The sequence below is a fragment of the Hymenobacter rubidus genome (assembly GCF_016734815.1).
Lineage (GTDB): Bacteria > Bacteroidota > Bacteroidia > Cytophagales > Hymenobacteraceae > Hymenobacter > Hymenobacter rubidus.
Window position 1 is genome coordinate 1 of sequence record NZ_JAERQF010000016.1, and the last position, 108,848, is coordinate 108,848.

At 62.7% G+C, this 108,848-nt stretch carries 97 protein-coding genes and 1 tRNA gene; 48 read left to right on the forward strand and 50 right to left on the reverse strand.

All coding sequences use genetic code 11. The features are described 5' to 3' along the window. Positions 1 to 235: 235 nt before the first annotated feature. The 3 genes from JKL48_RS12305 (at position 236) to JKL48_RS12315 (ending at position 3,037) form a co-directional block, all read left to right on the forward strand. Positions 236 to 1,111, forward strand: a complete 876-nt coding sequence (locus tag JKL48_RS12305) for an aldo/keto reductase (RefSeq protein ID WP_201982800.1) — start codon at positions 236 to 238, stop codon at positions 1,109 to 1,111. Positions 1,112 to 1,308: 197 nt separating this feature from the next. Beyond that, positions 1,309 to 2,217 carry a helix-turn-helix domain-containing protein gene (locus JKL48_RS12310; RefSeq protein ID WP_236668756.1) on the forward strand — a complete coding sequence of 303 codons (909 nt, stop codon included), beginning with the start codon at positions 1,309 to 1,311 and terminating at the stop codon, positions 2,215 to 2,217. Positions 2,218 to 2,293: 76 nt separating this feature from the next. Continuing rightward, positions 2,294 to 3,037: an SDR family oxidoreductase gene (locus JKL48_RS12315; RefSeq protein ID WP_201982802.1), complete on the forward strand. Its 744-nt coding sequence runs from the start codon at positions 2,294 to 2,296 to the stop codon at positions 3,035 to 3,037. Between the two features lie 267 nt (positions 3,038 to 3,304). Here JKL48_RS12315 and JKL48_RS12320 read toward each other — a convergent pair whose 3' ends face one another. Then, complete coding sequence (locus JKL48_RS12320; protein WP_201982804.1) at positions 3,305 to 4,237, reverse strand: NAD(P)-dependent alcohol dehydrogenase; 933 nt, start codon at positions 4,235 to 4,237, stop codon at positions 3,305 to 3,307. 57 nt (positions 4,238 to 4,294) lie between these two features. After that, entirely contained in the window at positions 4,295 to 4,921 is a 627-nt protein-coding gene (locus JKL48_RS12325) for a cupin domain-containing protein (protein ID WP_201982806.1), read from the reverse strand. A gap of 202 nt (positions 4,922 to 5,123) precedes the next feature. On the opposite strand from JKL48_RS12325, the gene JKL48_RS12330 reads away from it, so the two are divergent. Beyond that, positions 5,124 to 5,447, forward strand: a complete 324-nt coding sequence (locus JKL48_RS12330; protein WP_201982808.1) for a winged helix-turn-helix transcriptional regulator — start codon at positions 5,124 to 5,126, stop codon at positions 5,445 to 5,447. Positions 5,448 to 5,576: 129 nt separating this feature from the next. Here JKL48_RS12330 and JKL48_RS12335 read toward each other — a convergent pair whose 3' ends face one another. Beyond that, positions 5,577 to 5,957, reverse strand: coding sequence for a winged helix-turn-helix transcriptional regulator (locus JKL48_RS12335; RefSeq protein WP_236668757.1), 381 nt, complete (start codon positions 5,955 to 5,957; stop codon positions 5,577 to 5,579). Between the two features lie 173 nt (positions 5,958 to 6,130). Here JKL48_RS12335 and JKL48_RS12340 point away from each other — a divergent pair, with 173 nt between their 5' ends. Next, positions 6,131 to 7,000 carry an enoyl-CoA hydratase/isomerase family protein gene (locus JKL48_RS12340; RefSeq protein ID WP_201982810.1) on the forward strand — a complete coding sequence of 290 codons (870 nt, stop codon included), beginning with the start codon at positions 6,131 to 6,133 and terminating at the stop codon, positions 6,998 to 7,000. A 147-nt stretch (positions 7,001 to 7,147) separates the two neighbouring features. On the opposite strand, the gene JKL48_RS12345 is transcribed toward JKL48_RS12340, so the two are convergent. Then, the gene (locus JKL48_RS12345) at positions 7,148 to 7,702 is read right to left on the reverse strand and encodes a hypothetical protein (RefSeq protein ID WP_201982811.1); all 555 of its coding nucleotides are present in this window, start codon (positions 7,700 to 7,702) and stop codon (positions 7,148 to 7,150) included. A 280-nt stretch (positions 7,703 to 7,982) separates the two neighbouring features. Between JKL48_RS12345 and JKL48_RS12350 the strand changes: the two genes are divergently transcribed. The 4 genes from JKL48_RS12350 to JKL48_RS12365 all read left to right on the forward strand — a co-directional run bounded on the left by JKL48_RS12350 (position 7,983) and on the right by JKL48_RS12365 (position 10,742). Then, positions 7,983 to 8,570, forward strand: a complete 588-nt coding sequence (locus tag JKL48_RS12350; protein WP_201982814.1) for a YdeI/OmpD-associated family protein — start codon at positions 7,983 to 7,985, stop codon at positions 8,568 to 8,570. A gap of 162 nt (positions 8,571 to 8,732) precedes the next feature. Continuing rightward, a complete protein-coding gene (locus tag JKL48_RS12355; RefSeq protein ID WP_201982817.1) occupies positions 8,733 to 9,866 on the forward strand; it encodes a putative sensor domain DACNV-containing protein in 1,134 nt (377 codons plus the stop codon). 216 nt (positions 9,867 to 10,082) lie between these two features. Further along, positions 10,083 to 10,385, forward strand: a complete 303-nt coding sequence (locus JKL48_RS12360; RefSeq protein ID WP_201982820.1) for a hypothetical protein — start codon at positions 10,083 to 10,085, stop codon at positions 10,383 to 10,385. Positions 10,386 to 10,490: 105 nt separating this feature from the next. After that, positions 10,491 to 10,742 carry a hypothetical protein gene (locus JKL48_RS12365; protein ID WP_201982822.1) on the forward strand — a complete coding sequence of 84 codons (252 nt, stop codon included), beginning with the start codon at positions 10,491 to 10,493 and terminating at the stop codon, positions 10,740 to 10,742. Positions 10,743 to 10,851: 109 nt separating this feature from the next. Here JKL48_RS12365 and JKL48_RS23135 read toward each other — a convergent pair whose 3' ends face one another. The 5 genes from JKL48_RS23135 to rluF form a co-directional block, all read right to left on the reverse strand. Next, positions 10,852 to 11,340 (reverse strand): cold-shock protein, encoded by a 489-nt coding sequence (locus JKL48_RS23135; RefSeq protein ID WP_236668758.1) that lies wholly within the window; start codon positions 11,338 to 11,340, stop codon positions 10,852 to 10,854. Between the two features lie 267 nt (positions 11,341 to 11,607). Then, positions 11,608 to 12,582: a 23S rRNA (adenine(1618)-N(6))-methyltransferase RlmF gene (gene rlmF / locus JKL48_RS12375; RefSeq protein WP_201982825.1), complete on the reverse strand. Its 975-nt coding sequence runs from the start codon at positions 12,580 to 12,582 to the stop codon at positions 11,608 to 11,610. Positions 12,583 to 12,714: 132 nt separating this feature from the next. Then, complete coding sequence (locus JKL48_RS12380) at positions 12,715 to 14,310, reverse strand: hypothetical protein (RefSeq protein WP_201982828.1); 1,596 nt, start codon at positions 14,308 to 14,310, stop codon at positions 12,715 to 12,717. A gap of 231 nt (positions 14,311 to 14,541) precedes the next feature. After that, positions 14,542 to 15,369, reverse strand: coding sequence for a hypothetical protein (locus tag JKL48_RS12385; RefSeq protein WP_201982830.1), 828 nt, complete (start codon positions 15,367 to 15,369; stop codon positions 14,542 to 14,544). 45 nt (positions 15,370 to 15,414) lie between these two features. After that, positions 15,415 to 16,533, reverse strand: a complete 1,119-nt coding sequence (gene rluF, locus JKL48_RS12390; RefSeq protein WP_201982832.1) for a 23S rRNA pseudouridine(2604) synthase RluF — start codon at positions 16,531 to 16,533, stop codon at positions 15,415 to 15,417. A gap of 272 nt (positions 16,534 to 16,805) precedes the next feature. Here rluF and JKL48_RS12395 point away from each other — a divergent pair, with 272 nt between their 5' ends. Continuing rightward, positions 16,806 to 17,474 carry an AsnC family protein gene (locus JKL48_RS12395; protein WP_201982834.1) on the forward strand — a complete coding sequence of 223 codons (669 nt, stop codon included), beginning with the start codon at positions 16,806 to 16,808 and terminating at the stop codon, positions 17,472 to 17,474. Positions 17,475 to 17,718: 244 nt separating this feature from the next. On the opposite strand, the gene JKL48_RS12400 is transcribed toward JKL48_RS12395, so the two are convergent. Both JKL48_RS12400 and JKL48_RS12405 read right to left on the reverse strand, forming a co-directional pair. Then, positions 17,719 to 18,174 (reverse strand): DinB family protein, encoded by a 456-nt coding sequence (locus tag JKL48_RS12400; RefSeq protein WP_201982836.1) that lies wholly within the window; start codon positions 18,172 to 18,174, stop codon positions 17,719 to 17,721. Between the two features lie 202 nt (positions 18,175 to 18,376). Continuing rightward, on the reverse strand, positions 18,377 to 19,555 hold the full coding sequence (locus JKL48_RS12405; RefSeq protein WP_201982838.1) for a phosphatase PAP2 family protein: 1,179 nt from the start codon (positions 19,553 to 19,555) through the stop codon (positions 18,377 to 18,379). Between the two features lie 245 nt (positions 19,556 to 19,800). Here JKL48_RS12405 and JKL48_RS12410 point away from each other — a divergent pair, with 245 nt between their 5' ends. Further along, the gene (locus tag JKL48_RS12410; protein WP_236668760.1) at positions 19,801 to 21,288 is read left to right on the forward strand and encodes an aldehyde dehydrogenase family protein; all 1,488 of its coding nucleotides are present in this window, start codon (positions 19,801 to 19,803) and stop codon (positions 21,286 to 21,288) included. 52 nt (positions 21,289 to 21,340) lie between these two features. Continuing rightward, positions 21,341 to 21,949, forward strand: coding sequence for a Uma2 family endonuclease (locus JKL48_RS12415; protein ID WP_201982839.1), 609 nt, complete (start codon positions 21,341 to 21,343; stop codon positions 21,947 to 21,949). A 15-nt stretch (positions 21,950 to 21,964) separates the two neighbouring features. On the opposite strand, the gene JKL48_RS12420 is transcribed toward JKL48_RS12415, so the two are convergent. Further along, positions 21,965 to 22,378 (reverse strand): hypothetical protein, encoded by a 414-nt coding sequence (locus tag JKL48_RS12420; RefSeq protein WP_201982843.1) that lies wholly within the window; start codon positions 22,376 to 22,378, stop codon positions 21,965 to 21,967. Between the two features lie 117 nt (positions 22,379 to 22,495). Next, positions 22,496 to 24,508, reverse strand: a complete 2,013-nt coding sequence (locus JKL48_RS12425; protein ID WP_201982845.1) for an FAD-dependent oxidoreductase — start codon at positions 24,506 to 24,508, stop codon at positions 22,496 to 22,498. A gap of 306 nt (positions 24,509 to 24,814) precedes the next feature. Between JKL48_RS12425 and JKL48_RS12430 the strand changes: the two genes are divergently transcribed. After that, positions 24,815 to 25,339 (forward strand): acyl-CoA thioesterase, encoded by a 525-nt coding sequence (locus JKL48_RS12430; RefSeq protein ID WP_201982848.1) that lies wholly within the window; start codon positions 24,815 to 24,817, stop codon positions 25,337 to 25,339. A gap of 127 nt (positions 25,340 to 25,466) precedes the next feature. On the opposite strand, the gene JKL48_RS12435 is transcribed toward JKL48_RS12430, so the two are convergent. The 3 genes from JKL48_RS12435 to JKL48_RS12445 form a co-directional block, all read right to left on the reverse strand. Beyond that, a complete protein-coding gene (locus JKL48_RS12435) occupies positions 25,467 to 28,610 on the reverse strand; it encodes a TonB-dependent receptor (RefSeq protein WP_201982850.1) in 3,144 nt (1,047 codons plus the stop codon). Between the two features lie 147 nt (positions 28,611 to 28,757). Continuing rightward, entirely contained in the window at positions 28,758 to 29,873 is a 1,116-nt protein-coding gene (locus tag JKL48_RS12440) for an inorganic phosphate transporter (protein ID WP_201982853.1), read from the reverse strand. A 156-nt stretch (positions 29,874 to 30,029) separates the two neighbouring features. Further along, positions 30,030 to 31,892 (reverse strand): M1 family metallopeptidase, encoded by a 1,863-nt coding sequence (locus tag JKL48_RS12445; RefSeq protein WP_236668761.1) that lies wholly within the window; start codon positions 31,890 to 31,892, stop codon positions 30,030 to 30,032. A gap of 214 nt (positions 31,893 to 32,106) precedes the next feature. Here JKL48_RS12445 and JKL48_RS12450 point away from each other — a divergent pair, with 214 nt between their 5' ends. From JKL48_RS12450 to JKL48_RS12460, 3 genes are all read left to right on the forward strand, one after another. Continuing rightward, on the forward strand, positions 32,107 to 34,464 hold the full coding sequence (locus JKL48_RS12450; protein WP_201982860.1) for a mechanosensitive ion channel domain-containing protein: 2,358 nt from the start codon (positions 32,107 to 32,109) through the stop codon (positions 34,462 to 34,464). Between the two features lie 355 nt (positions 34,465 to 34,819). Beyond that, complete coding sequence (locus JKL48_RS12455; RefSeq protein WP_201982862.1) at positions 34,820 to 34,963, forward strand: hypothetical protein; 144 nt, start codon at positions 34,820 to 34,822, stop codon at positions 34,961 to 34,963. Between the two features lie 51 nt (positions 34,964 to 35,014). Continuing rightward, complete coding sequence (locus JKL48_RS12460; RefSeq protein ID WP_201982865.1) at positions 35,015 to 35,167, forward strand: hypothetical protein; 153 nt, start codon at positions 35,015 to 35,017, stop codon at positions 35,165 to 35,167. A 17-nt stretch (positions 35,168 to 35,184) separates the two neighbouring features. On the opposite strand, the gene JKL48_RS12465 is transcribed toward JKL48_RS12460, so the two are convergent. Then, positions 35,185 to 35,454 carry a hypothetical protein gene (locus JKL48_RS12465; RefSeq protein WP_201982867.1) on the reverse strand — a complete coding sequence of 90 codons (270 nt, stop codon included), beginning with the start codon at positions 35,452 to 35,454 and terminating at the stop codon, positions 35,185 to 35,187. Between the two features lie 126 nt (positions 35,455 to 35,580). On the opposite strand from JKL48_RS12465, the gene JKL48_RS12470 reads away from it, so the two are divergent. From JKL48_RS12470 to JKL48_RS12480, 3 genes are all read left to right on the forward strand, one after another. Beyond that, positions 35,581 to 37,101 (forward strand): rhamnogalacturonidase, encoded by a 1,521-nt coding sequence (locus JKL48_RS12470; protein ID WP_201982868.1) that lies wholly within the window; start codon positions 35,581 to 35,583, stop codon positions 37,099 to 37,101. A gap of 168 nt (positions 37,102 to 37,269) precedes the next feature. Continuing rightward, entirely contained in the window at positions 37,270 to 38,613 is a 1,344-nt protein-coding gene (locus JKL48_RS12475) for a TolB-like translocation protein (protein WP_201982870.1), read from the forward strand. Positions 38,614 to 38,682: 69 nt separating this feature from the next. Then, positions 38,683 to 39,822: a PKD domain-containing protein gene (locus JKL48_RS12480; RefSeq protein WP_201982873.1), complete on the forward strand. Its 1,140-nt coding sequence runs from the start codon at positions 38,683 to 38,685 to the stop codon at positions 39,820 to 39,822. 141 nt (positions 39,823 to 39,963) lie between these two features. Here the strand turns inward: JKL48_RS12480 and JKL48_RS12485 are convergent, their stop codons facing one another. Beyond that, positions 39,964 to 40,644 (reverse strand): GDSL-type esterase/lipase family protein, encoded by a 681-nt coding sequence (locus JKL48_RS12485; protein WP_201982875.1) that lies wholly within the window; start codon positions 40,642 to 40,644, stop codon positions 39,964 to 39,966. A 93-nt stretch (positions 40,645 to 40,737) separates the two neighbouring features. On the opposite strand from JKL48_RS12485, the gene JKL48_RS12490 reads away from it, so the two are divergent. After that, entirely contained in the window at positions 40,738 to 41,079 is a 342-nt protein-coding gene (locus tag JKL48_RS12490; RefSeq protein WP_201982877.1) for a DUF7668 domain-containing protein, read from the forward strand. 9 nt (positions 41,080 to 41,088) lie between these two features. Here JKL48_RS12490 and JKL48_RS12495 read toward each other — a convergent pair whose 3' ends face one another. The 12 genes from JKL48_RS12495 to JKL48_RS12550 all read right to left on the reverse strand — a co-directional run bounded on the left by JKL48_RS12495 (position 41,089) and on the right by JKL48_RS12550 (position 58,198). Beyond that, positions 41,089 to 42,429 carry a glycoside hydrolase family 88/105 protein gene (locus JKL48_RS12495; protein WP_201982879.1) on the reverse strand — a complete coding sequence of 447 codons (1,341 nt, stop codon included), beginning with the start codon at positions 42,427 to 42,429 and terminating at the stop codon, positions 41,089 to 41,091. 218 nt (positions 42,430 to 42,647) lie between these two features. Next, positions 42,648 to 43,637 (reverse strand): dioxygenase family protein, encoded by a 990-nt coding sequence (locus JKL48_RS12500; RefSeq protein ID WP_317191931.1) that lies wholly within the window; start codon positions 43,635 to 43,637, stop codon positions 42,648 to 42,650. Positions 43,638 to 43,916: 279 nt separating this feature from the next. Continuing rightward, positions 43,917 to 44,591, reverse strand: coding sequence for a hypothetical protein (locus JKL48_RS12505; RefSeq protein WP_201982880.1), 675 nt, complete (start codon positions 44,589 to 44,591; stop codon positions 43,917 to 43,919). A gap of 241 nt (positions 44,592 to 44,832) precedes the next feature. Then, positions 44,833 to 46,227 (reverse strand): DUF3500 domain-containing protein, encoded by a 1,395-nt coding sequence (locus JKL48_RS12510; protein WP_201982884.1) that lies wholly within the window; start codon positions 46,225 to 46,227, stop codon positions 44,833 to 44,835. A 132-nt stretch (positions 46,228 to 46,359) separates the two neighbouring features. Then, on the reverse strand, positions 46,360 to 47,640 hold the full coding sequence (locus JKL48_RS12515) for a HupE/UreJ family protein (protein ID WP_236668762.1): 1,281 nt from the start codon (positions 47,638 to 47,640) through the stop codon (positions 46,360 to 46,362). Between the two features lie 605 nt (positions 47,641 to 48,245). Next, on the reverse strand, positions 48,246 to 49,805 hold the full coding sequence (locus JKL48_RS12520) for an efflux transporter outer membrane subunit (RefSeq protein WP_201982886.1): 1,560 nt from the start codon (positions 49,803 to 49,805) through the stop codon (positions 48,246 to 48,248). Positions 49,806 to 49,854: 49 nt separating this feature from the next. Then, entirely contained in the window at positions 49,855 to 53,181 is a 3,327-nt protein-coding gene (locus tag JKL48_RS12525) for an efflux RND transporter permease subunit (RefSeq protein ID WP_201982888.1), read from the reverse strand. A 166-nt stretch (positions 53,182 to 53,347) separates the two neighbouring features. Beyond that, positions 53,348 to 54,538, reverse strand: coding sequence for an efflux RND transporter periplasmic adaptor subunit (locus tag JKL48_RS12530; protein ID WP_201982890.1), 1,191 nt, complete (start codon positions 54,536 to 54,538; stop codon positions 53,348 to 53,350). 254 nt (positions 54,539 to 54,792) lie between these two features. Beyond that, positions 54,793 to 55,791 (reverse strand): alpha/beta hydrolase family protein, encoded by a 999-nt coding sequence (locus JKL48_RS12535; RefSeq protein ID WP_317191932.1) that lies wholly within the window; start codon positions 55,789 to 55,791, stop codon positions 54,793 to 54,795. A gap of 381 nt (positions 55,792 to 56,172) precedes the next feature. Next, positions 56,173 to 56,676 (reverse strand): DUF6992 family protein, encoded by a 504-nt coding sequence (locus tag JKL48_RS12540; protein WP_201982895.1) that lies wholly within the window; start codon positions 56,674 to 56,676, stop codon positions 56,173 to 56,175. Positions 56,677 to 56,693: 17 nt separating this feature from the next. Beyond that, positions 56,694 to 57,377, reverse strand: coding sequence for a porin family protein (locus JKL48_RS12545; RefSeq protein WP_201982898.1), 684 nt, complete (start codon positions 57,375 to 57,377; stop codon positions 56,694 to 56,696). 137 nt (positions 57,378 to 57,514) lie between these two features. Then, a complete protein-coding gene (locus JKL48_RS12550; RefSeq protein ID WP_201982901.1) occupies positions 57,515 to 58,198 on the reverse strand; it encodes a porin family protein in 684 nt (227 codons plus the stop codon). Positions 58,199 to 58,387: 189 nt separating this feature from the next. On the opposite strand from JKL48_RS12550, the gene JKL48_RS12555 reads away from it, so the two are divergent. Both JKL48_RS12555 and JKL48_RS12560 read left to right on the forward strand, forming a co-directional pair. Next, a tRNA-Val gene (locus tag JKL48_RS12555) sits at positions 58,388 to 58,462 on the forward strand. A 142-nt stretch (positions 58,463 to 58,604) separates the two neighbouring features. Next, complete coding sequence (locus JKL48_RS12560) at positions 58,605 to 58,934, forward strand: YnfA family protein (protein WP_201982903.1); 330 nt, start codon at positions 58,605 to 58,607, stop codon at positions 58,932 to 58,934. A 140-nt stretch (positions 58,935 to 59,074) separates the two neighbouring features. Here the strand turns inward: JKL48_RS12560 and JKL48_RS12565 are convergent, their stop codons facing one another. Further along, a complete protein-coding gene (locus JKL48_RS12565) occupies positions 59,075 to 62,281 on the reverse strand; it encodes a fibronectin type III domain-containing protein (protein ID WP_201982906.1) in 3,207 nt (1,068 codons plus the stop codon). Positions 62,282 to 62,663: 382 nt separating this feature from the next. Here JKL48_RS12565 and JKL48_RS12570 point away from each other — a divergent pair, with 382 nt between their 5' ends. Next, a complete protein-coding gene (locus tag JKL48_RS12570) occupies positions 62,664 to 63,125 on the forward strand; it encodes a hypothetical protein (protein WP_201982909.1) in 462 nt (153 codons plus the stop codon). Positions 63,126 to 63,209: 84 nt separating this feature from the next. Here JKL48_RS12570 and JKL48_RS12575 read toward each other — a convergent pair whose 3' ends face one another. Beyond that, complete coding sequence (locus JKL48_RS12575) at positions 63,210 to 64,700, reverse strand: nicotinate phosphoribosyltransferase (RefSeq protein ID WP_201982911.1); 1,491 nt, start codon at positions 64,698 to 64,700, stop codon at positions 63,210 to 63,212. An 87-nt stretch (positions 64,701 to 64,787) separates the two neighbouring features. Between JKL48_RS12575 and JKL48_RS12580 the strand changes: the two genes are divergently transcribed. Continuing rightward, the gene (locus tag JKL48_RS12580) at positions 64,788 to 65,504 is read left to right on the forward strand and encodes a DUF1345 domain-containing protein (protein ID WP_201982914.1); all 717 of its coding nucleotides are present in this window, start codon (positions 64,788 to 64,790) and stop codon (positions 65,502 to 65,504) included. A gap of 330 nt (positions 65,505 to 65,834) precedes the next feature. Here JKL48_RS12580 and JKL48_RS12585 read toward each other — a convergent pair whose 3' ends face one another. Then, complete coding sequence (locus JKL48_RS12585) at positions 65,835 to 66,494, reverse strand: response regulator (protein ID WP_201982916.1); 660 nt, start codon at positions 66,492 to 66,494, stop codon at positions 65,835 to 65,837. A 271-nt stretch (positions 66,495 to 66,765) separates the two neighbouring features. Here JKL48_RS12585 and JKL48_RS12590 point away from each other — a divergent pair, with 271 nt between their 5' ends. Then, a complete protein-coding gene (locus tag JKL48_RS12590; RefSeq protein WP_201982919.1) occupies positions 66,766 to 67,416 on the forward strand; it encodes a LuxR C-terminal-related transcriptional regulator in 651 nt (216 codons plus the stop codon). A gap of 29 nt (positions 67,417 to 67,445) precedes the next feature. Here JKL48_RS12590 and JKL48_RS12595 read toward each other — a convergent pair whose 3' ends face one another. Next, positions 67,446 to 67,955 carry a KdsC family phosphatase gene (locus JKL48_RS12595; protein ID WP_201982921.1) on the reverse strand — a complete coding sequence of 170 codons (510 nt, stop codon included), beginning with the start codon at positions 67,953 to 67,955 and terminating at the stop codon, positions 67,446 to 67,448. 171 nt (positions 67,956 to 68,126) lie between these two features. On the opposite strand from JKL48_RS12595, the gene JKL48_RS12600 reads away from it, so the two are divergent. The 3 genes from JKL48_RS12600 (at position 68,127) to JKL48_RS12610 (ending at position 70,202) form a co-directional block, all read left to right on the forward strand. Then, positions 68,127 to 69,071 carry a Cif family virulence factor gene (locus JKL48_RS12600; protein WP_201982924.1) on the forward strand — a complete coding sequence of 315 codons (945 nt, stop codon included), beginning with the start codon at positions 68,127 to 68,129 and terminating at the stop codon, positions 69,069 to 69,071. A 285-nt stretch (positions 69,072 to 69,356) separates the two neighbouring features. After that, entirely contained in the window at positions 69,357 to 69,935 is a 579-nt protein-coding gene (locus JKL48_RS12605; RefSeq protein ID WP_201982928.1) for a sigma-70 family RNA polymerase sigma factor, read from the forward strand. A gap of 9 nt (positions 69,936 to 69,944) precedes the next feature. After that, positions 69,945 to 70,202 carry an anti-sigma factor family protein gene (locus tag JKL48_RS12610; protein WP_201982930.1) on the forward strand — a complete coding sequence of 86 codons (258 nt, stop codon included), beginning with the start codon at positions 69,945 to 69,947 and terminating at the stop codon, positions 70,200 to 70,202. A 199-nt stretch (positions 70,203 to 70,401) separates the two neighbouring features. On the opposite strand, the gene JKL48_RS12615 is transcribed toward JKL48_RS12610, so the two are convergent. From JKL48_RS12615 to JKL48_RS12625, 3 genes are all read right to left on the reverse strand, one after another. Beyond that, the gene (locus JKL48_RS12615; RefSeq protein WP_201982932.1) at positions 70,402 to 70,728 is read right to left on the reverse strand and encodes a 2Fe-2S iron-sulfur cluster-binding protein; all 327 of its coding nucleotides are present in this window, start codon (positions 70,726 to 70,728) and stop codon (positions 70,402 to 70,404) included. Between the two features lie 137 nt (positions 70,729 to 70,865). Then, a complete protein-coding gene (locus JKL48_RS12620) occupies positions 70,866 to 71,882 on the reverse strand; it encodes an NAD(P)/FAD-dependent oxidoreductase (protein ID WP_201982934.1) in 1,017 nt (338 codons plus the stop codon). Positions 71,883 to 72,068: 186 nt separating this feature from the next. Continuing rightward, entirely contained in the window at positions 72,069 to 72,482 is a 414-nt protein-coding gene (locus JKL48_RS12625; RefSeq protein ID WP_201982936.1) for a hypothetical protein, read from the reverse strand. Between the two features lie 357 nt (positions 72,483 to 72,839). Between JKL48_RS12625 and JKL48_RS12630 the strand changes: the two genes are divergently transcribed. From JKL48_RS12630 to JKL48_RS12660, 7 genes are all read left to right on the forward strand, one after another. Continuing rightward, positions 72,840 to 74,177 carry a hypothetical protein gene (locus tag JKL48_RS12630; RefSeq protein WP_201982938.1) on the forward strand — a complete coding sequence of 446 codons (1,338 nt, stop codon included), beginning with the start codon at positions 72,840 to 72,842 and terminating at the stop codon, positions 74,175 to 74,177. Between the two features lie 96 nt (positions 74,178 to 74,273). After that, positions 74,274 to 74,684: a hypothetical protein gene (locus tag JKL48_RS12635; RefSeq protein WP_201982941.1), complete on the forward strand. Its 411-nt coding sequence runs from the start codon at positions 74,274 to 74,276 to the stop codon at positions 74,682 to 74,684. Between the two features lie 164 nt (positions 74,685 to 74,848). Further along, entirely contained in the window at positions 74,849 to 76,330 is a 1,482-nt protein-coding gene (locus JKL48_RS12640; RefSeq protein ID WP_201982944.1) for a hypothetical protein, read from the forward strand. Positions 76,331 to 76,520: 190 nt separating this feature from the next. Continuing rightward, positions 76,521 to 79,928, forward strand: coding sequence for an acetate and sugar kinases/Hsc70/actin family protein (locus JKL48_RS12645; protein WP_201982946.1), 3,408 nt, complete (start codon positions 76,521 to 76,523; stop codon positions 79,926 to 79,928). A gap of 136 nt (positions 79,929 to 80,064) precedes the next feature. Continuing rightward, positions 80,065 to 81,012 carry a hypothetical protein gene (locus JKL48_RS12650; protein WP_201982948.1) on the forward strand — a complete coding sequence of 316 codons (948 nt, stop codon included), beginning with the start codon at positions 80,065 to 80,067 and terminating at the stop codon, positions 81,010 to 81,012. Between the two features lie 184 nt (positions 81,013 to 81,196). Further along, positions 81,197 to 82,690: a hypothetical protein gene (locus JKL48_RS12655; protein WP_201982950.1), complete on the forward strand. Its 1,494-nt coding sequence runs from the start codon at positions 81,197 to 81,199 to the stop codon at positions 82,688 to 82,690. A 140-nt stretch (positions 82,691 to 82,830) separates the two neighbouring features. Then, positions 82,831 to 83,490 carry a hypothetical protein gene (locus JKL48_RS12660; protein WP_201982952.1) on the forward strand — a complete coding sequence of 220 codons (660 nt, stop codon included), beginning with the start codon at positions 82,831 to 82,833 and terminating at the stop codon, positions 83,488 to 83,490. A 125-nt stretch (positions 83,491 to 83,615) separates the two neighbouring features. Here JKL48_RS12660 and mgrA read toward each other — a convergent pair whose 3' ends face one another. The 3 genes from mgrA to JKL48_RS23580 all read right to left on the reverse strand — a co-directional run bounded on the left by mgrA (position 83,616) and on the right by JKL48_RS23580 (position 86,661). Next, positions 83,616 to 84,608, reverse strand: coding sequence for an L-glyceraldehyde 3-phosphate reductase (mgrA, locus tag JKL48_RS12665; RefSeq protein WP_201982954.1), 993 nt, complete (start codon positions 84,606 to 84,608; stop codon positions 83,616 to 83,618). Between the two features lie 153 nt (positions 84,609 to 84,761). Further along, on the reverse strand, positions 84,762 to 85,847 hold the full coding sequence (gene fbaA, locus JKL48_RS12670) for a class II fructose-bisphosphate aldolase (protein WP_201982956.1): 1,086 nt from the start codon (positions 85,845 to 85,847) through the stop codon (positions 84,762 to 84,764). A gap of 241 nt (positions 85,848 to 86,088) precedes the next feature. Beyond that, positions 86,089 to 86,661: a T9SS type A sorting domain-containing protein gene (locus JKL48_RS23580; protein WP_201982958.1), complete on the reverse strand. Its 573-nt coding sequence runs from the start codon at positions 86,659 to 86,661 to the stop codon at positions 86,089 to 86,091. A 457-nt stretch (positions 86,662 to 87,118) separates the two neighbouring features. Here JKL48_RS23580 and JKL48_RS23420 point away from each other — a divergent pair, with 457 nt between their 5' ends. Together JKL48_RS23420 and JKL48_RS12680 are read left to right on the forward strand one after the other, a co-directional pair. Continuing rightward, positions 87,119 to 87,253, forward strand: a complete 135-nt coding sequence (locus JKL48_RS23420; protein WP_262896000.1) for a hypothetical protein — start codon at positions 87,119 to 87,121, stop codon at positions 87,251 to 87,253. A gap of 88 nt (positions 87,254 to 87,341) precedes the next feature. Continuing rightward, positions 87,342 to 87,605: a hypothetical protein gene (locus tag JKL48_RS12680; protein ID WP_201982960.1), complete on the forward strand. Its 264-nt coding sequence runs from the start codon at positions 87,342 to 87,344 to the stop codon at positions 87,603 to 87,605. Between the two features lie 12 nt (positions 87,606 to 87,617). On the opposite strand, the gene JKL48_RS12685 is transcribed toward JKL48_RS12680, so the two are convergent. The 9 genes from JKL48_RS12685 to JKL48_RS12725 form a co-directional block, all read right to left on the reverse strand. Beyond that, positions 87,618 to 88,226: a tetratricopeptide repeat protein gene (locus JKL48_RS12685; protein WP_201982963.1), complete on the reverse strand. Its 609-nt coding sequence runs from the start codon at positions 88,224 to 88,226 to the stop codon at positions 87,618 to 87,620. Further along, complete coding sequence (locus JKL48_RS12690; RefSeq protein WP_201982965.1) at positions 88,214 to 89,470, reverse strand: bacterial transcriptional activator domain-containing protein; 1,257 nt, start codon at positions 89,468 to 89,470, stop codon at positions 88,214 to 88,216. Before JKL48_RS12690 ends, JKL48_RS12685 begins: the two co-directional genes overlap by 13 nt. Continuing rightward, positions 89,467 to 91,848, reverse strand: a complete 2,382-nt coding sequence (locus tag JKL48_RS12695) for an urea transporter (protein WP_201982967.1) — start codon at positions 91,846 to 91,848, stop codon at positions 89,467 to 89,469. Before JKL48_RS12695 ends, JKL48_RS12690 begins: the two co-directional genes overlap by 4 nt. 189 nt (positions 91,849 to 92,037) lie before the next feature. Next, entirely contained in the window at positions 92,038 to 93,384 is a 1,347-nt protein-coding gene (locus tag JKL48_RS12700) for a type III PLP-dependent enzyme domain-containing protein (RefSeq protein ID WP_201982968.1), read from the reverse strand. A gap of 130 nt (positions 93,385 to 93,514) precedes the next feature. Next, positions 93,515 to 94,573, reverse strand: coding sequence for an ATP-grasp domain-containing protein (locus JKL48_RS12705; RefSeq protein ID WP_317191934.1), 1,059 nt, complete (start codon positions 94,571 to 94,573; stop codon positions 93,515 to 93,517). 135 nt (positions 94,574 to 94,708) lie between these two features. After that, positions 94,709 to 94,948, reverse strand: a complete 240-nt coding sequence (locus JKL48_RS12710; RefSeq protein WP_201982970.1) for an HPr-rel-A system PqqD family peptide chaperone — start codon at positions 94,946 to 94,948, stop codon at positions 94,709 to 94,711. 163 nt (positions 94,949 to 95,111) lie between these two features. Beyond that, entirely contained in the window at positions 95,112 to 97,016 is a 1,905-nt protein-coding gene (locus tag JKL48_RS12715) for a T9SS type B sorting domain-containing protein (protein WP_201982971.1), read from the reverse strand. Between the two features lie 232 nt (positions 97,017 to 97,248). Continuing rightward, a complete protein-coding gene (locus JKL48_RS12720; RefSeq protein WP_201982972.1) occupies positions 97,249 to 97,425 on the reverse strand; it encodes a hypothetical protein in 177 nt (58 codons plus the stop codon). Between the two features lie 62 nt (positions 97,426 to 97,487). Beyond that, positions 97,488 to 98,660 carry a cytochrome-c peroxidase gene (locus JKL48_RS12725; RefSeq protein ID WP_236668763.1) on the reverse strand — a complete coding sequence of 391 codons (1,173 nt, stop codon included), beginning with the start codon at positions 98,658 to 98,660 and terminating at the stop codon, positions 97,488 to 97,490. A 365-nt stretch (positions 98,661 to 99,025) separates the two neighbouring features. Between JKL48_RS12725 and JKL48_RS12730 the strand changes: the two genes are divergently transcribed. From JKL48_RS12730 to JKL48_RS12780, 11 genes are all read left to right on the forward strand, one after another. After that, complete coding sequence (locus tag JKL48_RS12730) at positions 99,026 to 100,138, forward strand: sensor histidine kinase (protein WP_201982974.1); 1,113 nt, start codon at positions 99,026 to 99,028, stop codon at positions 100,136 to 100,138. 11 nt (positions 100,139 to 100,149) lie between these two features. After that, positions 100,150 to 100,893 (forward strand): LytR/AlgR family response regulator transcription factor, encoded by a 744-nt coding sequence (locus JKL48_RS12735; protein WP_201983009.1) that lies wholly within the window; start codon positions 100,150 to 100,152, stop codon positions 100,891 to 100,893. A 72-nt stretch (positions 100,894 to 100,965) separates the two neighbouring features. Continuing rightward, a complete protein-coding gene (locus JKL48_RS12740; protein WP_201982975.1) occupies positions 100,966 to 101,187 on the forward strand; it encodes a DUF1153 domain-containing protein in 222 nt (73 codons plus the stop codon). A 138-nt stretch (positions 101,188 to 101,325) separates the two neighbouring features. Further along, a complete protein-coding gene (kaiC, locus tag JKL48_RS12745; RefSeq protein ID WP_201982977.1) occupies positions 101,326 to 103,065 on the forward strand; it encodes a circadian clock protein KaiC in 1,740 nt (579 codons plus the stop codon). Between the two features lie 48 nt (positions 103,066 to 103,113). Further along, on the forward strand, positions 103,114 to 103,428 hold the full coding sequence (gene kaiB / locus JKL48_RS12750) for a circadian clock protein KaiB (RefSeq protein ID WP_201982979.1): 315 nt from the start codon (positions 103,114 to 103,116) through the stop codon (positions 103,426 to 103,428). Between the two features lie 9 nt (positions 103,429 to 103,437). Further along, complete coding sequence (locus tag JKL48_RS12755; RefSeq protein ID WP_201982981.1) at positions 103,438 to 103,767, forward strand: circadian clock KaiB family protein; 330 nt, start codon at positions 103,438 to 103,440, stop codon at positions 103,765 to 103,767. A gap of 3 nt (positions 103,768 to 103,770) precedes the next feature. Continuing rightward, entirely contained in the window at positions 103,771 to 105,489 is a 1,719-nt protein-coding gene (locus tag JKL48_RS12760) for an ATP-binding protein (RefSeq protein ID WP_201982982.1), read from the forward strand. 39 nt (positions 105,490 to 105,528) lie between these two features. After that, complete coding sequence (locus JKL48_RS12765) at positions 105,529 to 105,942, forward strand: response regulator (protein WP_201982983.1); 414 nt, start codon at positions 105,529 to 105,531, stop codon at positions 105,940 to 105,942. A 198-nt stretch (positions 105,943 to 106,140) separates the two neighbouring features. Further along, the gene (locus tag JKL48_RS12770; RefSeq protein ID WP_201982985.1) at positions 106,141 to 107,136 is read left to right on the forward strand and encodes a hypothetical protein; all 996 of its coding nucleotides are present in this window, start codon (positions 106,141 to 106,143) and stop codon (positions 107,134 to 107,136) included. A 49-nt stretch (positions 107,137 to 107,185) separates the two neighbouring features. Beyond that, positions 107,186 to 107,350 carry a DUF3606 domain-containing protein gene (locus JKL48_RS12775; RefSeq protein WP_201982987.1) on the forward strand — a complete coding sequence of 55 codons (165 nt, stop codon included), beginning with the start codon at positions 107,186 to 107,188 and terminating at the stop codon, positions 107,348 to 107,350. Positions 107,351 to 108,031: 681 nt separating this feature from the next. Next, positions 108,032 to 108,502 carry a hypothetical protein gene (locus tag JKL48_RS12780; protein WP_201982989.1) on the forward strand — a complete coding sequence of 157 codons (471 nt, stop codon included), beginning with the start codon at positions 108,032 to 108,034 and terminating at the stop codon, positions 108,500 to 108,502. A gap of 160 nt (positions 108,503 to 108,662) precedes the next feature. Here JKL48_RS12780 and JKL48_RS23145 read toward each other — a convergent pair. Further along, positions 108,663 to 108,848, reverse strand: a 186-nt coding sequence (locus tag JKL48_RS23145; protein WP_236668764.1) for a hypothetical protein, incomplete at its 5' end; no start/stop codon positions are given.

The window sequence follows — 108,848 nt, forward strand, 5'->3', positions numbered from 1 at the left end:
CAGGTATTTAGAGGGTGTCTGCGTCCCTTTAAACGTCACGCTTGAACGTCCTGCTCATTTGGCGTCCGTGCGCCAAAGTTTCTCTATGATTTTGTCAGGCTCCCCTCTCCTTTGGAGAGGGGCCGGGGGTGAGGCGCTACGTCAGAACGAAGCGGGCAAGATGCTTCGCTGCGCTCTGCATGACCGCCTAAACCCCTGCCCAAACCACAACCAAACCTCTTACCAACCCTTTCCAATGCCCACCAACACCATCACCATTGCCCCTAACTCGGCCCAGCCGCTCACCGTCAACCGCCTGGGCTACGGCACCATGCGCCTCACCGGCCCCGGCATCTGGGGCGAGCTGGCCGACCGGCCGCAAGCCCTGGAAATCCTGAAAACCGCCGTGGCCAGCGGCGTCAACTTCCTCGACACAGCCGATTACTACGGCGAAGACGTGACCAACCGATTGATTGCCGAGGCGCTGCACCCGTATGCGAAAGACCTGGTTATCTGCACCAAAGTAGGCGGCGCCCGCAAGCCCGACAAGAGCTGGATTCCCTTCGCCCGGCCCGAAAACCTGCGCAGCAGCATCGAAAACAACCTGCGCACGCTCCGCCAGGAGCAGATTCAGCTGGTTCACTTCCGGGTGCTGCCGGGCGGCGACGTGCCCTTTGCCGAGTCGATGGGCGCGATGTACGAGCTGCAGCGCGAAGGCAAAATCCTGCACGTGGGCGTGAGCAACGTGACCCCCGAGGAGCTGACCGCCGCCCTGCAAATGGGCGAGGTGGCCAGCGTGGAAAACATGTACGGCTACGCCCAGCGCACCACCCTCGACGACGGCCACGGCGAAACCCGCGGCGGCGAGGTGCTGCCCCTGTGCGAGCAGCACGGCATTCCGCTGGTGCCTTTCTTCTCGCTGGTGCACGGCCTGCCCAAAGCCGGCGACAAGCTGGCCGAAATGGCCCGCCAGCGCGGCGTAACTGAAGCCCAGCTCAATATTGCCTGGCTGCTGCACAAGTCGCCCCTGCTGCTGCCCATTCCCGGCACCTCGTCGCTGGCCCACCTGCGCGAGAACCTGGCCGCGGCTGATATTCAGTTGAGCGCCGAGGATATGGAGTATTTGGGGTAGCCAGAATTGGCTAAAGTATAGGGAAATAGAACGGTCATGCTGAGCGCAGCCGAAGCATTTCTACTGCGCAACTAATCCAATTTACAGGATTTACTATTGCGGTAGAGATGCTTCGGCTGCGCTCAGCATGACCGTTCTTTTGTTCGCAGACACGTTCTGTTGAGCGCGTACACTCGCAAACATCCTAGTTTCGCCTCATGCCCACGCTTCGCCTCATGCCCACGCTTCTCCTCGACCAGCTCATCCCGCTTTACCCCCTGACGGCGCCGGACGCTCCCGGCAATCGCCACTTCCAGCTAACGCGAGACGAAGGCCAGCAGCCGGCTTTCCGGCAAAACATGCTGCAGCCGCACCGCAAGGACTATTACCACTTGGTATACGTGCAGCGCGGCGGCAGCCGGCACTGGGTCGATATGACGCCCTATGAGCTGAAGGAAAACGCGCTGTATTTCTCGGCGCCCGGCCAGCTGCAGCTCAAGGAAAAGCTCGCGCCGCTGTGGGGCGTCAGCGTGGCGTTTACGCGCGAGTTTCTGGCCCGGCAGCCGGCCGCGCTGGCGCAGCTGCCCCTGCTCCTCAACCCCCAGAACGGCCACGAACTGCTCCTCACGCCCGCCGACGTGGCTTTTGTGGAAGACCTGCTGGCCAAGCTCGAAGCCGAGTACCAGCGCTCCGGCGAGTGGCAGCAGGCCATGCTGAGCGCCCACCTGACGGTGCTGCTCACCTACCTCAGCCGCTTATACACGGAGCAGTTTCCGGGCGGCGAGCCCTCGGCCGACCAACTGCTGGTGCGGAAATTTCGGGCCCGGATTGAGGAGGATTTCCGCGAGCGGCACGAGGTGGGCGCGTACGCGGCCTTGCTCCACATCTCGGCCGGGCACCTGAGCGAGGTGGTGAAGGCCCAGAGCGGCAAGCCGGCCATTGCCCACATCCAGGAGCGGCTGGTGCTGGAAGCCCGGCGCCTGCTGTTCCACACGCCGCAGTCGGTAAAGGAAATTGCCTACGACCTCGGGTTTGCGGATGCGTCTTACTTCAGCCGCTTCTTCAAGCGCGAAACCGGCCTCACCCCGGCCGGGTACCGCGCCAGCAACCGCGAAATGTACCCGTGATGCCGCGGAATGTGCCACAGCGGCGCTAATCGGGCCCGGTAATTTTGTGCGATTCAATCAAGTAACCCCCTTCATCATGAAGACAGCCCTGATTACCGGCGCCAACAAAAGCATCGGTTTTGAAGCCGCCCGCCTGCTCCTGCAAAACGGCTATTACGTGTACCTCGGCAGCCGCGACCTCGAAAACGGCCGCCAAGCCGTGGCCCAGCTCCACGCCGAAGGCCTCTCCAACGTGGAGCCCGTGCAGCTCGACGTAGCCAACCCCGCCTCGGTGCAAGCCGCCCGCGAAGCCGTCGGCCGGAAGACGCCCGTCCTCGATGTACTCATCAACAACGCCGGCATCAACGGCGGCATGCCGCAGTCGGCCCTTGAGTCTCCCATCAGCCAATTTCAAAAGGTATTCGACACAAACTTCTTCGGCGTGATATCCGTCACGCAGGCGTTCCTCGACCTGCTGCGGCAGTCGCCGGCGCCCCGCATCGTGAACGTGAGCTCCGCCCAGGGCTCGCTCACCCTGCACAGCGACCCCATGCACGGCTACAAGTACTACAACCACAAAGCGGCCGTGTATCACTCCTCCAAGTCGGCCCTCAACATGTACACCATCAACCTGGCCTACGAGCTGCGCGACACGCCCTTCAAAGTGAACGCCGTGGACCCCGGCTTCGTGGCCACCGATTTCAACGGCCACCGCGGCACCGGCACCGTGCAGGAAGCCGGCGCCCGCGTGGTGAAATACGCCCTCATTGGTGCCGACGGCCCCACCGGCAAATTCGTGAGTGAGGAATACAACCCGGCCACCGGCAAGATTCCGTGGTAGAAACGTCCCACCCGCGCGGCCGAAATAGCAAGTGGCTGAGCTTCCGAAGCTTCTTAGTTTCTTGAGCTTTTAGGCCGTCATGCAGCGCGTAGCGAAGCATCTCTACCGCGCCGTCTGTCATCCTGAGCGCAGCGAAGGACCTTATCAAGCCAGAACATGCCGTTCAAACGTGATAAGATGCTTCGCTTTGCTCAGCATGACAGCCGGTGCGGTAAAGATGCTTCGCTGCGTTCTGCATGACCGGCTGTTAATTCGCTATCCCTATCCTTATTCCAGCGTAAACACGGCCTTGCCGGCAATGCCGCCCTTCGCCACCTCCGCATACGCCCGCTGAAAATCCGCCAGCGGGTAGGTAGCCCCAATAGCCACGTTGAGGTTGCTGGTGGCCAAGGTGGTGAGGTAGGCTGCTTTGGGCTTGAGCAGCAGCACGCGGTACTTCTGTTTCGAAAACAGGTTGTGCCAGAACGAGCCGAGGATTTCCTTCACACCCGGTGCCGAGTGCACGTACACCCCGGCGGGCGTGAGCAGGGGCCGGGCCTGCGCAAAGGGCAACTGGCCCGACAAATCCAGCACGGCATCGAAGCGCCGCCCGAGGCTGTGCACCGACTGCTCCCGGTAGTTGAGCACGGCATCGGCGCCCCACTGCCGGGCCGCGGCCAGGCCGGCCGGGCCCACCACGGCCGTCACCCGCGCGCCCTGGCGCTTAGCCAGCTGCGTGGCCACCATGCCGATGCCGCCACTGGCCCCGTTGATGAGCAGCTCGGTGCCGGGCCGCAGCTTGATAAGCTGCTCAAACACCTGCAGCGCCGACGACCCCACCACCGGCAGGGCCGCTGCCTGCGCAAAGGACAGCCCGGCCGGCTTGCGGGCCACCTGCTGTTCGGTCACCATCACATACTCGGCCAGGGCCCCGCCCTTCAGCGGGTCCAACAGCCCAAATACCTCCTGGCCGGGCTGGAAAGCGTGCACGGCAGCGCCCACGCGCTCCACAGTGCCGGCAAAGTCGATGCCGACGCCTTTGGGCAGCTTCGAGCCGGCTACCAGCTTCATTTCGCCGGCCCGAATCTTCCAGTCCAGCGGGTTCAGGCTCACGGCCCGCACGCGCACCAGCAACTCGTTGGGCCCCACCACGGGCTGGGGCACTTCCACCAGTTGCAGCACCTCGGGGCCGCCGTACTGGCTATACATTACTTTTTTCATGGCAAAGAAGAAAACAGGTTTGGGATAACCAACCGCATGTTGGGAATTGAAAAACCGTCATGCAGAGCGCAGCGAAGCATCTCGCGTGCAGTAGTAAATAATTGCGTTGCGCACGCGAGATGCTTCGCTGCGCTCTGCATGACGGTCTGAAGGCCGGCCGCCACCCCCGCGCCGGGGCTTACCGGGCGGGCTGGTCGAAGTAAGTGGGCGCAAATACCTCCTGGCCGTAGCGGCGGGCGATGTCCTGCAGGCGGGCAATGTCGGCCGGTTCGAGCGGGGCGGGGGCAGGAAGGTGCCCGGCGCCACCGGCTGGCCCGCTTCGGCAAACATCTCCTCGGTGCCGGCCGGGGCCACGATGCACAGCAGGTGCGCCACCGCGGCCGACTCGTTCTTGAAATTGTGGACGGCCCCGCCCTTGGCAATGTTGATGAACGTGCCGACGCCAGCCGTGTAGGTCTGGGTGTCGGAGCGCACCACCACCTCGCCCTCGATGACGAAGAAGTTTTCCTGCACCTCGGCGTGGGCGTGCGGAGCGGGCCCGCCGCCGGGCGGCACCAGCATATCGATGACGGCGTAGGCGTCGCCGGTTTGCGCGCCGCTCAGCAGCGTGCGGTAGGTGTTGCCGGCCAGCGACACGGTAGGCCCGGCCTGCGGTTCCAGAATCTCAACGGCAGTAGGTCGCATAACGAAAAGGGGTAAGGGGTGAAACAGTGCAGCCGGTGGCTGGCCGGGCGGCAGAGGGGAGCGAAGCCCTCCGCCTAGCCGGAAAGCTGGCCCCAAATTGCATGTCGCAAAGGTTGGGGCGCTACTGTATATTTGTCAAGTACTTACAAATTTGTAGGGTGCCTACCTCCAGGTAAGAAACATTGATAATCAGCCCGAAAAAATGTCAACAATTCCGCGCGATACCGCCCATTGCCCCGTGCGCAAGGCCATGAACCTAATTGGCAGCAAATGGAAGGTGCTGCTGCTCGAAAACCTGCGCGACGGCCTCAAGCGCTACGGCGAGCTGAAGCGCCTGCTGCCCGACATCAGCGAGAAGGTGCTCATCCAGGAGCTGAAAGACCTGGTGGCCAGCGGCCTGATAGCCAAGCACGCCTACCCCGAAATCCCGCCCCGCGTGGAGTACGAGCTGACCGACAGCGGCCGCCAGGCCCTGCCGATTGTGGACAGCCTGGTGGCCTTCGGCAAGCAGCACCTGGCCGCCTAGCGCCGGGCCCGCGCCCGCGCCACCAAACCCAGCCGGCCGCGCGGCATCACGTCGGAGCTACTGAAAACCAAAGCGGCGGAAGCTACGGGAGCTTCCGCCGCTTGGCGTGTGGTAACAACGCGTCGAAACTTAGTGGCTGGGCAGTAGAATCTGCTCCAAGCGTTCGCGGTGCTCGTTGCCCCAGTGGGTCATGGCCTCGATGACGGGCAGTAAGGTGCGGCCAAAATCGGTCAGGCTGTACTCAACCTTCGGGGGCAGTTGGGGATAAATCGTTTTGCTGATGAGGCCGTGGCGCTCCAGCTCATTTAGCTGCACGTTGAGCACGCGGCGGGTGGCATCGGGGATGTTGCGCTGCAAGGCACTGGGCCGCTGCACCCCCATCGCAATCTGGTAGAGGAGCGAGGATTTCCATTTGCCGTTGAGCACTTCTTTGGTCAGCACAATGCCGCACTCAAAGTCTGGCGCAATCTTTTTCTGGTACATAACAAGCAAATCAGGGGCAGAAGGCATGGTGCCTTTTCCGGCTATAGGGACAAATGTAGCCCTATGTCATAAAAGTATCAATAGGCGATAAAGTTATCCATTCTTGCCCGCCGGAGCGGGGCAGCGGAAGTTTGTGCCCATCATTCAGTCCCGTTTCGGGAGCCTGAGCACAATACAATTACCCGCTGTTTATCAAGACCATGCAACCAACCACGCAGGCCCCATCCGCTGGGGCCTACCCCGGCTACCAAGCCTTACACATCACCCTCGACCAAGGCCTGGCCACCGTCACCATCGGCCATCCGCCGCTGAATGTGCTGGACATTGCCCTCATCACGGAGCTCATGCGCTTCGTGGCCGCAGTCCGCGCCGATGAGCAGGTGCGCGTCATCGTGTTTCAGAGCGCCGACCCGGAGTTCTTCATCGCCCACGGCGACATGCGCTTCATTTCGGAGCCGGCGGCGCTGGCGGAGTTCATGGCTGCCGCCGCGCCGTCGCCGCTCAACCCCATGCAGGAGCTGCACGAGCAGCTGCGCACCCTGCCCCAGGTCACGATTGCCAAGATTGCCGGCCTGGCGCGGGGCGGCGGCAACGAGCTGCTGCTGGCCCTCGACATGCGTTTTGCCGCCAGCGGGCGCACCGGCCTCGCCCAGCCGGAAGTGCAAATGGGCATCATTCCCGGCGGGGGCGGCACGCAGTACCTGACGCGCCTGGTGGGCGCGCCGCGGGCGCTGGAGGCCATCCTCGGCTCCGCGCTATTCGATGCGGAGCTGGCCGAGCGCTACGGCTGGATTAACCGCGCCCTGCCGGCCGGGGAGCTGGATGGCTTCGTGGAGACCCTGGCGCGGCGGATTGCGGCCTTGCCCACGGGCGTAGCGGCCGCGGCCAAGGCGGCGGTGCAGGCGGCGTCGCTGGGCTCGTTGCAGGAGGGGTTAGCAACCGAAAACGCGTTGATGGGCGGACTCTTCCAGCTGCCCGCCACCGTAGCGCGAACCGTCCGGGCCCTGGCGGCCGGGGCCCAAACGCGGGAAGGCGAGCGGGACCTGGAAGGGCTGATGAATCGTTTGTAACGGGCATCGTCATGGGCGAGCAAGAGCCCAATGCTACCCAGCCACCGGCGAAATCCCTGGTAGCCACCGCTCCGCCTGGTGGCCAAAACGAAAAGCGGCTGAAGCTACGGGAGCTGCCGCCGCTTTCCGTTTAGCAGGGTAAAGAATCTACGCCAAGAGCCAGAAGCGCCAGCCGCCCCAATACCGGGCGTAATGCCTGTTAAATGATTCAAATTGGCTGGTGGTTGGTAAGCTTAGGTTCTTAGCATTGGAGTTGTACGCGGTGCTATCGGCAAATATTTGGTAGCGTTTTAAGGCCAAATCATAGGTGAAGTACAGATTTTTATCGGCCTTCGCGCAGAGTACACCGTTGGCAACTTGATAGGAAATAATTTCGGGTTGGTCGATAGTCGTGACGGGCTCGAAATAGGCCATCGTCCCGTTGATTTGCTCCATTGCCAAGCCGTGACCAAGTGGGATGCGGGCATAATCCCCCAAGCCATGGTCACCCCAAGGGGTATTTGCAAGTAAGAGCAGCGCAATTGAAGCGGCGAATCCGCTGCGCCACCAAAGCCTTTTGCCGTTGGAGAGGTATTCGATTAGCCTTGAATCCGGGGAGAATCCAGCCCATATTCTGGTCAAAACCAGTACTAGTGTTGCATAAATAGACGCTTGCACTGCAACCTTCAGCAAGGTAAAAAACAGGCCAAATGCGTATTCCATTAGGTAGTTTTAATGGCGTGCGTTCGGAAGAGGTGCCAAACGCACAAATGTAAAGCCTCCGCAGAAGGGGGGCTCAGCTCTTTTTTCTGCCTCAGCTGGTCCTTCAGCATCTTCGCTTAGTAACAAAAATTCCGACCTTCGCCACCCCGCTGCCCCAAGCTTCCCCAGCCCCGCCAGCGGCTTCCCGATGCTCGCCAACGGCTTCCGGACACCCGCTAACCGTTTCGCGACCACAAACCTTTCGTCCGGACGACACACCTTTGCGAACTTCACGGACCTTATGCCCCGCCCCGACGACCACCCGCAATTCCAGCCCGCCAGCCGCGCCGCGTGGCGGCAGTGGCTGATGGACCACCACGCCAGCGCCCCCGGCGTGTGGCTGGTATACGGCAAAAAAACCAGCGGCCAGCCCAGCGTGACCTACGCCGAAGCCGTGGAAGAAGCCCTGTGCTTCGGCTGGATAGACTCGCACCCCCGCAAGCTCGATGCCGACCGCACGCAACTGCTCTTCACCCCGCGCAAGCCCCGCAGCGGCTGGAGCAAGGTGAACAAGGAGCGGCTGGCGCGCCTCGAACCTGCCGGCCAGCTCATGCCCGCCGGTCTGGCCGCCATTGCCCGCGCCAAGCAAAACGGCGCCTGGGAAAGCCTCGATGCGGCCGAAGCCGGCCTCGTGCCCGACGACTTGGCAGCAGCTTTGGCCGCCGATGAAGCTGCCGCCCGGCATTTTGCTGCCTTCTCCCTCTCGGCCCGCAAGGGAATTCTGACCTGGGTGCTAGCCGCCAAGCAGCCCGAAACCCGCGCCCGCCGCGTAGCCGAAGCCGTGCGAATGGCGGCGCTGGGCAAGCGGGCGAATTTTGACCGGGAGTAGGAGGTCAATAAATTTAAAAAGAACGGTCATGCTGAGCGCAGCCGAAGCATCTCTACTGTAGTAGTAAATCTGATTACTCGCGCGGTAGAGATGCTTCGACTCCGCTCAGCATGACCGTTCTTTTTTCCACATTACCCCACCGCCCGGCCCCATCTTTGCCCCATGCTTTCCGAACCCACCTACCTCACGGCGCGCATGGTGGCGCCCATGATTGAAGCCCACTTTGCGCGGCACCGGGCCGCCAGTGCCGAGGACGAAAAACGCCTGGCCTCGCCGCCCGAGGCGCAGTGGGTGGAAGCCGTGATTGACGTGGCCTTCTGGGCCAGTCTGCGGCGGGAGGAGGGGCACCCGCCGCGCATTTCGCTGGCGCTGCTGCCGCTGGAGCAGGCCCGCCAGCCGTTGGTATTTGGCCAGAAGCGCCGCCTCACGCCCGCCAACCTGCTGAAGCTGGCCCCCGCTGTGGAGCAGCCCGGCCTGCACCTCGGCGTGTGGTACGACGCCGACGGCCTCTACGTGTGGGGCACGGCCACGCGGGTGCCGCCGCTGTGCTTCGTGCTCGAAGTGGTGGAGCCCGGCCTGCTGGTGGTGAAGCACCGCCGCGCCGGCGGCTTCGGCAAGTTTGTGAACGTAGCCGTGCTGCGCGGCGACCACCTCCAGCTCATCGACGAAGAACACGGCGGCCTCAGCGACTGCGCCGCCCTGCGGGCCTTCCTGCCCGGCCGCAGCCTGCCCTCGCCCGAAACCGGCGAAACCGACAACGTGCTGCTGGAACTGGCCGCGGCCATGCGCGCCCACGGCCGCGGCGGCTTGGTGCTGGTGGTGCCGCCCGGCTCCGAGCAGTGGCAAAAGTCCATCGTGCAGCCCCTGAATTACCCTGTGGCCCCGGCCTATACCGGCATCCGGGCGGTGCAGCGGCCGGGGCAGTCGAAGCGCAAGTGGCAGGCCGCGCTGCGGCGCAACATCGGCATCGTGGGCGGCTTCACGGCGGTGGATGGGGCCACCGTCATCACGCAGGAATATCACCTGCTGGCCTTCGGGGCGAAGGTGGCGCGGGCCAAAACCAGCACGCCCGTCGAAACCATGGTTCTCACCGAGCCGGTGGTGGGCAGCGAGCCTAAGCAACTGCACCCCGGTCAGAACGGCGGTACCCGCCACCTGGCCGCCGCCCAGTTCGTGCACGACCAGCACGATGCCATTGCACTGGTAGCCTCGGTCGATGGATTTTTTACCGTCTTCGCGTGGTCGGATGACTTGCAGCAGGTGCACGCTCACCGCATCGACGTGCTGCTGCTGTGAGGCGATGAGGTGTTGATAAACTGCAGACACTGCGGGAAATGCCAGTAAGACGCTAGCCTGTTTTTGCCGTAGCTGCTAAATAAAAAGGACAACCTTATGTGAGAGGCTTGCGAATAACCCTGTTCATGGGCGCACCACTGCGCCCGGCTCTTGCATTTGCGCCCGATGGCTTTTCCGTATCAATTTCTGCTGGAAACCGTTTTACCCCAACTTCTTATGGCTAAGGACAAAAAAAAGCACTCGAAAAAAGACAAGGCCTCAGAAGATATTCTGGAAGTGGCGGCGCACTCGCTCAAGAAGTTTCGCAAGGTGACGAAGCAGATTTCCAAACTCAGCACCGGCCAAAAGGTGGTCGGCAGCCTGGCGCTGGCCGCAGCGGGCCTGGTTTATATGGCCACGCGCGAAACCGAAAACTCCCCCGATAGTGACGTCGCTGCGGATGAGCAAGACACCACCACTGAACCAAGCAGTACCCCGGCGCGCAAAAGCCGCAAAGGCCCCCGGGCCGATGCAGAATAGCCCGCGCCACCGGTAGCCGCCCGGCTGTGGCCCCGCAATCCGGCAGACGGGTCTGGTTCTGCGTACACCCCTTAATAGCCGTTCACCAACCAATCCTTCTCCTCGATGAAAAAGACCAAAACCAAGCTCAAGAAAAGCAAGCCCGGTAAGCAAAGCCTGCTCGGCGGGGCTGCCAAATCAATCAAGAAGCTGCGGAAAAGCAAGCTGAGCACCACCCAGAAGGTGTTGGCCGGCGCGGCCCTGGCGGCCGTGGGCCTGAGCCTGTTCGCGAAGCGCGCCGGCAAAGCCGACGTTTCGGCTACTCCAAGTGCTGCTGCCGCCGAAGAAAATCTGGCTGCATTGGACGCCAACGCCTAGCGCATACCAGCTCCGGCTGGACCATGCCAAACCCAAACCGCCCCGTCATCAAAGCTGCCTGCTGGCGCTTCGTTGACGGGGCGGTTTTTTGGGTAACTTAAGTATTACGCTACTCGGCCGGAGCGGCCGGGGGCGGGGTGGGCACGCCCAAGCGCACACGCACGGCGTTCGGGCCTTTGGGGCCCATTTCTACTTCAAACGTCACCTTGTCGTTTTCGCCAATGGTGATGCCGCCCAGGGCGTTGGCGTGCACAAAAATGCTTTCCTGGCTCTGCGCGTCCTTGATGAAGCCGTAGCCTTTCGAGGAGTTGAAGAACGTGACGCTGCCGGTGCGCAGGGTGTCTTCGGGCTCCCGGTCTTCCTGCTTGGCCACGCTGATGCGGATGTCCTCGTCCTTGATGACGCGCTTCTTGGTGGGGTCGGGCGGGGTGGAGGTGATGTTGCCGTTTTCGTCCACATAGGCAAACATTTCTTCCAGGGCCACGCCGCTTTTCGCGTTGGCCTGGCGCTCGGCTTTGCGCTCTTCCTTCTCGGTTTTCTTCTTCGCGCGTTTTTTCTCGTTGTCTTTCTTACCAAATGTCTCTTGAGACCTACCCATAGTGCTGTGCTGCTAGTTCGTTGTGGCTGTTTTTTCCCAACTAAAAGCCAGCAGGGAGTAAACAGCGAAGTGGATTGTTACGAAGATACGCAATATATCAGGCAGTCCGTCCAATTGGCTTGGAAGCGGTTTGCATGAGCCGTCGTTGGCGGAGTACCCCGAATTTCTAATTCCGCTCGGGTGGCCGGTAACCAAGCTCCTTGCAAGCTGTGCGAACGGGCCGAATTAGAAATTCAGGGTACTCCGGCCAGTGGGGCAAACCGCTGCTTAGCGCGGGGCCGACCACCGGGTTTTGCGCCAGGTTTCCTGCTGCGCGGGGCTGAGGTAGGTCCAGGCCACCAGCCGGCTTTTTTTCTGTCCCTGGGCCATTTCGATGGTGCGCACGGCCTTGGCGCCGGCCGTTTGCAGGGCGCGGTACACGCCGGCAAGCGTTTCTTTTTTCGAAACCAAGGTGGTGAACCAATAGCAGGAGCCGGGCCGCCTGGCGCTCTCCTGCACCATGCGGCGGATGAAGGCCGCCTCGCCGCCCTCGCACCACAGCTCCGCGTTTTGTCCGCCAAAGTTCAGCACGGGCCGCGGGCCCCGGCCGGTGCCCAGGCTGGTGGTTTTGCGCTGGCTGCCGGCCGCCGCTTCGGCCGCTGAGGCGTGAAACGGCGGGTTGCACATCGTGAGGTCGAACACCTCGCCGGCCTGGATGAGGCCGTCGAAAATGCGGGTGCGGGTGGGTTGCAGGCGGGCCTCGATGGCGCCGGCCAGGCTGGGGTTGGCGGCCTCAATCTGCTGGGCGGCGCGCACGGCCACGCCGTCGATATCGGAGCCCACGAAGTGCCAGCCGTAGGCGCGCCGGCCGATGATGGGGTAGATGCAATTGGCGCCCACGCCCACGTCGAGCACCGTAATGTCTTCGCCGGGCGGCAGCACGCCGCCGTTGCTTTCGGCCAGCAAATCGGCCAGGTAGTGCACGTAGTCGGCCCGGCCGGGGATGGGCGGGCACAGGTAGCCTTTGGGAATGTCCCAGTGCTCGATGCCGTAGAACTGCCGCAGCAGCGCCCGGTTTAGGGCTTTCACCGCGGCAGGGTTGGCAAAATCTATCGACAGGTTGCCGTAGGGATTGGGCCGCACGAAGGCAGCCAACTCCGGCGTGCCCTTGCTGAGCTGCGGAAAATCGTAGGGCGCGCGGTGCGGGTTGCGCGGGTGCAACTGGTCTTTTTCAGCGGGTGGAGTGGGCTGGGGGAGCTTCATGGGCCGGGTTCTTATGAGGCAAAGGTACCGGCGAATGTAGGGGCGGGGCCTGCCCCCGCCCGTCGTTACACGATTCCCATGCTCATTCAAAGATGGGCGGGGGCAGGCCCCGCCCCTACATTCGCCGGTACCTCACAACATCTTGATGAGTTGAAACCCCTGTTTCGTGATGAGGTACTGCGCGCCGTTGAGGGTGATGGTTTGGCCGGCCAGCTTGGTGCTCAGGTTCGTAATGTCGGCCTCGACGGTGTGCAGGCTGAAGCCGTATTCGCGGGCCAGGGAGAGGTAGTTGGGATTGATAAACGTGGTAGCGCCGCAGAGAATGATGTTGACGTGCGGGCCGCCCTTTTTCAGCAGGCTGATGTCGCGCGGGAAGGTGTGGTTGTCGGCCAGCAAAATGATTTCCGTGGCGTCGGGCACCAGCTCCAGGGCCCTGGCAATGGCCTCGCCGTCGTTTTCGGGCGCGTCGCCGCCCCCACCAGCCAGCATGGCTTCCAGCACCTTGCTTTTGATGCGCTCGAAATCGGCCGTTTTCACATCGTAGAGGCCCCCGGTGTGGCCGATGACTTTGCTTTGGTCGGGCGCGTCGTTGCCGTCGTTGAAAAAGACGAAGGTTTTTTCCTGCTGCAAGGTGCTAAGCTGGAGCCAGGTGAGCAGGTCGAGGGTGTAGGGGGCCATGCTGCCCGTCACGTCGGCCACCACCACCTGCTTGCGCCATTCGGGGTGCCGGGCCATCACCTTGCTCACCACGTTGGCGTCGGGGTTGGGCAGGGGGGCGTCGTCGCGGGGCTCGCCCGGCCGGTAAAGGCGGGCCACGCAGTCGTCGGCGCGCATCCGGATGCCGTATTTCCGCATCACCGAATCGGCCAGGAAATAGCCCGTCACGCGGAGGCTTTTAGCCCGCAGCGGTAGCCGCACCACCCCCGTGAACGTAAACGGATACGCCTCCTTGCCCACCCGAAAGCCGCTCATAAACGCGAAGCTTTCCCGCAGCTTTTCCGCCAGCTCCGGCCAGTAAGGTGCCACCGAGTCGGGCTCAATGGCGAGCCGCTGCACCACGCCGGCCCGGTCTACCTCGGCTCGAAACGCGAGGGTGGTGGGCTGCTTCACGGGCCGGCGGTAGGCCCGTTTCAGGCTCTTGGCCACGTCCTTGAGGCGGTAGCGGCTGCGGGGGTAATTGCAACCAATGGGCTTGCTGTGCACCACGCGGGCGGCCCGTGTTTTCTCGAACCGGGCCGTGCGCGTGTCGAGGGTGCGCAGCAGGGCATCGGCCTCGCGCCGGGTGTCGGCGGCGGTGTAGCGCTTCTCGATGTAGAGCACGAAGCCGTGAAAATAGCCCTGGCATTCGGCCGGACTGGTGCAGCCGGTTTGCTCCACCAAGTGCCAGGTAATGGCCTTGTTGGCCAAAATGCCGGGCACCTGCGCCGCCAGGTTGCGAAAGCGGCCCAGGTTGAGTTCCCGCTGGCTGAATTCGGGGTCGAGCCGGAAAGCGGAGTACACCAAATCGACCCGCACCAGCTGCCGCCCGTCTAGCCGGAGCGCCGTCAGGTCTTCGGCCGAGAAGTTGGAGCGGAGCGTGAGCAACTGGTAGCCTCGCTCGGGGCGGTACTTGCGCGTCTGGTAGGGGTTGAGCTGGTCGTAGAACTCCTCCAGCTTCCGCTGGGAAACGGGCTGGCTCAGACCGGCAAAGCTGCTCAGCAGCAGCACCAAGAGTAACAAGCATTTCATCGAAAAAAGCCGTTAAGCCGGGAAATCACAGGCGTCAATGCCCCATCATCGGAGCCCCCGCTCCGACGTAGTTGCTAACGCTGTCATCCGGCTTTTTCGCATGTCCACTCCCAGCTTACAGATTATTTAAAGCAGGTTTCGAGCTGGTGTACCGTAGCGCGAACTGTGTAGTTCGCGTCCCAGAGCAAGCTACTGGCGTGGGGACGCGAACTACACAGTTCGCGCTACGGCCTATGCCGTTTTATACAAATACCAGCCCTGGCCCAGCGGACGCAGCACAATGATGCCATCGGGCGCCATGGCGGGCAGCTGTGCGGGGCGGGGCTGGTAGAGCAGGCCCACGGTGCTGGTGGTTTTGCCGCCGATGACAAACGCCAGGCAGCTGCTGCAATTGGTTGCCCGGCGCGTGACACGGCCCAGAAACAGCCGCCGCAGCAGGGTATGCACGGCCGGGTCGGCATTGGCAGCAGCTTCGGCGGCGGGCTCGTTGGGGCCGGGCGCGGCGGCGAAGAACTTGCCGGCCTGCACCCGGCGCAGCAGCTTCTGAAAATCGGGTTGGTGATGGTGGAAATAGGCCGCGATGTCGGCGTCGGCGCTGGTCCACAGGCGCAGGTTGCCCACCGTGAAGGCGTGGCTGGCGTCGGGGTGCTTGCGGTTGTAGCTGGCTATTTCGGCCGGGGGCAGGCCGGTGAGCAGGGCCACCATGGGCGGCCCCAGGTGCGTCATGGCCAGGGTGCGGATGGCGGCCAGTTTCCAGCCGGCGGTATCGCGCTGGAAGTGCAGGTAAAAGTCGCGCCGGCTGGCCGAATCGCGCAGCTCAACTGCCACCACCGCCGTGGCCGTGCCCTGCTGCACCAGCTCGCAGGTGCGCCGCAGCGGTGCCGGAATTTGCTGCCCCAGGGTCTGGGTTTTGGCCTGGCCGGCTACTTCGCAGCAGAGGTAGTCCTTCATGGGTGCCCAGCCGGTGGGGGCCACAAATTGCTCGGCAATCTGGAGGGGCGCGAGGGGCGCGGGTGCCGCGCCGGGCAGCCACAGGAGCAGCAGGAGTAGATACTTCATCCGAAGGCTAACGGCAAAAAACGGGTTGATAATTCCAGCGCGGCGCTAGCGGCGCGGGGCCGGGCCTTTGCCGCGCCCGGCCGCGCTACTCCGGCCGGCGGGCCGGCTGCCGGTGCCGGAGCCGTTGCTTTTGGGGCGGGAAGCTGCGCCAGTGCCAGCCGATTTCGGGCGCGCCGAACCGCCGGGGCCGGCGCTTTTGGGCCGGGCGGAGCTGCCGGTACCCGCCTTGGCCGGGCGCTTGCTGCCGGGCACGGGTTTGGTACCCGGCGCCGTTTTTTCGGGCCGCGGGCCCCACCAGCCGGTACCCGAGGGGTTGAACATGGTGGGCGGGCCCGGCTTGCGCGGCCGGGGTTTGCCGGCCTGAGCACCGGGCGCATCGGTGGCGGCCGACGGCCGTGCCGTACCGGCTTTGGGGCGGCGGCCACCAGACGCTTCTTCGGTGCCGCTCGATTTAGCTACCATCTGCATGATGCCGGCCAGCTCCTGGGGCGTCAGCTCGCGCCAGTCGCCCACGGGCAGGCCTTTGAGGCTCACGTTCATGATGCGGACGCGCTCGAGCTTGATGACTTCGTAGCCGAAATGCTCCACCATGCGCCGAATCTGGCGGTTGAGGCCCTGCACCAGCGTGATGCGGAAGATGTAGGGCGTTTCTTTCTGAATGACGCATTTCTTCGTCACGGTGCCCAGCATGGGGATGCCGGCGGCCATTTCCTCCAGCATCCGGTCGGTCAGAATGCGGTCGACGGTCACCACGTACTCCTTCTCGTGCTGGTTGCCGGCCCGCAGAATCTTGTTCACAATGTCGCCGTCGCTGGTCAGGAAAATCAGGCCCGACGAGTCCTTGTCAAGCCGCCCGATGGGGAAGACGCGCGCCGCGTGGTTCACGTAGTCCACAATGTTGCCGCGCACGCCCGGCTCCGAGGTGCTGGTGATGCCCACCGGCTTGTTGAAGGCCAGGTACACAGCGTCTTCCTGCTGCTTGGGCTCCAGCTTGTGGCCGTTCACGCTCACCCGGTCGCGCGGGCCCACCTGGTCGCCTATCTGAGCGGGCTTGCCGTTGATGAGCACAGCACCCTGCGCGATGTAGCGGTCGGCCTCGCGGCGCGAGCACAGGCCGCTTTCGCTGATGAATTTGTTGAGGCGGATGGAGGAAGCAGCAGGCATTGGCACAAGGGGTTAGAAACACTGCCGAAGCCAAGGCGGCGCGCACGCAGCAAGGGAAGCGGATGCAACAAAGGTACGGCCCCACGCAGCGCAGGCTTGGAAAGGCCGTGTGAGGCACCACCTGGTAGCTACTTATCCAGGCACCGAACGGCCGAAGCCATACGCGCTGCCCGCACTGTGGTTCGCGCTTACAACTTCTGAGTAAGCACTGCCGTATCAGCCCCTAAAAATGGCTAGATGGCTGTTTTTTTATTTCTTTAAACATCCCGCTCATGAACATCAAATTGCTCGGCTTGCTGGCTGCCGCTTCGCTGGCCACCGCCGCTTGCCAACAAGATAAAAAGGTGGAAACCACGACCACCACCACCCCCGAAGCCACCACCACAACTACCACGACCACCGTTGACACGGTGGCCCTGCACGATGATGCCCGCCGCACGGCCGCCCGTGTAGCCGAAGACCTCAAGCTGACGGACCCGGCCGTTGCGACCCGCATCGAAAGGACGTATTATACCCGCGGCCGCCTCCTGAACGACATCAATACGCGTTACGCCGCCGATACCACCGGCCGCTACGCCGCCATTCGCCAGGCCAACGACGTGGCCGATGAGCAAATCCGCACCGAACTTAACAACCCTACTTACTACAACACCTACTCGGCCAACCGCGCCAACTACGGCGACGGGCCCTACTCGCTGGCTCCCACCACGGTAACCACGTCTACCACCACCACTACTACCCATACCGGCAGTGTGGGCCAGGGTTCGGGCATTAAGAAAGTCGACAACGAAAAAGACGGCGACCACAAAACCAAATTCGAAAACGGGGCCAAGGTGAAGCACCACGACGATGGTTCAGTAAAAATCAAGCGGGCCGACGGCACGAAAGTGAAAATTGACGAAAACGGCAACCGTACCGTGAAAAAAGGCTTGTTTAAGTAAGCCAGGCAAACGTAAACGGGTAGTAAAAAAGGTGGTCATACTGAGCGCAGTCGAAGCATCTCTACCGCGTGAGTAATCCAATCGACAGGATTTACTTACACAGTAGAGATGCTTCGACAAGCTCAGCATGACGTTCGAGCGCATACGGTTACTTATTCAAGTAAGCCAGATATTGCCGCACAAAAAAGCCCGCTCCTGAACAGGAGCGGGCTTTTTTGTGCGGTGCGGGCGGCAGGGAAGCGACCTAATCCTGCTCGTGGATAATCTGCCCGACGTGGTGCTCCAGGTGCAACACGTAGTCGTCGATGAGCCAGGTAAGCGTGACGGGGTTTCGGTTGAGCGAAAAGCACTCGGTGGCCAGCACGGCAGCCGGAATCTGGGCCAGCAGGTGCCGAATAAGCTGGTTGAAGTTGGTCCAGAGCGCAAGCAGCTCGGCTGATGGAAAGTGGCAGTAATCGGCCACGCGCACCCACGCCTCTTGCTTATAGGGTAGCAGCTTAAGCGGCGGCGACACCTGCGCCAGCACAAAGCGGCGGTGGTTGTTGGTCGCTGAGTCGATGAGGTGGCCTAAAATCTCTTTTTTGCACCAGCGGCCCGGACCGGGCAGTTCCCGCAGCTCATCCTCCGAAAACCGGTTCCAGTGCTTGGGTAGTAGTTCGAGTTGGGCTTCGAGGCGAGTCAGGCTTTCGGAGATGTCCATGTCGGCAATATACCGGTCAAGAAGTTGTTTAATAATTCAAAATGCCGGTCAGGCAGCGCGCAGCGCAGCATCTCGCGTGCTGCTTAATGAGTGACAGCGAGCAAGCTGCTGCGCTGCGCGCCGCACAACCGACGCTAAGGGCTTTCCGCTTTCCAAAACCGCCATTGGTATGCCGGGGCGGCGGGCAGGGAGTTGCCAGGGCCTACCAGCGCAACGACCACGACGCCCCCGTGAACGGCCCGTAGGCATACGGCGCCAGTTGGCCCCGCCGAAACCAAGGCTTGGGCCGCGGCAAATGCTGGAGGCCCGTGCCGTGCACGGAAGCGGGGTCGGCGGGGGCTTCTTCGACGCGGGTGCGGCCATTGCGCACGGCGATTTTGGCAAAAGCATAGCCCAGCGCAATGCCCACGGGGTAGTCGCTGGCCCAGTGCACGCCGTTGTTGAGCATGGCGTAGCCCAGCAGGCCCATCAGGCCGTAGCCCACGGGGCGAATGAAGTGGTATTCCGGGTAGTTTTCGGCAATGACCGTGACCGTGGCCATGGCCGTGGCCAAGTGGCCCGTGGGGAAAGCGTCGTAGTTGGGCACGAAGCTTTGGTAGCGGTTGTAGGATGGGAACAGGTGCCACTCGCCGCGGTCCTGGGTGGCCACGTAGGGGCTCTGGCGGCCGGTGAGGCGCTTGAGCGTCTGCACCACCAAGCCGGTGCTGAAAATGGCCTCGCCCAGTTGGCTGGAGGTTTGCAGGGCGCGGTTGTCCTTCTTGATGCCGCCGTAAATCCAGAAGCTGCTGGCCACGGTGAGGTGCGTCCAGCCATCGCCCAGGAAATAGAACGTGCTGTTGAGGTTGTCGGGCACGTTGAACTCGAAAGGCAGGTTGGCTGAGCCGACGTGGAAGGGGATGTGTATCAGCGTGCGCTGGGTGCTGGCGGCTTTCAGGCCCAGTTGCTTGCCCACGTCCTGGCTCCAGTCGATGATGGCCTGGTCGGCCACCCACAGCGCCAGCGAGCCCACGGCCAGCCCGATAAACGTGTCCTTGTTTTCCTTGCGAAACGCATAGCCGGGAAACTGGCCCAGGTCGCGCGGAATGTGGTAGGCCCAGGCAAAGGGCTTGGGCTTGGGGTAGTACCAGGTGACGCCGGGCGCCACGGTGTAGGTGCTGATGCGGCCCTGCGCATCGCGCGGGTGAATGTGGGGCAACGAATCGGCCGGGGTTGCGGTCAGTAGGGCGTTGGTGGTATCGGCGGGGGCGGCGAGCGTGTCGAAAGAAACTGCCGAATTGATGGTGGGGCGGGGGGCGCTGGCGAAACTGGGGGTGGCAAAAGGCAAACTAAAACACAGCGCAACCAACAGCCGCGTGGAGCGGCGGGAGTAAGAAGGATTCACGAAAGAAAAAATAAATAATAACAGCGGCGCGGCCTCGCGGTGGGGGTGGAGCGAGGGGGCACCAAATGGGAAAACAAGGGAGCAGCGGCTCGGATAATGGGCCACAAAGGTAACACCGACGTCACGCGGGGCTAACCCCGAAGACATCGTTCCACGATGACGCACTAGCTCACCAGATATTTTAGGCTAGCAGCGTATCTTTCAGCGAGCCCGTGCTGTGCGGCCCGGCCGTTCTTCCTTTCTCGTTGCTAAATCCCGCCTTCGTGACGCCCCAAACTGCTTCTGCGCCCCTGGAGGGCCTTGTTTCACCAGCCGGAGCCATTGCCGCCAATGCATTTGGGGAAGCGTTTACGGCCTTGCGCCAGCGCACGGCCGCTCTGCGCCAGGAGGATGTGGCCGCCCGCCGGGCCCGCTTGCAAAAGCTGATGAACTGGCTGCACGCGCACCGCTCTGACATTCAGCAGGCCCTCTTTGCCGACTTCCGCAAGCCCACCGCCGAAACCGATTTGACCGAAATATGGACCTCGCTGGTCGAGCTGAAGCACACCATGAGCCAGCTGAAAAAGTGGATGGCGCCGCGCAAAGTGGCCGCCCCGGTGGCCCTGCTGGGCACCCGCTCCTGGGTGCAGGTCGAGCCCAAAGGCGTGGTGCTCATCATAGCGCCTTGGAACTACCCGTTTTACCTGGCCGTGGGGCCGCTGATTTCGGCCATTGCGGCCGGCAATGCCGTCGTTATCAAACCCGCCGAGCAAACGCCGGCCACTTCCGCGCTGCTCCAAAAGCTGTGCGAAGAGCTGTTCCGACCCGACGAGGTGCTGCTGCTGCAGGGCGACAAAACCGTAGCCACCGAGCTGCTGAAGCTGCCCTGGGACCACATTTTCTTCACCGGCAGCCCCGAGGTGGGCAAGATTGTAATGCGCGCCGCCGCCGAGCACCTCTGCGGCCTCACACTGGAGCTGGGTGGCAAAAACCCCGCCGTGGTGGACGAAACCGCCAACCTGCGCGACGCCGCCGAGAAAATTGTGTGGGGCAAATTCCTCAACAACGGCCAGACCTGCGTGGCGCCCGACTACCTGCTGGTGCAGGAAAGCGTGCAGCCGGCACTGCTCACCGAGCTCACGGCCGCCATTCAGCGCGCCTACAACCCCAGCGGCGCCGGCATCGAGCGCTCCGAATCCCTGGCGCGGGTAGTCAACCGGCACCATTTCGCCCGGCTGGCCGGCCTGCTGGAAGATGCCCAAACCAAAGGCGCTACAGTAGCCACCGGCGGCACCCTGAACGAAGCACAGCTCTACATCGAGCCTACCATTCTGACCAACGTGCCGGCCTCGGCCCGCGTGCTGGACGAGGAGATTTTCGGCCCGCTGCTGCCCGTGCTCACCTTCAAAACTTTGCCCGAAACGACAGAATACATCAACGCCCGCCTCAAGCCGCTGGCGCAATACGTTTTCACCGCTGATGCCACAAACCGCCGCTATTTGCTGGAAAATGTATCGGCCGGCGGGGCGGGCGTGAATGAAACGGTGCTGCACTTTGCGCACCCCGAATTGCCAACCGGCGGCGTGGGAAATTCCGGCCTGGGCAAGGCGCACGGCCACTCGGGTTTCCTGGCGTTCAGCAATGAGAAGGGCGTATTACGGCAGCACGTGGGCTTCACGGGCATCAAGGCCATGTACCCGCCCTATACCAGCAAGGTGCAGAAGTTGATTGGGTTGCTGGTGAAGTATTTGTAGCAGCCCGGAAATCCTGTGTTCTACTTTTGCGCAACATCCTACCCGTAGTACCATGGGCCAGTCCGAAATCCACCCTCGCTACACCCCCGAAGAATATTTTGCCTTAGAGGCCCAAAGCGAGGTGCGCCACGAATATTTCGACGGCGAAATTTTCGCGATGGATGGTGGTACCAAGTCGCACAACCTGATTAAGGGCAATACTATGGCTGGCTTGCGGGCTGGCGTCCGACAACGAGGATGCCGAGCGTACGATGAATCGGTTCGGCTAGCCGTGCAGGACGATTTCCACCACACCTACCCCGACGTGGTGGTGAGTTGCGACCCCGCCGACCGCCGCGACCCTCATCTGGTGCGACAGCCGTTGCTGATTGTAGAAGTGCTGTCGCCTTCCACGGCCGAGTACGACCGCAGCCGAAAATTCACGCAGTACAAAAAAATGGCATCATTACGCCACTACATTCTGGTTTCGCAGACGGCCTGGGTACTGGAATGGTTCCGGCGCAACGAGTCCGATGAGTGGATTTACACCGTGTTCAGCGACCCGGCCGACGTGCTCGAAATTCAGGAATTGAACTTACGCCTGCCGCTGGCCGATGTATACGAGGATACCGACGTGGCTCCGCTGCTGCTGGACCCGGAGCCGGAAATGCCGCCGCGCTAGTACCCAGTAGAATAGCTACTTCTGCCGCTGCTGCATCTCAGTGGCTATTTTTTGTTGTACGGCTTTGGTTTGCAGCTGCTTGAATTTGGTCGGGCCTACCACCGCGCTTAGCTCTTTTTGCGAGTTGATGTTGATGCGCTTGAGCTCGGCCAGGAGTTGGGGCGACTTGGGTGCAAACTTCTCTTTGGCGGCGTTGGACTGGGTGAGGGTACCGTTGAGGATGGTGCGGACGCGTCCGGTTTGGTCGGGCGTGAGCTTGAGTTCGGCGCCCATCACATCGGCCAGGTCGCGGGCAGCGGTGGGCGGCGCAGGCGAATCGGCGGTGCGCACGGTTTCTACCACCGGCGCAGGCTTGTCGCGGTGGAAAATGGAGCAGCTGCCCAACGACAGGCTCGCCGTCACTAGGCCAGAAAGGAGGGCAATGCGCATAAATTAAAATGGCGATATTCCACCCATACGCAGCGAGCGCCTGCGGGGTACGTGCGGCCGTAAAATTTCTGAGCCGTTTTGGCCCGTTCCCGAAATGCTTGCCGGACCAGCCCGGAGCTATGCCGTGGTGGCCATGCGCGGCATAGCTTCCACCGCCCGGCTAGCTTTCATACCCTGCGCCGTGAAGTGCGCCAGCGCCATGATGGTGAGCATGGGGTTGACACCGCTGCACGCGGGAAAAGCCGAGCCATCGGCCACGAAGAGGCCCTGCACCTCCACCGTCTCGCCGTTGAGCTGGAGCGGGTGGGTGGCCGCGTCGCCGCCCATGCGGCAGGTGCTCATCTGGTGGGCGCTGTAGAGGCCGAACTGGTTGGGCTTCCAGCTCAGGTGCGGCAGCCTGTCGAGCACGTCGGGGTTTTGTAAAACGCCGTTTTTCGTTTCCAAAGTGGGCAGCGTGTTGTGGGGCAAATACACTGTTGAGGCCCCGGCGGCCACGTGGATTTGGGCGGCGGCGCGCACACCTTCCAGCATATTGGCGCGGTCGAAATCCGACAGCACGTAGTCAATAAGTGGCGCGCCGTTTTTATCGATGGTCACCCGGCCGCCGTCGCGGTCGCGGGTAAGGACGATGAAGGAGCCCAGGTGGCTGGCGTCGCGCAGCAGCTCGTGGTGCTGCCGGCCCGAGCGCCAGGGCAGCACCATGCTCAGCAGGCCGGGGTGGGTGGGGGGCGTTTCGAGCTTGGCGCCGAAGTTGGTGCCGTGCAGCTGGGTGTAGGTATCGTTTACCACGCTCATGCTGGGGCCGTGCCAGGAGTTCATGGCGTGCGGGTAGCGCGCGCCCACCACCACCGTGGGGTGTAGGTGCAGGTGGCGGCCCAGGTGCGGGTGCTTCAGGCCGGAGCGCAGTAGCAGCGCGGGCGTCTGGATGGCCCCGCCAGCCACCACCACGCGCTTCGCCTTCACCTTAATGTGGACTGAACGGCCGCTTTCGGAAGTATACACGGCCTCGGCGCCGGTGGCGCGGCCCTGGCTGATGGTGACACGGTCTACTTTGGTATCGGCCAGAATGCGGGCGCCGTGCTCGAAGGCGGTGAGCAAATACGTGTTCAGCGTGCCTTGTTTAATGCCGTGGGCATCGCCCAGCGTGGTGTAGCCCAGGCTGCGAAAGTGGCTGTCGGAATCGGTCAGGCCCTTTTCGTTGCGCGGAATCAACTTCACTTCCTGGCCCAGCTTGGTGGAGCCGTCCCAGAGGGCCTGGTTCTGGCCGTTGTGGCGGGTGTAATTGGTGTTCACGCCAATGGTGCGGGCCACGGCGTTGAGGCTTTCCTTGAATTCTAGGGTGGTGAAATGGGGCGCGGCGTGCTCGCGGGCCCATTCCTGCAGCACGTAGTCGGGCGTGCGGAAGGCGCCGGCCCAGTTCACGGTAGTGCCCCCGCCCAGGCAGGCGCCGGCCAGGATGCCAATGCTGCCATCCTGGGTGCAGAGGGTGCCTTTGGCGTCGTAGAGCTGGCCCAGCATGTCCACTTCGCGCTGGGTGAAGTCGCAGCCGTGGCAGTAGGGGCCTTTTTCCAGCACCAGCACATCAAACCCCGCCTCGGCCAGCTCGCCGGCCACCACGCCACCGCCCGCGCCGCTGCCAATCACCAGCACGTCGCACTCGTAGGTGGTGTCGGTGTCGGGTTTTAGCGTGCGAATGGGCTTGGGCGAGTCCACGGGCTTCTCGTCGGGGCCGGGGTAGCCCAGGCGGCCCCAGACGGCCGGCACTTCGGCCATGCTGCCGCCGTAGTACAGCAACGTACAGAGCTTGCGCAGCGCCTGGAAGCCCTTGCGCAGCTGCGGCACGTTGCTGGCGGCCCAGCTTTGCAGCAGCTGCTCGCGGTGCGCCGCATCGAGCTTGCGGAAGGGCTTCAGCGGGCCAAACCAGGTGAGGCCCAGCAGCGGCTTTTCCAGCAAATCGAGCAGCTGGCCAAACTCGTTTTGTGCGCCCTCGGGCTGCTCCCGGATGGCGGCTTCGAGCTTTTCCAGGTTCACGCCGGCCGCGCCGGACGGGCTGCCATCGGGCAGGGCGGGAATGAAGGTGTCGGCGAGGGCCTGGAGGACGAGGGAGCGGGCGGGCGTAAGCGAAAACATACGGCGGGAATTTTGGATGGTAAAAGGTAGGGAATTTTCCGCAAAGTGTTAGGCGTGCCGAGTAGTTTTGACGGTATTGCTGCATCGCCCTTCGCGAAAACCTCACCCCCGGCCCCTCTCCCGCGGAGAGGGGAGCCACGGCGGAGCAGGACTTGAGCTAGCATTTGTAATCGTCAGGCTCCCCTCTCTGCGGGAGAGGGGCCGGGGGTGAGGTTTTCGCGAAGGGCGGCGTGAGCAAGATGGCTCGGTTGCGCCCACCATGACGTTTGCCTTTCCGACCTTTGCCCCAGACAACCCTCGCACCATATGCCCCGCCTCATCCAAACGCCCGAAACCACCTACCGCGTCCATTTTCAGGATTGCGACATGCTGGGCCACCTCAACAACGCCCGCTACCTCGATTACTTCCTCAACGCCCGCGAAGACCACACCACCGAGCATTACCAGCTGAACATGGGCGAAATTGCCCGCGAGCAAAAGGCCGGCTGGGTCATCACCAAGCACCACATCAGCTACCTCAAGCCGGCGCGGCAGGGCGCGCGGGTCCGCATCCTGAGCCAACTCATTCACTTCGACAACTCCAATCTGGTGCTCGAAATGCAGATGCGCAGCGACGACGGCCTGCGCCTGCTGGCCCTGCTGTGGTCGGAAATGACCTTCGTGAGCATGCCCGCCGGCACCCGCACCGACCACTCCAACGCCATGATGGACCTGCTCGAACAGCTCGACGTGGAAGCCGTGAGCTACGACCCCGACGGCTTCGACGAGCGGGTGAAAGAGGTGCGCCAGGAACTGAAGAAGCAGCGGCGCAACGCGGGAAGCGACGAATAAAAGAACGTCATGCTGAGCGCAGCCGACGCATCTCTACCGCGAGAGTAAATAATTGCTTCCCCGGTAGAGATGCTTCGGCTGCGCTCAGCATGACGTTCTGTTTTTATGCTAACAGCCCTTTTTGACTCTAATTGAACGAATACCGCAGGCCCACCTGGCCCTGCCAGCGCGAGCTGATGGGGTCGGTTTGCCAAGGCGTGCCGGTAGGGTTTTTGAATTGGTACACCGGCCGGTTGTTCTCGATGCGCAGGAAATCGAGCAGGGCGTAGCCCGAGTTGTTGATGTTAGGCACGAAGTACTGGCGGCCCCAGTCGTTGTTGAGCAGGTTGCCGAGGTTGAGCACGTCGAGGGTGATTTCGAGGCGCTGGGTGCCGGCCTGGGTGAGGGGCAGCCTGGCGGTGAGGCGCAGGTCGAGCTGCTGCGTCCAGGGGGTGCGGGCGGCGTTGCGCTCGGCGTAGCTGCCGCGGCGAGCGGCCAGGTAGGGGTCGTTGTTAATGTAGGCATCGAGCTGGGCGTACTGCTGGTCGGCCGAGACGGGCGCGGCGCCCGTGATGTCGGCCAGCACGATGTCTTCGCGGGTGCGAGGGACGAACAGCAGGTCGTTTTTGGCCGAGCCGTCGCGGTTCACGTCGCCCTCGTACACGAACGAGAACGGGCTGCCCGAGCGGGCGATGTACACCAGGCTGGCGCCGAGGTTCACCTTCTTCACGTTCAGATTGTAGTAGACGTTGCCGATGAACTTGTGGCGCAAATCGAAGTTGGAATAGGCCAGGGCCGGCGAGTTGGCCACCAGCGCCTGGTTCCACTCGTAGTTGGCGGCCGGCGACACGCGCACGCCGTTCACCAGGTCCTTGCTCTGGCCGTAGCTGTAGCCGGCGGTGGCCTCCAGGTGGTCCTGAATGCGCTTGTTGAGCGAGAACGTGGCGTTGTAGTTGTAGCCCTGGTTGGTGTTGCTCATCACAAACACGTTGGTGAAGGCCGGGTCAATCTTGGCCGCGTTGCCGGTGTTGGTGAAGTAGGGCCGGTTGTCGGCCCCGGCAAACGTGGATTTGGCGTCCTTGAAATTGATGGACTGAAACAGCATGCCCGTCACCACTTTCGAGTACAAGCCCTCGGCCGTGAAGGTGAAGTCGTGCGGCAGCTTCACATCAAACGCCAGCGTGGACTTCCAGTCGCGCGGCAGCTTGAAATCGTTGTCGATGAGGTTGATTTCGGCAATGCCGGGCTGCACCGCCTGCAGGGCCGAGAGGTCCTCGGCAATGCGCAGCACGCCGGTGGGCTTGTAGTCGATGTTGTTGTAGCGGTTGCCGGAGATGTAGTGCGCGTAGGCATACCACACAAACGGAATCCGGCCCGTGAACAGGCCCGAGCCGCCGCGCACCTGCATCGTGCCGGCCTCGTTCAGCTGGTAGTTGAAGCTCAGGCGCGGGTTGAGCTGCGGCACGCCCCCGAACTTGTTCTGGTACTGCGCAAACTCCGGGTTCTTAAACACGGCCGCGTTCACGGGCACCTTGTCGGGGTGCAGCTGCATGTCGAGGCGCAAACCCAGCTGCACGTTCAGGCGGTTGGTCACGTGGTAGTCGTCCTGGGCGTAGGCGCTGAGCAGCAGCACCCGGTAGTCGGCCGAGGGCGTGTTTTTGTTGTAAGTGGCGTCGTTGTTTTCGGTGTTGTACACGCCGCGCACGCGGTTGGGCCGGTTGGCCAGGAAAGCATCCACCGACGAATACTGCCAGCGCCCGTTAAAGGCCGTCAGGAAGCGGTATTCGATGTTATTCAGCTCATTGGAAGTGCCGAACGTGAGCGTGTGCTTGTCCTTGAAAATCGTGAGGTTGTCGGTCAGCTGCGTGGTGCTCAGGCTGGAGCCGTAGATGGCCGCCTCGCGGTAGGTGCCGGCGTAGATGATGGTGGAGGCGTTGTAGTTGATTTCGAGGTGCGGAAACAGGCGGTTTTCGTAGCTGCGGTTTTCGTTCACTGTGTTGAAACCCACAATCAGCTGGTTGGAAACCTGGTTGCTGAACGTGCTTTTCAGCTCGGCCACCAGGCTGTTGGTGCGGCTGTTGTGCCGGAAACCCTGGTTGCCGTAGTTCAGCACGGTGGGCGAGCGTTCGAGGTTGTCGGCAAAGCCGGTCACGTAGTTGTCGCGCAGCGTGAGGCGGTGCCGGTCGGAGAGGTTATAGTCGAGGCGGAGCAGGAATTTGTCGCTGTTGCGCTTGATGGCCGCGTCGCCAAACGTGCCCGGGTCGTAGCCGTACTGCGTTTTCAGGAAGTCGCTCACCTGCTGGGCCACCGCCAGGGGCACGGCCGCGCCGGGCTGGCCGGGCGCGAACGACACCGGCTCCTCGCGCCGCTGCAGCTCGTAGTTGCCGAAGAAAAACAGCTTGTTTTTGATAATCGGCCCGCCCAGGCTGGCGCCCGACTGGATGTCGTAGTAGTTCTCGATGGGCGTGCGTAGCCCGTCCACGCTCTTGCCCGTGATGAGCTGGTTGCGGCCGTAGCTGTACACGCTGCCGGCCAGCCGGTTGGTGCCGCCCTTGGTCACGGCGTTGATGTTGGCCCCCGTGAAGTTGCCCAGCGTGACGTTGAAGGGCGACAGCACCACCGAAATTTCGTCAATGGCATCGAGCGAAATGGGCTGGGTGCCCGCCAGCGCGCCCGGCGTGCCCGCCGCCACCGTGCCGCTGGCCCCGCTGGCCGGCTCCTGAAACCCGAGCACGTCGTTGGTCGCCATGCCGTCGATGCTCAGGTTATTAAATCGATAATTCGAGCCGCCGAAGGAATTTTTGTTGCCCTGCGGCATCAGCTTGGTGAGGTCGCCGAGGCTGCGGTTCACGGTGGGCGTGTTCTGGATGGCCGTCTGGCCCAGGTGGTAGGCCTGGCCGTTTTTGTCGGTCGTGAAGGGGTCGCTCTTGTTGGCCGTCACCTGCACGCCGGCCAGCTCGGTGCTGGCTTCGCGCAGCGTAAACGTCTGGCGGGCCACCTTGCCCAAACTCAGGTACAGGCCATCCTGGGTTTGCGGCGCGTAGCCCACGAAGCTCACCTGAACCTGATAGGGTCCGCCGGGCTTGAGGTTGTTGAGCAAAAACTTGCCGCCGGCGTCCGACTGCGTGCCGCTGCGGGTGCCCGTCGGCACATGCGTCAGCACCACCGTGGCCCCGGGAATGCCCTCGCCCTGCTGGCCCAGCACTTGGCCCTCGAAAGCGCTGGTGGTTTGTTGGGCGAAGGTGAGGAAGGGGAGGAGGCAGGTGAGGAGGAAGAGGAGGGGTTTGGTCATATAAAGCGGGCAAATGGTAGTTATTTGACGTTATGCCGTCATGCTGAGCGGAGTCGAAGCATCTCTACCGCAGTAGTAAATAATTGCGTTGCGCGGTAGAGATGCTTCGACTGCGCTCAGCATGACGTTCCTTATGGAGTGGGGCACTCATCGGCCCAGGCTGTGAAAAGCGAAGTAAAACCCCGCGCTCAGCAGCGCCGCCACGGGCAGCGTGAGCAGCCACGACAACCCGATTTTGGCGATTTCCTTGGAGTTGGCCGTACCGTTTACCAAGCCGATGCCGTAGATGCTGCCCACTGAAACGTGCGTGGTTGACACCGGCAAACCCAGCTTGCTGGCGAAAATCACGAGCAGGCTGGTCACCATATTAGCGGTGAAGCCCTGCCCGTGGTTGAGCCTGGAAATCTTCTTGCTCATGGTGTCGGCCACTTTTTTGGCGTTCAGCCAGCCGCCGATGGCCATGGCTACGGCCAGAATCAGCACGTTCACGGGCAGGGCGAAGAACTTGCACAGCAGCAGCAGGCCCACCAGCTTGGGCGTGTCGTTGAGGCCGCGCGCGAAGCTCATGGCCGCGGCGCTGAAGTAGTGCAGGTTGTTGATGAGCGGCTGGAAATGGAGGCCGACAAACTTGCCCTGGTACAGGTTCTGGCACTCGGCCGGGGTGCCGACGCCGGCCTGCAGCGTGGGCAGCGCCGTGAAGGCGGCCGTGGGCGCCGATGCCACCGGCACCCAGGCATCGCCCACGCACACGCAGCTTTCCTCGGTGATGCCCGCCGCCCGGCGGCCCCGATGAAACAGCACGTACACCAGGCTGCCCACGCCCACGGCCAGAATGGGCCCCAGCACGAGCGGCAGGAAGAACGTGGTGCCCAGCTTGCCGAAGTTCACCGCCATGCCCACCGCCACCAGGCCGGCGCCCACCAGCGCGCCCACCAGCCCGTGGGTGGTGGAAATAGGAAACCCAAACCGGGTGGCCAGCAGTACCGTGACGCCCGCTGCCAGCGCCACCGACAGCGTAAAATCAACCGACCCGATAATCTCGTCCGGCACCAGCCCCTTGCCGGAGAAGTTCTTAATCAGCTCTTCGGCAAAGAAATAGGAGCACACCGAGCCCGCAAACGTGGCCACCGTGGCCAGCACCAGGGCCGGGCGGTAGGCCAGCGTGCCGCTGCCCCAGAGCGTGGCCACGCCTTTGAAGTTGTCGTTGGCCCCGTTGGAATACGTGAGCAGCAACACCGCCAGAAACAGAAAAATTAGGAGCATAGAACCGCGTTAGAGTGAACAAAAAAGCCCCGCGCTGACCAGCAGCGCGGGGCTTTGCTACGCAACCTACGACGGGGTTTTCGCAGTTGGTTTGGCCAATGTTAAGAAAATGTTACCCGCCCGCCAATTAATAGCAGACGAGCTACGAAGGCGGGCCTACTGTTGCGCCCAGGCATTATCCTTCTCGTTGGCATCCATGAAAATGCCGCCGTCGAGCCGCACCGATTTCGCGGCTTTGGGCAGGGTGATGGTGGCCTGCTGCTGATTGGCCTGCCACACGGCGGGCGACTGGTGCAGCGTGGCTTTGCTGCCGTCGGCATACTCCACCACCACATCAAACGGCACGGCGAAGCCGCCGATGTTCTGCACCGTGACGGTGGAGCCGTTGGCCGTCACAGCCAGGTCGATATAGCCATTCGTGAAGAACCAGTTGTTGAAAAACCAGTTCAAATCCTGGCCGCTGGCGCTGCTCATCGAGTTGAAATAATCCCACGGAATGGGGTGCTTGCCGTGCCAGCGGTCCATGTACTCGTGCAGGCTTTTCTTGAACAGCGCATCGCCGAGCATGTCTTTCAAAGCAAAGTAGCTGAGCGAGGGCTTGCCGTAGGCGTTGTTGCCGTAGCCCGACTTCAGCTCGCTGCTGGGCGTGATGATGGGCAAATCCTCGGCCGTGCTGCGGTCGTTAATCCAGCGGCTGACGCGGAATTGCTTGTAGAACTTGTCGGCCGTTTCGGCGCCGTTTTCGGCGGTGTTGATGAGGCGCTCAAACGTGGTGGCCCAGCCCTCGTCCATGTAGGCGTAGCGGCTTTCGTTGATGCCCATGTAGAAGGGGAAGTAGGTGTGCGCGATTTCGTGGTCCTGCACAAACTGCGCAAACTTGGGGTCCTTCTGCGGGCTGTCGTTCACCATCATCGGGTATTCCATGTCGGCAAAGCCCTGGAAGGCCGTCATTTTGGGAAACGGATACGCCACGCCGGGCCAGTTGTTGGGGTTTGAGAACCAGCCCAGCGCGAACTGCGCGTTCTTCACCGACTCCCGAAAATCCACCGTCGAATCAGCGTAGGCGGCCTGCACGCTGGCGCGGCGCTTGGCCTTGGCATCCACAATCACGCTGGCGGCGTCCCACACGTAATGGTCGCTCAGGCCCACGGTCATGTCCGAGATGTCGCGCGCGGTCCATACCCAGGTGTTCATGGGCTGCTGGGTGGTGATGCTCTTCTTGGCCAGGTCGGCCGCGGTGGCGATGTGCAGCACCTTGTCGGTGGTCATCGACTGCTTGAGGCGCTTGGCGGCGTCCTTTTGCAGCACTTGGTCAGGGTTTTGCAGGGTGCCGGTGGCCCACACGATGTAGTTGGCCGGCGCCTTCACGCGCAGGGTGTAGTCGTTGAAATCGTTGTAGAACTCCTTGCTATCCACGAAAGGCAGCCGGTCCCAGCCGTTGTAGTCGTCGTACACCGCCACGCGGGGGTAGAAGTAGGCCAGGAAGTAGGTGGTGGGGTCAATCATGCCCTCGCGGCCGCTTTCGATGGAAATCGGAAAGTGCCAGGCCACGGCAAATTTCACCGAATCGTGCGGGGCCAGCGGGCGGGGTAGGCGAACGCCCGGCGCGGTGCCCAGGTTCTGCGGCAGGGCCTTGAGCTGGCCCGCCACCTGGAAGCTGTCAACCACCACGCCCGAGGTGAGGTAGTCCGGCGAAGCGTCGCCGTCGCGCGAGGCACCGGGTTTGTGGATGTTCTGGATGATGCGCAACACCACCTGGCGCAGGGTGTCGGGGCTGTTGTTGAAGTAGGTGATGGTTTCGCGGCCGCGGATGTCGCGGGCCGGCGGCGCGGCCTGCACGGTGATGTCGTAGCGGGCGCGGTTTTGCCAGTACTTGGGGCCGGGGCGGCCGTCGGGGCTGCGGGTGCCTTTGGCGAAGGCGGCCTTGATGTCGCGCGGCATGTAGAGCGGCGTCGTTTGCGCGGCGGCGGTTTCGGTGAGGCCGGCGAGCAGGCAGAGCGTGAGAAGGGGTTTCAGCATAGCAGGGACAGACGGCAATAATGGGGCGTGCGTTGCAAAGTAGCGCGGACTTGGCGAGTCCGCGCTACTAAGGCGGCCGGCTCCGGCTCCCGGTTTTCCCCGTCGATGCAATGCCCCTGTTCGGCGGCAGAACGCCCGGCTCCATCTTTTGCCGAAATCGCGGCCTGCCTTTCCCGTCCGGTGGCGCGTACTTTTCCAGCCCCAAAGCTCCAGTATGCCCGTTCCAAATCCCTTGCCGGCCCGCCCAACGCCGTTAAAAACAACTTGGCTTGGCCTGCTTTTCTGGCTGCTGCTCCTGGCCCCGGCCCACGCCCAAAGCACCGTCATCAAAGAAGACTCGATGGCGGTGGACACCACCGTGGCCCGCGACGATTCTTACCGCCTCGAGGTGGGCTACACCACGCTCAGCAGCATTTCGGGGCAGGTGCGCAAGGTGTTCGACACGCGCCCGCTGGCCGAGGAGCTGCCCGATGTGGTCGAAAACCTGAAGGCCATTCAGTACACCCTCAAGCAGAAGGACGAAGTCGTCGACATCAAGCAGCTGCAAATGTGCCAGCTCATGCTCGTGACGCTGCAGGAGCAGCTGGCCGACTGGCGCACCAGCCTGGCCGAGGCCAACCAGCAGCTGGCCGCCATGCAGGCCCGGCTCAAAACCATCACCCCGCCGCCCCCGCGCCTGGCCCATGCCGATGCCACCACGCTGGCCCTGGAGCGCTCCGATTCGGCCCTGCTGGCCCGGCAGCAGCGCATCGGCGGCCTGCTGGCCAAGCGCTACCTCAAGGTGAAGCAGCTGCAGACGCAGGTGGCCGCCAGCTACATCCAGGGCATGGAGCTGCAGGACGAGGTGGGCGACCAGCTGCGCCGCTACAGCCGCACCAGCACCCAGCTCAACTACCCGCCGCTGTGGGAAGCCAAGTCGATGCCCAAGCTGCCCGCCGACCCCAAGGCCCGCAAAGCCGGCCAGTACCGGCGCGAAATCATCAATTACTACTTCGCCAACAACTGGGACAACTGGGCCTATATGGCCCTCATCGGGCTGGTGTTCTACGGCTGGGTTTCCTTCAACTACCGCCGGGCCAACAAGCAGGCGCTGGTGCTCACCGAGCCCTTCCACTACCTGCGGCCCGGCCCCGTTGCGGCCACGCTGGTCGTCATGTTCAGCCTGGCCCCGGCGCTGGAGCTGCACCCGCCGCCCGTGTACCTGGCGGTGCTGCAGCTGTTGCTGCTGGTGGCCCTCACGGCGGTATTTGCCCGGAGCTGGCCGCGCCGGCTGTTTCTGTACTGGCTGGGGATGGTGGCGTTTTTCGTGTGGCTGTCGGTCACCAACGCCAACGCCACCACCGGCCTGGGGGCGCGCTGGGGCCTGCTGGGCCTCAATGCGCTGGCCGTGGCCGTGGGCGCGCTGCTGCTCTGGAAGCTGCGCGACACCCTGGCCCAGATGCGCTTCCTCATTCCCATTTCCTGGCTGTTCATCGGGCTCAATGGGCTGGCCATTATCTGCAACGTGTTGGGGCGGCTGAGTTTGGCCAAGATGTTCAGCACGGCGGCCATTTTCGGGCTCACGCAGGGCATCGGGCTGGGCGTGTTCATCGAGCTGTTCACCGAAGCCTTCCACCTCCAGATTCTGTGCAGCCGGGGCAGCGAGGGCGGCACAGCGGCCTTCGACTACGACAAAATCGAGCCCCAGCTCATGCGCCTGCTCACGGTGCTCGCCGGCGTGCTCTGGCTGATGGTCTTCACCTCCAACCTCAACGTGTACAACGCCGTCTACGGCTTCTTTGACCAGGCCCTCACGGCCCCGCACACCCTCGGCAGCACCGTGTTCACCTTCGGCAACATTCTGCTGTTCTTCCTCATCCTCTACATCTCGGCCCTGCTGCAACGCTACATCGGCTACTTCTTTGGCGAGGTGGGCGACGATGATTCCGAGGCCCGCAAGCGCGGCTCGTGGCTGGTGGCGCTGCGGCTGCTGCTCGTGCTGGTGGGCTTTGCGCTGGCCACGGCCGCCACGGGCCTGCCGCTGAGCAAAATCGCCATCGTGTTCGGCGCGCTCAGCGTGGGCATCGGCCTGGGCTTGCAGAGCATTGTCAACAACCTGGTGTCGGGCATTATCCTGATTTTTGAGCGGCCGTTTCACGTCGGCGACTTCATTGAAGTGGCCGGCAAGGCGGGCCGGGTGCAGGACATTGGCATCCGCTCGAGCAAGCTCACGTCCGTGACGGGCTCCGAAATCATTGTGCCCAACGGTGACCTGCTTTCCAACCACGTCATCAACTGGACGCGCACCAACGACCACATCCGCGTGGACCTCGTGCTCAAAATGGCCCCCGGCACCGACCTGCAAACCGACCTGCAGAAAGCCCGCGAGCTCATCCAGGAAGAAATCAAAACCAGCCCCTACACCATGCACAACCTGCCGCCCGAAATCCTGCTCAGCAGCATCAACGGCCAGGTGTACGAGCTGAAGGTGCTGTTCTGGATTACCAACATCCGGCAAGAGCAGCTCACCAAAAGCGAGATTCTGGCCGGGATTTACCGGCGCTTCACGGCCGAGGGGCTCACGCTGAGCTAGGCGGGTGCCGCAACTGGCAATCACCGTCTTTTGCAGCTTGAAAAGTACCCAGCCCAAGCGGACTTGGGTGCCCTTGGGCAATCTTGCTGAACAGATTCATTGTGGGTAAAAAAGGGCACTTCCTGAGTACGCTCGTGCTGCGTGCTGTCCTGTGGACCGGTTGCGAGCAAGACACTAAACCAACCAACGCGCCCGAAGCCGCTCGCTCGGTCCCGGCGGTAGCAGCGAAGCCCGCGGCCTCGCCCAACACTGTGCCTAAGGATGCGGTGAAGGGTGATTTCGACGGCGACGGCCGCCCCGACTATATGTGGCTGACCGCGCCCGAAGTGACGGACGAAATTGAATGCAAGAACGAATGCACCAGCTACCTGTGGTTTGGGCCGGGGGGGCGGCCATTCCCATGCGCAACTGCATTGGCGGACAGCCCGATAACCTGGGCGATTTGAACGATAACGGCGGCGACGAAGTCGGACTGCGGCCGGATTGGTTCGCCAGTTGATATGCTGATTGTCATTTATTTAACTGCTGGCTTAGGAAATGGGAGCGGCTTGTGGAGCCCTGCTCCACGCACTGCAACCAGTGGAAAGCCGACGTGAAGCCCATCGGGAAAGGCCCCGCCCGACCGGGCCACGTCCTGATTCGGCACACGGACATGGCCGACACCACGTTTGCCGTGAAAACCAAGTCGGTGCCTGTGGAATGAGTGGCGGGTGCGGCCGGCTAGGTATCGGAAAAATGGGCCTGACTGACGGCTGTCCAGTTCGGATTATCCACGATGACGTAGTAGCGAGGGCGCACCATGCCGCAGTCCTTGAGGGCTTCTACCAGGCGCCGGGCTTCCTGGTCGGGCGTCGTGTCGGGGCCGTGCGTGATGAGGTACAACAGCTCCTGCAGCTCGTGGTAGCGGTCATCTTTGCCGGGCAAAATGCGCTCGGGGACGTGGCGGTACATGTCGGTGTAAATCTTGACGAAGGTAGTTTGAGTCTCCATAAAAGCCCTATACTACTGCCGGGCGCAGAAAGATGCGGGGCCGCCATGCCCGTAAAAAAGAGGCCGTGTCCCTGCTTCAGTACAGTACAGGAGGGTTAGGACCCGAAAAACCTGGTGCTTGCGCCCATGCTACACCGCACCGTTTGCCTGCTTCTACTGCTGCTGAGCTTCCTTCGTGGCACGGCGGCCACACCGCCAAGCGGCTTCAACGTTCGGGATTTCGGGGCCAAAGGCGACAGTATCGCACTCGATAGTGACGCCATCAACCGGGCCATTGCGGCGGCGGCGAAAGCCGGCGGCGGCACGGTGTATTTCCCGGCGGGGACCTACCGGAGCTACTCCATTCGACTGCAAAGCCGCATTTCGCTCTACCTCGACCAGGGCGCCGTGCTGCTGGCCGCCGCGCCCGTGGGCAGCACCGGCTACGATGCGCCCGAGCCCGCCGACAACGACCAGTTCCAGGATTTCGGCCACAGCCACTGGCACAACAGCCTAATTTGGGGCGAGCGGCTGGTGGATATTTCCATCCTCGGGCCGGGCACCATCTACGGGCAGGGCCTCACGCGGGAGGGGCCGCACCAGGCGCCCGTGGGCAACAAGGCCATTGCCCTGAAGCTGTGCCACAATGTGATGCTCAAAGACTTTACGGTGCGGCAGGGCGGCCATTTCGCGCTGCTGGCCACCGGCGTGGATAACCTCACCATCGACAACCTCAAGCTCGATACCAACCGCGACGGGCTCGACATCGACGCCTGCCAGAACGTGCGGGTGAGCAACTGCACCGTCAATTCGCCCTGGGACGACGCCATCTGCCTGAAAAGCTCCTTCGCCCTCGGCTACGCCCGCCTCACCGAAAATGTCACCATCACCAACTGCCAGGTGAGCGGCTTCGACCGGGGTAGCCTGCTCGACGGCACCTACCGGCGCAACGAGGCCGCCCTCGTGCCCGACCACGAAGGCCCCACCGGCCGCATCAAGTTCGGCACCGAATCGAACGGCGGCTTTCGGAATATTGCCATCAGCAACTGTGTGTTCACTTACTGCCGCGGCCTGGCCCTGGAAACCGTGGACGGCGGCCTGCTCGAAGACGTGACCATCAGCAACATCACGATGCGCGACGTCACGAACTCGCCCATTTTCCTGCGCCTCAGCAGCCGCTTGCGGGCGCCGGCCGGCACTGCCACCGGCCAGCTGCGCCGCATCAACATCAGCAACGTGACGGTGTATAATGCCGACGCGCGCTTTGCCACACTCATCAGCGGCGTGCCCGGCCATCCCATTGAGGATGTGCGGCTGAGCAACATCAGCATCTGGTACCGGCCGCTGGATGCGGCTTCGGCTTCCGCTATCCAAAAAGACCTGCCCGAGGATGAGAAAGGCTACCCCGAACCCCAGAAGCTGGGCGTGGGCCCGGCCTACGGCTTCTACATCCGCCACGCCAAAAACATCGAGCTGAACGACGTGAACATCCACCTGCTGGGCGCCGAAACGCGCCCCGCGCTGATGTTGACGGACGTGGACGGCGCCCACCTGCGCAACGTCTCGGCCGACCAGGCGGGGGCTGCGCCGCTGCTGGTTTTGAAGGGCGTGCACGGGCTGGAGGTGCGGGACAGTGAACCGTTGAAAAAGTCCACCAGCACGAGGTAGGGGCGGGGCCTGCCCCCGCCCGCCGTTGCTAATGTTGTCAAAACAGCACGTCATGCTGAGCGCAGTCGAAGCATCTCTACCGCTTCGTTGCAACGGTTCAGCCGGAGCGGTAGAGATGCTTCGACTGCGCTCAGCATGACGTCCATTTCCTTTTCCAAATCCCACCCCATGAAACACACTTTAATCCTTTCCCTCTTCCTCCTCGCCACCAGCGCCCACGCCCAAATTGGTCGCCGTTTCCCCGCTGAAAAAAAGGTTGTGAAAGACCCCGTGACCGGTACGGAACTCACCTTTCTCACCAGCACGCCGGCCGGCGATTCCAAGATTTATCAAACCCACAACCAGTGGACTTCGGACTTGCAGTGGCTCATTTTCCGCTCCAACCGGGCGAAGAACGAGGCGCTGGCGGTGAATGAGAAAACCGGCGAAATCGTGCAGGTGAGCGAGGGCGGCTACACCGGCATGCTCAACGTAGCGCGCAAGGCCATGAAGCTGTATTTCATGCGCGACCTGCCGGGGGCGAATAAGGAACAGCCCGCCGGCGTGCAGATTGTGGAAGTGGACCTGGCCAAAGTTTTCGCCGACAGCAAGGCCGGCCGCATGCAGCCCGCCAGCGCCTACCAGCGCATCTGCGGCACCACGCCACCGGAGCTGCAGGCCGGCGGCGACATGGCCCTCGACGGCGACGAAACCTGGGCCTACTTCCGCGTGGGCAAAGACGAAGCCGCCCGTCACCTGGCCCCCGGCACGAAGCTGGAAACCGAGTTTGGCCCGCGCCACATGGGCGCTGGCCCGGCCGGCATCGCGGCCATGAACGTGCAGACCGGCGCCATCAAGTACGTGGTGTCGGTGCCGTTTCAGATTGGCCACATCCAGACCAACCCCTGGGTGCCGGGCGAAATCGTGTTTTGCTGGGAAACGGGCGGCAAGTCGCCCCAGCGCACCTGGACGGTGCAGGCCGACGGCAGCGGCCTGCGGCCCCTCTACCCCGAGTCGGAATACGAGTGGGTGACGCACGAAGCGGTGATTACCAAGGACGAAACCGCCTTCGCCATCATGGGCCACCGCCCCATTCCGGCCGTGGCCAAAGACGTGGCCCCCGGCACGCCCGTGAGCGGCGCCAACCCCGGCCAGGAGGCCGCCTGGGGCCCCTCCGGTACCCGCGAGAAGCCGACGGGCCTGGCCATCGTGAACCACCGGACCCGCGAAATGACCATCGTGGGCCAGACGCCCAGCGGCAGCGGCCTCTGGCACGTCAGCGGCTCGGCCGATGGCCGCTGGGCCGTGGGCGACGACTTCGCCCGCAACATTTATTTGATAGACCGGCACACCCACGAGATGCTGCTGCTCAGCACCGGCCACAAGCCCACCGCCGCCGACCATCCGCACCCCACCATGAGCCCAGACGGCACGCGGATTGAGATTCAGTCGGCCATGCTTTCGGCCGATGGGAAGAGCATGAACATTTGTGTGATTCCGGTGCCGGCAGCGTGGCTGAAGCGGAAGTATTAGGTTTGGTGAGAAGCGAAAAAGAACGTCATGCTGAGCGTAGCCGAAGCATCTCGCGTGCAGCACTAATCAATGATGAAACAACGATTGAATTACTACCACAAGCGAGATGCCTCGGCTGCGCTCGGCATGACGTTCTTGTTTCGAATAATCTTCTTCGCTCTCGTCCTCTGCGGCCTCCACCCCGCCGCCCACGCCCAGGAAGACCGGGGCTTCAAAGTCTACCAGTTTCCGGCCAATATGATACCGCGCATCGACGGGAAGGCCGATGACTGGGCGACGTTCCCGAAGGAGTACATCGTGGGCACCGACCAGCTGCGCGACGACTCCGGCCACTACCCCCAGGCCGATTCCACCAACCTCGCCGTGAAGGTGCGCGTGGCCTGGGTAGCGGGCCTCAACCGGCTCTATTTTCTCTACGAAGCCTACGACAACTACTGGGATTTCAGCCTGCCCGGCCTGCACAACGACACCTTCGAAATCGTGGTGGACGGCGACCTCTCCGGCGGCCCGCTCACTGCCGAAATGCACCCCAATCAGGACTTGCCCCTAATGGAGCGCTACTTCGCCTTCCACGGCGTGCACGCCCAGAACTACCACATTTTCATGCCCGCCGAGGGCAAAGACTGGGCCCTGGCCTGGGGCGCGCAGCCCTGGATAAAAAAGCTGCCCTATTCCAACATCGCCTACAGCTACGACTTCCGGCCCGGCCAGCCCGGCCGGCTCACGGCCGAGTTCTGGATTACGCCCTTCGACTACGCCGGGGCCGAAGGCCCGGCGCGGGCCGTGGAATCGGTGCTGACGGAGGGCAAGAAAATCGGCCTCACCTGGGCCGTGATTGACTACGACGACGTGGCCGACGAAAGCAAAAAAGGCTTCTGGAACCTCTCGAAAAACCACAAGATGTACGGCAATTCCAGCCTGGGCACCGTCTTCACGCTGCTGCCGCTGGCTGCGCAGTACCTGCCGAAGCTGGCGGCGCAATGGTCGTTCCAGGTGACGGACATGGCCCACCGCCAGGTCACGTTCACCGACGAAAGCCGGGGCCCCATCCAGCGCTGGCACTGGGATTTTGGCGACGGCACCACCTCCACCGAGTCCAGCCCGGTGCACCGCTACAAAGATGCCGGCAAGTACCTCGTGGTGCTGAACGTGGAAGGCCCGGCCGGCAAGGCCCGCATGGCCAAGGTGTGGGATGTGGCCGTGAAGTGAGGGAGTAGCCGTGGTAGGGGCGGGGCCTGCCCCCGCCCGCCATTGAGCGGAATCGTCGCATGGTGCGAACGGCGGGCGGGGGCAGGCCCCGCCCCTACGTCGTTCACATGTGCACCCATTGCAAAGCCGCTGCTGAATAAACTAACGCCCCATAATAGCCAGCACGGGCGCTACCAGCAGCCGGGAGGCGGTGGCGTCCAGGTGCAGGCCGTCGGCGGTCATGGTGTTGATGTCGAGGCCCGGCGTTTGGTAGCCGTTCACGAAGAGGGAGTGGGTGCGCTTCGCCACCTTCTGGAAGGCGGTGCTCATGGTGCGGACCCGCTCGTTGCCGCCCTGGTATTTAGGCAGGGCTTCGGCTTTCGTGCCGTAGGGCGGCGGGGAGATGATGATGCGGGACTGGCGGATGGCGGGGTAGGGGCAGGTCTTAATCTTCTTGATGAGGGTTTCCAGGTTCGCCGGGACTTCTTTTTGGCGGTCGGCAAAAACGGCTTTGGCGTCGTTGGTGCCCAGCTCCAGCACCACGAAATCGAACGGCCGGTCCTTGGTAAACTCGGCGGCTTTGCGCAGGTTTTCGTCGATGACCAGCAGCGAATTTAAGGTGCTGTCGCCGTTGTTCACGAAGCCGATGGTGCGGCCCGATTTGCTGAGGTTGAAGACCTGCGCCCGGGGCAGGGCCAGCTCCAGCTGCTTTGGCCAGCTCTGGGGAAACGTGCCGTTGCTGTCGCCCAGAGTAAAGATGTTGAGGGCCTTGTCCGACGCCACCGGGGTTTGCGCGGGCAGCAGGGCTGGCAGGAGCAACAGAAACAGGAGAAACTTTTTCATGTCGGGAGGTGCTGGCTGGGTAATTTATTTTGCTAGAATCTATAGCTGCTCAGTGAAATGAGCGTTTCAGAAGTATAAATTAATTTTATCAGAATGAAGGGCTTTCATAAAGACATACTCTTTGACACTGTACAAAGCATTGTCCACGAATTGAGTGTTGGTGGCGTTGAACAAGTTTTGTCTGTTAGTAAACCCAGTCGTGTAACGGCTACGGATATAAAAGCTGTGATTGCAGAGCACGGAGAGAGTGTTACTATTCCTTCACAGAGAACTAAAGCTTATTTCACAGCCAGCAAAACACTACCAGAAGTCTATACAGACATTCGATTATGGGTTGATAATAACCCGAGTGATTTAGTGCTTCGTTGTACGCTATACAATACGATGTCTAATGGACTGTACGAATACAGAGTCGAAGATATTCTGGCTCCCTAATTACACCATCTACTTCACAATCTGCACCGAGCTGTCGTTAATCCCATACGGGTGCTGCTTGAGCAGCTGGGTGATTTCGGCGCCGGCCAGCAGCACGGGGCCGTAGCCGTGGGCGGCGTACACGTTCACGGGGCGGTAGTAGTAGAAGGCCGGGTCGAAGCCCATGCCGGTGCCTACGCAGGTGCCTTCCACCTGGCCCTGGGTGTTGACTTTGGTGCTCACGGCGTTCCAGGCCAGCAGGGCCATGGGGCCGTAGGCCTGGGCATCGAGCCAGCCCTGGTTCACGGCGTGGGCGATGGCGTAGGCGTAGATGGCCGTGGCCGAGGTTTCGAGGTAGCTGTCGGGGCGGTCGAGGAGCTGGTGCCAGAATCCTGTTCCGCTTTGCTGGGCGGCCAGGCCGCGGGCGTGGGCGCGGAGCAGCTCCAGCACCGCCGGGCGGCCGGGGTGGTCGGCGGGCAGCACGTCGAGCAATTCCACGGTGGTGAGGATGGCCCAGCCGTTGGCGCGGGCCCAGTGGAACTCGGGGTGCTCGGCCATGCCCTGCACCCAGCCGTGCATGTAGAGGCCCTTTTGCCGGTCGAACATGCGCGGGGCAAACTGGGTGAGCTGCTTCACAGCCTCGTCGTAGTAGCGGGCCTCGCCGGTGAGCTTGCCCATCTGGGCCAGGGCCGGGATGCTCATAAACAGGTCGTCGAGCCAGAGGGTGTTGGGCTGGGGGCGGTTGCGGGCCAGCGTGCCATCGGGCAGGCGGAATTCCTTGGTCATGATGTAATTGACGAAGTTGTCAATCATCGGCCGCAGGTTGGCCTTGGGGTCGAGGCGCTGGGTCTTAATCATGGCCGCGCAGATGGCGCCGGCGTCATCCAGGGCGTGCGGCTGCAGCACCGAGCGCACGGGCGTGGCCGCCTCGGGGTGCTGGGTTTGGTAGGCCTGGAAGTAAGGCACCAGCTCGCCCAGAAAGGTGAGGCGGCTGCGGGTGTAGGCCGCGAATTTGGGGTCGCCAGTGGTTTCGGAGACGCGCAGCATCCCGGCGTAGGTCACGCCCCACTCGTAGCTGGTGAGGCGGAAGTCGCCGGCTTTGATGATGGCGTCGGGGTTGAATTTCCGGCGGTCGGTGATGGGTGCGTTGGTCTTTTTATCGACCAGCTCGGCGGGCGTGGCGGCGTTGAGGTAGGCGTACACGCGGTCGAGGACCTGCTTCACGTCTTCGGCTTTGGTCTGGCCGTAGGGGATGGGGTAGTCGGGTTTCAGCAGGTGCAGCGGGGTGGTGGTGTCGTTGGGTTTGGGGGTTTGGGCGCGGAGTGGGGCGGCGGCCAGTAGCAGGAGCAGGGTTTTGGCGAAGAGGCGCATAGGGGGCGGGAATGGCGTTGGCCCGCCAAGGTAGAGGCCGATTAAGGACGGATTCTCCTGCGCTGTCCTGCTTTATGCCTGGTCAAATGAAAAGCAAAAAGAACGTCATGCTGAGCTTGTCGAAGCATCTCTACCGCGTAAGTAAATCTAATTACTGCTGCGGTAGAGATGCTTCGACAAGCTCAGCATGACGTTCCTGGGACTGCTTCCTGCTTCTCCTAATTCTTCAGCAGCAGCTGCGATTGCGCAAAGGTGCCCGCCAGGTTGGAAACCTTCACGTGGTACAGATAATTGCCGGCGGCCAGGCCCGATACATCCAAATCAATCATCGTTTCGCCGGCCGGCATCATGCCGAGCAGCTGCTTTAGCACCTGCCGGCCATCCAGCGCCGTCACCGTGACCTGCACTTCCGAAGGGGTGCGCAGCACCACCGGAATCTTGGTCAGGCCCTCGCAGGGGTTCGGGAAATTCTGCCGAATCTGGAACTGGTTCAAGGCTTCCGCGTCCTTCGCCGCCAGCGCCGCGGACGACACAAACGCATCCCAGCTCAGCACGTAGCCCGCCGCCACGCTGCCCGTGATGGTGCTCATCTCCGTGGCCGTGCCGTCCGAAAACACGTTGTCGCTGGCGTTGTAGGTGTAGCCGCTCATGCCCTTGGTGTAGCCGTAGGCCGTGGCCGAATTCACCGTGACCACGGCGCTGTTGGCGGCCTCCGGGAAGGCAATCTGCGAGATGAGCAGGCTGGTGCCGCTGGCCGTGTAGATGTGCACGTGGATGTGCGTGGCGCGGCTCTGGTACCACCCGGGGAAAATGGACGTGAAGCTCACCAGCCCGGCGGCGTTGGTGGTCTGGCGGCCCCGCAGGAAGTCCTGCGTGGTGTAGTTGGTGGGCTGCATGGTGGTGCCGCCGTACTGCGAGTAGTTGCCGTCTTTGTCGCAGTGCCAGATGTCAACCAGCACGCCGCCCACGGCCGCGCAGTTGCTGAGTACATTTTTCACCGTGATGTTGATGGTGAACGGAATGCCCGTGCGGGTACCGACGATGTTGGTGCGCGCAAAGTTGGCGGGATTAATCGTCGGAAACGGGCCTTCGGTTTCGGTGCTGGCCACCGTGCAGGCCTCCACCTCGCTGGCTCCCAGAAAAGCGGGCCCGACTACGGCCATGCCCAGGAAGCCAACGCTTTTTTTAAGAAAGTCAATTCTGTTCATGAGAGGAGCTGTTTGAGCATGCGTTGAAGGAAAAAGTTGATAGAAAACCTGTTTAGCCGTTCCTGCTGAGCGCAGCCGAAGCATCTCCGCTTCGTTGCAACCGGCTATGATTACTGCTGCAGTAGAGATGCTTCGACTCCGCTCAGCATGACGTTCTATTAGAGCCGCTTCGGAGTGGGTGTACATGCTACACGCTGCAGGGGCGGGACCTGTCCCCGCCCGTCGTGGAACGGAATCGGTGAAACGGCGCAACTAGCCGGGCGGGGGCAGGCCCCGCCCCTACAACGCCAAATCCCGGCTGAATTCCAGGTAAAACAGGATGGCCGTTTCGGAGAGGGCTTCAAAGTCTATCGCGGGCGTTTCCCAGAGCAGCAGCGCGTCGCGGTGTTCCACCAGCCGGTCCTCAATTTCGAACGAGCCGTTGATGACGTAGCACAGCGAGAGGCCCGTCGGGCCGATGGCCGGGATGGTGCCTTTCACCCGGCTGTCGTACAGGCCCACCCGCGCGGGCAGGGCGCCGCTTTCGGGCGCTACCAGCATGTTCTTTGTGGTGAGCGGCAGCTGATATTCCTGCACGGCTGCACTGGCGGCGGCCGGAACGGGCGCCTGAATCAGCAGCACGTTCACCGTTTCCTTCCCGAAGGGATTGGCGAGCGTGAAGGCACGGGCATCCACTGCCGGGATGGCGTAGAGGCAGCCCGGTACCAAGGGGCGGTCCGTCTCCTGGGCCGTGGTGAGCAGGGCCCCGCCCACAATGGGCAGCACCAGCAGCTGGCCACCGGGGCCCGCCGTGCCTGCCTGCACAGTAGCACCGGGCAGTATAAAAATATCGTCGAGCCGGACCTGCTGCTCAAACGTGGTCCGCCATAGTTGGCTGCCTTCCGCCTTGATAACAGCGCGGCGGTCGGCCTTCAAAAACCGGGAGTTGTAGACGGCAGGGGCAGGAACGTTCATCGGAATAATACTCGTCAGAGAAACAGAAAAACCAGCGGCAGAAGCGAGGGCCAGCCGGCAGTGCCGGTACTATGTCAAAGATGCGCAAGCCGTTGGCTGAGGGCGGCCCACAATCGACGGTTGACTTTTTCCACTCGCCCAGTTCCTTCCGCAACGGCCCCTCAGAGCCGGCAGCAACCCCAAAAACGGCCCGTCTGAAGATTCCAGACGGGCCGTTTCGGTATCCGAAAACAAGCTTTCGTTATTCCACCGTCACGCGCTGCGTGGCGGGCGCCGCGCCATCGGCCTGCACGCTGAGCAGGTACATGCCGGCGGCCATGTTGGCGATGGGTACTTCCACGCCAGCTCCCCGGAACGTATCGGTGAGGACGGCCTGGCCCAGCGCATTGCGCAGGGTGTAGGTGCCGGCCGTGGCCGGATTGGCGAGCTGTACTTGCAGCGCCTGGCCGGCTGAAATTGGGTTTGGATACACCGAAAAACGTTCGGCGGCCGTGGCCGATTTTGTGCCCGTTACCGTGGTGTAAAAGTTTCCGCCGTAGTCGCGGGCATGGTCGCGCCAAATGGTGTGGTAGTGAATCTGGCTCTGGTACACAATGCCGCCCTGGCAGATAAACTCAATCCAGACGGTGCGGCCGTCGATGCGCACGTAGTCGCCGCTGGTGGTGAGGTTGCCGGTGCCGGAGTAGGCAATGTAGGTAGTGGCCAGCTCGTTGGTGTAGGTGCTCATGAGGCTGGCAGCAGTAGCGTCGTCGGAATCCTGCACCCAGGGCCGCATGGCCTCCACCACCAACGCCTGCTGAGCTGCCGTGAGCGTGCTCACCTGCAAGCCCACTTTGGTGGCCGGAAACTGCCCGTTGCCATTGGGCCCCAGCACCACATCGTTGAACGTCTGGCTGAGGCGGGCGGTGGTTTTTTGGGTGGCGGTGAGGCCGTTGAGCATGGCCAGCATGGCCGATGCTTCGTTGGCTATCGGCGCACACACTGTGCCGGTGGGAAACACGTTGGCATTGGCCGTGGTGAAGGTGAGAGGCTCCGTGGCTTCAAATTTAGGCGAAGCCCCGGCCACTGCGCCGTTGGTATAAGTGATGTTGGTGGCCAGGTGGTGGCCACCAAACTGCAGCATCCAAGTGCCGGTGAGCGAAGGCGTGCCCAGAAAGGCGAGCAGGTAGATGCCACTGCCATAAGCCGAGCCGCCGCCGTTGGCCGTCAGGTTGTCATCGGCCGCCCGAATCTGCTGCACTTCGTTGTAGCCATCACCGGCCACGGTGCCGGTGGCAGCCTGCACCACGGCCAGCGCCAAGGCTTGCTGCGCCGCCGTGAGGGTGCTGAGCTGCAAGCCCAGCCGGCTGCCGGCGCTCACGGGCAGGTTCGACCATTTGGTGACGTTGGTTTGGTTGAAGGTCTGAATCAGCGTGGCCTGCTGCGCCGTGGTAAGCGAGGCCATAAAAGCATTGGCAGCGTTCACCACGTCGCTTACGGTGGCGGTGGTTTTGGTGCCTTTCAGCGCTTTGGCAGCGGCGGGCATGCGCACGGCCGCCGGGCGGGTGGTGTATTCGGCCGGGGCGAAGAATTCCGCGACTTTCTCGAAGGCCGAGGGAAGGAACAGCAGGGGCGCCGCGAATAGGAATCTGTTCATGAGATGATTGGTAAAAAATGAAAACGAGGAAGATGGTGAATCGAGTTGTGGGTAAAGGGGATAAGCGAAAATGCGGGACTGAAACCGCAGTGCCATGCGGCGCTGGGTGGTCGGCCAGAACCGCGGGCCCACCTAGCTGCGCGGCGCCAGCACAATACGCTGTTGCCAGTAGCTGAAAACGGCCAGTACGGCCAGGCCTGCCAGCAGCCACGGCGCATCCTGGGCCACCCGCGCCACCAGGGCCGCCAGTGGGTTGGCCTGGGACAAAATGCGCTCCGCAATCCAGGCCACGGCGGCCACGGCAGCGGCCCCGGCCCCGCCCACGCGCACAGCGCCGTAGCGGGGCGTTTGGCTGAGCAAAATCAGCCACGGCACCGTGAGGGCAATAACGAACAGCTGCATCAGCTCAACGCCGATATTAAAGCCCAGAATGCTGAGGGCCATGGGCGCGGCGGGCAGGTGCAGCTCGGCCAGTGTGCTGGCAAACGCCAGCCCGTGCACCAGCCCGAAGCCGGCCGCCACCCTGGCCTCGCGCCCCGGAAACAACGGCCGCAGCGCGTGCGCCGCCGACACGAGAATGGACACCGCAATGAGAATTTCGACCGGCTGGCTCGGCAGCCGCAGCCAGCCTAGCGCCCCGGCCAGTAGCGTCAGCGAATGCCCGACGGTGAAGGCCGTCACCACTTTCAACAGGCGAAGCAAGCTATACCGTACGCCGCCAAACCGGCCCCAGCGCTGCCCTTTGGTGAGTAGCAGCGGCGCTGGCAGCAGCAATACCAGCAAAAACAGCAGGTGGTCGGTACCCTCGGCAATGTGGCGCACGCCCAGGCCCATCATGCCCCGAAAGCCGGCCCACCAACTGCCGGCCGCTTGGTTGACCACCAGCGGCGGGATAAAATTGTCGCGCACGTTGAGGCGAATGACGCCAACTTCAGTGGGCGCGTCGGGTGCTACGCGGCCCGTCTCCCAGTCGCGCCGCACCGATACCAGCGCCACGTGCGTCACCACTTGGTGCACAATCACGTCGTAGAAAAACGTGAACACGCGGGGCGACTCGCCGGCCGTCGGCGTCAGCCAGAGGTGGGCCGTGAGTTCCTGGTAAGTGCCGGTCGCCGTCTGCTCGGCCTCGTGCACGCGCAGGTCGCGCACGGCCACGGTCCAGGCGTTGCCGTCAGGACTCACCGGCCGGATGTGTTGTGCAAGGTAGGCACGCAGCTCGGGGCCGAGGCGGGCCACCAGGGTTTCGGTGTGCAGGGCCACGTCGTGGCCAAAAGCGGCTTGCAGTTCCGTGAGGGGCAGTTGCAACTCGGCGGCCACGCCAGTGGGATGCAGGTCGAGCAGGACCACCGAGCTGGGCATGGGGTGGGCCTGGGCAGAGTTGCCCAGCAGCAGCCCCGCCAGCAGCCAGTACAAGCATCGAAATCGGCAGAAAAGGCGCGGCAACAGCATGGCGGGAGAGGGACAGCAGCGGAACGTTTTTCAAATGTCCGCCCGTGCTCTTCAAGGAGAAAGCACATTCGGCTGCTGGCGATTCCGCGCCGACCAATTGCCGGGTGTGGCCGATTAGTGCGCTTGCCTTTTGCTCCGATATTTCAGCCCAGTGCAAAAAAAAGAGGCTGGCCGTTGCAGCGGCCAGCCTCGGGGCTTAACACTCACCTTTCTACTACACAGTTACTTGAAATCCGGGCAACGCACAGCCAAATCGGCTGGCCGCTGCCTGACAAGGGCGCAGCGCCTTCTGCTCTACAAAGGTGCAGCGCCGGGTGGCATGGCCCGTACGGCAATCGATGGTTGCCACCTTTCACTCGGCCAATCAGCTCAAATCATGCCGGGTAACGGCGCGATTACAGCGGTTTCGGAGTTGATATACAGGCGAGGGAAGTAGCGCGAACTGTGTAGTTCGCGTCCTCGCGCCAGTAGCTCGTTCTGGGACGCGAACTACACAGTTCGCGCTACGGTACACCCACTGCGAAACCGCACTAATCACAGGCTTTGAGATAGCAGAACTCAGATGGCCACTACCGCCAGCCGCCGCCCAGCGCGTGGTACAAATCTGTCACAGCCTGGCGCTGTTGCAGCTGGTCGTTCACGCCATTGAGCTGCGCCTGCAGCAGGTTTTGCTGGGCCGTGAGCACCTCGGTGTAATTGGCGAAGCCGGCGCGCAGCAGCTCCTGCGTGTAGTCGACCGACTTACGGAGCGACTCCAGCTGCAGTGCGCGCAGGCGGGCTTTGTCGGTGGCGCTTTGGTAGGAGAACAGGGCGTTGGAAACCTCCTGGCCGGCCACAAACATGGTTTGCTGGTAGGTGTAGAGGTATTCCTGCTGCAGGGCTTTCGACCGTTGCAGCCGCGCCCGGTTCAGGCCCTGGCTGAAAATGGGTTGGGCCAGGCCGCCCACAATGCTGGCAAATACGGCCGTGGGCGAAAACAAATTGGTGAGCGTGGTGCTGGTGAGGCCGCCGTTGGCCGTGATGGTGAAGCTGGGGTAGAAGTAGGCCCGCGCCGCGTTGGTCAGCTCGAAAGTTGACTTGAAGGCGTACTCGGCCTGCTGCACGTCGGGGCGGTTGCGCAGCAGCTGGCCGGGCACGCCAGTGAGCAGGGGCGGGGGGGCATCTTGGGCGGCCAGCGTGCCGCGCGCCACCGGGCCGGGTGTGCGGCCTAGCAGCGTGGCCATTAGGTTTTCGGTTTCGCGGATGTTGCGCTGCAGGTCGGGAATGGTGACTTCGGCGGCGTAGCGCTGGGCTTCGCTCTGCACCACGGCCGCGCCGGTTACCACGTCGCCTTCCAGCAGCAGGCGCATGGTTTCCACGTCCTTGATGCGGTTTTGCACCGTGAGGCGGGTAATGTCGAGCTGGGCATCGAGGGCCAGCAGGGCGTAGTAGTTGTCGGCAATGTCGGCAATGAGATGTGTTTGCACTACGCGGCGGTAGGCCTCGCTTTGGCGCACGGCGGCCACGTAGGAACGTTTGGTGCTACGCAGCTTGCCCCACACGTCGGCTTCCCAGCTACTGCTCAGGCCCAGCAGATACTGGTGCGCCACGCCGCCGGTCACCACGGTGCTTTGGTCGGTGGTCGTGGTGCCCGTGCCGGTTCCGGTGCCCGTCCCGGTTCCGCCGGTGCCGGTCCCGCCGGTTCCCGTGCCACCGGTGCTGGTACCGCCCGTGCCCGTACCCCCTGTTCCGGTGGTACCGCCGGTAGTAGTGGTGCTGCTACTCCCGGTGCCGGTGCTCACAAAAGCCCCGCCGATACGCGAGAGCGTGGTGGTAGCGCGGCCGCTGAGGCTAGGCAGGAACGCGGCGCGGCTCTGGGCCAGCAGGGCCTGGTTTTGCTCGATGCGGGCTTGGGCTACCTGCAGGTTGCGGTTGTTGGCGAGGCCTTCGGCAATGAGCTTCTGCAGCTGCGGGTCGGTGAAGAGCTGCTGCCAGGGGCGGGCGGCCAGCGAGGTAGTGTCGGTGGTAGTCGCGTCGCGGTAGAGGCCGGTGGTGGCCGTTTCGGGGCGGCGGTAGGGGTGCAGCAGCTGGCAGCCAGCGGCCAGCGCGAGCACCGGGGAAAACAATCGAAGGAATTTGCTGGCAGTCATGGCAATGGAATTAATAGTATACGCAGGTGGCGCGGCCGGGGGTGAGGTGCTACGCCAGCGCCGGTTGCGGCTTGTCCTGGGGCTTGTTCTCCGGCTTTTGCTCGCCTGCCCTGGCGGGCGGGCCGCCTTCAGTTTCTTCTTTCTCCAACTGCTCCTTGGTTTTGGGTGGGCCGCTGATGCGCTCCTGCAAGCCCTCAAAAACCACGAAGAGCACCGGGATGAAAAACACCCCCACCAACGTGCCAAACAGCATTCCGCCGATGGCCCCCGCCCCGATGCTCTTGTTGCCGTTGGCGCCCGCGCCGCTGGCAAACAGCAGCGGCATCAGGCCAAACACGAAGGCAAACGAAGTCATCAGGATGGGCCGCAGGCGGGCTTTGGCTCCTTCGAGGGCCGCATCCAGAATTTCCAGGCCGTGGTCGCGCCGGCGGGCCAGCGAGAACTCGATGATGAGAATGGCGTTTTTGGCCAGCAGGCCGATGAGCATAATCACCGAAATCTGGAGGTAGATGTTGTTGTCGATGCCGAAAATCTTGGCGAACAAATACGTGCCACACAAGCCAATCGGAATCGAAAGCAACACCGCAAACGGCAAGATGTAGCTCTCGTACTGTGCGCTCAGCAGCAGATACACAAACACCAGCGACAGCGCGAAAATGTAGAGCGACTGCTTGCCGCTGCCCTGCTCCTCACGGCTGATGCCCGAAAATTCGTAGCCGTAGCCGGCCGGCAGCTTCTGGGCCACTTCCTGAATGGCAATCAGGGCCTCGCCCGAGCTGGTGCCCTCTTTGGGCGAGCCGTTCACCGAAATAGAGGTGAAGAGGTTGAAGCGCGAGAGGCTTTCGGGGCCGTAAATGCGCGTCAGGGTCACGAATTCGGTGAGTGGGGCCATCACGCCATCGGCGTTGCGCACGAAGACCTTGCTCAGGCCCTCGGGGTTGGCGCGGTAGGCCGAGTCGGCCTGCACCATCACCCGGTACTGCTTGCCAAACTGGTTGAAATTGGAAGCGTAGGAACCGCCGTAAAATACCTGCATGGCATTAAGTACATCCTTTTCGGTCAGGCCGGCCTGCTTTACCTTGGCCACGTTCACGCTCAGCTGATACTGCGGGAAGCCGGGATTGAAGGCCGTGCTGGCGTACTGGATTTCGGGGCGCTTATTCAGCTCGGCCAGGAAATCCTGGGCTACTTTGAAGAACTCGGCGGTGGTATGCCCGCCCTTGTCCTGTAACTGAAACGTGAAGCCGCCCGTGGCCCCAAAACCAGTGATGGTGGGCTGCGAAATGCTGCGAATATCGCCGGCCCGGATGTGGGCCGTAAGCTTGGTAATCTGTTTGATAACGTCCTCATTGTTGGCCTTTTTGCGCTCGTCCCAGGGCTTGAGCCGCACGATGACCATGCCGTAGGCGCTGCCCTGACCGGCCAGGAAGTTCTGGCCCGTAATGCGCAGCGTGCCCTTCACCGCCGGAATGGTCCGAATCAGGCTATCGACTTCGGTGTTCACGGCCGTGGTGCGCTCTAGCGTGGAGGCCGGCGGCAAACTCACGTTCACGAAAATAGTGCCCATGTCCTCGTTCGGCACGAAGCTGCTGGGCGTAGTCGTCATCAGGAAATACAGCCCCGCGCCGAAGCCCGCCACCGCAATCAAGGATACCCACTTGCGGGCCGACAGGAACGTAACGGCCTTCGTGTATTTGCCCACCAGTGCATCGTAGGCCGCATTGAAGGCAATGCTGAAGCGCTGCATGAAACCCTTTTTCTTTGGCGCTTCTTTAGATTCTTTCGCCGCTTTCGAGTCCGGGTTTTCCTGGCCGTCTTTGGCATCAACAGTTTTTGATTCACCGTCTTTCGCTTCTTCCTCTTTGGCCTCCCCCTCGTGGTGCGGCGGCTTCAAGAACAGCGCTGCCAGGGCCGGGCATAGCGTCAACGCATTCACGGCCGAAATGAGAATGGCCACCGCCAGCGTGATGCCGAACTGCTTGTAGAAAACACCCACTGACCCGGTGATGAACGTGACCGGCAGGAACACCGCCGCCATCACCAGCGTGATGCTGAGAATGGCCCCGGTTATCTCGCTCATGGCGTCAATGGCGGCTTTGCGCGGGGAAGTGTAGCCGTCTTCCAGCTTAGCGTGCACGGCCTCTACCACCACAATGGCATCATCGACGACAATGCCAATGGCAAGCACCAACGCAAAGAGCGTGAGCAGGTTGATGCTGTACCCGAAAACCTTCAGAAAGAAGAACGTGCCGATGATGGAAACCGGCACCGACACGCCGTGGATAATCGTGGACCGGAAATCCTGCAGGAAAATGAAAATCACCAAGAACACCAGCGCGAAACACTCCAGCAGCGTGTGGATTACCTTGTCAATCGAGGCATCCAGAAAGTCGTTGATGTTGACCAGGTTGGTATAGTGAATGCCGGCCGGAAACGACTTTTCGGCCTCCTTCAATACCGCCAGCGACTTCTCAATCACGTCGCGGGCGTTGGAGCCCGGCGTCTGGTTCACCGAAATACCCACCGAGGGCTTGCCGAAGGTGGCGCTGTTGCTGCTGTAGGCCTGCGCGCCCAGTTCCAGCCGGGCCACGTCTTTGAGGTGCAGCAACTGGCCCGGGCCGGTGCTTTTGAGGATGATGTTCTCGAACTGCTCCACCGACACCAGCTTGCCAGTGTACTTGATGACGTACTGAAAGCTCTGGTCGGAGTTTTCGCCGAATTTGCCGGGGGCAGCTTCCACGTTCTGGTCGGCCAGCGCGGCCGAAATGTCGGCGGGCGTGAGGCCGTAGATGGCCATGACATCGGGCTTGAGCCACACGCGCATGGCATAGTCGCGCGAGCCGAAGGCGTTGGAGTTGCCCACGCCGTTCACCCGCTTGATTTGCGGGACGATGTTAATCTGGGCGTAGTTCTGGAGGAAGGTCTGGTCGTAGGCCGGGTTGTCGGAGTAGAGGGCAAAAATCAGCAGGTTGCTGCTCTGCTGCTTGCGAACCGTCACACCGGCCAGGGTCACTTCCTGGGGCAGCAGGCTGGTGGCGCTGGCCACGCGGTTCTGCACATCCACGGCCGCCTGGTCGGGGTCGGTGCCCACGTTGAAGTACACCTGGATGCTGCCCGCGCCCTCGTTGGTGGCCGAGGACGTCATGTAAGTCATGCCTTCCACGCCGTTTATCTGCTCTTCCAGCGGTACGAGCACGCTTTTCAGCACCACGTCGGCATTGGCCCCCGCATAGCTGGCCGATACCTGCACGGTGGGCGGCGAAATGTCGGGGTACTGCGCAATGGGCAGCTGCAACAGCCCCAGAATGCCCAGCAGCACGATTATCACCGAAATAACGGTGGAGAGCACGGGGCGCTCGATGAATATTTTTAGCATAATCTTCTATCAGGCAATTTTTACAAATCGGCCGTCATGCCGAGCGCAGCCGAGGCATCTTGCGTGGGGTAGTAAATCATTCGTTCGCGCCGCGTCTGTTCAACGAGGCGAGCGAGATGCCTCGGCTGCGCTCGGCATGACGTTCACGCAAAGCGAGGCAGACACCTCAGCCACCCGCTACCACTTCCTTCTTCGGTACCGACTTCACCACCTTCGGCCGAATCTTCGAGCCCTCTTTCAGCCCGCTGATGCCTTCGAGCACAATTTGCTGGCCTGCTTTCAGTCCTTTCTGCACCACGAACGAGGCCCCGTCGGGCGTGGGCACCACTGTGATGGGGGCGGCGTGCGCGGCCGTATCGCGGCCTACCACGTAGGCGAAGCGCTTGCCCTGCAACTCGTAGGTGGCGCTCTGCGGAATGATGAGGGCGTTATCAAGCGGCTGCTGGGTGCGCACCGAGCCGCTGCTGCCGCTGCGGAGCAGCCCCTGCGGGTTGGGGAAGGTGGCGCGGAAGCTACTGGCCCCGGTTTCGGTATTAATCTGACCGATGGCGGTTTTCACGCGGCCGTGATAGGGGTACACGCTGCCGTCGGCCAGTACCAGCAGCACGTCTGGCACGTTGGCCAGCTTGTCCTGCAGGGTGTTGCCGGGCCGGCGGCGGGCAAAATTCAGCAGCGCCTTCTCGCTGAGCGAGAAGTAGGCATACACGTTGCCCAGGCTGGAAATGGTGGTAAGTGGGTCGGCCGAAGTACTACTTACCAGGCTGCCAATTTTGTTAGGGATGGTGCCCATCACGCCATCTACCGGGCTTGTAATGGTGGTGTAGCCCAGGTTGGTGAGGGCGTTGGCCAGCGTGGCCTGCGCCTGCGCCAGTGCGGCCAGCTTGGCCTCCAGGGTGTACTGCGCGCCCTCTAGCTGGTACTTGCTGATGATGCCTTTGTTCACCAGCGGCCGCACCTTTTCCACGCCCATGCGGGCGGCGTCCACGTCGGCCTGGGCAGTTTTGATGCCGGCGCGGGCCGTGCGCACGTCCTGCTCGTATTGCGGCGCGCTGATGTGGAAGAGCTTCTGGCCCTTCTTCACCGTCGAGCCCTCGTCTACATAAATGGCCTCCACGAACCCGTCCACCTTAGGCCGTATTTCCACGTTCTGCTGTCCCTGAATGGTGGCGGGATAGTCTTGGAAAAGCGTCACCGTATCGGGTCGCACCACCAGCACCGGGTAGTCCTTGATGGGTTGCGGGCCGCCGTCCTTGCCGCCTTTGCCAGCGGCGCTGTCGTCTTTCTTTTTGGAGTTGCAGGCCGCTACGCTCAGCAGCGCCAGCAGCGTGGCCACGCGGACCGGCAAATATGTAGTCATAGTTCAGGAAGTAGCCCATTCAGCGAGGGGCGAAATCCAGATACGAAATTGAGCGGCCGAAAGCCGCAGCCGGCTGCCGGTTATCGGCCTACCCGGCCACCGCACCGACCATGAGCCCGTCTTTGCTGACCAAGCAAGTACACCGATTTCCCAACGTTGCCAGACAGCCAAGCCGAAAAAAGCGCCTTGGCGCGGGGGCAACAAGGAAGCTTGCTGACCCCGCGCCAAGGCGCAACTACTGCCGTCATGCTGGGTTACTTTTGAGCCAGAATCCAGTTGTTGATGTCGGCCAGCGCATCGGGCGAAAGTGGCGCTTCGGAACTGTCCTTTTCATCGTTGGTGAGTTGCAGGGCGTGGTTGAGGCCGGGCAGGCGCAACTCGGCCACCCGGGCATTGTTGCGCAGGCCTTTTTTGAGCAGGGCCACGTTGACGGCGGCGTTAACCTGGCGGTCGTTTTCGCCCTGAAGCAGCAGCACCGGGCAGTGCACCTCGGCCAGGGCCGGCACGGGGTCGAAAGCGAGGTAGCTGCGGTAGGCCGGCGTGGTGAGCAACTGCACGCTGGCCTGCAAGTCGGCGGGAGCAATGTGGGGATAGCGCTGACGCAGCATGTTGCTCAGAATAGCCTGGGCCTGGGCATTATCAGGCGTTTGACGCACAATTTCGAGCATGGCGCGCTGGTGTTTGATGAGGTTTTCCTCGTCGCGGCGCATGGCGGCTTTCTGGCGCAGGTGCTGCTGGTCGAGGTAGGTTTGCACTTGCGCTGCATTGGAGCCGTGGGCGCGCATTTTAGCGGCTTCCTGCTCGGCCGCCGCCTGCTCCAGCCGGTATTTGCGCTCGCGTTGGGCATCGGTCGAGTCGTTGCCCAATATCTTGCCGTACATCGCGGGCTGCTGGGCCAGCAGCTCGCGGCCGGGCAGGCCGGCCGCCGCCACCGCCACCACGAAAGTGGGGGCCAGGGGCTGTGCACCGGCCAACAACGCCACGTTGGCGCCCTCCCCATGCCCGACGAGGCCCAGGCGCGTTACGTCGACCTGGGGCCGGGTGCGCAGGTAATTGAGGGCTGCAATGGCATCGGCCGAGCGTTCGGCCAGGGTGGTGCTGGCCGCCAGCCCTTCGGAGCCGCCATGGCCGCGCTGGTGCAGGCGCAGCACCGCCACTCCCTGGCTCACCAAGTAGTCGGCCAAGCTATTCAGTAGCTGGCTTTCGGGCAAAACGGGGTTGCGCTCATCAACGCCGCGTTCGGGCAACAGCACTGCCGCCGGAAAAGGCCCTGGGCCGTTAGGCAGCCGCAAAATACCGTTGAGGCGCACACCTCCGGCCGGTGAAATAAGCGCAACCACCTCGACGTGGTCAAGCGGCTTGGCGTTGCTGCCAAAAACGAAAAGCTGGCAAAGGCAAACTGTAGCAAGAGCAAAAACGAAGTGTCGCATAGTCAGGCAGGGCGGCCCGAAGGCCGGGTTAGCTAAGCAGCTAAGTAAGAAGGCCCAAAATTCACCTGCCCACAGTGCGCAGCCAGATAAATAGGACGAACCTAGCCAATTAGTCGACCACCTACGCCATTTTCTTGTCCAAGGATTTTCAGAATTCTCAAAATGGGTTTATTGTCCCAAAAAGAGATTCAACGCATCCCATTCTTATTTCAGCTGCGGCAACCAAGCTTGGCCTTGCCAGTGCAACACTACCCACATCAACGCATCGAACCCCAGCAAAAAGCCCCCTTGCACCCACAACGACTGCCCAAACCCCCAGAGCCGGGCTGCATGCCGTTGGCCAGGCGCCACGGCCAGCGCCCGCAGATAAAAACCGGTCATGACATAAGCCACGTCGAGCCCGGCGTTCAACAGGAATAGGTTTTCATTGGAAAGCTGTGCCTGTACTAAATCGCTGGTTTGCAGGGCGGCAGGGGCTATAAAGTGCAGGTGCAGCACGCCCCAGCACGTCAGCACGGCATTCACCAGGCCCCAGCACACGTTCATGCCGTGGAAATAGTAGGCCGGCTGCCGGCGGTCGGCGCGGGCCAAGTAGTAGCCGCTTCCCACCAGGTTCAGCAGCACCCAGGCGGCCAGCACGGCCAGCCCCCGGCCCAGCAATAGCTCACGGGCCTGGTAGATAGCGGCGTAATTGAGGGCCAGGAGCATTGAGCAGGCGAAAACGGCTAGTGCTTAAAGCCGAGGCCGACGTACAGCTGAAACACCTGGTTGCGGATGTTGTTGTCGCTGAGCGCAGTTCCTGTTTGGTTGCTGTAGTGCAGCACCGTGCCGTTCTGGTACACCTTGCCCAGGCTCCAGTCGAAGCGGGCGCCTACTTTGGCAAAGCCAACCCGCGCTTCGGCGCCGGCAATGGCGCCGTAATCCAGGCTGTTGAAGCCGTTGCTGCCAATGCTGACAGTGTTGCCACCGTCCTGCACGTTGGTGAGTAGCGACACCTGCGGCCCCACGTGAAGGCTGATGGTTTCGGTCAGGTTGCCCACGAACAGGATGGGCAGCTCCAGGTAGTCGAGGCGCGTGTCGCGGGTCGTTGAGCCCAGATAATCGGTGCGGTAGCCCTTGCGCGAATACAGCAGCTCCACCATCAGCGAAGCGAAGTTGTTGAAGCCGTATTGGGCGTATACGCCGGCATGAAAATCCTTGAGATTGTCGCGGTTGGTAAACAACTCAGTGCCCGTGCCCTTGATGCTGGCCAGGTTGTAGCCGCCCTTCACGCCAAAGCCGGTATTGCGGGATTCGGTGCCGTCGCTGGCCGGGTAGTTGGAGGAAGAGGGAGTGCCCGTGTCCGATTGCGCCTGCACCGCGGGCGCGGCCAGCAGGCCCAGCGCCAGCATGATTACTGCTTGTTTCATAAGAGAGGAAGTATAAATCCGCGAAATGAGAAACGGGCGTAGGGATACAAAGTTTTTTGCTTCGTCCGTTGTCAACAAAAAAGGAGGCCTGTAGGGCCTCCTTTTCAAGTATTTTCAGGCAACATAATACCCACAAGCTATTGCCGTAAGCCAATGCCCACGTACACCTGTACCACTTGGTTGTGTACCGATGGCAGCGTAATGGTAGAGCCACTCACCTTGTAGCTGGTGTCGAAGACTTTGCCAAACGACAAGTCGTACCGGGCCCCCACACGGGCTGGGCCTACGCGTAGCTCGGCCCCCGCAACCCCACCGAAGTCGATGCTGTTGAAGCCGTTGGAGGCAAGCGCTAGGTCAGTATCTCCCTGAGTTACCTTGGTCAGCAGCGAAACCTGCGGCCCTACGTGGAAACTAACGTTATCTGTTACGTTGGCAACGTACAAAATAGGCAACTCGAAGTAGTCGAGACGAGTAGTTTGGTTGGTAATTTTTACGGCGGTGCCGGTGCCGGTGGCAATGTCCGAATTGTAGCCTTTGCGATTATACAGCAACTCAACCTGAATTGAGGAAAAGTTGTTGAACCCAAACTGGCCATATACCCCAGCGTGAAAATTGTGATACGCCGACACGTTTGTGAGGTCGCCGCCGTACGGACGCGAAAAATTGTAGCCGCCTTTCACGCCAAAGCCGGTATTGCCGGAGTCGGTCGATTTGCCGCCGGTATAATCCTTTGAGGAAAGCGTGCCGCCGGGGCGGGCCTGGGCGAAAGCAGCCGTGGAAGAGGCCACCGCCAGTAATAGTATCAGAAGAGTCTTTTTCATGGATGAAAGGAGTGTGAAATGGAGGCAAAGCCGGGGAAGGTTACTATTCCCGTTTGCCCCTATACTTTTCCGGGGCCAGAAAGTTGCCCGGCACCGCGCCGGCCGCTTAAAATTTCGGCCTGAATTGTCGCGCTATGGTTGCCGAGGCGCTACCTTTGGGGCCGTGGCCTGGTAGCAGGACCACAGCCCGGGGTGTTAGCTCAGTTGGTTCAGAGCGCCACCCTGACACGGTGGAGGTCGTTGGTTCGAGCCCAATACGCCTCACAAAAACCCTCATTACAGGTCGTAATGAGGGTTTTTTTATGGGCCTGCTCCGGTCAGACTATTCTTTGGCAAACGCGGCGTAGCCGATAAATACGGTGTAGCGTACAGGTATTGCCGGTGCTTGCCACCCCATCGCTCTCCCATGTCTCCTTTTCAGCCCTTGGCCCTGTACGTGTTGGCCGGTTTCTGCGAAATCGGGGGCGGCTACTTGCTCTGGCGCTGGCTCAAGGCCGACCAGCCGGCCTGGACGGGCTTACTTGGGGCGCTGCTGCTGGTCGCCTACGGCTGGGTGGCCACGTTACAGACCACTTCCTTCGGCAAAACCTATGCGGTATACGGAGGGGTGTTTGTCGTGATGTCCATTGGCTGGGCCTGGTACATCGACGGTTTCCGGCCCGACCGGTTCGACGTCATCGGCGGGCTTATCTGTTGCGCGGGCATCGGCATCATCCTGTTCTGGCCCCGCCCCTGAACGAAGCTGTATTCATTCAGGAAATACGCTCAGCAGGCCGGGCTGATTGGTGCTGATGACTTCCGAAACGCCACCACAACAATAAAAAGGGCCGCCCGGTTGGGCGGCCCTTTTTATCGGCACAAGTGCAGCAAATGAGGCTATTCCAGCACCACCTTGCGGGTCAGCATCTGGTCGCCAATGGCCACGCGCAAGGTGTACGGGCCCGACGCCAGACCACGGGTAAGCAGCAGCTGCTCGGTGCTGGCATTGGCCAGGTCCTTGGTCAGCACTACCTGGCCCAAAGCATTGAGCAGCGTGGCCTGGGCCTTGCCGCTGAAGCCGGTGAGGCGCAGCGCGAGCTGGCCGGTATTGCTGGGGTTGGGGTACACCAGCAGGGCATTGGTATCGGCCTGGGCGCGGGTGGCCAGCAGGTTGGTGGCGCCAATGGTAAAGGGGCCCGTGGGGTCGGTACTGGCAGCGCCGTTCACGGCCACGTAGTAGCGCTGGCCCGCCGTGAGGCCGGTGAGGGCTACTGTGCCAACGGAGGTGTTGGCCGCGGTTGCGGTGCGGCAGGTGACCAGCACGAACGGTCCGGCCGAGCAGCTGGCGGCTGTGTAAACGCGCACCGTGCCCGAAGCATTACCGGTCAGGGTGAGGGTAGAGGCAGTGCCGCTGGGCGTGAAGGCAAACCACACGTCATTCGGCAGCGCCCCCCCGCCGCAAGCCGGCAGGAAAATGACGCTTGGCAAGCTGGTAGTAGCGCCCACGGTGGTGCTGTTGAGGGTGGTGCCGTTCGTGATGGTGATGGCACCGCAGGGGTCGTCATTAGCTGGCGCGGCGAGCGGGGTGCTGAAGGGGAAAGCCGCCGACAGCGTGCTGCTGCCGTTGAAGCCGCCGCACACTTGCATCACGTAGAACTGGTACGTGGTGTTGGGCGTGAGGCCGGTAACGGTCGTGCTGGTGCCCGTGAGGCCGCTGAGGGTGGTGCCGCCAGCCGGAGGCGTGAAGCCCGTGGGGCCGTAGTACACGGTATAGGTGCTGCCAGCCGCTCCGGCCAGCCAGTTCAGCGTGGCCGACGTGCTGGTAACGCCCGTGACGTTCAGGCCGCCGGGCGTGGTGCAGTTCGGAATCGGGCTGGCGCAGATGGTGAAGTTGCCCAAGGTGCCGGCGCTGGAAAACTCACTGACGCGCACGTAGTACGTAGTGCTGGGCGTCAGCGAGCTCAGGTCGAGGTTGGGCGCGGCCGTGTTCACGGTGGTGCCGGAGCACTGACGGAACGTGAGCGGACCGGTGCAGGCCGTGCCGGAGTACACGCTCACCACGCTGGCGGCACCGCCCGTCACCGAGATGCGGACGGCCGTGCTGGTAGGCCCGGTAGCGGCCGTTGTGAACTGGAACCATACATCGTGCGAGCCCGTGTAGGTGCTGCACGTGCCCTGGCCGCCAGTGCCGTAGATGGTGCTAGCCGTGGTGGTAGCCCCGAAAGTAGTAGTAGCCAGCGGCGTGCAGGTGTTGTTGATGGTGAGCACCGTGGCCCCGCAGGGCTCGTCGTTCACAATCTGGGTGTTGAAAGAAGCGGGCCCGGCCGTGCCGGAGTTGGAGCCGCCGGCGCAGTTCAGGGTCACGTAGAACTGGTAGGTGGTGCCGGGCGTGAGGCCCGTGATGGTATAGGGCGGAGCTGTGAGGCCGGTTACGGCCGTGCCGCCGGTGGCCGGGTTGAAGCCCGTGGGGCCGTAAAGCACCGTGTAGGTGCCCGTGCCCCCGGTCAGCCAGGTAACCGTGGCCGTGGTGGTAGTGGTGGAGGTAGCGGCCAGGCTGGCCGGCGTGAGGCAGCCCGTGGCCGACTCCAGAACGATGTTATCGAGCCCGATATCCGTTGCCCCGAAGTCTGACTTACCCCGGAAGCGCAGCACGGCCGTGGCCGACGTGCTGGTAATGGGCAGCACCTGCGTGGTGAAGGTGGCGCTCAGCTTGTAGCCCCCCAGGCGGCCAAACGTCAGGCCGCCATCGTTCGAAAGCAACACAATGAGCGAGTCGCTGCCGCTGGTGTTGATAAAGTCGAAGCTCAGGCGCTTGGCCCCGGCGGCGCTCAGGTTCACGTACAAGTCCAGGTTGCCCAGGGCCCCGTTAGCAGCAAAGTAGCTATGGAAACGCGCCGAGTGGCTGCCCTGGCTGCTCACCGGCGAGTAGAGCCCGATGGTGGGGCTGGTCCAGGCGGCGCTGGTGGGGTCGTCTTCGCGGCGCCAGGAGTTGTTGCCGGTGGCGGGGCTGTTGCGCCAGCTGTTGGAAGGCGCATCGCGCGTATTGCACACATCAATCCAAGTGGTTTCGAAGCTCTGGATGACGGGCAGCGCGGCGTAGGTGGGGGCCGCCGTGGTCACGGTGACGGGCGCCGAAGTAGCCGTCAGGCTGCTGCCGGCGCAGGTGATGCGGGCGCGGTACTGCGTGGTAGCGGCCTGGCCGGCCACGGTGTAGGTGCTGGCAGTGGCTCCGCTGATGTCGGTCCACGTCACGCCGTTATCGGTCGAAGACTGCCACTGGTACGTGATGCCGGCGTCGCTGCTGCCGCCCGTGAGCGAGAGCGTGAAGCCCGTGGACGCGCACACGCTGGTGACGCTGGCCACCGTGGTGCCGCCCGTGGGCGTGCCCGTGCACACACCGTTCAGGCTGACGGCCATGACGTTGAGCGTGCCCGTGGTGGAGGTTTTGGCAAAGCCAATGCTTTGCACCAGCTTGGTGTAGTTGGCCGGCAGCAAGGGCAGCCGGATTTGGTAGAGGCGCGGGTCGGTGGTGTTGTTTTCGATGGTGTTGTTGTCGTAGTTCACCCGGCCAATGCCCTGAATGGCGAACCCCGTGCCCCCAAACCAGTCGGCCACCGTTTGCCCGGTAAAAACCTGCGTGGTGGCATCGGTGAAAGTCACGGTAACTGTCACGGTGCTGGCGCCGTTGCCCGACGAAGCCAGAAAGTACACTTCGCCGGAGGCCTGCGGCGTGGTCAGCGACAGGGTTCCGCTGCCGGTGCTGGCAATGCGGAGCGAGTTGTTGGCCGAATACGACGCTAACTGGAAGCTGAGTCCGCTGGTAGCCACGCTATTGATAAGGCCCGTGGCCGGCAACGACACGGTGGGCGTGGCTCCGGTCGGGCTCACGTAGTTCGGCGCCATGAAGGCGTAGCGGGTGTTCACGTTGCCGCCGTCCATGTCGGAGGTGGTGGTGGAAATAACGGTGCCGGTGCCGTTGGCCACAATATCGGCCGTAAAGCCGGTGACGGTGACCGGCGTGAAACCGGCCTGCGCCTGGAGGGATGCCCCTAGTCCCAGCGCACAAAGCAGCGGGCGGAACAAACGGGTAATGCTTCTTTTCATAAGAAAAAGGTTGGGGTGAAAGAGGGGGTGAAAAGCGGTGGGTGGGAAAGTGCAACGAAGCCAGCGACTTACAGTACAAGGCGCCGACGGGTGCGTAAATTTATTGCCCGACCAAGAGTTTGGTATCATGCGGTGGAAATTTATTCCAGAAGAATCCACAGCAGGCCAGCGGCTACGGGCAACGCCTTGGTCGCTCACGTTGGCCAATACACCTACAAAAAAAAGTATTCAACCGATGAAATATACCTGCTTCCGGGTATTGCGGAGTGTAAAAACACGCCAGATGTTTGTGGCTAACATTTCTGGAGCTCAGACACCAGCACAAACGAGGCGGCCCCGAAAAGCCTAACGAGTAGGACCCCAAACCCATTTTTTCCCATTTATGAATATCAAATCTATTCTCAACGCCGCCGCGCTCATTGTGGGGCTGGTCGGTATCTACTTCAAGTCCCAGTGGTGGGCTGGGGCCGACCTCCTGATATTGATTGGCTTTGGCTTGCTGCTGATTTCAACCGTGGCCTTCACCATCGGCGAAAACAAAGCCGCCGGCGTGCCCGATTCACTCAATTACCTGATGGTAGCCACTTTGGCAGTAGGCATTATCGGGGCTGTATTTAAAATGTGGCACTGGGCCGGTGGCAACCTGTTGGTGCTGGGCGTGTTGGTGTTGATGGCGGTGTTGAGCTTGATGCTGATTGTTTCCAAAGCCACGGTGACCAGTTCCCGGCAGTTTCTGGCCGTTGCATTCGTGTATTTCACCCTGACGTTTGCCGTGGTGGGCTTGGTCCGGCCTCGTGCCGCAACTGGCCAGTCGGTAGCCACAACAGAGGCCCCGGCCGAGTAAGTGACGTTTTTCAGTAAGTCAAGCACAAAAAAGCCCCGGCGCAACCAGCGTCGGGGCTTTATGTTTATTTTAATCGATACACCGCTACGCCGGCCGCACCGGCCGCTTTTCCAGAATGAGCTGGGTACGGTAGTCGTATAGCCCTTTTTCCAGGCCCACGGGGAAGGTGTGGGGGTTGAGGAAACGGCGAATGCTGGGGTCGAGGCTTTGCACCTCGCGCTGGGCGTGGGCGCGGCTTTCGGCCAGCGTGGGCAGCTCCAGCACGCGCTGGCCCCGGCGGAAAACGGGCTCCAGCAGCTCCCGGAATTTCGTTTCGGGCTTGATGGCCAGGCGGCGCGTCACGTCAAGCGGGTCCACGAGGATGAGCTGGTCGGGGAGGGGCTCGGCGGTATTGTAGAGCATGTCGGCGCGGGGCTTGCCGTACTCATTCAGGTAGCGGCGCACCTGCAAAATGCCCGGCACGCTGGTTTTAGCTACCTGCTCCGACAGCTTGATGGTAAAATCCCAACCCGAATTGTCGGCTTTGCGCAGCGCGGCCAGCTTGTACACGCCGCCCAGCGCCGCCTGGTTGTAGGCCGTCACGAGCTGCGTGCCCACGCCCCAGGTATCGATGCGGGCGCCCTGCTGCTTGAGGCTGGTGATGAGGTTTTCTTCCAAATCGTTGCTGGCCACAATGCGCGTTTCCGTAAAGCCGGCCTCGTCCAGCACGGCCCGCGCCTCGCGGCTGAGGTAGGCCAGGTCGCCCGAATCGAGTCGAATGCCGGCCAGCTCGTGGCCCTGGGCGCGCATTTCCCGCGCTACATGAATGGCCTGCCGCACGCCTTCCAGGGTGTCGTAAGTATCGACCAGAAAAACTGAGTCGTCGGGAAAAGCCTTCGCGTAAGCCGAAAACGCCTCAATCTCATTGGCAAACGACATCACCCAGCTGTGCGCGTGCGTGCCCCTCACCGGAATGCCGTAGCGCTGCCCGGCCAGCACGTTGCTGGTGGCATCGGCCCCGCCCAGAAAGGCCGCCCGGCTGGCCCCCAGCCCGCCATCGAAGCCCTGGGCGCGGCGCAGCCCAAACTCCAGCACCTGGTCCGAAGGGCCGGCCGCTTCCCGAATGCGGGCCGCCTTGGTGGCAATCAGGGTTTGGAAATTGATGAGCGTGAGCAGCGCCGTTTCCAGCAGCTGGGCTTGCAGCAGCGGGCCGCGCACCCGCAGCAGGGGCTCGTTGCCAAACACCACGGTGCCTTCGGCAATGGCGTCGATGTCGCAGGTGAATTTCAGCTGGCGCAGGTAGTCCAGAAACTCCACTGGGAACAGCGCGCCGCCCTTGCTGCCGCGCAGGCTGCCCAGGTAGGCCAGGTCGTCGTCGGAAAAGTGCAAGTTTTCGACCCAGTCCACGGCCAGGGCCAGGCCCGCCGCCACGGCGTAGCCCCCCGCGAACGGCGCTTTGCGGAAGTACAGGTGAAACACCGCTTCGCGGTCCTGCAGGCCCTGCTGCCAGTAGCCGTAGGCCATGGTGAGCTGGTAGAGGTCGGTGACGAGGGCGAGCGAGGGCGCGTAGAGGCCGGAAAGCGGAGCTGCATTCATAGAACGAAGTAACAGCCAAACGAGGTATTTGCTTACGGCCCGGCGGCCGGACCCGCATTGGTAGGGGTGCGCTACCTTGGCAGCCAAATGAGCAAATCGAAAACCAAAAGTGCCCTGCCGACAGGTTGGGCGCGGGCCATGGACGTGCGCTGGCGGCTGGCCATCGGCCTGATAATCGGGGTGGCGGCTGCGCTGCTGGCCCCGCACCTGCTGGGCCAGCTGGCCCGTGTGGTGGTGGGCTGGGTAGGCTTCGCCGCCGTCGACCTGGCCCTGATAATCCTGGCCATGTGGCAGGCCGACACCGACGACATCCGGCGCGTAGCCGCTTCCGAAGACCTGCCCCGCACCCAGGCCTTTGTGCTGGTGGTGGGCGCGGCCCTGGCCAGCCTGGGCGCGGTGGTGGGCCTGATGGGCTCGCTCAAAGGCATTTCGCAGGACCTGCGCGTGCTCCACGTGGCCTTGAGCGTGGCCGCCGTGGTGCTGGCCTGGACGCTGGTGCACCTCGTGTTCACGCTGCGCTACGCCCACACCTATTACGAGGCCGACCAAGAAACCGGCCACGACACCGGCGGCCTGGTATTTCCCGATGACCAGGGCAACGAAAATGGCCCAAAGCTGAAGCCCAACTACGTCGACTTTGCCTACTTCTCCTTCATCATCGGCATGACGGCCCAAACCGCCGACATCGGCATCGGCAACCGCGGGCTGCGCCGCACCGCCCTGCTGCACGGCCTCATCGCCTTCGTTTTCAACACGGTCATTGTGGCCCTCACCATCGGCACCATCGGCGGAATGCTGAATTAACGGTGAGGTGTGAGTGGTATGTTACAGCCGTTTCGAAGTCAGTGTACGTGCGGTCAGTAGCGCGAACTGTGTCGTTCGCGTGCCAGAACGAGCTAGCGTCGTGGGGACGCGAACGACACAGTTCGCGCTACGGTACACCAACCCCGACACCGCGCTAGATGTTACTCACACCTCACCACTAAGAAGCTGTTTGAGTTAGCTAAAAATTCAATGAAATGGTCATGCAGAGCGCAACGAAGCATCTTTACCGCAGTAGTAATCAGGTTTACTATTGCGGTAAAGATGCTTCGCTGCGCTCTGCATGACCGTTCTTATTAATTCAAACAGCCTCTAAGAAATGAGTCCCCGGCTCACGGCCAGCTTGATGAGGGCGGCAGTGTTTTTGGCCTGGGTTTTGGCGATGATGTTTTGGCGGTGGGTTTCGATGGTGCGCTTGCTGGTGAAGAGCTTATCGGAAATTTCGCCGTTGGTCAGGCCTTCGGCAATGAGCTTGAGCACCTCCAGCTCGCGGGCCGTGAGGTCGGCGCCGGTGTGGCCGCTGCCATCGAGGTCGGTGCCAATGCTACCCGACTGGGCCACGGCTTTGTAGAGCATGTTGAGGCCGATTTCGGTGCACAGAAACGGGTTGCCAGCGGCCACCGTCCGAATGGCGTAGGTGATTTCGCTGATGGCGGCGTTTTTGAGCACGTAGCCCTGGGCCCCGGCGTCGAACATGCGGGCCACGTAGTTTTCGTGGTCCAGCATGGTGAGCACCAGCACGCGCACCTCCGGAAAGCGGCGGCGCAGCTCGGGCACCGTGGCAAAGCCATCGAGCACCGGCATCTGCACGTCCATCAGCACCACCTCGGCGGTCGTATTCTCCAACATGGCCAGCACTTCGGCCCCGTTGCTGGCCTCGCCCACCACCTCCAGGTCGGCTTCTGCCGATAGCAATGCCCGAATGCCGTCGCGCAGGATGGTGTGGTCGTCAGCAAGTAAGATGCGAGTCATAGCGTATGAGAGGGGGAGGTGAACTAATCGAAACGGATGTTGGCAGACAAGGTTAGGGCATCCATGGTATACGGCGGAACCGACTCCGTATTTGTACGAAATCGGTGGTGGATGCCCTGCTTTTCCACGGGATTTATACTGTTTTTAGTAGCATTCTTATAGTTGAGCTTGTCGAGAAGAGTAGTTTCGGGTTGGGTAAAATCAGAATTTTGCATCTCCTTCCAAAAATTCGATATCTTTCGTTTCCGCCAGTTCGCTCCCTTTTGCCACTATGATTCGAGTGCTACTCACCGCCAGCGATACCCCGATGCGCGAGGCCCTGCGCCACGGACTGGAAGCAGCGCCAGGGCTGGAGGTGGTGGGCGAAGCCGGCACTGGCGACGAACTGCTGGCCCAACTGGCCAGCGCCACGCCCACCGTGGTACTGTTTGACTTGGCCCTGCCCGGCCCCGATGCCTTTGCCGTGCTCTCGGCCTTGCGCGAGCAAGACCCGCAGCTGCGGATACTGGCCCACAGCGACCTCACCAACGAGCACTACGTGGCCCGCGCCCTGGACCTGGGTGCCCACGGCTACTTGCTAAAAAATGCGCGCCTCTCCGAACTCGTGCACGGCCTGCACACCGTGGCGGCGGGCCGGCCGTTTCTGTGCTCGACCATGGGCCTGGCACTGCTGGGGCGCCTCTACGCGGGCAGCCCGGTGGCCAGCGACGTAGCCCGCGCCGCCCTGGGCCTAAGCAAGCGCGAAATGGAAGTATTGGGCCTGGTGGCCGAAGGCCTGACCAACGCCGAAATCGCCCTCAAGCTGTTCACCAGCAAGCGCACCGTGGAAACCCACCGCCAGAACATCATGGACAAAACCCAGACCCGCAATACGGCCGCCCTCATCAAACTGGCTGTGCGTCAGGGGCTGCTGCCGGAATAAGGGTTGGCGAAGTGCTGCCTTGCAGCCGCTTAGGGCCTATTGCCCTGCTGCGCCGCAATGATGAACTCGGCCAGCTCTCGGAAGCAGCCGTGGCCACCAAAGGTTTGGCAATGAAAATCGGCCGCGGCCTGGGCAAACGACGTGGCATCGCCGGGGCAAGCCGACAGCCCCACCAGGCCCAAAATCTCCAAATCATTGGTGTCGTCGCCGATGAAGGCCACTTCCTCGGCGCTCAGGCCGGTGCGGGCCAAAATTCCGTGCAGGCAGGCCGATTTGTCTTTGATGCCCAGGTGCAGCTCTTCAATCTTCAGCTTGGCGGCGCGGGTGCGCACCGAGGGCGATACCTCGCCCGTCATGATGCCGGAGGCAATGCCGTGGTTGCGCAGCCGCTCCACGCCCATGCCGTCGCGGATGTTAAAACGCTTCATTTCCTCGCCACGCTCCGAATAGTACACGCCGCCGTCGGTGAGCACGCCGTCGCAGTCGGTGAGCACCAAGCGAATGCGGCGGGCGCGGGCGGTGAGTTCGGCTGATTTCATAAAAGAAAGAAAAAGCAAGAATTAAGCGAGTAGCAATACGCGTAAAAGTGGCCCAACAGGCCCAATACGGACGCAAGTACGGCACAGAACTACAAACGGTGATTTCTGTCGAAATTATAATTATACCAGCAAGCGTATCTTAGCAGGACCAACTATTGATGCTTGTTTCTTATGAATAGTAAGTTGTCTATCGGAATTATGCTCATGCTGGGGCTGCCGCTCGCAGCGCAGGCGCAGAAGTCCCGCGACGCGGTCATTGCCGCCGAACTGGCCTTTGCGGCCCAAGCCAAGCAGGAGGGAAGCAAAGCCGCCTTTCTGGCTTACAGCGCCCCCAACGCCTTTGTGGCCGACAACGGCACCCTGGCCAGTGCCCAGGAAATATGGACGGCCCGCCCCCCGCAGCCCAACAACTGCCTGGTGTGGTACCCGGTGCTGGCCGATGCGGCGCAATCCGGGGACCTGGGCTACACCACCGGCCCCTGGACCATGCTGCAGAGCGAGCGCCCCCAGGCCGCGGGCGAGTACGTAACGGTGTGGCGCAAGCAGCCCGATGGGCAGTGGAAATACGTGGTGGATATGGGCATTGCGCGCGTGGGCACGGCGCCGCCGCAGGCCAATTTGGTGCCAGGGCCGCACTTGGCCGCGGCCGTGGCTACCCCCAGCACCGCCCCCTCCAATATTTTGCTCGACCTGGACCGGAAGTTCGACGCGGCGGAACTGCTCAAGCCCGGCGCCACCTACCAGCAATACCTCAGCGAAGAAGTGCGCCTCTACCGCCCCGGCCTCTCGATGATGCACGGCCTGGCCGCCATGGCCAACATGAAAAACCTGGACCGGGGCTACCTCTTCACCCCCACCACCGGCTACCTGGCCGCGGCCGGCGACCTGGGCTACGTGGTGGGCACCCTGCACCGCGGCGGTGCCGGCACCAAGCGCCCCGAAGAAACCGGCAGCTACCTCCGCATCTGGCGGCGCGAAGCCGTGGCGGGCTGGCGCATGGTGGTCGAAATTTTTAACCTGACGCCGGATTCCATTCCTGTGGCCGCGCCAGCGCCTGCCCTAGGTGCGGCGAGCCCCGGAACGGTGGGCCAGCTGCCTGCCAAACGCGCCCAGTAACCTTCTTGGTAAGCAAAAGCATCGCCATCATGGTGCTTACCAAGCTCAGCCGAGCCAAGGCCTCGTTTGCTTGCAAATGGAGCCTTGGCTCGGCTTATACCTATACCCGCCTGCGGTTTTGGGCTCGTGAGGCAAGCGTGCAAGGAGCCGTGGTTGGTGGCGTTTGACCGCAACCAACACCGTGTGCTAAACCAGCCTTGTTATGAAAACGCTCTTGGCACCGAGCCCGCTTTAGTGAGAGAAGAGAAGCGTAATATTGCAGCGCGACCTTAGCAGCCGCTTCGCATGACCCCATCCATTCCCATTCCCGCGCAGTGGCCCGCCCGCTACGCCGACGAGCTGTACCGCTTTGCCCTCAGCCGCGTGAGTGATGCGAATGTGGCCGAAGAGCTGGTGCAGGAAACCTTCCTCAGTGCCCTCGACGGCTTGGCTACTTTCCGGGCCGAGGCGTCGGAACGGACGTGGCTGTTCGTGATTTTGCGCCGCAAAATCATCGACCACTACCGGCGCCAAGCCCGGGCCACGCAGGTCAGCCTCGACGAGCTAAGCGAGGGCGGCGCCACCGAAGCCGATTTCTTTAACCCTGAAAACGGCCACTGGACCGGCCCGCAGGCGCCCGCCAGCTGGCTCAACGCCGATGCCGCGCTGGAGCAGCAGGAACTGCACGACATCCTGCTGCGCTGCCAGCAGCGGCTGCCAGCGCAGCAAGGCGCCGTGTTTGCCCTGCGCTTCGTGGAGGAATTATCGGCCGAGGAAATTTGTCAGGAGCTGGGCCTGAGCCCGGCCAACTACTGGGTGATTGTGCACCGGGCCAAGCTCCAGCTGCGCCGCTGCCTCGAAAAACACGGCTTGGGCAAGAATTAACTGTTTGCAATGCTACGACTCATCAACTGCCAAAACGCTACCCTGCTGCTCGACCAACAGCCCGACCGTGCGCTGCCGTGGGGGCCGCGCGCCAGCCTGTGGCTGCACCTGCGCTACTGCCCCTATTGCAACCGCTACGCCAAGCAGACGGTGCTAATAGCCGAATGGGCCCGCGCCGCGGCCACCAGCCGGGCCCATTCCGACGCCACGCTGCCCGAAGCCGCCAAGGAGCGAATGCGGGCGCGGCTGGTCGAAGCGGGCGCGTAGCCGTCTGCCAACGCGCCTGTCATTGCGAGGCGTAGCCGAAGCAATCCGTCCTGTTGAAACCAGACCCGCTCTTTTACCAGAAAGCCCCGGCACTGCGCAGTGCCGGGGCTTTTTAGTGAACTCATCCCATGAATGGGCTGGTCGCTGAGAACAGGGCGGATTGCTTCGTCGTGCCTCCTCGCAATGACAGGGCCGGACCTTACGCGCCCGTGGGCGCCAGGCGCACCACCAGTCCGTCGGTGCGGGGCGTGAGGCGGATTTGGCAGCTCAGGCGGGAGCCTTCGTGCACCACGGGCAGGGTTTCGAGCATGTCGAGCTCGGCGTCTTCGGGCTCGGGGAGGGCAGGGCCGGCCAGCACCTCCACGTGGCAGGTGGCGCACAGGGCCATGCCCCCGCAGGTGGCCATGATGTCGTAGCCGCTGGCTTTCAGCAGCTCCATCAGGCTGAGGCCCATGTCGGTAGGGCCGACGAGCTCGGTGCGTTGGCCGGGCGCTTCTTCGACGTAAATGCGGATGTCGTTTTCCATGAAATGAGTTAGGTACTTGGAACAAGAGAACGTCATGCTGAGCGAAGTCGAAGCATCTCTACTGCATAAGTAAATGATTTTACTATTGCACGCGAGATACTTCGACTTCGCTCAGCATGACGTTCTGATTTACCAGCTTACATGCTGGGCGCCCCGTTTACGGTGGTGTACTTCAGCGTGTACTTCTTGTCGGGGAAAATGTATTTGAAGGCGCCCTGGCACATCAGCGCGGCCTCATGGAAGCCGCAGAGGATGAGCTTCAGCTTGCCGGGGTAGGTATTGATATCGCCGATGGCGAACACACCGGGCAGCGAAGTGCTGTAGTCGAGCGTGTCCACCTTCACGGCGTCATTCTCGATTTCCAGCCCCCACTCGCCAATGGGGCCGAGCTTGGGCGTGAGGCCGAAGAGCGGAATGAAGCAGTCGAGCGGCACGGTTTCGGCCTTGCCGTCGTTGCCGGTGATGGTGACTTCCTTCAGCTCGCCGTTGCCGTGCAGGTGCGTCACGTTGGAGCTGAGCACGAGCTTGATTTTACCGGCTTCGTGCAGCTTCTGCACTTTCTCGGCCGAGTCGGCGGCGCCGCGGAAGGTGGTGCCGCGGTGCACGAGCGTTACGTCGGACGCCACGTTGGCGAGGAAATTGGTCCAGTCGAGGGCCGAGTCGCCGCCGCCGGCGATGACAATTTTCTTGTCGCGGAAGTGCTCGGGGTCGCGCACCATGTAGTGCACGCCTTTGCCGCCTTCAAACTGCGTGAGATTTTCGACGGCCGGCTTGCGGGGCTCGAACGAGCCCAGGCCGCCGGCAATGGCCACGGCCTTGCAGTGGATTTCGGTGCCGTCGGTGGTGAAGAGCTGGAACGAGCCGTCTTCGAGCTTCTGGAACTGCTCCACCCGCTCGCCCAGCGTGAAAGTGGGGTGGAAGGGCTCAATCTGCTTCATCAGATTGTCGACCAGGTCGCCAGCCAGAATCTCGGGGAAGCCCGGGATGTCGTAAATCGGCTTCTTGGGGTAAATCTCGGAGAGCTGGCCGCCGGGCTGCGGCAGGGCATCAACAACGTGGCAGCGGAGCTTGAGCAAGCCCGCCTCAAACACTGCAAACAGACCGACCGGGCCGGCCCCGATAATGCAGATATCGGTGGAAATGGGAGTGGACATAGGGGTGAAAAGTGCCTTTAACCGGGCGTCGGCTTTGAAGCGGCCACAACGTAGGAGGCCGTTGGCGCAAAGGTACGGGTCGGGGTCGGGGCGGCCAACGCGGCCCCGGCTTATCCGGGCGTATAACAGCGCCGCCGCCGGAATCGTTGGCGGCGGGAAGCCCGAAAAAGGCCGGATTGGCCGGCGTCAGGCGGCCGTGCCGGTGCGGAGCTGCAGGGCGTCGAGAAACTGCGTGGCGTCCCAGATATCGAGGAAATACTCCACGGACATGGCCTGGCGGGTGGTCACGGCGTCGGTGTAGTGGCGGGTGGCCAGGCCGGGCACGTGCACTTCGGCCACCAGCTGCACGCCGCGCTGCACGATGAGCTGCTCGACGGTCTGAAACCCGCTGAGCAGGTCGGCCCCGTTCTCGCTCACCACCTGCATGTCGGTGAGAATGCAGAACCCAGGCTCGACTTCGGCCAGGGCCGCCCGCCAGTCGTCGCAGTAGTGCGGCAAGGTCGTGGCCGTCCGCATCTGCGCGAAATTCTGGTAGAAAATCCGATTCTGGGCACGGTCAACCGTGATTTGGTATTCGGCGCGGAGAGCAATAAGGTGCATAGCGGCACAGAACCTAGAAAAGACCAACAGCACAGTTCTCCCGCAATACTACTAAATAGTCGGGCTCAAAACGTGTTATCCGGCCTTCTAATAAACTGGCCTTGGCCGCAAACAGGCGTAAAACAATGATTTATAGTGATAAGCGAAGAAGTTTAAAAAAGTGTTATTTGATGAAAGGTAGCAACAGGCTGGCACTGTGCCGCCTGTCTGCGGCGGGCTCGTGGAAAAAGATTCCGGCGAGGCATCGGCCGTACTACGAATGCAGGGCGCGCGTTTAAAGGTGGTGGTTTCGGCCGTGGGGCATTTCGCTGCGTAATGCCTATACTTCGCCCCAAAACCTTGCCTAGCGTTTGCTCTATGCCGATTTCCGTTTCCGTGCCGATGCCCGTGCCGCATCTGTTTCGTCGTTTTCAGCTCGTCGGAGTGCTTTTGGGGGGGCTGTCGTTGCTGACTGCCTGCGGCTCGGAGCCCACCGAAACCACCGCCACCAAGCCCCCCAAAGGCGCCAAGCCTGTCGCCGAAGCACCCGCCGCCACCGAAGCCGCACCGCTGCACGTCAGCATCTTTCTGGAATATTCGGGCGGCATGAAGGGTTTCGTGCCCCGCGGCGGGGCCGACAAGCCCGCCACCGAGTTTCAGAAGCGCATTGGCGCGCTCATCACCGAAACGCAGGTGAACGGGGCCGTGGCCGACCGCAAGTACTACCTCTGCGAAAACGCCGCGCCGCGCCCCGTGAAATTTGAAGAGCTGCGCGACGTGGTGCAGGGCGAAGTGAGCCAGGCCGCCCTCGGCACCGAGCTGCCGCAGATGCTGGAAGGCATTCTCAACCGGCCCAAGGCGGGGGAGGAGGTGAGCGTGGTGATTTCGGACTTCATTTATGGCCCGGCCCGCAAGTCGGATTTTTCGCAGCTGCCGAACCTGATTCGCACGTCCATCGCGCCCGTGAGCCGGCAGCAGCTGGCCGTGGCGGTGTTCGGCGAAACCTCGCATTTCTACGGCAGCTACTTCCCGGCCGTGAAAACGCCCGTGCAGAAACGCACGCTCAACGGCGAAAAGGTGCCCTACTACGTGTGGGTGATTGGGCCGCCCGCGCAGGTGGCGCGCTACGCGGCCGAGGTGTTTCGGAACGCGCCGGCCCAGCAGGCGTTTTTTGGCTTGAAAACCAGCACGCCGGCCTTTGCGCCGCTGCTCACCAAGCTCACGGACCCGAAATTAAAGTCGAGCGGCGGCACGGTGTATGCCGAAAATAACGGCCTGACCCTGAACCCCTCCGACGACCCGGTGGACTTTTCGGTGGGGCTGGATTTGAAGGAATTGCCCGCCGCGTGGCAGCAGCCGGCATTTTTGGCCCAACATCTGCAAGTGCGCCTGCCCAACGGCCAGGCCAGCCTGCTGCCCAGCTCGGTGCGCCCGCTCACCGACGAGGAGCAGAGTGGCCAGCCGGTGCTGGCGCCCTACACCCACGTGGTGCGCCTGCGGGTGAGCAAGCTGGCGGCGCCCACGGCCACGCTCACCCTTTCCCTGCCCGCCCCGGAAACGCCGGATTGGGTGGCTGCCTGGAGCACGACCAACGACAATGCGCCCGCGCCGCGCACGTTCGGCCTCGACCAAATCCTGACCGGCGTCCGGCAGTCGTATCCAACTACCTTGCCCGCCGTATTCACGGTTCAGCTTCCGCTTAAAAACGATAAATAGTTGTTGGTTGCTCGTTGTCAGTTGTTAGTTCCAATCGACTTTCATCTGGCATCCCGCCTAACAACTGACAACAAACAACTGCCAACTAAACCCGCTATGCAAACCTTCTTCACCAGCCTGTATTCGGCTCTGATTTCCATCTTCCAAAGCCAGCGCCCGGCCGATTACGGCCTGTACAAAACCGACCTGTTTTCGCTCGTGGGTTGGAGCACGCTGGGCGTGAGCCTGCTGCTGGTGCTGGCGTTTTACTACGTGTTCAACTCGGCTTTGCGCACCGGCATGTTCCGCACGCCGCACTGGGCCCTCACGCTGGCACTAACTGCCGGCCTGGGCGTATTCCTCGCCAACAGCCTCAGCAAAGGCCACGGCGCGGAAGTGAGCAGCTACCTGGGCTATTTCATGGTGGTGAACATGCTGGTGGCGGCCCTGTGGTTTCTGCTTTTCTCGGTGCTGCTGAAGCGCTGGAGTACGTATGCGCGCACTACGCCGTTTGTGGGGCCGTTTTAGCGGTTCACCTCACCCCCGGCCCCTCTCCCGCGGAGAGGGGAGCCTGACGATTCTCAGGCTGGGCTTTGACAAATTATTTCCATCAATAACTTCACCCGCGCCGCCTCGGCTCCCCTCTCCGCGGGAGAGGGGCCGGGGGTGAGGTTCACCCGTCAGAACTAGCTATGTCCAAACTATTCATCTTTGCCGTGGGCGGCACCGGGGCCCGCGTGCTGCGCTCCCTCACCATGCTGCTGGCCTCGGGCGTGCGTATTCCCAACTGCGACCAAGTGGTGCCCGTCCTCATTGACCCCGACACCCAGAACGGCGACGTGACGCGCACCGTGGCCCTGCTCAAGCGCTACGCCCGCATCCACGAGGCGCTGTACGGCGACGGCCAGAAGGAAAAAACCGGCTTCTTCAGCCAGCCCATGAACACGCTGGCCCATCTTAACACCAGCGGGGGCGGCGAGGAGCTGCGCGACTCGTTCGTGTACGACTTCGGCGGCATCAGCCAGCCCTTCCGCGACTACCTGAAATACAACGACCTCTCGGTAGAAACCCAGGGTTTGGTCGATTTGCTTTTCACGCAGGACAGCCTCGCGGCCAATCTCGACGTGGGCTTCCGGGGCTCGCCCAACGTGGGCTCGGTGGTGCTGAATGCGGTGGTGCAATCCAAGGAAATGCGCTACCTCGCCCAAAGCCTGCAGGACGGCGACCGGGCGTTTTTCATTAGCTCGATTTTTGGCGGAACGGGCGCGGCCGGCTTCCCGCTGCTGGTGAAAAACCTGCGCGACGCGAATTCCCCGCTGGCCCACCCCGAAATCCGCCGTCGCCTCAAAGCCGGCGCGCTGGTGATGCTGCCCTACTTCAAGCTGCAGGACCCCTCGGCCGATGAGAAAGCCGGCGGCCAGGATTTTATCGACTCCAACACCTTCATCACGAAGACGAAAACGGCTCTTTCGTACTACGCCGACAACCTACAAGGGCTGGAGGCCCTGTACTACCTCGGCGACCAGCCCGGCCAGCCGCTGGCCAACCACCCCGGCCGCGCCGAGCAGCGCAATCAAGCCCACTTACTGGAGATGCTGGGCGCGCTGTCCATTCAGCACTTCATGGAAGTGCCCGACAATCAGCTTGACGGCAACCAGCCGCTCCACCACGAATACGGCCTGAAATCCGACAGCACCGACATCGACTTCGGCCAGCTGCCCAGCGATATGCGCCAGGAAGTGGCCCGTCCGCTCATCCAGCTGCACTACTTTGCTCGCTACTTCCTCAAGCACACGCCCGAGGATGCCAAAGCGCCCTACTACGAAGCCGGCGACATGGCCGCTCAGCTGCGCAACAACCGCGCCCTGCGTGAGCTGACGGACTTTTTTGGCGAATACAACGAGTGGCTGCGCGAGTTGGGCGTGAACCAGCGCCGCTACACTGCCATCCGCGCCGACGAAGCGGATTTCAACAAAATGGTGAGCGACAAAACGGTGGAAACCGGCATTTTCAGCAAGGGCATCACGCCGGGTTTCTTCCGCGACGAGCTAACCAAGGCCGTGGGCAAAGACACTTTGAAAAACCCGACGGAGAACGAGGCCTTGCGCTGGGTGGTGAAGGCATTTGAGGAGGCAACGGGCGAAATTCTGGACAAGAAGCTGCAATACTCCTAACGGAGGAACCTCACCCCCTGACCCCCTCTCCAAAAAAGAGGGGGCACCGGATAAGAAAAAGATGCCTGCAAAGGCACAATCAACAAACGAATAAACAGTAAACACCTGACGTCAGCGCATTGCCGGTGCCCCCTCTTTTTTGGAGAGGGGGTCAGGGGGTGAGGTTGACGTGAGGCCGAAAACAACCTTCATGGCTAAAATCCTGCGTTTGCACGACACCGGCTCCAGCACCCACGAGGGCTGGGGACCGACTGGTAAAATTGGCCCCCACGAAGTGGAGCGCCTGCTCGACCCGCAGGGCGGCCGCGCCGCCAAGGTGGCGGTTTCGATTCCCTCGCCCTTCGCCCGCATGCACCTGGTAGAGACCGCGCTGCGCTTCGTGACGCAGGGCGGTGCGGCCCAAGACTCAGTATATCATCAGCTGGTGAGCCACTTCTGGGACGTGTGGGAAATGGTGTTCAACTTCCACCAGCGCAAGCTGGCCAGCCAGCGCCTGCAAATCCGGGCTTGGCGCAAGGACGAGGAACTGGCCAAATTGCGCGCCAATCCCGCCACCCGCCCGTTGGCCGACGTGCTGGCCCTGTACCTCGACGGCCGATTCGCGAAGCTGACCGAGATGCACCTCATCTACTTCCCCGGTTCCAATGGTGTGCCGCAGCTTATCGGCGGCACCTCGCCGCTCACGCTGTTTTTCCCGGCCCCGAATGTGAAGCCGCTGCCGGTGCAGCGCCCGCAGGGTGGGGGCTATTATTTTGATAACCAATATGTGCCGCTGGCCAACCGCGAAGCCGCGTTCCGCGACTACGTGTACCAAGAGTTCGTGGGCGACCCGGCCCTGACGGCCATGGCGCCGCTGGTGCGCGACACCCTTGACCGTGGCCTACTGCAGAAGTGGGCCATGGACGGCACCGCCAGCCTCAGCAACTTCCCGGTGCTGACCGATGCCTCGAACAACCAGATTGACGTGGCCGGCGTGTTGCTGCGCGTGCGCCCCGACGAAGGCACCGTGCGCGGCTCCGACCTGTTCATCCGGCCTACGCGGGCGGGGGTGGCGGGGCCGCTGCCGATAGTGTTACGTCCGGGGCTGAAGGCCATTGGCAAGAAGTATTACAACGAAACGCTGTTTGCCGACAGCGGGGCCATTGTGCCGCTGACCGATGCCCGGCCACTAAAGGAACGCACGCTGCCCGGCCCGGAGCTGCCATATCCGTACCTCACGGTGAATGACTTGCTGGAGGAAACCCTGCTGGCCGTGCCCTACGAGGTTGACGAGGCCAAATTCTTCGTCGGCAACCTGAAAATCGCGCCCGGCTTCCGGCCCAGCAGCTGGCCGCTGCTGCCCATTAAGCCAGCTTATTTCGACTATTTCACCCAGCAGGATTTGGCCGAGCACCTCTCGCTGGAGCTGGAATCGGCTTGCATCCGGGTGCGGCTACGGGTGCCGGTGAGCGGTGGCGACTACGTGGATTACGAGCGCGCTTACTACGATAACCCGCAGGGCGAGGGCGTGGGCCGGCTGCGCGTGACCAACGTGGCGCTGTCGGTGTTCCCCTTCGTGAAAGTGGCCGATGCGCCGCAGTACAACGACTTCTACAAAGTCATGCTGGTGGATGCCAACAACATCGACCCCAGCATGGTGACCAAGAAAGTCGACCTGAAATTCTGGGCCAACGGCCACCAGCTCAGCGAAACCGGCACCGACCAGAGCGCCACCCGCTACGAGCGCACCCCCAAAACCAGCCAGGACGAGGGCAGCACTTACTTCGAGGTGCGCGGCACGCATTTCGACTACCTCGAAGTACTGAACCCGTCCCCGGCCGAGGGCCGCGCGCTCATCATCCCGCGCTGGCCCCAGGTGCGCCAGGGCACTAAGGAGTACCGTTTTGCCATCGACTTCGGCACCACGAACACCCACGTGGCCATGCAGGACAGCCCCGGTCAGGAGCCCAAGCCGTTCAGCTTCGGCCTGGCCGATACGCCGGTGGCCCTGTTGAAAAAGTCCACCGCCGAGCCCGACCGCACCGCCTACGAGCGCCTGTACCGCGGCATCGACGACGACCCGGCCAACTTCGTGCAAATCAAGCGCTGGCAGCAGTACCAGGAGCGTGAGTTCGTGCCCCCGATTATCGGGGCCGATAGCTCGCCCTACGCCTTCCCGGCCCGCACCGCCACCTACGAGGCGGCCAACTACGCCACCCAGGAGCTGAGCGTGCTCGGCAATATCAACGTGGCTTTCGGCATCATCACCGAGGAGCAGCGCCGGCCGAACTACCACACCAACCTGAAGTGGGATAACTCGCTCAACATCGCCAACACCAACCGCGTGCGGGCGTTTTTCAAGGAAATCCTGCTGCTGTGCCGCGCCAAAGTGGCCCTGAACGGCGGCAACCTCGCGGCCACCCAAATTACTTGGTTTGCCCCGCTGAGCTTTTCGACCTACCAGCGCAACCTGTATCAGCGCGAATGGGATACGCTGTTCCATGACGTGTTCAAAACGACCAACTCCATGCCCTGCATGGTAGAGTCGACCGCGCCGTATTATTACCTCACCCGGCGCAACATCGTGACGCTGGGACCGGGTGAAAACGCGGCCTTCATCGACATCGGCGGCGGCACTACCGACGTGCTGCTCTACGCCGACCGCAAGCCGGTGCTGAGCACTTCGTTCCGCTTCGCCGGCAATGACCTGTGGGGCGATGGCGGGGCCGAGGTGCGCGGCTCGAAGGACAACGGCCTCGTGCGCTTTGGCGTGGCCGGCGTGCAGAGCGCGGTGCTGAGCCCCGCCGCCCGCCGGGCGCGGGAATACGTGCTGGTGGCCGAAGGAACCGACAATTTCGGCTCCGAGGACGTGGCCAGCTTCCTGTTCAACTACGACCAGCTGCTGGGTTTCAGCGAGCGACTGCTGCGGGCCGGGCACCTGCGCGTGCTGTTCTACCTGCACTTTGGGGCGCTGATTTACCACGTGGCGCAGGTGACGGTGGCCAACGGCCAGCAGCTGCCGCGCTACCTGTGCTTCACGGGGCGCGGCAGCCTTTATGTGCGCCTGCTGGCGGCTGGGTCCAACCTGCAGCCGGTGGAGAAGCTGGCCCGCCTCATCATGGAAAAAGCAACCGGACAGACTGTGCCGGCCGATTTCCGCATCAAGCTGGCCGACGACCCCAAGCAAACCACCGCCAACGGCGGCGTGCTCGCCACCGGCCAGATTCCGCAGGACCCGCCCATGGTTCGGCCCGTGGGCGTGCTTCCCGACCCCGAGAACCCGCTAGCCGACAAAGGCGAGCACCACCTCGAAGCCGCGGCCGTAACCGACGAAATCAAGCAAGCGGTGCTGGCCAACGCCCGCGCCTGCCTCAAGCTGCTGCTTGAAGACCCCGAGCTGAAGCGCGTGCAGGCCGACCTGGGTGTGAAAAACGACCCCGGCCTGGTGATGAATACGCTGGAGCGCAGCCTCGGCGACTCGTTCAACCTCTATCGCCAGCAGTACGCCGACGTGCTCCGCGACGGCGATACCGTGCCCGAAACGCTGTTCTTCCTGCCGTTCAAAAACGCACTGTATGAGCTATCCAAGGTGCTTCATGACGCGCAGCCGCTCAATTAGCCGTTTGGGCTGGCGGGGGCTGCTGCTCCTGCTGGCCCTTGCGGGTAGTCCGGGGTTGCGGGCGCAAACCGATTCCCAATCGGGCCCCCCGCCGACGCTTGGTCCGGCTCAGCCAGCTGCGCCAGCCGATTCGGGGATGGCAGCGCCCGGGTCGGTGGCCGCGGCGCCTTCGTCGAACTGGCCGCTGGTGTTGGGCGTGCTGGGCGGCATTGCGCTGGGCGTACTGGGCGCGCGGCTATGGTCGCGCAGTTCTAAGCCGAAGCGACGCCACCGCTCGGTCTCCGGACAGGAGTTGCCATCCGATGAGGCGGCTTTTCCGCTGGCCGAACCGGTCCGCAAAAAGGCGGAAAACGTGCCCCGCACCCCGGCCGAAACGCCCGCTGGTGTTCCGCCAGAGCCAGCCGCCAAGGCGCCCAAGGTGCAGTCGATGCGCCAGGCGCAAGGCACGCCGCCAGCTCCTCGAACGCCGGAGAAACAGGCCCGCGACGATAAAAAGAAGAAGCCTAATATCAATTCCAGGACCACGCCGCCCACCGAGCGCGCGTCGTCCTGGCCCACCATTGCTCCCCGTTCCGCCGCTATGAATCCGACTATTCCCAACCCCGGCGAAGAACCTTTGGAACCCGGCCAAACCGTTGAGTGGGCCGCGCCCACGTCTACGCCGCCCGCTATTCAGGAGCTGATTGAAGCCAGCGCTTCAGCAGCGGCCGACGTTTCGGCAGAAACTTCGGCCGCTGCTGAAGCGACTATTGTGCCCAACAACGGCCCGTTGCACTACTACGCCCCGGCCCCCGACGTGCCCAGCATCGAGCACCGCAAGCTCAGCCCCAACCCGCTGCCACAGATGCCGCTGCTCATCACACTGCCGCACTCGGAGGCCACCACGGCGCAGTTTTCGTTCAGCCCGCAGGCCGACCAGTCGCGCATCATCGGCAACGGGGTGCGGGAGTTGAAGGAGTTTTTTCAGTTTGAGCTGCCCCCCACCGAGCAGTTTACCACCATCAAAAACCTGACGGCCGGCAAGCTGGAAAAGCGCGACGATGCCTGGCATGTGGTGCAGAAAGCGGGCATTGCGCTGAGCTAGGTACATTGGACGATATCAGTAAAGCGTCATGCAGAGCGCAGCGAAGCATCTCGCGTGAGGCGGTAATTCTTTCAATTGAGTTACCACCACACGCGAGATGCTTCGCTGCGCTCTGCATGACGTTCCTCTTTGCTCAACGGGGAGACGCAAGTATGCATCTCTACCTTCGCAGTAAATCGAAGCTATGCTCTTAATCGAAATCCTTCTTATCCTGGCGCTGGTGGCGTGGCAGGCGGTGGTATTCCTCCGCAACCGCCAGCTTATCGGGCGCATTCTGGGCATGTACCCGGCGGCGGGCGCGGTGGGCGTGCAGCCCATTCCCTACACCGCCGCGCAGCCCGAGAAAAACTTTGAGGTGCAGTACGATGCGCTCATCACGAACGGGGCCTCGTCGGAGTTTGGCCAAATCATTACCGACACCAACGAATACCTGCTGAACAACCGCGGCGCGGCCGCCGATTTTGGCATTCTGAAAGACATTTCCGAGCGCCACGCCGAGGCGTTGGACGACGAGATTCAGGCCCAGATAACGACGCCGCTGTATTTGGGGCTGTTGGGTACTTTCACGGGCGCCATCATCGGGCTGGTGGCGCTGGTGGGCAATCCGTTTGCTGACGCGGCGGCCAACCCGAACACCGACACTTCGTTCAGCAACAACGACGTGCAGCACTTCCTCGGCGGGGTGCTCATTGCCATGATTGGCAGCCTGTTCGGCCTGGCTTTCACGCTGGCCGGCAACCAGCTGCTGAAGCAGGCCCGCGCCGTGCGCGACCGCCAGAAAAACGCCTACTACACCTTCCTGCAAAAGGCCCTGCTGCCCAAGCTGAACTCCGACATGCAGGCCGGCATGAGCAACCTGAAGGCGGTGCTCGATACCTTCAACGCCGAGTTTTTCAGCCAGATTCAGAACGATTTTTTCAGCAAGATTCACGAGTTTACGCCGCTCATCGCCAGCATTACGGAGAACGTGAGCGTGCAGAAGCGCTTCCTGGAGCAGCTGGAGAAAATTGGCTACTCGGAGTTGGCCAACGCCACCATCAAGGTGTTCGACCGGGTGGATGAAAGTGCCCAGACGTTTGACAAATTTCTGGGCTACCAGCAGGCACTGAATACCACCGTGGTACACAGCAATGAGGCCGCCCAAACCATTGGCGCGCTGCTCAACCGCCTCACCGCCCTGGAGCAGGGCTTGGCCAGCGTGCCGCAGTACCTGCAGCAGCACGACGATGCGCTGCGCCAGCAGGTGGCTTTTTTCAGCCAGCACGGCAAGCTGCTGGTCGACCTGGGCGCCCAAATCCGCCAGGGCGTGAGCGAGGGCGTGCACCGCATGGATGCCGAGCTCGACGGCCGCCTGCAGGAGCTGCAGAAGGAAGCCAGCGCCGCCCACGAGCAGTGGCAGCAGCATTTCCGCCGCCTCAACCAAGACAACATCTACCAGAAAATCACCGAGTACCTCAACCCCTTCACCCAGCTCCCGGCCCAGCAAAAGGACCTCAACGTGCTGCAGGAGCGCCAGGCCAATCTGGCCGCCCAAGCCATGCAGCGCATGGAGGCCCGGCTCCTGGCCGATGCGCAGCTGCAGCAGGAGCTGCTGAAACAGGTCGACCGGACCAACAAGGTGCTGGAGGAAATTACCAAGCCCAACTGGTTTCAGCGGAATATTCTGGGCAAGAAGTAGCGTGGAAGAGTTGCAAAAAAGTACGTCATGCTGAGCGAAGCCGAAGCATCTCGCGTACCACCACTACTCAATAATGCTTCAACGATTGAATTACTATCCCATGCGAGATGCTTCGGCTGCGCTCAGCATGACGTTCTGATATGAAAGAAAGCAAGGACTTTTTCTGGCCCAGCTACGTGGACCTCATGACGGCCTTGTTCCTCATCATGCTCGTGCTGTTCGTGCTGGGTTTCAAGCGGGCCAACGACAAGCAGCGCGACAACGAGCGCCTGATTTCGGAGCTGAAAGTGCAGGTGCAGGAAAAGCGCAAGCTCGATGAAATCAAAGCTGCGCTCAAGCGCCTCGAAAGCAATTATTTCGAGTACAACGCCACTTACAAGCGCTACGAGCTGAAATTCCCCGTCACCTTCGCGCCCAAGAGCGACGTGCTGCCCTACGAGGCCCAAACGCCGCTGGTGAAAGCCGGACGCTTCCTGCTGAGTGAGATGCAGTCGATAAAAAACGATGATAACGTGCAGTACCTCATTGTGGTAGAGGGGCGCGCCGCCAAAGACCTGCGCTACCCCGCCAACGACCCGCACAACCTCGACGGCCCCGCCGTGCGCCAGCTCAGCTATAGCCGCGCCCTGAGCGTGATTCGCCTCTGGGAGCAGGCCGGGCTTCATTTCCCCGCCAACCTGGAAGTGGTGGCGGCGGGTAGCGGCTTCCGCGGCGCCGGCCGCTACACCGGCAGCCAGGAGGCGCTCAACAAGCGCTTCATCATTCAGATTCAGCCCAAGATTGGGTCGATTGGGAAGTAGCGTTTTAGATAAAAAAGCCCGTCATGCAGAGCGCAGCGAAGCATCTTTACCACAGTAGTAATTATTTACTGGTGGTGGTAAAGATGCTTCGCTGCGCTCTGCATGACGGGCTTTTCTGCCCTTTGCTACCCGCGCAAAACCCCTTCAATTCCCGCCAGTTCCTCCGCGCCAAACGCCAGATTCTCCAGACAGCGCAGTGAGTCATCCAGTTGCTCGGGCTTGCTGGCGCCGATGAGCACCGACGTGACCCGCTCATCCTTCAGCAGCCAAGAAAGAGCCATTTGGGCGAGGCTTTGGTTGCGGGTTTGAGCGAGGTCGTTGAGGCGACGAACTTGCGAAAGGCGTTCGGGGGTGAGGTTGCTTTCCTTCAGGAAGCCCACGCCTTTGGCCACGCGCGAGTCTTCGGGGATGCCGTGCAGGTATTTGTTGGTGAGCAGGCCCTGGGCCAGGGGCGAGAAGGGGATGCAGCCCACGCCTTCCTCGCCCAGCAGGTCGAGCAGGCCGTCTTCCACCCAGCGCTCAAACATCGAATACTTGGGCTGGTGGATGAGGCAGGGCGTGCCCAGCGCGCGCAAGATGCGGAAAGCTTCGGCCGCCTCGGCGGGGCGGTAGTTGCTCAGGCCCACGTACAGGGCTTTGCCCTGGCGCACAATCAGGTCGAGGGCGGCCATGGTTTCGGCCAGGGGCGTGTCGGGGTCGGGGCGGTGGTGGTAGAAGATGTCGACGTACTCCAGGCCCATGCGCTGCAGGCTCTGGTCGAGGCTGGAAACCAGGTACTTCTTCGAGCCCCAGTCGCCGTAGGGGCCGTCCCACATGGTGTAGCCGGCCTTGCTCGAAATGATGAGCTCGTCGCGGTGGGCGGCGAAGTCTTCGCGCAAAATGCGGCCGAAGTTTGTTTCGGCCGAGCCGGGGGGCGGGCCGTAGTTGTTGGCGAGGTCGAAGTGCGTGATGCCCCGGTCGAAGGCCCGGTGCAGGATGGCGCGGCTGTTTTCGAGCACGTCCACGCCGCCGAAGTTGTGCCACAGGCCGAGCGAGAGGGCCGGCAGTTTCAGGCCGCTGCGGCCGCAACGGCGATAGGTCATTTCCTGGTAGCGGGTGGGGGCGGGCTGGTAAGGCATGGTTAGGGGAAATGGAATAGAGCGTAATAAAAGAACGTCATGCTGAGCGCAGCCGAAGCATCTCTACCGCGCAAGTAATTCATTTGCTATTGCGGTAGAGATGCTTCGGCTGCGCTCAGCATGACGTTCTTACTTTTTCCCGTAAGCGAAAAACTAGTAGCGGCGGTTCACGCAGTTCAGGTCCTCGAAGGCCTGCTTGAGGCGCGCCACGAAGGTTTCTTCGCCCTTGCGCAGCCACACGCGCGGGTCGTAGTACTTCTTGTTGGGCGAGTCGGCGCCGGTGGGGTTGCCAATCTGGCCCTGCAGGAAGCCTTCGTTCTTCACGTAGTAGTCCTTGATGCCTTCCCAGAACGCCCACTGCAGGTCGGTATCAATGTTCATCTTAATGGCGCCGTAGCTGATGGCCTCGCGGATTTCCTCCTGCGACGAGCCCGAGCCGCCGTGGAACACGAAGTCAATCGGCAGGGCCTCCGTAATGTTGTGCTTCTGGCGCAGGAACTCCTGCGAGTTGTGCAGAATCTTGGGCTGCAGCTTCACGTTGCCGGGCTTGTACACGCCGTGCACGTTGCCGAACGCGGCCGCGATGGTGAAGCGCGGGCTGATTTCGCTCAGCTGCTCGTAAGCGAAGGCCACTTCCTCGGGCTGGGTGTAGAGCTTGCTGGAATCCACGTCGGAGTTGTCCACGCCGTCTTCCTCGCCGCCGGTCACGCCGAGCTCAATCTCCAGCGTCATGCCGATTTTGGCCATGCGCTCGAGGTAGCGCTTGCAGATTTCGATGTTCTCCTCAATTGGCTCTTCCGACAAGTCGAGCATGTGCGAGCTGTAGAGCGGCTGGCCGTGCTGGGCGTAGTATTTCTCGCCGGCATCGAGCAGGCCGTCAATCCAAGGCAGGAGCTTTTTGGCGGCGTGGTCGGTGTGCAGCACCACGGGCACGTCGTAGAGGGCGGCCATCTGGTGCACGTGGTAGGCGCCCGAAATGCCGCCCGCGATACTGGCCTGCTGCTTGTCGTTGGGCACCGATTTGCCGGCGAAGAACTGCGCGCCGCCGTTCGAGAACTGCACCATCACCGGCGAGTTCAGGGCTTTGGCGGCTTCGAGCACGCCGTTCACGGTGTTGGTGCCGGTCACGTTCACGGCGGGCAGGGCGTAGCCGTGGGCTTTGGCGTGTTTGAAAAGCGCCTGCACTTCGTCGCCGTGCAGCACACCGGCGCGCAGGCCGGTCAGGGTTTGTTCAGCCATAAAAAGGAAATGGTGCGGCAGGGCCGCGGTGGGAAGTGAAAGCGGAAGCGAGGCGAGACTGCCCAGGGCAGGCACTCCGGCAGCAAAGTACGGCCGCCGCCGCTTATCCTGAAAGGGTTGGGCCAAACGAATGGCCCCGACTGTCGCAGCAAGGCCTTATGATGAAGAAAAAAAAGAGGTTGACCGCAGTCGCAGTCAACCTCCACACGGTGCTTCTATGCGCATATGCGCAACACTGCCGCTATTTGGCCGTCATGGTGCGGCGAAGCCGGTACACGCCGTGCCGGTTGCTCACCTGCAACTGGTAGATGTAGTCGCCGCTGGGCAGGTCCAGGCCCCGGAAATTCAAGGTGATGCGGTGTTCGCCGGCGCTCATGCCTTTGCGCACCACGCTGGCCACTTTGCGGCTGAGCGGGTCGTATATAGTGAGCTGCACATCGGCTGCATTGGCCAGCACGAAGGGGACGGTGGTTTCGTCGGTATAGGGGTTCGGATAGTTCTGCCCCATCGTAAACTGGCCGCCGGTTTCACGCTCGAGGGGAAGTGAGCCGCCGGGTTCGCTGGAGTCGCCGATGACGTTGGGCGAAATAGCACAGCCGCTGCTGACCTCCGTCGCGTTGCGGCTGGCAGGTGTGAACGAGCGGTCTAAAAAAGCCTGCGCGTCGCGGAATGCCGACGGGTCGGTATCATACATTTGGTGTGGCGAGCTTTGGGAACGAGGGGCATCGGAAGTGGCCAAGGGAGCGAAAGCTAAAAAGTTGGGCACGGCAAGGTATAAATCGTCGACCAGCACGGCCGTGTCTTCCGTTGCCACGAGTTCGATAGCGGCAGAAAGGCACGACAAATAAAACAAATGAACGGATGCCGGCGGAGAGGGCATTTAAGGAATGGCACAGTTCAACAGCCGCTGGCCGACGACCAATGCTATTCCAAATATGAGAACAGTGGGGCAAAAAAATGGTTTACAATCGATGATGGTGGCTGAAAAGACGATGAATGGAAGCGCTACGGCCTTAGACGGTTAATTCCTAAAATGGGAAAAGGGACTGATGAACAAATGCCCCGTTGAGCGGTGGCAGGTGGCAGGTAGTCGGCGCCAGTAGGCAAGCGGACGATTGGGTTTCCAATCCGGAGCACGCGCCTGCACCTTTGAAGCAGCAAGCAGGACCAGGCGGCGCAGGCCGGCGACATTTTGGCCACCTCTTTGCTAAAGGCGCTGGCCGGGGCGCTTATTGTTTTTTATTCAGCAATATACATTTTTAACTATTGCCATGCAACGTTTTCTTGAAGACGAGTTCGCTGCTGAGCTCCGTACGGTGCTGAAAGCCGACGAATACGCCAAATTTCAGGCAAAGCGCGCCGCCCAGAAGCGTGCCCAGCGGCCGGGGCGTCGGCCTGCTAAATAGCCTAGCCAAAATGCGCTGCCCGAAACCCGGTTGCTGTCAGGCCGTGAAACGCTGATTCCCGGGTGATATTGCTGATAATGTGGATGTGATGAAAAAGAGGGTCTATAAAATCCTGCGACAGATTTTGCGGCGGCACCTGATTGCAGGGGCCAGCCTGACGCCGCGCCGCAAGCTAAGCGCCGTGTTCACGAGCAACGAGGAGCGCAACGAGCTTTTCTGCGACGTGGAGCGGGCCCTGCAGGTGCAGCTGGACGATGCGGAACTGGGCCGGGTAGAAACCTTTGGGGCGCTGGCTGCCTACGTGGTGCGCTGCCTGCCGCCAACTGACGAGGCCCCGCGCCTGGCGGCCTAAACCAAAAGCGGCCTACAGGCGCTTGAGGCCCGCGGTGGCGGCGGCATCGCCGGGCCGGATGAGCAGGGCCTTGGTGTAGAGGGCGCGGGCTTCGGCTTTTTTGCCAAGGTTGAGGTAGGCCCAGGCCAGGGAAAGGTTGGAGTCGTAATCGAACGGGTAGAGGTTGACCACGCGCTCGAAGTAGCGGGCGGCTTTGTCGTAGGTTTTGCGGTTGGAGTAGATGACGCCGGTCCAGTAGTTGGCCTGGGTATTCTGCGGGTCAATTTTGAGGATGTCCTGGTAGAGGTTCAGCATCTTCTCAATCTGGCCCAGCGAATTCAGCGGCTTCACCAGGCCGAACTTGGGCTCGACGGCGTAGGGGCGCTGCTCCACGGCCTTCTGGTAGTGGGCGGCGGCGGCGGTGTAGTTTTTGGCCAGGTAATAGAGCCAGCCCAGCCGCAGGTTCTGCTCGTAGGTGCCGGTGTAAATGGCCTTGATGGGGGCAATGGCGTCGGCGTAGTCGGCCTTGGCTTCGGCGGCGTAGCTGCTGGCAAAGGCCGAGGTCTGGTCGGCCTGGGCCCAGGCGCTGGCCGGGGCGGCGCAGACGAGCGTGGCAGAAAAGGTCAGCTTTACCAGGTCCATGCAAGGGCGGTACTAAGGGAATACAAAGAATAGGTGTTGCCGTTTACGGCGTCGCGGCGTTGCTCGGCGCCGTAGCCGAGGCGCCAGGACAGGGCGCGGCTCAGCAAAATAAGCAGATTGGCGCCCGCTCGCTGGCGCAGGGGGTCAAAGAGGTTGTAAACGTAGGTGCCATCCAGCTCGGCCAGCATGGGCACCTGGCCCAGGCCCCCAAAGGCTTCGAGCCAGGCTTTGCGGTGCAGCCGGCCGCCTATGCCCAGCACGCCGTTGGGGTAGCTGCGGCCGGCCGAGCGCACCACGCTGGCCCGCCCAAAGCTATACAGGCGCAGGTTGCCGAGGGGGTACACGGTCAGGCGCAGGTCGGTTTGGGCGCGGGCCGTGTCGGTGAGGGTGCCCACGAAGAAGCCGGCCTGCACCGTCCAGTAGGGCCGGCTGTAAGCCAGCGAGGCGTAGCCGAACTGGCCCGGCACCGCTTCCACGCGGCCCAGGTCGCTGTTGAGGTAGGTGAAGCCGACCTGGGCGCGCCAGCCCGGCGTTAGCTGCACGCCCAGCAAGGCGTGGTATTGGTTTTGGCGAACGGAATAACGCTCACCGAAGCGCGTGCGATGGAAATCGGGCAGCTCCAGGGTTTGGCCGAAGTGGGTGAAATCCTGCGTGAGGGTGAAGCGCGACCACAAGCGGCTGCTGACGCCCAGGCGCACCAACCCGGCATCGCCCCGGTGAATGGTGTTGGTTTGCTGGCCGCTGGCTTCGAGCTCGACGCGGGTGAGGGCCTGAAAGGGCTTCAGGTGCAAGGGGCCCCGCAACGAGTCGGCCAGGCCGCGGGTTACCAAGGCGGCGGGGCCGGGCTGGTTCAGCTCTAGGTAGGCGAGGGCCAGGCCGTGGCGGGCGGTGCTGTCCATGGGATTTTCGCGCAGGGCGCGGCCGTAGTGGCGCAGGGCCAGGGCCGGCCGGTCCTGGGCCAGGGCGGCCTGGCCCAGGTGGCGGCGCAGAGCCGGGTAATCGGTACCTAGCCGGAGGGCAGCGCGGCCCACCGAGTCCAGCTCGGCCCAGCGGTACTGGGTGGCCAGGGCCTGGATGAGGCTGTCGGTGTAGGAAAAGCTGGTGAGTTGCTGGCCCTGCACCGGCGCCGCAGGCCACAGGCCGAGCCCCAGCAGCAACAGCAGGAGCAGGCACCAGTCCCTACGGCCGGTTCGGCTTGGCAAGGGCCAGCCGCTGCTGGCCCGCAAAAGGCATCCGTTTCTCATGCGCCGGCCACTGAAAACGTGAGGTTGACTTCGGCCTGGCCCCGGCGCACGCGCAGCTCCGCTAAGGCACCGTCCTGCACCAGCAGCTCGGCCGTTTGGGTTTCGGTGATGCGGCCAAACGCGGCCACCGCCGTGCAGCTGCGCAGCCGCACGGCGCGGCCGGGCCAGCCGGGGGCATCGGTTGCGGCTTCTTCCAGCGAAAACGTGGGTTTCAGAAACCGATAAAACGGCGCCAGCACATCCTGCGCCCAGGTCAGGGCCGGGTTTTTCACCACCGACAGGGGGAACACGTCGTGCGTGGCCTGGCCCGGCAGGCTCACCAGCGGCACCCGGTAGGCGGCCTGGTAAAACAGGTACAGCCACGAGGCTTCGGACCCGTAAAAGGCCGTGAAATAAAACACCGATTCGTCGCCCCCGAAGTAGGCCACGGCGCCCGTGGTCAGGCAGCGCAGGTAGGGCAGGTTGTAGGCATCGGTGAGCACCTCCCAGCGCTGGGCGGGGGCCGTGGGCACGTCACTGTTGCGCACCTCCAGCGCGTAGCCGGGGGGCAGGCGCAAGGCTTGGCTCAGCGTGCGGTTGAAGGAGGGCGGGCTCACGGTTTCGCCCGCCACGGGCACGCTGAAGTGGCGGAGCTGAGCCTTCGGCACCGCTGCGGTTGGATGGGCCGGGGCGGGGCGGGGTGCTTTCACGGCTATGGATGCGTCCTGCTGCTCATCGGGTAGCACATCCCTCTTGAGGGAAGGCGTAACCGTCGAAAGGGTTGCTCCATCCCTCTTGAGGGATACGTCTTCCTTCGAGAGGTGTGCCGCAACTATTGGGAGGGAAGCGCAGGCCTCGGCCACGAAGTAGGCCAATGGGTAGGGCCGCGTGCGCGAACCCACGTAGGGCGTGGCCTGCACCTGGAAATGCAGGTGCGGCTCGGGCGAGCGGCCGGAGTTGCCGCAAGTGCCGATGATGTCGCCCCGTCGCACGTACTCGCCCACCTTCACCGGCACCGAGTGGGCCCGCAGGTGCGAGAGCTGAGTATAGAGGCCGGGCGCGTGGCGCAGCACCACGGTGTTGCCCCAGTTCTGGGCCGTGTTCACGTCGCCAATGGCGTTGTCTTCGATGTGTTGAATGACGTGTTCTACCACGCCGTCGGCGGGGGCCAGCACGGGCTTGTTGTAGGCGTAGAAGTCCGACACCGACAGGCCGGCGCCGTGCCAGGTGCGGCCGTCGGCATCGGCAATCACGAAGTCCAGGGCCTGGCCCCAGTCGCCCAGGTGGGTGGGGCCGCCGTCGAGGTAGCCCTGCGTGCACTGCCAGCTGCCTAGGAAGGGGAGGGTGAGGGCCACCGCGCCCTGGTGGGCCAGCCGCACGCGGTCGGTGGCGTAGGCGTAGAGGTTGCGCTCGGGCGAGTAGCGCTGCACGGGCGTGAGCACGAGGCCCGCGCCGGGCCGCTCGCGCAGCAGCAGCACGTACAGAAACAGCAGCGCCGTGCCGCAGTAGGGCAACGACAGGGCCGGCAGCCCCAGCCTGTCGAGCAGGGCCGTGCTGGCGGCCAGCCCCACTACCGTCACCAGCACGCTGCCCAGCGCCCAGCCGTAGCTGGCCACCGACGGGACGACGAACACGCCGCCCACCGCAATGGCCGCCACCATGTAGTTGGCCCCTAGGTTGTATTCGTTGATGCCGCCTGTCACCGGCCCGGTCAGCCCGGCCAGCGCATACGCCCCCGCAAACGCCAACACCGACAGCGAAAACGCAATGCGCGAGTGCCACAGCAGGCCCAGCGCCACCAGCAGCCCCGCCGCCGCGCTGTCCTGAAACAGCACCGCGCCCAGTGCCCGCAGGTAGGTGGCCAGCAGCGGCGGCCAGGGCCAGTCGCCCACCCACTGCACCACGCCCACCAGCCGGGGGCCGCCAATGGCGTACACTTCATTCAGCCAATAAACGGCGGCCTCGCCCGCCGCCAGGTGCAGCAGCGGGCCGCTGCCCAGCATCAGCAACCACACCGTGGCCAGGAAGGGCAGCGACAGAAACGGCAGCCCGCGCCCGCCCAACCAGCCGCCCAGCGCCACGCTCAGCAGCAGGGCCATGCCCGCGCCCACCACCACCAGCCCCGCCAGCGGCCAGCCCGGCGCATAGCACGAGGCCAGCGCCAGCCCGGTCAGCAGGGGGTTGAAGCCGTAGGCGCCGGTATCGGTCCACTCCCGGTTGAAGCCCGCCAGCCGGGCCCCGCCCACCGCCAGCAGCACGCTGGCCAGCCCCGCCAGCCCGGCGGCCGGGTGGCTGAACGTGACCAGCAGCAGCAGCACGCCAAACCCGCGATGCTGCGAGAAGAACAGCATACTGTAGCTGTGCAGCACAGCGCGGAAGTAGGAGGCAGTAGCGGACATAGTAGGTTTCGGCCTGGCGTCAACCTCACCCCCTGACCCCCTCTCCCGCGGAGAGGGGGCACCGGTCATGCAGCAGACGAGAATTGTGCTGAAATCGTCTGGCTCCCCATCTCCGCGGGAGAGAGGGACGGGGGGTGATGTGAACGTCAGGGGCTACAAGGTTTTCAAGAAAGGTATTTAGAACGATACTCACGCCCGCAAGTGCGGCGGAACCTGCTCCAGTTGCTGCAAATACGCCAACGTTTCCGCCGCCCGAATCAGGTGCACCTGGCCGGCTTGGTCCAACATTACCACGTTGGGCCGCAGGTTGATGAACTGCTGCCACTGGCTCATGTTGTAGGCGCCTACTTTGTGCACTACCACGGTGTCGCCGGGCGCGAGCAGGGGCAGGGCAATACTTTCGCGCAGCATGTCGATGTTCATGCACAGCGGGCCGTAGAGCACGGTGGGCTCGGTTTGGTTAGAGAATTCGCGGGTGGGGCTGATGTGGTGGTCGTACCAAAAGGAGGTGAAGAGCAGGTTCACGCCAAAGTCGAGGATGGTGGCGCGGCGGCCATCGGCCAGGCGCTTGTTGGCCAGCACCGTGCCAATGAGCGAACCCGCGTCGTCGACCAGCGCCCGGCCGGCTTCCAGCACCAGCACCGGCAGCTCGCCGCTGCCGAAGCCCGCCCCCAGCAGGGCTCCGGCAATGGCTTCGGCGTACTCATCCAAGCTGGGCACGGTATCGGTGGCCGGCAGGTAGGCGCCTTTCAGGGTGTTGGTCGAAGGGAAACCGCCGCCCAGGTCGAGGTACTGAATGGTGGTGTGCAGCTCGCGTTGGCAGCGCAGGGCCAGCGCCGCCAGCTTGGCAGCGGCCGCGCCGTAGGCCGCCGCTTGCAGCACGTAGGTCCCAATGTGGCAGTGCAGGCCCACCAACTCCAGCTTCCCCGAGGCCACGATGCGACCCAGCGCCTGCCAGGCCTCGCCGTTCTCCAGGTTGAAGCCGAACCGGTCCCACTGCGGCACGATGCCGGCGTCGAGGTTCACGCGCAGGGCTACGCGGGGCCGGACGGCGCGGCCGGCGGCCACGTCCAACAGCAGGTGCAGCTCGTCGGCATTATCGAGGTGAATGACGGCCCCGACGGCGCAGGCGCGCTCCAAGTCGGACCGCCGCTTCCCCGGCCCGTTGAAAAGGATGTGCGGGCCGGGCACGCCGTTAAGCAGCGCCTTTTCCAGCTCCATGCCGCTCACTACCTCCGCCCACGCGCCCTCCTGGTGGAAGGTGCGGCACACCGCGTTCAAGTAGTTCGTCTTGTACGACCAGGCCAACTGCACCTGCGGGTAACGGGTGCCAAAGGCCCGCATGGCCGCTTGGTAGCTGCGCCGCAGCTGCCGCTCGCTCAGCACAAACAAAGGCGAGCCGAACCGGGCCACCAATTCCTCCACCAGTACCCCATCCAAGGCCGTGACCGGCCGGGCACCCGCGCGCGGCCCGAACTTATTGAGCGCGCCGGCCGTGAGCTTGCGGATGGTAGGACGTTCGTAGGGTTGTTTCATGGGTGGGATGGAAGAACGTCATGCAGAGCGCAGCGAAGCATCTTTACCGCAGTAGTAATCCAGTCAATTGAGTTAGTATCGAGGTAAAGATGCTTCGCTGCGCTCTGCATGACGTTCTTTTAACGAGGCGTCAAAGTTCGCCCAGCGCCGCCACTTCCTGAAAGGCGGTGTAGTCCGTAATCAAGTCCCAGGCGTAGCGCACGAACATCTTGCCCACGGCATATTCTTCCATCATCGGTACGGGCAGGCCCAGGGCCAGCCGGAGCAGGGCAGCGGGCTGGTTCTGGCCGGCGGCGGCGGTGAGGTATATCCAGGCCGGGAAGCGCGGGTTGATTTCCATGATGAACAACTCGTCGGCCGTCGTGCGCATGATTTCCAGCTCGAAGCCGCCGCGCCACTTGGTGGCCTCGGCAAAGCAGCGGGCCAGGGCCAGCAGGGCTTCGTCTTCGAGGGTGATGCCGGCCCATGCCTTGCCTTTGTCGGTGATGGTGAGCTTGCGCATGGGCACCACGCTCAGCGCGCGGCCGTGCCCGTCGCCCAGCCCGGCAATGTTAATTTCCTGCCCCGCCACAAACTGCTGCGCGATGAGCGGCACGCCCCACTGCCCGCTCAAGCGCCCAAACGCCTGCTCGGCCTGGGCCAGCGAGTGCACCACGGCGGCATCGTAGTAGCGGCCTTTCAGCACCAGCGGCCAGCCCAACGCTTCGGCAGCGGCCCCGATTCCGGCCAGATTATAGAGCGCCTGACTGGCCGGCACCCGCAGCCCGTGCGTGGTCCCAAAGGCCGGTAGGTTGAGCTTGTCGCGCGCTTCGAGCTGCGCCAGCGTGGGCAAAAACGTGTGAATGCCCAGCGCCTGCAGCTGCGGGGCCAGCTTGATGAAGTTGAACAGCTCGGCGTCGAAGTTGGGAATGAGCACGGCCACGTCCTCCTGCTCCCGGATGTATTGCAGGCGCTCCAGCAGCGCCGCCGTGCCGGCCGTGGGGTAGGGCAGCTGGTACGTTTTGTCCACCAGCTCGCGCAGGTAGATGCCCGGTTCCAGCGCCTCGTAGCTCAGCCCGATGATGCGCAGGTCGAAGTCCACCGTTTCGCGCAGGGCGCGGATGACGGCCACGCCGGGGCCGGGGCTGTCGGTGGCATTAAGGCCGGTTACGGCCACGGTCAGGCGCGGGCGGGTGGGAGGGAGGAGCACAGGGTTTATAGAGACATGAGACGTGAGACGTGAGACACGAGACATGAGACGCGAGACATGAGAAGTAAGAAAGAAGGGAGGCGCGTGCATTCTCATGTCTCGCATCTCACGTCTCATGTCTCGTGTCAAAACAAGTCAATCCAACAAGTTGAATTCGCGCAGCTGGGCGAGCAGGTCGTCCCAGTCTTTTTCCAGCTGGCCGGGGGCTACGTCGTAGTGCTCCAGAATGTCGGCCTTGATGGCGGCGGCATCCTGCCCGTCCTTAACGCGGGCCAGGATATCGGCCGCCAGCGGATTGGCCGAGAAGGAGTCGCCCGTCGCGGGGTTGAAGATAAAGCCGGACTCGCTGGTGGCAATGTTCTTTTTGAGCTTCATAGCAGGAACGGGAAGGTAAGCAGGAGTTGAAAGAAGAAGGCGTTGGCTTCTGTCATCCTGAGCGCAGCGAAGGACCTTATCACCGCTGAACGGCGTGCAGTGATTACTACGTCAAACGTGATAAGGTCCTTCGCTGCGCTCAGGATGACAGAATGGTAAAAACCTACCGAATCACCTCCACCCAGCCCTTGAACTTGCGGCCGTCGGTGTAGGTAGCCAGGTAATAGTACAGCCCGCCCGTGCCGGCGCCGCCCCACTTGAAGCCGCGCTCAGCCGACTGAAACACCTCCTGGCCCCAGCGCGAGAAGATTTTGACGCTGGCAAATTTACGGTCGCAGAAGTCCACGGGCAGGTCGGGCATCATAAAGAAGTCGTTCTGGCCGTCGCCGTTGGGCGTGATGACGTTGGGCGGGCGGAAGGTGGGCGTTTCGCCGTTCGGCACCACCTCGAAGCGAATGAGCCGGCTTTGCGGCACGGGTATGCAGGGGCCGGTTTCCGTGAGCCGGAAGCGCACCAGCAGGCCGCCATCTTCGCCGGCCGCCGAAACCGACGCGCAGGTGGGCTCCCACACAAAGGTACCCGTGGCCTCGCCCGGCCCGTTTTGGGCGGTGAATTGCATGCCCAACGCCGCCATGTCGAACCCCTTGCCGGCGGCGCTGAGGGCCAGAGCGTCCTTGTCGGCATCGGTGCCGAGCAGCGTGGCGGTGTAGCGCTGGCCCAGCACCACGCGCACCACGGCAGGTATCGAATCGGAGGCCGGCAGGGGCGCCGCCGGGAAGCTGCTGGTGAGCACCGGCGCCGTGTTCACGGCCTGCACCGCCGTGAAAGCCACCCGCACGGTGTCGTGCTTGGGCAGGCTGCACCCGTTGTCGGCCACGATGATGTCGAGCAGATACACCTTGCCCTTGGTGTCGGAGCAGTCCGGGAAGCAAAGGGTGGCGGTGAGGGTGTCGGCGGCGGTGCGCGTGGTGCCGCTGGTGCTGGTGGTAAACACCGGCGCCGGCGTGGTGAAGTTGACCGGGTGGGTGCTCATGGTCAGCACCGAGTTCGGGTCGGGGTCGGTGTAGCGGATGGTGAGGCAGCGGTTGGCGCCGGGCAGCAGGCGCAGCGTGTCGCGTCCGGCCTGGTAGGTACGGGTGCTGCCGGGCGCCTGCACCTGCACTTTGGGGGCCACGTTGGTGGGGCAGTTCAGCACGTAGAGCTGGAAGTCGCGCCGGGTTTCGCCAATTTTCACCCCCTTGCGGTACTCGGAGCAGCGCACCCCGAACACGAACAAGCCCAGGGCACTGGCCCGCACCGTGAGGCGGCCGGTGCGGGCGTCGATGCCCAGGGCCGGGCTGCCCGGTATCTGGCTGCCGGCGCTGTAACCTGGCTTCCAGGTGATGGTGGAATAGGGCGCCGGCAGCGGCGTGGTGAGGGCCGACGTCACGGCGCCGGTATGGCCGTTGAGGGGCGTCACCATGTCGTAGGCCAACGAGTCGCCGTCCACGTCCTGGCCGCCAAAATCGTAGTAAAAAAGCTCGCCCAGGCATGCATAGTCGCCCAGTGGCGGGAAAATGCGGGGCGTGGAGTCAACGAAAGCCGCGCCACTGCGGACGACGGCCGGAAATTCAAGGTAAAAGGTCTGGGCCGCCGCGCCGGGGCTCACGATGTTGCCGATGCTCAGGTTGCGGCAGCAGCGCTCCACGGCCACGTAGTAGCCGGCGGCGTTGGTGTAAGTGGCAGCGTCGAGGGTGATGTCTTTGGTGTACACCAGCTTGCGGGTGCTCAGCGAGCCCACCGCGCAGGCCGGGTTGGTGTACTGCACGAAGGTATTGGCGGTGAGCGGCAGCGTCACGGACTGCAGCCGGGCGTTGGTGGTTTTGTTGAAGATGCCGGCCAGCAGTTCCTGGTCCAGCGCCTTGGGGTCGCCGTTGATGGCGTCGAAATACAGGTTGAGGCTGAGGGTGTAGGTGTTGCCGGATTTGTACTGCAAATCCAGCTCGCCGCCCACAATGTGCGTGGCCGAAGCCGCCAGCGGCGCCAGCAGCAACAGGAATAGCAAATAACGCAGACGCTGGATACTCATAGCAAAGGATAATGAATAGGTGGCCGGGCTCTTGAGTACGGCAAGGAAGCAGGCTACCGCTTAACTAATTCAAGTTGCGGCGCAGCCGTGCAGCGGCGACAGGTGTTACAGTGAAAAACCGCGTAGCAGTGACAGATTTCCGGGCGTTTCTGCCACCGCTACCCGGCTGGGGTTCGGCAGCTCCGCTGGTCTACAAGCCTGTCGCCGCTACGCGGCCATTCGGCAACTTGGGTTAGTTGGCGCCGCCCGTTTTGGTGGTGTCGGTCGTCGTGGTGGTGGTCGTGGCTTTCTTGGAGGCGCAGCTGCCGCCGTTCGGGCCCACGTTGTCTTTCTCGCAGCCCGAGAAGCTGCTCATGGAGCAGAGCAGGGCGGCGGCACTGGCAAAGCGGAGGAGGTTGGTTAAACGCATGGAATTGAATGAAAAAGGGTTGAAAAAATGGGAAATTGAAAAATGGGTAACGGGTAAGATGCTTAGTGAATGTCGCCGCCCACGGCCAGGCCGCTGGGCACGGTGGCGGGCACGGTGCGGTCGTAGGTGGTGGCGGTGAGGGTGCCCAGGAAGGCGATGATGGCTTGCGCATCAGTGACGCGGGCCGGGAACAGCGGGTCGCGCTGGGCGGTGCTCACGTGGGGGTTGAGCGAGGGCGCCGCACCGCGGCCGGGGTCGTAGAAATTGAGCACGGCCTGGAGGTTGGCCAGGGTGCCGTCGTGCATGTAGGGCGCGGTGAGGGCCACGTTGCGCAGGCTGGGCGTGCGGAAGGCGTAGGTACCGTTCACGCCCGCGTCGGACGTGGGGTTCTTGCCGTTGTCGGCCACGCCCAGCACGTGGGTTTTGTAGTCGCTCAGCATGGGGCCGCTGTGGCATTTGGCGCAGCCGCTGGCCGCGAAAGCGTTCAGGCCGGCCACTTCCTGCGTGCTCAGGGCCGCCTGGTTGCCGCGCATATACTGGTCGAAACGTGAATCGGTGGCAATGAGTGTGCGCTCAAAGCAGGCAATAGCTTTCCCGATATTGGCCGCCGTGATGGGCGTCGCGTCCGAAAAAGCGGCCCCAAACAGCGTGGCATACGCGGGTATTTTGCGCAGCCGGGCCACCACCGAATCCAGGGCCGTGGCCTCGGTGAACTGGTGGCCGCGCATTTCCTCCATGGTGGTGATGGGCATGAGCGACTGCGTTTCGAGCGACTGCGCCCGCACGTCCCAGAACATGGCGGCCGTGGTGGGGTTGCAGCTGCCGTCGGGGTTCAGGCCGTTGAAGGCCGAGTTGAGCACCGTGGGCGAGTTGCGCTTCACGAAAGGGATGTCGTTGGGGGCGCGGAAGTGGCGGGCGGTGCCCAGGCCCAGGCCGTTGGCCCCAATGGAGAGGTCGATGGCGTCGGCGTAGCCATTGGCCGGGTGGTGGCAGCTGGCGCAGCTCACGTCGCGTCCGCCGGACAGCACCGGGTCCCAGTACAGGGCGCGGCCCAGCGCAATTTTTTCCGGGCTGCCGGGGTTGTTGGCCGGCGCGGGCGCCACCAGGGGCAGGGCCGTGAGGGTGGCCAGGTCGGCCGCGTTGGGGTCGGGGTTCTGCTTCTGGCACGCCACCGCCACGAGCAGTGCCGCTGCGGTCAGCATCGAAGCAATGCGGGGGATTAAAGACGAGGCCATGGAAGAGAGAGCAAGCGAGTGGGAAACCGGCGGCCGCCGCTTTGGCAGGCTGCGGGGTTAACTCAAAGTTGGCAGGCGTATTTGGCAGCTGTTCGCCCCAATCGGCGAGTTGCTTGGGCGCGTCGGCGGTTTGCCGATTTGGGCGGCCGTATGCACCGCCGGCACAGGCAGCCGCCAGCCCGGCCCGTGCCGGCGGCCCAAACGGCCGGCTGGCCGATGCCTTGCTGCCGCTGGTAGATAGGGCCGCGGGCCGCGCGGGCGCGGGTTGTAGCTTGCGGAGCCAACCGGGAGTTGAAAATGATGACTTGTACTGGCCCTTCTTTTCCATTCATAACCCATCATTTTTAACTCATAATTCGCTCTCCATGCCCCTACCCATACTCCGTTCGGCCTCCACGCTGCTGCTGCACGCCCTGGTGTGGGGGCTGGTGGCGGTGCTGCTCTGGGCCCAGCAGCCCGACTACCCCGGCCCCAAACCCACCGAGTTCTGGCTGACGCAGGCCGTGGTGTTTGGCCTGCTGGTGGCCGTTTTTTACCTGAACGTGGGCTGGGCGGCACCGCGCCTGCTCTATGGCCACAAGGCCTGGGCCTACGTGCTGCTCAATGCCGGGGCCCTGGGGGTGGTGCTGGCCATCCATCAGCAGGTAGAAACCCGGCTGGGCGTGCCCGAGCTGGTGGCCACCGCCCGCGAGGCCGTGCTGAACCCGCCCAACCCGTGGTCGGGCCCGCGCCCGCACCCGCTGCCCGGCCCCGAGGAAAACGGCCCCCTGTTCAACACCGGCGTGCTGCTCATCACGCTGCTGGTGCTGGGTATTGCCACCAGCCTCGCGGCCATGCAAAAAGGCCAGCGCGACGCCGAAAGCCGCCTGGAACTGGAGCGCCGCCAGGTAGCCACCGAGCTGAGTTTGCTGAAAGCCCAAATCAACCCGCACTTTTTCTTCAACACCCTCAACAACATCTACGCCCTCACGCTGCTCAACGCCGACCAGGCCCGGTCGGCCCTGCACCGCCTCTCGCGCATGATGCGCTACGTGCTCTACGAGTCGCCGGCCGGCCACACGCGGCTGAGCCAGGAAATCAGCTTCCTGCAGGACTACATCGAGCTGATGCACCTGCGCCTGACCAACAAAGTGCAGGTAATGCTGGAGCTGCCCGACCCCCTCAGTCCCGACCCCTTCATCGCGCCCATGCTGTTTCAGCCCTTCGTCGAGAATGCTTTTAAGCACGGCGTGAGTGCCACCGCGCCCAGCCGCATCACCATTGAGCTGCGGCAGCCCACGGCCCACACCGTGGAGCTGTGCGTGCGCAACACCGCATTCCCCGACCGGCCCGCCGACGAGGACGACGAGCCCGGCGGCATCGGCCTGGCCAACACCCAGCGCCGCCTCGATTTGCTGTACCCGCAGGCCCACACCGTCCGCGTCATTCCCCGCAACCCATCCAACGAGTACGAAGTATGTCTCCATCTGAATCTGTAAGCGCCGCCCCCCTGGTTATCAACTGCATGGCCATCGACGACGAGCCGCTGGCCCTGGGCCTGGTGTGCGCCTTCATCGAGCAAACGCCGTTTCTGCGGCTGGTGGGCCGGCACGAAAGTGCCGTGGCCGCCCTGCGCTCGCTGCACGAGCGCCCCGATGCCCAGCTGCTGTTTCTCGACATCAAGATGCCCGACCTGAGCGGGCTCGAGCTGGCCAAGGTGTTGCAGTACGGCCCGCGCGTCATCTTCACCACGGCCTTCAACCAGTACGCCCTCGAAGGCTTCCGCGTCGATGCCCTCGACTACCTGCTGAAGCCCTTCAACTACCAGGAGTTTCTGCGGGCCGCCCTCAAGGCCAAAACGTATTTCGAGCTGAAGCAGGCCCACGAGGCCCACGCCGCCGCCCCGGCCCCCGCGCCGCCCGCCGAGCCCGAGCAGGACCACATCTACCTCAAAGTAGAATACCAACTGGTGCGCGTAGCCCTGGCCGACATCGTGTACGTGGAGGGCCTGAAGGACTACGTGAAGGTGCACCTAGCTACCCAGACGCGCCCGCTGCTCTCGCTCACCAGCCTGCGCAGCATGGAGGAGAAATTGCCTTCCAGCAAGTTTATGCGCATTCACCGCAGCTACATTGTGGGGCTGGGGCACATCCAGGCCGTGGGGCGCGGCACAGTGCAGATTGCGGGCGAAACCCTGCCCGTGAGCGACGGCTACCGCGAGGCCTTCGACCAGTTTTTCAGCCGCTGGAAGTAGGAGAAAAAGAAGTTGTCAATCCGAACGTATTTCACGTTGCGTTAATTATTGGCTGTTTATCTTGCACGTCTTATGAGCGAGACTACGCCCGATTTCTTCGACACCGACGGCCGCCCCGAGCCGACGCCCGACGCCAGCGCCGCCGAGCGCAAGCTGAAAGTGTGGGCCGTGCTCAACGCCGTGGACCAGGGCCTGATGAGCACCGACGAGGCCTGCGCCGCCTACGGCATCAGCCCCGCCGAAATGGACGAGCACCGCGCCGGCTGGATGGATTTTGAGGCCGGCAGCCGCTAGGGCTCAGAACGTCCGGCTTCGGCTGACGACTTCAGGTGCGCGCGTAGCCGGACCAGCTTTTCCGCATGCCCCGCCGCGCTTCGCCCCAATATCCTCGTCCCAACGGTTAGCTTTGCGTAGGATATTACTGCCTCTTTCATGCCCACGCAACACCTGCCGCCTGCCGCATTACCCCAGCTGCCCAAGGCCCCAACCGGAATTGATGGCCTCGATGAAATCACCGAAGGCGGCTTGCCGCTGGGCCGGCCCACGCTGATTTGCGGCAGCGCGGGCTGCGGCAAAACCCTGATGGGCATTGAATTCCTGGTGCGCGGCATCCAGAACTACAACGAGCCGGGCGTGCTCATGGCCTTCGAGGAAACCGGGCCGGAGCTGGCGGCCAACGTGGCCTCGCTGGGCTTCGACCTCAACAGCTTGCAGGAGCGCAAGATGTTGCGCCTCGACCACGTCCACGTCGACCGCTCCGAGATTGAAGAAACCGGCGAGTACGACCTCGACGGCCTGTTCATCCGCCTAGGCTACGCCATCGACTCCATTGGGGCCAAGCGCGTGGTGCTCGACACCATTGAGGCCCTGTTTTCGGGCTTCCCAAACCAGAGCGTGCTACGCTCCGAAATCCGCCGGCTGTTTCGCTGGCTCAAGGACAAGGGCGTGACCACCGTCATCACCGCCGAGCGCGGCGAAGGCACCCTCACGCGCCAGGGCCTCGAAGAGTACGTGTCGGACTGCGTGATTCTGCTCGACAACCGCGTCATCGACCAGATTACCACCCGCCGGCTGCGCATTGTGAAGTACCGGGGCAGCACCCACGGCACCAACGAATACCCCTACCTCATCACCGAAGACGGCATTTCGGTGCTGCCCGTCACCTCGCTCCAGCTCAACCACGAGGTGTCGGACCTGATTGATTCCAGCGGCGTTCCGGCCCTGGACGAGATGTTTGGCCGGCGCGGCTTCTTCCACGGCAGCAGCGTGCTCATCACCGGCACGGCCGGCACAGCCAAAACCACGCTCGGCGCGGCCTTTGTGCACAAAATATGCAGCGACGGCAAGCGCTGCCTGATGTTCGTGTTCGAAGAGTCGCCCCAGCAGCTGATTCGCAACATGCGCTCGGTGGGCATCGATTTGGCCCAGTGGGTCGAGAAAGGCCTGTTGCGCATCGAAGCCTCGCGGCCCACCCTCAACGGCCTGGAGCGCCACCTCGTCACCATCCACAAGCTGGTGAAGGAGTTTGACCCCCACGCCGTGGTCATCGACCCCATCACCAACCTTATTTCGGTGGGCAACCTGGCCGAGGTGCGCAGCATGCTCACCCGGCTGATTGACTACCTGAAGGTGAACAACATCACCGCCCTGTTTACGGCGCTGGTAAATACGGGAGTAGGCCGCAGCGAGATGACCGAAGAAGGCGTGTCGTCCTTGGTCGATACCTGGATTTCGGTGCGCGACCTGGAAGGCATCGGCGAGCGCAACCGGGGCCTGAGCATCCTCAAATCGCGCGGCATGGCCCATTCCAACCAGGTGCGCGAGTTCATTGTGACGGAACACGGCATCGAGCTGCTCGACGTGGTGATAGGCCCTACCGGCATCGTGACCGGGGCCAGCCGCCTTACCCAGCAGCTGCAGGAGCACGCCCAGGAGCTGGCCGCCCGCCAGGAAGCCGAGCGCCGCGACCGCGAGCTGGCGCGCCGCCGCCGCGTGCTCGAAGCCAACATCGCCAACCTGCGCACCGAGTTTGAATCGGTGGAAGAGGAGCTGCGGCAAATAACCACCCACGAGCAAAACCGGCAGCAGGAGCTGCTGAGCGGCAAGCAACGCATTGCCGCCGCCAATCCGCTGCTCCAGAACCCACCCCCCGCCAACCCCAGCGGGAAATAATCCGTACCACGGAGTTGCCCCCGGCCACCCGCCTCCATCATCCCGTTCATGGCTGAAGAATTTGAAGAAGAAATCCCGGCGGAAACCTGGGAGTTGCGCCTGTACGTGGCCGGCCAAACCCCTAAGTCGGTGACCGCGCTGGCCAACCTGCGCAAGCACTGCGAGCAGCACCTGAAAGGCCGCTACAAGCTGGAAGTCATCGACTTGCTGGTGAACCCCCAGCTGGCCGAAGGCGACCAGATTCTGGCCATTCCCACGCTGGTGCGCAAGGTGCCCGAGCCCATACGCAAAATCATTGGCGACCTCTCGAACGAAGAGCGGGTGCTGGTGGGGCTCGACGTGCGCCCCGCCCTCAGCAACTAACGGTGGCCCATGGAACCCTTCATCGACCCGCCGGAGTTGCCGGTGCCCGCCGAGCCCGAGTACGTGCTGCACCTGTTCATCACGGGGGCCACGCCCAACTCTACGCGGGCCGTGCGCAACATCAAAGACATCTGCGAGCAGTACCTGAAAGGGCGCTACGAGCTGACCATCGTCGATATCTACCAGCAGCCCGAGCTGGCCCAGCAGGAAGACCTGATTGGCGTGCCCACCCTCATCAAGCTGCGGCCCGGCCTGGTGCGCCGGTTGGTGGGCGACCTGTCGGACCACGAGCGGGTGCTGAAAGCCCTGGGACTAACGCGGACGACTGACGACCTTTAGGGTATGCAAACCCCGACGCCTGCCTCTGCTGACCTGACCCGCGAAAACGAGGAGCTGCGCCACCAGCTGGAGGAGGCGCACGAGCTGATTAACGCCATCCGGACCGGCGCCGTGGACGCGCTGGCCGTGCAAAGCACCGAGGGGCCGCGCATTTTCACGCTGCAAGGGGCCGACCAGGGCTACCGCACCCTCATCGAGCAGATGAACGAGGGGGCCCTGCTGCTGAGCGAAGACGCCACCGTGCTCTATTGCAACGCCTGCCTGGCCGGCCTGTTGGGCCGGGGCCTGAGCGAGGTAATGGGACGGGCACTGCAGGATTTCGTGCCCGCCGCCTTCCAAACGGCCTGGGCCAGCCTGGTGCTGAAGGGCTGGCAGGGCAAAAGCAAGGGCGAGTTGCCGCTGCAAACCAGCGCCGGGGCCCTGGTGCCGTTTTCCGTGAGCATGAACGTGCTGGAATTCAACGACACGCCGGCCCTGGCCGTCATCGTGACCGACCTTTCGGCCCAGCGTGAAATCACGGCCATTCAGGCCCAGGTGGCCGAGCAGAACGCCCTGCTCACCCGCAAAAACGAGGAGCTGAAGCGCGAAGAAGCCGCCCGCCTGGTGGGCGAGCGCGCCGCCGCCGAGGCCAGCCGCATGCTGGAAGGCATTTCCCAGATTGCCTGGACCGCCGACGCCAACGGGGCCAATACCTACCGCAACCGCCGCTGGTACGACTACATTGGCCAGGCGCCCGGCGAAGGGCCGGCCATTGGCCGGGCCTGGCGCGAGCGCCTGCACCCCGACGATGCCGCCGCCACGCTGGCGCGCTGGGAGGCGAGCATGCGTACCGGCGCCCCCTACGAGGTGGAGTGCCGCATTCGGAACGCCGCCGGTGAATACCGCTGGATGCTGGGCCGCGCCCAGCCTTCCCGCAACGAGCAGGGCGAGATTATGCAGTGGATTGGGACCTACACCGACATCCACGAGCACCGGCTGGCGCTGGAGCGCATCGACCAGGGCCAGCGCGAGCTGCGCGACAACAACAAGCAGCTCACCCGCGCCAACGTCGATTTGGACAACTTCATCTACACGGCCTCGCACGACCTCAAGGCGCCCATCAGCAACATTGAGGGCTTGCTCGACGCGCTGCTGGTGGAGCTGCCCGCCGAAACGGCCCAGCAGGAGGCCGTGAAGCCGCTGCTGGATTTGATGCAGGATTCGGTGAACCGCTTCAAGCGCACCATCGAGCACCTCACCGATGTGTCGAGGCTGCAAAAGGAGCACGGCCACCCCACGCAGCCGGTCGATTTGGCCGCTGTTATCCGCGACGTGCAGCTCGATTTGGACCCGCTCATTCGCAGCACGGGCGCGCAGCTTGCAGTGGACGTGCAAACCGCACCCACCGTCTCGTTTTCCGAAAAAAACCTGCGCAGCGTGGTCTTCAACCTGCTCAGCAACGCTTTGAAGTACCGCTCGCCTAGCCGGACGCCCGCCGTGCGGCTGCGCACCCGAAACGAAGGCGCGTTTGTGGTGCTGGAGGTACAGGACAACGGCCTGGGCCTGGACACGGCCAACGAGCCCAAGCTGTTTGGCATGTTTCAGCGCTTCCACGACCACGTGGAAGGCTCCGGTATTGGCCTCTACATGGTAAAAAAAATGGTGGAAAACGCCGGCGGCCGGATTACTGTGCAGTCCAAGCTCGACCATGGAACCACTTTTTCCGTTTACTTCCTTCAATAACCTGCCCGCGGTGGGACGAACGTGGCCGCCTGATTTCGTATGCAAAAGCTTACCTGCGCCCTGTTGGTTGACGACGACCAGACCACCAATTACCTTAACCGGTTGCTGCTGAAGCGCCTGGAAGTAACGGATAAGATACTCGTGGCCCTCAACGGCCGCGAAGCGCTGGACCTGCTGCAACTCCATTGCCACGACGCCACGCCCGACTGCCCGGTCCTGATTCTGCTGGATGTGAAGATGCCCGTGATGGACGGCTTCGCGTTTTTGGAAGCCTACAATTTGTTGTCGCTGGCACATAAAAACGCCATTCTCATCGTCATGCTCACCACCTCCCTGCACCCGCAGGACCTGGACCGGGTGCAGCAGCTCAACATTGCCGACTTCCTGAACAAGCCCCTGACGAGGGAAAAAGTTGACCAGGTGCTACAGAACCATTTCGACCGTCACCTGTAGAAAAACTGAGCACGAAGGAGTTTCAAACCTCCCTGCATCCTTGTAGGGGCGAGTTTACCGAGGACCGGCGTCGCGAGATACGGCGCCTGCGCGGTCTTTTTACTTGCAGCACGGTAGCCTCCTGACCTGCTTGTACCCTCCGCTGCGGTACCTGACATTTCCTTACCCACTCATTTTTTATTTATTTTGTCCTATTCTATGAGATTACACCTACTTCTACTCCTGCTCCTCGCCCTCCCGTTGCACGCCGCTGCCCAAATGAATGGCTCCAGCTACGGCAACTCCCAGCTCCAAGCCGCCCAGCGGCAGGCCCAGATGAGTAACGATTTTCAGCGCCAAGTGATGGAAAGGCAGCTGTCGCGCATGTCGTCGCAGGCGTCTCGTGCGCAGTTGGAGCAGTGGGCCGCGCAACGGGAGCAGAAAATAGCCAAGCAGCACGAGGCCGAGCAGAAAGCCACCGATGACCTCGCCCGCTTCGCCCAGCGCCAGGACAGCCTGCGGCGCGCGCATCCGTCCCCCAATGCGCAGCAAGCGGCTGCCCGGCAGCAGGAAGACGCTCAGCAACTCGCCGTGCTAACCGTGCGCACCTACCGGGACGTGTTTTTGCCCGGCCAAATGCTCGCGGCGGAGCAAGCCCGCACGCTCTCGCCCAAAGCGACGCAGAACTGGCAAGCCATCGACAAAGACCTGCTCGATAACGGGTGGTGGAGCCAGCAAAACCCGGCGCAACTGCTGGAGAAAATTACGGCGCACCGCACGGCTCTGAACGCCCTCACCACCGAATTGCTGGGCTTCGACCCGGCCACCGCCCCCAAGCCCGAGCGCACGCCTGCGCTTAGCCCGTTGGATGCCATGCGCGCCAAGGGACCCTTCGACCCACAGGTGGCTACGCAGTTTATGGTGGAGGCCGCGCGGGTCGAGAAAGTGGCGAAAAGCCCCGGCCTAGTCAGTGCCATCAACGAGTTTAACCGCAGGGTTAGCGAAGCAGCCGCCCGCCCGGAGTACCAGCAAAACCCACAGAAGCTGCGCAGCATTGTTAAATCCGGCCTGAACGCCATTAACAAAGAGATGGAGCGCTACGAGTTAGAAATGTACCAGTCCGGGGTGCTCAACTATGCCCAAACAACCCTGCGCAACTACGCGGCCACGTACCTGCCCAAAAACGACAAAGCTGCCAGGAAGCGCGCAAGCTAAACCAGTGGACAGCCGTGCTGCTTAATTGAACCACTTAAACGCCTCTACCATGCCGCCAACCCCGCCCGCCGACCCCGCCCGCATCAACGTCCAGTCCACCATTGAAGTGAACTATTGGTGCCAGACCCTGAACTGCACCGAAACCCGACTGCGCAACGCCGTGCTGGCCGTGGGCCCGCTCTCGGCCGACGTGCGCAGCTACCTCAGCCGCTGAAGGAAAACAGGCTGCGGTGCCGGATGGTGAACGACCTCCCTGCTGCTTAGAGCGGTTTCGGTATCAGTGTACAGTCCGAAGCAGCGGCAGTAGTAGCGCGAACTTTGTCGTTCGCGTACCTGCTCCGTTAAAGAAGGTCAAACAGCGTGGCGACGCGAACTACACAGTTCGCGCTACTATACAGCGACCCCGAAACTGCTCTAACTTGCCGGGCGTGAGCACCTCCCCGAACCAACCAGTTCGCCCCGCTGCCTGCTCTATCCCATGAAACTAGCCCTCCTCCTTTTACTTGCCTTTTCGCTGCACGCCAGGGTCCAGTACGGTGGTGCCAACACCTATAGGGGCCCGATGCAGCAAGCCTCTGTGCGGCAGGCCCGGATGAGCGCCGATTTTCAGCGGCAGAGCACGGATAGGACGATGTCGCGCGTACGCACCGTTAACCCGCCCAGCCCGCGGCAACCGCAGTCGGCGGCAGAGCTGGCGCAGCAACAGGAGCGGCGCTCAACGAAGCTGCATTGCGCCATCTGGACTGGCAGACCACTTGCCGCTGAGCTGCCGCACTGCTTGCTTCAACTGCCATAGCAACCGCCGGCTGCGGCAACAGGCCACTTTCTGCCTATAGTTTAGCTACCTCTTCTACCGCCAACACACTTGCCGCAACTACCCGCTTTTCTTTTGCCCGTGCCTTCCCGCTTCCGCTGCTACCCGATGACGAAATATTTCCCTTTGCTGCTGGCCCTGGCCGGTTGCGGAGCTGCCGACCATTCCCTGCTGACCCTTACGCCGGCCAAGCCCCTGTTTGACGTACCGGCGCTGCTGGGCAAAGACATCGACCAGGTGCTGGGCATCCTCGGCCCGGCGCAGCCCCAGGACCTCGAGCCCACGCCCGCGCAGGTGCAACTCGGGGCCACCCAATGGGACCATTCTTTTGTGCACGATACGGCCACGCTGCTCGTCAGCTACGACGCCCGCACGCGCCAGGTGCGTGACTTTTTTCTCATGACCCAGCACGGCACCGCGGCAGATTATATCCCCCTGCTCAAGCTGGCCAACGTGAAAGGCACCGAGCCGCAGCTGCTCATCCAGCCGGAGCGGGTGCCGGCTCCCCAGCCCTTGTACCGCGGCATTCGGTTCCGCGCGGCGAAGCCCTGACGCCCCCACGGCCTTGCGCATCGGCCTCAGCAGCGGCAGTAACTGAATAAAACCAAGGCGGCTGCGCGGTGGCAGCAGCAGCCGTAACTTAACCCGAGGAAGAGCTGCGCTCGCGGAGGCGCAACGGATTTCACCAGCCTCATTCCCTATGCACCTACGCCTACTGACCACCTTGCTGCCAGCGGCCGGGCTGCTGTTTGGTTCCACGGGCTGCATTGAGGAGCCGCCGATTATCATTGGGACCGGCAGCTACCTGCTGGATGGCGTCGTTAAACCTTTCGCGAAGTGAAAAACGAAAGTAGTTGGTTAATCTTGCCGCATGAATGTTTCTCTCACCGACACGGAG

Bases quoted from the DNA above. Each gene is read 5' to 3' on its own strand.
- JKL48_RS12740 (WP_201982975.1), top strand. From the start codon at position 100,966: ATGAGCGAGACTACGCCCGATTTCTTCGACACCGACGGCCGCCCCGAG.
- JKL48_RS12650 (WP_201982948.1), top strand. From the start codon at position 80,065: ATGGCAGCGCCCGGGTCGGTGGCCGCGGCGCCTTCGTCGAACTGGCCG.
- JKL48_RS12450 (WP_201982860.1), top strand. From the start codon at position 32,107: ATGCCCGTTCCAAATCCCTTGCCGGCCCGCCCAACGCCGTTAAAAACA.
- JKL48_RS12695 (WP_201982967.1), bottom strand. From the start codon at position 91,848: ATGTCCGCTACTGCCTCCTACTTCCGCGCTGTGCTGCACAGCTACAGT.
- JKL48_RS12720 (WP_201982972.1), bottom strand. From the start codon at position 97,425: ATGCGTTTAACCAACCTCCTCCGCTTTGCCAGTGCCGCCGCCCTGCTC.
- JKL48_RS12485 (WP_201982875.1), bottom strand. From the start codon at position 40,644: ATGAAAAAGTTTCTCCTGTTTCTGTTGCTCCTGCCAGCCCTGCTGCCC.
- JKL48_RS12660 (WP_201982952.1), top strand. From the start codon at position 82,831: ATGAAAGAAAGCAAGGACTTTTTCTGGCCCAGCTACGTGGACCTCATG.
- JKL48_RS12400 (WP_201982836.1), bottom strand. From the start codon at position 18,174: ATGGACATCTCCGAAAGCCTGACTCGCCTCGAAGCCCAACTCGAACTA.
- JKL48_RS12775 (WP_201982987.1), top strand. From the start codon at position 107,186: ATGCCGCCAACCCCGCCCGCCGACCCCGCCCGCATCAACGTCCAGTCC.
- JKL48_RS12505 (WP_201982880.1), bottom strand. From the start codon at position 44,591: ATGAACGTTCCTGCCCCTGCCGTCTACAACTCCCGGTTTTTGAAGGCC.
- JKL48_RS12560 (WP_201982903.1), top strand. From the start codon at position 58,605: ATGTCTCCTTTTCAGCCCTTGGCCCTGTACGTGTTGGCCGGTTTCTGC.
- JKL48_RS12645 (WP_201982946.1), top strand. From the start codon at position 76,521: ATGGCTAAAATCCTGCGTTTGCACGACACCGGCTCCAGCACCCACGAG.
- JKL48_RS12305 (WP_201982800.1), top strand. From the start codon at position 236: ATGCCCACCAACACCATCACCATTGCCCCTAACTCGGCCCAGCCGCTC.
- JKL48_RS12470 (WP_201982868.1), top strand. From the start codon at position 35,581: ATGCTACACCGCACCGTTTGCCTGCTTCTACTGCTGCTGAGCTTCCTT.
- JKL48_RS12620 (WP_201982934.1), bottom strand. From the start codon at position 71,882: ATGTCCACTCCCATTTCCACCGATATCTGCATTATCGGGGCCGGCCCG.
- JKL48_RS12575 (WP_201982911.1), bottom strand. From the start codon at position 64,700: ATGAATGCAGCTCCGCTTTCCGGCCTCTACGCGCCCTCGCTCGCCCTC.
- JKL48_RS12615 (WP_201982932.1), bottom strand. From the start codon at position 70,728: ATGGAAAACGACATCCGCATTTACGTCGAAGAAGCGCCCGGCCAACGC.
- JKL48_RS12445 (WP_236668761.1), bottom strand. From the start codon at position 31,892: ATGCTGAAACCCCTTCTCACGCTCTGCCTGCTCGCCGGCCTCACCGAA.
- JKL48_RS12685 (WP_201982963.1), bottom strand. From the start codon at position 88,226: ATGGACCTGGTAAAGCTGACCTTTTCTGCCACGCTCGTCTGCGCCGCC.
- JKL48_RS12755 (WP_201982981.1), top strand. From the start codon at position 103,438: ATGGAACCCTTCATCGACCCGCCGGAGTTGCCGGTGCCCGCCGAGCCC.
- JKL48_RS12680 (WP_201982960.1), top strand. From the start codon at position 87,342: ATGAAAAAGAGGGTCTATAAAATCCTGCGACAGATTTTGCGGCGGCAC.
- JKL48_RS12345 (WP_201982811.1), bottom strand. From the start codon at position 7,702: ATGGAATACGCATTTGGCCTGTTTTTTACCTTGCTGAAGGTTGCAGTG.
- JKL48_RS12640 (WP_201982944.1), top strand. From the start codon at position 74,849: ATGTCCAAACTATTCATCTTTGCCGTGGGCGGCACCGGGGCCCGCGTG.
- JKL48_RS12585 (WP_201982916.1), bottom strand. From the start codon at position 66,494: ATGACTCGCATCTTACTTGCTGACGACCACACCATCCTGCGCGACGGC.
- JKL48_RS12430 (WP_201982848.1), top strand. From the start codon at position 24,815: ATGCCCCGCCTCATCCAAACGCCCGAAACCACCTACCGCGTCCATTTT.
- JKL48_RS12530 (WP_201982890.1), bottom strand. From the start codon at position 54,538: ATGACTACATATTTGCCGGTCCGCGTGGCCACGCTGCTGGCGCTGCTG.
- JKL48_RS12440 (WP_201982853.1), bottom strand. From the start codon at position 29,873: ATGCTCCTAATTTTTCTGTTTCTGGCGGTGTTGCTGCTCACGTATTCC.
- kaiC (WP_201982977.1), top strand. From the start codon at position 101,326: ATGCCCACGCAACACCTGCCGCCTGCCGCATTACCCCAGCTGCCCAAG.
- JKL48_RS12355 (WP_201982817.1), top strand. From the start codon at position 8,733: ATGCTTTCCGAACCCACCTACCTCACGGCGCGCATGGTGGCGCCCATG.
- JKL48_RS12765 (WP_201982983.1), top strand. From the start codon at position 105,529: ATGCAAAAGCTTACCTGCGCCCTGTTGGTTGACGACGACCAGACCACC.
- JKL48_RS12510 (WP_201982884.1), bottom strand. From the start codon at position 46,227: ATGAACAGATTCCTATTCGCGGCGCCCCTGCTGTTCCTTCCCTCGGCC.
- kaiB (WP_201982979.1), top strand. From the start codon at position 103,114: ATGGCTGAAGAATTTGAAGAAGAAATCCCGGCGGAAACCTGGGAGTTG.
- JKL48_RS12700 (WP_201982968.1), bottom strand. From the start codon at position 93,384: ATGAAACAACCCTACGAACGTCCTACCATCCGCAAGCTCACGGCCGGC.
- JKL48_RS12350 (WP_201982814.1), top strand. From the start codon at position 7,983: ATGCCCCGCCCCGACGACCACCCGCAATTCCAGCCCGCCAGCCGCGCC.
- JKL48_RS12550 (WP_201982901.1), bottom strand. From the start codon at position 58,198: ATGAAAAAGACTCTTCTGATACTATTACTGGCGGTGGCCTCTTCCACG.
- fbaA (WP_201982956.1), bottom strand. From the start codon at position 85,847: ATGGCTGAACAAACCCTGACCGGCCTGCGCGCCGGTGTGCTGCACGGC.
- JKL48_RS12330 (WP_201982808.1), top strand. From the start codon at position 5,124: ATGTCAACAATTCCGCGCGATACCGCCCATTGCCCCGTGCGCAAGGCC.
- JKL48_RS12320 (WP_201982804.1), bottom strand. From the start codon at position 4,237: ATGAAAAAAGTAATGTATAGCCAGTACGGCGGCCCCGAGGTGCTGCAA.
- JKL48_RS12340 (WP_201982810.1), top strand. From the start codon at position 6,131: ATGCAACCAACCACGCAGGCCCCATCCGCTGGGGCCTACCCCGGCTAC.
- JKL48_RS12360 (WP_201982820.1), top strand. From the start codon at position 10,083: ATGGCTAAGGACAAAAAAAAGCACTCGAAAAAAGACAAGGCCTCAGAA.
- JKL48_RS12715 (WP_201982971.1), bottom strand. From the start codon at position 97,016: ATGAGTATCCAGCGTCTGCGTTATTTGCTATTCCTGTTGCTGCTGGCG.
- JKL48_RS12590 (WP_201982919.1), top strand. From the start codon at position 66,766: ATGATTCGAGTGCTACTCACCGCCAGCGATACCCCGATGCGCGAGGCC.
- JKL48_RS12480 (WP_201982873.1), top strand. From the start codon at position 38,683: ATGATGAAACAACGATTGAATTACTACCACAAGCGAGATGCCTCGGCT.
- JKL48_RS12380 (WP_201982828.1), bottom strand. From the start codon at position 14,310: ATGAAATGCTTGTTACTCTTGGTGCTGCTGCTGAGCAGCTTTGCCGGT.
- JKL48_RS12600 (WP_201982924.1), top strand. From the start codon at position 68,127: ATGAATAGTAAGTTGTCTATCGGAATTATGCTCATGCTGGGGCTGCCG.
- JKL48_RS23420 (WP_262896000.1), top strand. From the start codon at position 87,119: ATGCAACGTTTTCTTGAAGACGAGTTCGCTGCTGAGCTCCGTACGGTG.
- JKL48_RS12605 (WP_201982928.1), top strand. From the start codon at position 69,357: ATGACCCCATCCATTCCCATTCCCGCGCAGTGGCCCGCCCGCTACGCC.
- JKL48_RS12770 (WP_201982985.1), top strand. From the start codon at position 106,141: ATGAGATTACACCTACTTCTACTCCTGCTCCTCGCCCTCCCGTTGCAC.
- JKL48_RS12435 (WP_201982850.1), bottom strand. From the start codon at position 28,610: ATGACCAAACCCCTCCTCTTCCTCCTCACCTGCCTCCTCCCCTTCCTC.
- JKL48_RS12520 (WP_201982886.1), bottom strand. From the start codon at position 49,805: ATGACTGCCAGCAAATTCCTTCGATTGTTTTCCCCGGTGCTCGCGCTG.
- mgrA (WP_201982954.1), bottom strand. From the start codon at position 84,608: ATGCCTTACCAGCCCGCCCCCACCCGCTACCAGGAAATGACCTATCGC.
- JKL48_RS12610 (WP_201982930.1), top strand. From the start codon at position 69,945: ATGCTACGACTCATCAACTGCCAAAACGCTACCCTGCTGCTCGACCAA.
- JKL48_RS12420 (WP_201982843.1), bottom strand. From the start codon at position 22,378: ATGCGCATTGCCCTCCTTTCTGGCCTAGTGACGGCGAGCCTGTCGTTG.
- JKL48_RS12415 (WP_201982839.1), top strand. From the start codon at position 21,341: ATGGGCCAGTCCGAAATCCACCCTCGCTACACCCCCGAAGAATATTTT.
- JKL48_RS12455 (WP_201982862.1), top strand. From the start codon at position 34,820: ATGCACCAGCTACCTGTGGTTTGGGCCGGGGGGGCGGCCATTCCCATG.
- JKL48_RS12570 (WP_201982909.1), top strand. From the start codon at position 62,664: ATGAATATCAAATCTATTCTCAACGCCGCCGCGCTCATTGTGGGGCTG.
- JKL48_RS12630 (WP_201982938.1), top strand. From the start codon at position 72,840: ATGCCGATTTCCGTTTCCGTGCCGATGCCCGTGCCGCATCTGTTTCGT.
- JKL48_RS12475 (WP_201982870.1), top strand. From the start codon at position 37,270: ATGAAACACACTTTAATCCTTTCCCTCTTCCTCCTCGCCACCAGCGCC.
- JKL48_RS12500 (WP_317191931.1), bottom strand. From the start codon at position 43,637: ATGAACAGAATTGACTTTCTTAAAAAAAGCGTTGGCTTCCTGGGCATG.
- JKL48_RS12540 (WP_201982895.1), bottom strand. From the start codon at position 56,676: ATGCTCCTGGCCCTCAATTACGCCGCTATCTACCAGGCCCGTGAGCTA.
- JKL48_RS12545 (WP_201982898.1), bottom strand. From the start codon at position 57,377: ATGAAACAAGCAGTAATCATGCTGGCGCTGGGCCTGCTGGCCGCGCCC.
- JKL48_RS12725 (WP_236668763.1), bottom strand. From the start codon at position 98,660: ATGGCCTCGTCTTTAATCCCCCGCATTGCTTCGATGCTGACCGCAGCG.
- JKL48_RS12625 (WP_201982936.1), bottom strand. From the start codon at position 72,482: ATGCACCTTATTGCTCTCCGCGCCGAATACCAAATCACGGTTGACCGT.
- JKL48_RS12365 (WP_201982822.1), top strand. From the start codon at position 10,491: ATGAAAAAGACCAAAACCAAGCTCAAGAAAAGCAAGCCCGGTAAGCAA.
- JKL48_RS12395 (WP_201982834.1), top strand. From the start codon at position 16,806: ATGAACATCAAATTGCTCGGCTTGCTGGCTGCCGCTTCGCTGGCCACC.
- JKL48_RS12595 (WP_201982921.1), bottom strand. From the start codon at position 67,955: ATGAAATCAGCCGAACTCACCGCCCGCGCCCGCCGCATTCGCTTGGTG.
- JKL48_RS12565 (WP_201982906.1), bottom strand. From the start codon at position 62,281: ATGAAAAGAAGCATTACCCGTTTGTTCCGCCCGCTGCTTTGTGCGCTG.
- JKL48_RS12425 (WP_201982845.1), bottom strand. From the start codon at position 24,508: ATGTTTTCGCTTACGCCCGCCCGCTCCCTCGTCCTCCAGGCCCTCGCC.
- rlmF (WP_201982825.1), bottom strand. From the start codon at position 12,582: ATGAAGCTCCCCCAGCCCACTCCACCCGCTGAAAAAGACCAGTTGCAC.
- JKL48_RS12580 (WP_201982914.1), top strand. From the start codon at position 64,788: ATGAGCAAATCGAAAACCAAAAGTGCCCTGCCGACAGGTTGGGCGCGG.
- JKL48_RS12335 (WP_236668757.1), bottom strand. From the start codon at position 5,957: ATGCCTTCTGCCCCTGATTTGCTTGTTATGTACCAGAAAAAGATTGCG.
- rluF (WP_201982832.1), bottom strand. From the start codon at position 16,533: ATGCCTGCTGCTTCCTCCATCCGCCTCAACAAATTCATCAGCGAAAGC.
- JKL48_RS12525 (WP_201982888.1), bottom strand. From the start codon at position 53,181: ATGCTAAAAATATTCATCGAGCGCCCCGTGCTCTCCACCGTTATTTCG.
- JKL48_RS12310 (WP_236668756.1), top strand. From the start codon at position 1,309: ATGCCCACGCTTCGCCTCATGCCCACGCTTCTCCTCGACCAGCTCATC.
- JKL48_RS12315 (WP_201982802.1), top strand. From the start codon at position 2,294: ATGAAGACAGCCCTGATTACCGGCGCCAACAAAAGCATCGGTTTTGAA.
- JKL48_RS12760 (WP_201982982.1), top strand. From the start codon at position 103,771: ATGCAAACCCCGACGCCTGCCTCTGCTGACCTGACCCGCGAAAACGAG.
- JKL48_RS23135 (WP_236668758.1), bottom strand. From the start codon at position 11,340: ATGGGTAGGTCTCAAGAGACATTTGGTAAGAAAGACAACGAGAAAAAA.
- JKL48_RS12710 (WP_201982970.1), bottom strand. From the start codon at position 94,948: ATGAAGCTCAAAAAGAACATTGCCACCAGCGAGTCCGGCTTTATCTTC.
- JKL48_RS12635 (WP_201982941.1), top strand. From the start codon at position 74,274: ATGCAAACCTTCTTCACCAGCCTGTATTCGGCTCTGATTTCCATCTTC.
- JKL48_RS12730 (WP_201982974.1), top strand. From the start codon at position 99,026: ATGCCCCTACCCATACTCCGTTCGGCCTCCACGCTGCTGCTGCACGCC.
- JKL48_RS12465 (WP_201982867.1), bottom strand. From the start codon at position 35,454: ATGGAGACTCAAACTACCTTCGTCAAGATTTACACCGACATGTACCGC.
- JKL48_RS12495 (WP_201982879.1), bottom strand. From the start codon at position 42,429: ATGCGCCTCTTCGCCAAAACCCTGCTCCTGCTACTGGCCGCCGCCCCA.
- JKL48_RS12690 (WP_201982965.1), bottom strand. From the start codon at position 89,470: ATGAGAAACGGATGCCTTTTGCGGGCCAGCAGCGGCTGGCCCTTGCCA.
- JKL48_RS12325 (WP_201982806.1), bottom strand. From the start codon at position 4,921: ATGCGACCTACTGCCGTTGAGATTCTGGAACCGCAGGCCGGGCCTACC.
- JKL48_RS12385 (WP_201982830.1), bottom strand. From the start codon at position 15,369: ATGAAGTATCTACTCCTGCTGCTCCTGTGGCTGCCCGGCGCGGCACCC.
- JKL48_RS12490 (WP_201982877.1), top strand. From the start codon at position 40,738: ATGAAGGGCTTTCATAAAGACATACTCTTTGACACTGTACAAAGCATT.
- JKL48_RS12655 (WP_201982950.1), top strand. From the start codon at position 81,197: ATGCTCTTAATCGAAATCCTTCTTATCCTGGCGCTGGTGGCGTGGCAG.